At 71.3% G+C, this 111,995-nt stretch carries 113 protein-coding genes, 3 pseudogenes and 1 riboswitch (2 of these 117 only partly in view); of the genes and pseudogenes, 41 read left to right on the forward strand and 75 right to left on the reverse strand.

Annotated elements, in window-relative coordinates:
• The 12 genes from ACFYP0_RS13565 to ACFYP0_RS13620 form a co-directional block, all read right to left on the reverse strand.
• Window positions 1–667: the 5' portion of an SCO3242 family prenyltransferase gene (locus ACFYP0_RS13565; protein ID WP_386995880.1), read on the reverse strand. The gene continues 293 nt to the left of window position 1, outside the view; 667 of the gene's 960 nt are visible here — the first part of the coding sequence; its start codon is at window positions 665–667; the stop codon falls past the left edge of the window.
• Complete coding sequence (locus ACFYP0_RS13570) at window positions 651–1,817, reverse strand: inositol-3-phosphate synthase (RefSeq protein WP_386995882.1); 1,167 nt, start codon at window positions 1,815–1,817, stop codon at window positions 651–653. The genes ACFYP0_RS13565 and ACFYP0_RS13570 overlap by 17 nt, the downstream gene beginning before the upstream one ends.
• A 643-nt stretch (window positions 1,818–2,460) precedes the next feature.
• A complete protein-coding gene (locus ACFYP0_RS13575) occupies window positions 2,461–3,636 on the reverse strand; it encodes a Gfo/Idh/MocA family protein (RefSeq protein ID WP_386996035.1) in 1,176 nt (391 codons plus the stop codon).
• Between the two features lie 54 nt (window positions 3,637–3,690).
• Complete coding sequence (locus tag ACFYP0_RS13580) at window positions 3,691–4,743, reverse strand: substrate-binding domain-containing protein (protein ID WP_386995883.1); 1,053 nt, start codon at window positions 4,741–4,743, stop codon at window positions 3,691–3,693.
• A 97-nt stretch (window positions 4,744–4,840) separates the two neighbouring features.
• On the reverse strand, window positions 4,841–5,968 hold the full coding sequence (locus tag ACFYP0_RS13585; protein ID WP_355580240.1) for an ABC transporter permease: 1,128 nt from the start codon (window positions 5,966–5,968) through the stop codon (window positions 4,841–4,843).
• On the reverse strand, window positions 5,965–7,473 hold the full coding sequence (locus ACFYP0_RS13590; protein WP_386996038.1) for a sugar ABC transporter ATP-binding protein: 1,509 nt from the start codon (window positions 7,471–7,473) through the stop codon (window positions 5,965–5,967). Before ACFYP0_RS13590 ends, ACFYP0_RS13585 begins: the two co-directional genes overlap by 4 nt.
• Before the next feature lie 133 nt (window positions 7,474–7,606).
• Window positions 7,607–8,785, reverse strand: coding sequence for an ROK family protein (locus ACFYP0_RS13595; protein WP_386995885.1), 1,179 nt, complete (start codon window positions 8,783–8,785; stop codon window positions 7,607–7,609).
• Between the two features lie 261 nt (window positions 8,786–9,046).
• On the reverse strand, window positions 9,047–10,072 hold the full coding sequence (locus ACFYP0_RS13600) for a YihY/virulence factor BrkB family protein (RefSeq protein ID WP_386995887.1): 1,026 nt from the start codon (window positions 10,070–10,072) through the stop codon (window positions 9,047–9,049).
• A gap of 64 nt (window positions 10,073–10,136) precedes the next feature.
• Window positions 10,137–10,946 (reverse strand): ABC transporter permease, encoded by an 810-nt coding sequence (locus tag ACFYP0_RS13605; protein WP_386995889.1) that lies wholly within the window; start codon window positions 10,944–10,946, stop codon window positions 10,137–10,139.
• Window positions 10,947–10,986: 40 nt separating this feature from the next.
• Window positions 10,987–11,775 carry an ABC transporter permease gene (locus ACFYP0_RS13610; protein ID WP_386995891.1) on the reverse strand — a complete coding sequence of 263 codons (789 nt, stop codon included), beginning with the start codon at window positions 11,773–11,775 and terminating at the stop codon, window positions 10,987–10,989.
• A gap of 345 nt (window positions 11,776–12,120) precedes the next feature.
• Window positions 12,121–12,312, reverse strand: coding sequence for a DUF397 domain-containing protein (locus ACFYP0_RS13615; RefSeq protein WP_386995893.1), 192 nt, complete (start codon window positions 12,310–12,312; stop codon window positions 12,121–12,123).
• Window positions 12,303–13,091 carry a helix-turn-helix domain-containing protein gene (locus ACFYP0_RS13620; RefSeq protein ID WP_386995895.1) on the reverse strand — a complete coding sequence of 263 codons (789 nt, stop codon included), beginning with the start codon at window positions 13,089–13,091 and terminating at the stop codon, window positions 12,303–12,305. The genes ACFYP0_RS13615 and ACFYP0_RS13620 overlap by 10 nt, the downstream gene beginning before the upstream one ends.
• A gap of 268 nt (window positions 13,092–13,359) precedes the next feature.
• Between ACFYP0_RS13620 and ACFYP0_RS13625 the strand changes: the two genes are divergently transcribed.
• On the forward strand, window positions 13,360–13,596 hold the full coding sequence (locus ACFYP0_RS13625; protein WP_386995897.1) for a flavin reductase: 237 nt from the start codon (window positions 13,360–13,362) through the stop codon (window positions 13,594–13,596).
• 21 nt (window positions 13,597–13,617) lie between these two features.
• Here the strand turns inward: ACFYP0_RS13625 and ACFYP0_RS13630 are convergent, their stop codons facing one another.
• On the reverse strand, window positions 13,618–14,157 hold the full coding sequence (locus ACFYP0_RS13630; protein ID WP_386995899.1) for a hypothetical protein: 540 nt from the start codon (window positions 14,155–14,157) through the stop codon (window positions 13,618–13,620).
• Window positions 14,158–14,423: 266 nt separating this feature from the next.
• Window positions 14,424–15,356, reverse strand: coding sequence for an ABC transporter ATP-binding protein (locus ACFYP0_RS13635; protein ID WP_386995901.1), 933 nt, complete (start codon window positions 15,354–15,356; stop codon window positions 14,424–14,426).
• 482 nt (window positions 15,357–15,838) lie between these two features.
• Between ACFYP0_RS13635 and ACFYP0_RS13640 the strand changes: the two genes are divergently transcribed.
• Window positions 15,839–17,944, forward strand: a complete 2,106-nt coding sequence (locus ACFYP0_RS13640) for a TRAP transporter permease (RefSeq protein ID WP_386995903.1) — start codon at window positions 15,839–15,841, stop codon at window positions 17,942–17,944.
• Window positions 17,941–18,960 carry a TAXI family TRAP transporter solute-binding subunit gene (locus ACFYP0_RS13645; protein ID WP_124860183.1) on the forward strand — a complete coding sequence of 340 codons (1,020 nt, stop codon included), beginning with the start codon at window positions 17,941–17,943 and terminating at the stop codon, window positions 18,958–18,960. The genes ACFYP0_RS13640 and ACFYP0_RS13645 overlap by 4 nt, the downstream gene beginning before the upstream one ends.
• Before the next feature lie 9 nt (window positions 18,961–18,969).
• Here the strand turns inward: ACFYP0_RS13645 and ACFYP0_RS13650 are convergent, their stop codons facing one another.
• A complete protein-coding gene (locus ACFYP0_RS13650; RefSeq protein ID WP_386995906.1) occupies window positions 18,970–19,506 on the reverse strand; it encodes a hypothetical protein in 537 nt (178 codons plus the stop codon).
• Window positions 19,507–21,409, reverse strand: a pseudogene (dnaG, locus tag ACFYP0_RS13655) (DNA primase). It lies immediately after the preceding gene.
• A 113-nt stretch (window positions 21,410–21,522) separates the two neighbouring features.
• Between dnaG and ACFYP0_RS13660 the strand changes: the two are divergent.
• Complete coding sequence (locus ACFYP0_RS13660) at window positions 21,523–22,728, forward strand: low temperature requirement protein A (RefSeq protein WP_124860186.1); 1,206 nt, start codon at window positions 21,523–21,525, stop codon at window positions 22,726–22,728.
• A 7-nt stretch (window positions 22,729–22,735) separates the two neighbouring features.
• Here the strand turns inward: ACFYP0_RS13660 and ACFYP0_RS13665 are convergent, their stop codons facing one another.
• The 3 genes from ACFYP0_RS13665 to ACFYP0_RS13675 are packed head-to-tail and all read right to left on the reverse strand — an operon-like array spanning window position 22,736 to window position 25,261.
• A complete protein-coding gene (locus ACFYP0_RS13665) occupies window positions 22,736–23,584 on the reverse strand; it encodes a siderophore-interacting protein (RefSeq protein ID WP_386995908.1) in 849 nt (282 codons plus the stop codon).
• A gap of 15 nt (window positions 23,585–23,599) precedes the next feature.
• Window positions 23,600–24,865, reverse strand: a complete 1,266-nt coding sequence (locus ACFYP0_RS13670) for a deoxyguanosinetriphosphate triphosphohydrolase (protein ID WP_386995911.1) — start codon at window positions 24,863–24,865, stop codon at window positions 23,600–23,602.
• 42 nt (window positions 24,866–24,907) lie between these two features.
• A complete protein-coding gene (locus tag ACFYP0_RS13675; RefSeq protein ID WP_124860192.1) occupies window positions 24,908–25,261 on the reverse strand; it encodes a VOC family protein in 354 nt (117 codons plus the stop codon).
• A gap of 253 nt (window positions 25,262–25,514) precedes the next feature.
• Between ACFYP0_RS13675 and ACFYP0_RS13680 the strand changes: the two genes are divergently transcribed.
• Window positions 25,515–26,015, forward strand: a complete 501-nt coding sequence (locus ACFYP0_RS13680; protein ID WP_386995913.1) for a roadblock/LC7 domain-containing protein — start codon at window positions 25,515–25,517, stop codon at window positions 26,013–26,015.
• 42 nt (window positions 26,016–26,057) lie between these two features.
• Here ACFYP0_RS13680 and ppdK read toward each other — a convergent pair whose 3' ends face one another.
• Window positions 26,058–28,766 carry a pyruvate, phosphate dikinase gene (gene ppdK, locus ACFYP0_RS13685; protein WP_386995916.1) on the reverse strand — a complete coding sequence of 903 codons (2,709 nt, stop codon included), beginning with the start codon at window positions 28,764–28,766 and terminating at the stop codon, window positions 26,058–26,060.
• 317 nt (window positions 28,767–29,083) lie between these two features.
• Between ppdK and ACFYP0_RS13690 the strand changes: the two genes are divergently transcribed.
• Window positions 29,084–30,796: a beta-N-acetylhexosaminidase gene (locus ACFYP0_RS13690; RefSeq protein WP_386995919.1), complete on the forward strand. Its 1,713-nt coding sequence runs from the start codon at window positions 29,084–29,086 to the stop codon at window positions 30,794–30,796.
• Between the two features lie 805 nt (window positions 30,797–31,601).
• Window positions 31,602–32,261, forward strand: a complete 660-nt coding sequence (locus tag ACFYP0_RS13695; protein WP_386995921.1) for a C39 family peptidase — start codon at window positions 31,602–31,604, stop codon at window positions 32,259–32,261.
• 503 nt (window positions 32,262–32,764) lie between these two features.
• Here ACFYP0_RS13695 and dusB read toward each other — a convergent pair.
• From dusB to ACFYP0_RS13715, 4 genes are all read right to left on the reverse strand, one after another.
• On the reverse strand, window positions 32,765–33,937 hold the full coding sequence (dusB, locus tag ACFYP0_RS13700; protein ID WP_355494024.1) for a tRNA dihydrouridine synthase DusB: 1,173 nt from the start codon (window positions 33,935–33,937) through the stop codon (window positions 32,765–32,767).
• 64 nt (window positions 33,938–34,001) lie between these two features.
• On the reverse strand, window positions 34,002–35,381 hold the full coding sequence (locus ACFYP0_RS13705) for a glycine--tRNA ligase (RefSeq protein ID WP_124859967.1): 1,380 nt from the start codon (window positions 35,379–35,381) through the stop codon (window positions 34,002–34,004).
• Between the two features lie 113 nt (window positions 35,382–35,494).
• Entirely contained in the window at window positions 35,495–35,974 is a 480-nt protein-coding gene (locus ACFYP0_RS13710; protein ID WP_112589144.1) for a hypothetical protein, read from the reverse strand.
• A gap of 24 nt (window positions 35,975–35,998) precedes the next feature.
• Window positions 35,999–36,340 carry an antibiotic biosynthesis monooxygenase family protein gene (locus tag ACFYP0_RS13715; RefSeq protein WP_356979814.1) on the reverse strand — a complete coding sequence of 114 codons (342 nt, stop codon included), beginning with the start codon at window positions 36,338–36,340 and terminating at the stop codon, window positions 35,999–36,001.
• A 29-nt stretch (window positions 36,341–36,369) separates the two neighbouring features.
• On the opposite strand from ACFYP0_RS13715, the gene ACFYP0_RS13720 reads away from it, so the two are divergent.
• The 9 genes from ACFYP0_RS13720 to ACFYP0_RS13760 all read left to right on the forward strand — a co-directional run bounded on the left by ACFYP0_RS13720 (window position 36,370) and on the right by ACFYP0_RS13760 (window position 41,564).
• A complete protein-coding gene (locus tag ACFYP0_RS13720) occupies window positions 36,370–36,627 on the forward strand; it encodes a hypothetical protein (RefSeq protein ID WP_238670364.1) in 258 nt (85 codons plus the stop codon).
• Between the two features lie 54 nt (window positions 36,628–36,681).
• The gene (locus ACFYP0_RS13725; protein WP_386995925.1) at window positions 36,682–37,626 is read left to right on the forward strand and encodes a metal ABC transporter substrate-binding protein; all 945 of its coding nucleotides are present in this window, start codon (window positions 36,682–36,684) and stop codon (window positions 37,624–37,626) included.
• Window positions 37,623–38,384 (forward strand): metal ABC transporter ATP-binding protein, encoded by a 762-nt coding sequence (locus ACFYP0_RS13730; protein ID WP_091409689.1) that lies wholly within the window; start codon window positions 37,623–37,625, stop codon window positions 38,382–38,384. Before ACFYP0_RS13725 ends, ACFYP0_RS13730 begins: the two co-directional genes overlap by 4 nt.
• A 3-nt stretch (window positions 38,385–38,387) precedes the next feature.
• Window positions 38,388–39,254 (forward strand): metal ABC transporter permease, encoded by an 867-nt coding sequence (locus ACFYP0_RS13735; RefSeq protein ID WP_356979819.1) that lies wholly within the window; start codon window positions 38,388–38,390, stop codon window positions 39,252–39,254.
• A 43-nt stretch (window positions 39,255–39,297) separates the two neighbouring features.
• Window positions 39,298–39,597, forward strand: a complete 300-nt coding sequence (locus ACFYP0_RS13740) for an ArsR/SmtB family transcription factor (RefSeq protein ID WP_141910753.1) — start codon at window positions 39,298–39,300, stop codon at window positions 39,595–39,597.
• Window positions 39,594–39,992, forward strand: a complete 399-nt coding sequence (locus tag ACFYP0_RS13745; protein ID WP_091409697.1) for a Fur family transcriptional regulator — start codon at window positions 39,594–39,596, stop codon at window positions 39,990–39,992. Before ACFYP0_RS13740 ends, ACFYP0_RS13745 begins: the two co-directional genes overlap by 4 nt.
• Before the next feature lie 13 nt (window positions 39,993–40,005).
• Window positions 40,006–40,455: a GNAT family N-acetyltransferase gene (locus tag ACFYP0_RS13750; RefSeq protein WP_356979821.1), complete on the forward strand. Its 450-nt coding sequence runs from the start codon at window positions 40,006–40,008 to the stop codon at window positions 40,453–40,455.
• Window positions 40,456–40,580: 125 nt separating this feature from the next.
• Complete coding sequence (locus ACFYP0_RS13755; RefSeq protein ID WP_356979823.1) at window positions 40,581–41,189, forward strand: hypothetical protein; 609 nt, start codon at window positions 40,581–40,583, stop codon at window positions 41,187–41,189.
• Between the two features lie 207 nt (window positions 41,190–41,396).
• Entirely contained in the window at window positions 41,397–41,564 is a 168-nt protein-coding gene (locus ACFYP0_RS13760) for a hypothetical protein (protein ID WP_167493739.1), read from the forward strand.
• Window positions 41,565–41,669: 105 nt separating this feature from the next.
• On the opposite strand, the gene ACFYP0_RS13765 is transcribed toward ACFYP0_RS13760, so the two are convergent.
• The 5 genes from ACFYP0_RS13765 to ACFYP0_RS13785 form a co-directional block, all read right to left on the reverse strand.
• Window positions 41,670–43,667 (reverse strand): acyl-CoA dehydrogenase family protein, encoded by a 1,998-nt coding sequence (locus ACFYP0_RS13765; RefSeq protein WP_386995932.1) that lies wholly within the window; start codon window positions 43,665–43,667, stop codon window positions 41,670–41,672.
• Window positions 43,668–43,753: 86 nt separating this feature from the next.
• The gene (locus ACFYP0_RS13770) at window positions 43,754–44,257 is read right to left on the reverse strand and encodes a DUF6328 family protein (RefSeq protein ID WP_124859953.1); all 504 of its coding nucleotides are present in this window, start codon (window positions 44,255–44,257) and stop codon (window positions 43,754–43,756) included.
• A 139-nt stretch (window positions 44,258–44,396) separates the two neighbouring features.
• The gene (locus ACFYP0_RS13775; RefSeq protein ID WP_091409712.1) at window positions 44,397–45,146 is read right to left on the reverse strand and encodes a sugar isomerase domain-containing protein; all 750 of its coding nucleotides are present in this window, start codon (window positions 45,144–45,146) and stop codon (window positions 44,397–44,399) included.
• Window positions 45,143–45,949: an aminoglycoside N(3)-acetyltransferase gene (locus tag ACFYP0_RS13780; protein WP_386995934.1), complete on the reverse strand. Its 807-nt coding sequence runs from the start codon at window positions 45,947–45,949 to the stop codon at window positions 45,143–45,145. Before ACFYP0_RS13780 ends, ACFYP0_RS13775 begins: the two co-directional genes overlap by 4 nt.
• Window positions 45,950–45,978: 29 nt before the next feature.
• The gene (locus ACFYP0_RS13785) at window positions 45,979–46,800 is read right to left on the reverse strand and encodes an alpha/beta fold hydrolase (RefSeq protein WP_386995937.1); all 822 of its coding nucleotides are present in this window, start codon (window positions 46,798–46,800) and stop codon (window positions 45,979–45,981) included.
• 107 nt (window positions 46,801–46,907) lie between these two features.
• A riboswitch (TPP riboswitch) is annotated at window positions 46,908–47,012 on the forward strand.
• Between the two features lie 74 nt (window positions 47,013–47,086).
• Between ACFYP0_RS13785 and ACFYP0_RS13790 the strand changes: the two genes are divergently transcribed.
• The 3 genes from ACFYP0_RS13790 (at window position 47,087) to ACFYP0_RS13800 (ending at window position 50,040) form a co-directional block, all read left to right on the forward strand.
• A complete protein-coding gene (locus ACFYP0_RS13790; protein WP_356979835.1) occupies window positions 47,087–47,680 on the forward strand; it encodes an ECF transporter S component in 594 nt (197 codons plus the stop codon).
• Between the two features lie 129 nt (window positions 47,681–47,809).
• On the forward strand, window positions 47,810–49,243 hold the full coding sequence (locus ACFYP0_RS13795; RefSeq protein ID WP_386995941.1) for an ABC transporter ATP-binding protein: 1,434 nt from the start codon (window positions 47,810–47,812) through the stop codon (window positions 49,241–49,243).
• Window positions 49,240–50,040, forward strand: coding sequence for an energy-coupling factor transporter transmembrane component T family protein (locus tag ACFYP0_RS13800; protein WP_386995944.1), 801 nt, complete (start codon window positions 49,240–49,242; stop codon window positions 50,038–50,040). The genes ACFYP0_RS13795 and ACFYP0_RS13800 overlap by 4 nt, the downstream gene beginning before the upstream one ends.
• A 230-nt stretch (window positions 50,041–50,270) precedes the next feature.
• Here ACFYP0_RS13800 and ACFYP0_RS13805 read toward each other — a convergent pair whose 3' ends face one another.
• Window positions 50,271–50,777 carry a hypothetical protein gene (locus ACFYP0_RS13805; protein ID WP_356979841.1) on the reverse strand — a complete coding sequence of 169 codons (507 nt, stop codon included), beginning with the start codon at window positions 50,775–50,777 and terminating at the stop codon, window positions 50,271–50,273.
• A gap of 290 nt (window positions 50,778–51,067) precedes the next feature.
• Here ACFYP0_RS13805 and ACFYP0_RS13810 point away from each other — a divergent pair, with 290 nt between their 5' ends.
• Together ACFYP0_RS13810 and gndA are read left to right on the forward strand one after the other, a co-directional pair.
• A complete protein-coding gene (locus tag ACFYP0_RS13810; protein WP_124853362.1) occupies window positions 51,068–51,364 on the forward strand; it encodes a thiamine-binding protein in 297 nt (98 codons plus the stop codon).
• 189 nt (window positions 51,365–51,553) lie between these two features.
• Entirely contained in the window at window positions 51,554–52,996 is a 1,443-nt protein-coding gene (gene gndA, locus ACFYP0_RS13815; protein ID WP_386995947.1) for an NADP-dependent phosphogluconate dehydrogenase, read from the forward strand.
• A 192-nt stretch (window positions 52,997–53,188) separates the two neighbouring features.
• On the opposite strand, the gene ACFYP0_RS13820 is transcribed toward gndA, so the two are convergent.
• The 5 genes from ACFYP0_RS13820 to recO form a co-directional block, all read right to left on the reverse strand.
• Window positions 53,189–53,950, reverse strand: a complete 762-nt coding sequence (locus ACFYP0_RS13820; RefSeq protein WP_112677214.1) for a pirin family protein — start codon at window positions 53,948–53,950, stop codon at window positions 53,189–53,191.
• Entirely contained in the window at window positions 53,947–54,174 is a 228-nt protein-coding gene (locus ACFYP0_RS13825; RefSeq protein WP_091409742.1) for a thioredoxin reductase, read from the reverse strand. The genes ACFYP0_RS13820 and ACFYP0_RS13825 overlap by 4 nt, the downstream gene beginning before the upstream one ends.
• 204 nt (window positions 54,175–54,378) lie before the next feature.
• Complete coding sequence (locus ACFYP0_RS13830; RefSeq protein ID WP_386995950.1) at window positions 54,379–54,564, reverse strand: hypothetical protein; 186 nt, start codon at window positions 54,562–54,564, stop codon at window positions 54,379–54,381.
• A gap of 71 nt (window positions 54,565–54,635) precedes the next feature.
• Window positions 54,636–55,448 (reverse strand): isoprenyl transferase, encoded by an 813-nt coding sequence (locus ACFYP0_RS13835; protein WP_091409745.1) that lies wholly within the window; start codon window positions 55,446–55,448, stop codon window positions 54,636–54,638.
• 4 nt (window positions 55,449–55,452) lie between these two features.
• Window positions 55,453–56,319 (reverse strand): DNA repair protein RecO, encoded by an 867-nt coding sequence (gene recO, locus ACFYP0_RS13840; protein WP_091409749.1) that lies wholly within the window; start codon window positions 56,317–56,319, stop codon window positions 55,453–55,455.
• A 102-nt stretch (window positions 56,320–56,421) separates the two neighbouring features.
• On the opposite strand from recO, the gene ACFYP0_RS13845 reads away from it, so the two are divergent.
• On the forward strand, window positions 56,422–57,231 hold the full coding sequence (locus tag ACFYP0_RS13845; protein ID WP_124861040.1) for a DUF4097 family beta strand repeat-containing protein: 810 nt from the start codon (window positions 56,422–56,424) through the stop codon (window positions 57,229–57,231).
• Here ACFYP0_RS13845 and ACFYP0_RS13850 read toward each other — a convergent pair.
• The 8 genes from ACFYP0_RS13850 to ACFYP0_RS13885 form a co-directional block, all read right to left on the reverse strand.
• Complete coding sequence (locus tag ACFYP0_RS13850) at window positions 57,218–58,396, reverse strand: acyltransferase family protein (RefSeq protein ID WP_124861042.1); 1,179 nt, start codon at window positions 58,394–58,396, stop codon at window positions 57,218–57,220. The genes ACFYP0_RS13845 and ACFYP0_RS13850 overlap by 14 nt on opposite strands.
• Window positions 58,397–58,549: 153 nt before the next feature.
• Window positions 58,550–59,446, reverse strand: a complete 897-nt coding sequence (gene era, locus ACFYP0_RS13855) for a GTPase Era (RefSeq protein ID WP_091409997.1) — start codon at window positions 59,444–59,446, stop codon at window positions 58,550–58,552.
• Window positions 59,447–59,451: 5 nt separating this feature from the next.
• A complete protein-coding gene (locus tag ACFYP0_RS13860) occupies window positions 59,452–59,838 on the reverse strand; it encodes a cytidine deaminase (RefSeq protein ID WP_112588259.1) in 387 nt (128 codons plus the stop codon).
• Window positions 59,831–61,255, reverse strand: coding sequence for a hemolysin family protein (locus tag ACFYP0_RS13865; protein WP_356979920.1), 1,425 nt, complete (start codon window positions 61,253–61,255; stop codon window positions 59,831–59,833). The genes ACFYP0_RS13860 and ACFYP0_RS13865 overlap by 8 nt, the downstream gene beginning before the upstream one ends.
• Entirely contained in the window at window positions 61,231–61,704 is a 474-nt protein-coding gene (gene ybeY / locus ACFYP0_RS13870; RefSeq protein WP_030491788.1) for an rRNA maturation RNase YbeY, read from the reverse strand. The genes ACFYP0_RS13865 and ybeY overlap by 25 nt, the downstream gene beginning before the upstream one ends.
• A 15-nt stretch (window positions 61,705–61,719) precedes the next feature.
• Window positions 61,720–62,778: a PhoH family protein gene (locus tag ACFYP0_RS13875; RefSeq protein WP_124861046.1), complete on the reverse strand. Its 1,059-nt coding sequence runs from the start codon at window positions 62,776–62,778 to the stop codon at window positions 61,720–61,722.
• A 129-nt stretch (window positions 62,779–62,907) separates the two neighbouring features.
• Window positions 62,908–64,308, reverse strand: coding sequence for a serine hydrolase domain-containing protein (locus tag ACFYP0_RS13880; protein ID WP_386995954.1), 1,401 nt, complete (start codon window positions 64,306–64,308; stop codon window positions 62,908–62,910).
• Window positions 64,305–64,664 carry a histidine triad nucleotide-binding protein gene (locus tag ACFYP0_RS13885; RefSeq protein ID WP_282257130.1) on the reverse strand — a complete coding sequence of 120 codons (360 nt, stop codon included), beginning with the start codon at window positions 64,662–64,664 and terminating at the stop codon, window positions 64,305–64,307. Before ACFYP0_RS13885 ends, ACFYP0_RS13880 begins: the two co-directional genes overlap by 4 nt.
• Window positions 64,665–64,762: 98 nt before the next feature.
• Here ACFYP0_RS13885 and ACFYP0_RS13890 point away from each other — a divergent pair, with 98 nt between their 5' ends.
• On the forward strand, window positions 64,763–65,524 hold the full coding sequence (locus ACFYP0_RS13890) for an SDR family NAD(P)-dependent oxidoreductase (protein WP_386995957.1): 762 nt from the start codon (window positions 64,763–64,765) through the stop codon (window positions 65,522–65,524).
• Window positions 65,525–65,596: 72 nt separating this feature from the next.
• Window positions 65,597–66,508 (forward strand): polyphosphate kinase 2, encoded by a 912-nt coding sequence (gene ppk2 / locus ACFYP0_RS13895; protein ID WP_386995960.1) that lies wholly within the window; start codon window positions 65,597–65,599, stop codon window positions 66,506–66,508.
• A gap of 4 nt (window positions 66,509–66,512) precedes the next feature.
• Here ppk2 and ACFYP0_RS13900 read toward each other — a convergent pair whose 3' ends face one another.
• From ACFYP0_RS13900 to hrcA, 3 genes are all read right to left on the reverse strand, one after another.
• The gene (locus ACFYP0_RS13900) at window positions 66,513–67,247 is read right to left on the reverse strand and encodes a 16S rRNA (uracil(1498)-N(3))-methyltransferase (RefSeq protein ID WP_386995962.1); all 735 of its coding nucleotides are present in this window, start codon (window positions 67,245–67,247) and stop codon (window positions 66,513–66,515) included.
• Between the two features lies 1 nt (window position 67,248).
• Window positions 67,249–68,394, reverse strand: a complete 1,146-nt coding sequence (gene dnaJ, locus ACFYP0_RS13905; protein WP_181518639.1) for a molecular chaperone DnaJ — start codon at window positions 68,392–68,394, stop codon at window positions 67,249–67,251.
• Between the two features lie 75 nt (window positions 68,395–68,469).
• Window positions 68,470–69,492, reverse strand: coding sequence for a heat-inducible transcriptional repressor HrcA (gene hrcA, locus ACFYP0_RS13910; RefSeq protein WP_091409786.1), 1,023 nt, complete (start codon window positions 69,490–69,492; stop codon window positions 68,470–68,472).
• A 226-nt stretch (window positions 69,493–69,718) separates the two neighbouring features.
• On the opposite strand from hrcA, the gene ACFYP0_RS13915 reads away from it, so the two are divergent.
• Window positions 69,719–70,345 carry a DUF4870 domain-containing protein gene (locus ACFYP0_RS13915; protein ID WP_145792539.1) on the forward strand — a complete coding sequence of 209 codons (627 nt, stop codon included), beginning with the start codon at window positions 69,719–69,721 and terminating at the stop codon, window positions 70,343–70,345.
• Between the two features lie 66 nt (window positions 70,346–70,411).
• Here ACFYP0_RS13915 and hemW read toward each other — a convergent pair whose 3' ends face one another.
• The gene (gene hemW, locus ACFYP0_RS13920) at window positions 70,412–71,635 is read right to left on the reverse strand and encodes a radical SAM family heme chaperone HemW (protein ID WP_386996041.1); all 1,224 of its coding nucleotides are present in this window, start codon (window positions 71,633–71,635) and stop codon (window positions 70,412–70,414) included.
• A gap of 19 nt (window positions 71,636–71,654) precedes the next feature.
• On the opposite strand from hemW, the gene ACFYP0_RS13925 reads away from it, so the two are divergent.
• Window positions 71,655–72,464, forward strand: coding sequence for an enoyl-CoA hydratase-related protein (locus tag ACFYP0_RS13925; protein WP_386995965.1), 810 nt, complete (start codon window positions 71,655–71,657; stop codon window positions 72,462–72,464).
• A gap of 47 nt (window positions 72,465–72,511) precedes the next feature.
• Here the strand turns inward: ACFYP0_RS13925 and ACFYP0_RS13930 are convergent, their stop codons facing one another.
• On the reverse strand, window positions 72,512–73,276 hold the full coding sequence (locus tag ACFYP0_RS13930; RefSeq protein ID WP_124856729.1) for an SDR family NAD(P)-dependent oxidoreductase: 765 nt from the start codon (window positions 73,274–73,276) through the stop codon (window positions 72,512–72,514).
• Between the two features lie 321 nt (window positions 73,277–73,597).
• Here ACFYP0_RS13930 and ACFYP0_RS13935 point away from each other — a divergent pair, with 321 nt between their 5' ends.
• The 3 genes from ACFYP0_RS13935 (at window position 73,598) to ACFYP0_RS13945 (ending at window position 76,954) form a co-directional block, all read left to right on the forward strand.
• Window positions 73,598–74,458 carry a hypothetical protein gene (locus tag ACFYP0_RS13935; protein ID WP_386995968.1) on the forward strand — a complete coding sequence of 287 codons (861 nt, stop codon included), beginning with the start codon at window positions 73,598–73,600 and terminating at the stop codon, window positions 74,456–74,458.
• Between the two features lie 221 nt (window positions 74,459–74,679).
• Entirely contained in the window at window positions 74,680–75,582 is a 903-nt protein-coding gene (locus ACFYP0_RS13940; protein WP_091409805.1) for a phytanoyl-CoA dioxygenase family protein, read from the forward strand.
• Between the two features lie 184 nt (window positions 75,583–75,766).
• A complete protein-coding gene (locus ACFYP0_RS13945) occupies window positions 75,767–76,954 on the forward strand; it encodes a low temperature requirement protein A (RefSeq protein ID WP_357010247.1) in 1,188 nt (395 codons plus the stop codon).
• Window positions 76,955–76,981: 27 nt separating this feature from the next.
• Here the strand turns inward: ACFYP0_RS13945 and ACFYP0_RS13950 are convergent, their stop codons facing one another.
• The 9 genes from ACFYP0_RS13950 to ACFYP0_RS13990 all read right to left on the reverse strand — a co-directional run bounded on the left by ACFYP0_RS13950 (window position 76,982) and on the right by ACFYP0_RS13990 (window position 86,377).
• On the reverse strand, window positions 76,982–78,175 hold the full coding sequence (locus ACFYP0_RS13950; RefSeq protein WP_386995971.1) for a low temperature requirement protein A: 1,194 nt from the start codon (window positions 78,173–78,175) through the stop codon (window positions 76,982–76,984).
• A 149-nt stretch (window positions 78,176–78,324) separates the two neighbouring features.
• On the reverse strand, window positions 78,325–78,966 hold the full coding sequence (locus ACFYP0_RS13955; RefSeq protein WP_356979859.1) for an MOSC domain-containing protein: 642 nt from the start codon (window positions 78,964–78,966) through the stop codon (window positions 78,325–78,327).
• Between the two features lie 116 nt (window positions 78,967–79,082).
• Window positions 79,083–79,913, reverse strand: a complete 831-nt coding sequence (locus ACFYP0_RS13960) for a carbohydrate ABC transporter permease (RefSeq protein ID WP_112620147.1) — start codon at window positions 79,911–79,913, stop codon at window positions 79,083–79,085.
• On the reverse strand, window positions 79,910–80,896 hold the full coding sequence (locus ACFYP0_RS13965) for a carbohydrate ABC transporter permease (protein ID WP_356979861.1): 987 nt from the start codon (window positions 80,894–80,896) through the stop codon (window positions 79,910–79,912). Before ACFYP0_RS13965 ends, ACFYP0_RS13960 begins: the two co-directional genes overlap by 4 nt.
• Window positions 80,893–82,179, reverse strand: a complete 1,287-nt coding sequence (locus ACFYP0_RS13970) for a sugar ABC transporter substrate-binding protein (protein WP_356979863.1) — start codon at window positions 82,177–82,179, stop codon at window positions 80,893–80,895. The genes ACFYP0_RS13965 and ACFYP0_RS13970 overlap by 4 nt, the downstream gene beginning before the upstream one ends.
• Before the next feature lie 251 nt (window positions 82,180–82,430).
• A complete protein-coding gene (locus tag ACFYP0_RS13975; protein WP_356979865.1) occupies window positions 82,431–82,715 on the reverse strand; it encodes a GlsB/YeaQ/YmgE family stress response membrane protein in 285 nt (94 codons plus the stop codon).
• A 524-nt stretch (window positions 82,716–83,239) separates the two neighbouring features.
• Window positions 83,240–83,524: a GlsB/YeaQ/YmgE family stress response membrane protein gene (locus ACFYP0_RS13980; RefSeq protein ID WP_030336503.1), complete on the reverse strand. Its 285-nt coding sequence runs from the start codon at window positions 83,522–83,524 to the stop codon at window positions 83,240–83,242.
• Window positions 83,525–83,846: 322 nt separating this feature from the next.
• Window positions 83,847–85,724 (reverse strand): translation elongation factor 4, encoded by a 1,878-nt coding sequence (lepA, locus tag ACFYP0_RS13985; RefSeq protein WP_356979867.1) that lies wholly within the window; start codon window positions 85,722–85,724, stop codon window positions 83,847–83,849.
• A gap of 116 nt (window positions 85,725–85,840) precedes the next feature.
• Complete coding sequence (locus ACFYP0_RS13990; RefSeq protein ID WP_355493990.1) at window positions 85,841–86,377, reverse strand: DUF4240 domain-containing protein; 537 nt, start codon at window positions 86,375–86,377, stop codon at window positions 85,841–85,843.
• Window positions 86,378–86,479: 102 nt separating this feature from the next.
• Here ACFYP0_RS13990 and ACFYP0_RS13995 point away from each other — a divergent pair, with 102 nt between their 5' ends.
• Complete coding sequence (locus tag ACFYP0_RS13995) at window positions 86,480–87,466, forward strand: aminoglycoside phosphotransferase family protein (RefSeq protein ID WP_356979870.1); 987 nt, start codon at window positions 86,480–86,482, stop codon at window positions 87,464–87,466.
• A 236-nt stretch (window positions 87,467–87,702) separates the two neighbouring features.
• Window positions 87,703–87,969: a 30S ribosomal protein S20 gene (gene rpsT, locus ACFYP0_RS14000; protein WP_030491765.1), complete on the forward strand. Its 267-nt coding sequence runs from the start codon at window positions 87,703–87,705 to the stop codon at window positions 87,967–87,969.
• 122 nt (window positions 87,970–88,091) lie between these two features.
• On the opposite strand, the gene ACFYP0_RS14005 is transcribed toward rpsT, so the two are convergent.
• The 4 genes from ACFYP0_RS14005 to ACFYP0_RS14020 form a co-directional block, all read right to left on the reverse strand.
• On the reverse strand, window positions 88,092–88,514 hold the full coding sequence (locus ACFYP0_RS14005; RefSeq protein WP_356979872.1) for a hypothetical protein: 423 nt from the start codon (window positions 88,512–88,514) through the stop codon (window positions 88,092–88,094).
• Window positions 88,511–89,491 carry a DNA polymerase III subunit delta gene (gene holA / locus ACFYP0_RS14010; protein WP_356979874.1) on the reverse strand — a complete coding sequence of 327 codons (981 nt, stop codon included), beginning with the start codon at window positions 89,489–89,491 and terminating at the stop codon, window positions 88,511–88,513. Before holA ends, ACFYP0_RS14005 begins: the two co-directional genes overlap by 4 nt.
• A gap of 148 nt (window positions 89,492–89,639) precedes the next feature.
• Window positions 89,640–92,099: a ComEC/Rec2 family competence protein gene (locus tag ACFYP0_RS14015; protein WP_386995977.1), complete on the reverse strand. Its 2,460-nt coding sequence runs from the start codon at window positions 92,097–92,099 to the stop codon at window positions 89,640–89,642.
• Window positions 92,096–92,935, reverse strand: coding sequence for a ComEA family DNA-binding protein (locus ACFYP0_RS14020; RefSeq protein ID WP_356979878.1), 840 nt, complete (start codon window positions 92,933–92,935; stop codon window positions 92,096–92,098). The genes ACFYP0_RS14015 and ACFYP0_RS14020 overlap by 4 nt, the downstream gene beginning before the upstream one ends.
• Window positions 92,936–93,200: 265 nt before the next feature.
• Between ACFYP0_RS14020 and hemC the strand changes: the two are divergent.
• Window positions 93,201–93,959: pseudogene (gene hemC / locus ACFYP0_RS14025) on the forward strand (hydroxymethylbilane synthase); the annotation flags it as partial.
• Window positions 93,960–94,163: 204 nt separating this feature from the next.
• Here the strand turns inward: hemC and ACFYP0_RS14030 are convergent.
• Together ACFYP0_RS14030 and ACFYP0_RS14035 are read right to left on the reverse strand one after the other, a co-directional pair.
• Window positions 94,164–94,538: a VOC family protein gene (locus ACFYP0_RS14030; protein WP_112604312.1), complete on the reverse strand. Its 375-nt coding sequence runs from the start codon at window positions 94,536–94,538 to the stop codon at window positions 94,164–94,166.
• 228 nt (window positions 94,539–94,766) lie between these two features.
• Window positions 94,767–94,970, reverse strand: coding sequence for a hypothetical protein (locus ACFYP0_RS14035; RefSeq protein ID WP_124861389.1), 204 nt, complete (start codon window positions 94,968–94,970; stop codon window positions 94,767–94,769).
• 250 nt (window positions 94,971–95,220) lie between these two features.
• Between ACFYP0_RS14035 and ACFYP0_RS14040 the strand changes: the two genes are divergently transcribed.
• Window positions 95,221–95,442: a GntR family transcriptional regulator gene (locus ACFYP0_RS14040; RefSeq protein ID WP_124861386.1), complete on the forward strand. Its 222-nt coding sequence runs from the start codon at window positions 95,221–95,223 to the stop codon at window positions 95,440–95,442.
• Between the two features lie 20 nt (window positions 95,443–95,462).
• Here the strand turns inward: ACFYP0_RS14040 and ACFYP0_RS14045 are convergent, their stop codons facing one another.
• The 5 genes from ACFYP0_RS14045 to nadD all read right to left on the reverse strand — a co-directional run bounded on the left by ACFYP0_RS14045 (window position 95,463) and on the right by nadD (window position 98,883).
• Window positions 95,463–96,236 (reverse strand): SDR family NAD(P)-dependent oxidoreductase, encoded by a 774-nt coding sequence (locus ACFYP0_RS14045; RefSeq protein ID WP_124861383.1) that lies wholly within the window; start codon window positions 96,234–96,236, stop codon window positions 95,463–95,465.
• 3 nt (window positions 96,237–96,239) lie between these two features.
• The gene (locus tag ACFYP0_RS14050) at window positions 96,240–97,094 is read right to left on the reverse strand and encodes a DegV family protein (RefSeq protein ID WP_124861380.1); all 855 of its coding nucleotides are present in this window, start codon (window positions 97,092–97,094) and stop codon (window positions 96,240–96,242) included.
• A gap of 48 nt (window positions 97,095–97,142) precedes the next feature.
• Window positions 97,143–97,772, reverse strand: coding sequence for a histidine phosphatase family protein (locus tag ACFYP0_RS14055; protein WP_124861378.1), 630 nt, complete (start codon window positions 97,770–97,772; stop codon window positions 97,143–97,145).
• Window positions 97,769–98,176, reverse strand: coding sequence for a ribosome silencing factor (rsfS, locus tag ACFYP0_RS14060; protein WP_124861375.1), 408 nt, complete (start codon window positions 98,174–98,176; stop codon window positions 97,769–97,771). Before rsfS ends, ACFYP0_RS14055 begins: the two co-directional genes overlap by 4 nt.
• 110 nt (window positions 98,177–98,286) lie before the next feature.
• Window positions 98,287–98,883: a nicotinate-nucleotide adenylyltransferase gene (gene nadD, locus ACFYP0_RS14065; RefSeq protein WP_091409875.1), complete on the reverse strand. Its 597-nt coding sequence runs from the start codon at window positions 98,881–98,883 to the stop codon at window positions 98,287–98,289.
• A gap of 360 nt (window positions 98,884–99,243) precedes the next feature.
• Here nadD and ACFYP0_RS14070 point away from each other — a divergent pair, with 360 nt between their 5' ends.
• Both ACFYP0_RS14070 and ACFYP0_RS14075 read left to right on the forward strand, forming a co-directional pair.
• The gene (locus tag ACFYP0_RS14070) at window positions 99,244–99,987 is read left to right on the forward strand and encodes a PadR family transcriptional regulator (RefSeq protein ID WP_124861372.1); all 744 of its coding nucleotides are present in this window, start codon (window positions 99,244–99,246) and stop codon (window positions 99,985–99,987) included.
• Window positions 99,988–100,206: 219 nt separating this feature from the next.
• Window positions 100,207–101,412, forward strand: a complete 1,206-nt coding sequence (locus tag ACFYP0_RS14075; protein ID WP_356979883.1) for an FAD-dependent oxidoreductase — start codon at window positions 100,207–100,209, stop codon at window positions 101,410–101,412.
• Window positions 101,413–101,516: 104 nt separating this feature from the next.
• On the opposite strand, the gene pepN is transcribed toward ACFYP0_RS14075, so the two are convergent.
• A complete protein-coding gene (gene pepN, locus ACFYP0_RS14080; RefSeq protein ID WP_386995983.1) occupies window positions 101,517–104,033 on the reverse strand; it encodes an aminopeptidase N in 2,517 nt (838 codons plus the stop codon).
• A gap of 69 nt (window positions 104,034–104,102) precedes the next feature.
• Between pepN and ACFYP0_RS14085 the strand changes: the two genes are divergently transcribed.
• Complete coding sequence (locus ACFYP0_RS14085; protein WP_124817462.1) at window positions 104,103–104,321, forward strand: DUF397 domain-containing protein; 219 nt, start codon at window positions 104,103–104,105, stop codon at window positions 104,319–104,321.
• Between the two features lie 120 nt (window positions 104,322–104,441).
• Here ACFYP0_RS14085 and ACFYP0_RS14090 read toward each other — a convergent pair whose 3' ends face one another.
• A complete protein-coding gene (locus ACFYP0_RS14090; RefSeq protein WP_112620973.1) occupies window positions 104,442–104,843 on the reverse strand; it encodes a hypothetical protein in 402 nt (133 codons plus the stop codon).
• Between the two features lie 147 nt (window positions 104,844–104,990).
• Between ACFYP0_RS14090 and ACFYP0_RS14095 the strand changes: the two genes are divergently transcribed.
• From ACFYP0_RS14095 to ACFYP0_RS14105, 3 genes are all read left to right on the forward strand, one after another.
• Complete coding sequence (locus ACFYP0_RS14095; protein WP_386995986.1) at window positions 104,991–106,238, forward strand: cytochrome P450; 1,248 nt, start codon at window positions 104,991–104,993, stop codon at window positions 106,236–106,238.
• Between the two features lie 244 nt (window positions 106,239–106,482).
• Window positions 106,483–106,764: a hypothetical protein gene (locus ACFYP0_RS14100; protein WP_386995989.1), complete on the forward strand. Its 282-nt coding sequence runs from the start codon at window positions 106,483–106,485 to the stop codon at window positions 106,762–106,764.
• A 19-nt stretch (window positions 106,765–106,783) separates the two neighbouring features.
• A complete protein-coding gene (locus ACFYP0_RS14105) occupies window positions 106,784–107,563 on the forward strand; it encodes a glycosyltransferase family 2 protein (RefSeq protein ID WP_386995992.1) in 780 nt (259 codons plus the stop codon).
• A gap of 170 nt (window positions 107,564–107,733) precedes the next feature.
• Here ACFYP0_RS14105 and ACFYP0_RS14110 read toward each other — a convergent pair whose 3' ends face one another.
• From ACFYP0_RS14110 to ACFYP0_RS14120, 3 genes are read right to left on the reverse strand one after another with little or no spacing between them, the layout of a single operon-like run.
• Window positions 107,734–108,351 carry a DUF3618 domain-containing protein gene (locus ACFYP0_RS14110; protein WP_124858240.1) on the reverse strand — a complete coding sequence of 206 codons (618 nt, stop codon included), beginning with the start codon at window positions 108,349–108,351 and terminating at the stop codon, window positions 107,734–107,736.
• Window positions 108,348–108,815: a phage holin family protein gene (locus ACFYP0_RS14115; RefSeq protein ID WP_124858238.1), complete on the reverse strand. Its 468-nt coding sequence runs from the start codon at window positions 108,813–108,815 to the stop codon at window positions 108,348–108,350. Before ACFYP0_RS14115 ends, ACFYP0_RS14110 begins: the two co-directional genes overlap by 4 nt.
• Window positions 108,816–108,846: 31 nt before the next feature.
• The gene (locus ACFYP0_RS14120) at window positions 108,847–109,692 is read right to left on the reverse strand and encodes a hypothetical protein (RefSeq protein WP_124858236.1); all 846 of its coding nucleotides are present in this window, start codon (window positions 109,690–109,692) and stop codon (window positions 108,847–108,849) included.
• Between the two features lie 228 nt (window positions 109,693–109,920).
• On the opposite strand from ACFYP0_RS14120, the gene ACFYP0_RS14125 reads away from it, so the two are divergent.
• A complete protein-coding gene (locus ACFYP0_RS14125) occupies window positions 109,921–110,412 on the forward strand; it encodes a DUF4383 domain-containing protein (RefSeq protein ID WP_356979893.1) in 492 nt (163 codons plus the stop codon).
• Between the two features lie 21 nt (window positions 110,413–110,433).
• Window positions 110,434–110,565 (forward strand): annotated as a pseudogene (locus tag ACFYP0_RS14130) (DUF6766 family protein); the annotation flags it as partial.
• 40 nt (window positions 110,566–110,605) lie between these two features.
• Here the strand turns inward: ACFYP0_RS14130 and ACFYP0_RS14135 are convergent.
• Both ACFYP0_RS14135 and obgE read right to left on the reverse strand, forming a co-directional pair.
• Window positions 110,606–111,055, reverse strand: coding sequence for a GNAT family N-acetyltransferase (locus tag ACFYP0_RS14135; RefSeq protein WP_091410017.1), 450 nt, complete (start codon window positions 111,053–111,055; stop codon window positions 110,606–110,608).
• 70 nt (window positions 111,056–111,125) lie between these two features.
• Window positions 111,126–111,995, reverse strand: partial view of a GTPase ObgE gene (obgE, locus tag ACFYP0_RS14140; protein WP_386995996.1) — the 3' portion only. It continues 597 nt past the right edge of the window; 870 of the gene's 1,467 nt are visible here — the last part of the coding sequence; its start codon lies off the right edge, out of view; it ends in the stop codon at window positions 111,126–111,128.

Consider the following 111,995-nt stretch of genomic DNA (forward strand, 5'->3'; position numbering starts at 1 on the left):
TCCCGGCCCGGTCGGTGGCCCCGGTCTGGTTCGTCGTTCGGAGGGCTGCGCGTCGGGCGCCAGGCACGGCGACGGCGGCACTGGCGGCGACCAACGCGGTGCCGGCGAGGGTGCGCATCGGCAGGGTGGCATCGGCGCCGGTGACCTCCCGGCGGGACAGCGCGGTGACAGTCCAGGTGTGCGCGGCGACGGTGGCCGCCGCCGGCAACGCCCGGCTCATCCGGCCGCCGGACGCGCCGAGCAGCACGTCCAGCCCTCGGCAGGCGGCCATCACGGCCGGGCCGGCCGCGGTGTTCTTGGCCAGCAGGTCGTACCCCCAGATGGTGGCGGCCAGCGGCACGGCGAGCGCGGCGGCGCGGCGACCGCCCACGGCGGCGGCCAGGCCCACGCCGGCGGCCGTGAGGCCCGCCGCGAGACCGACCGCGGCGGCCGGGGTGACCCGTCCGCTCGGGATCGGCCGCTCGGGCCGTTCCTCGGCGTCCAGACCTCGGTCGGCCCAGTCGTTGGCGGCCATGCCGGCCCAGTAGAGCAGCACCGATGCGCCGGCCAGAGCCGGGGTACGTGGGCTCAACGCGCCCGCCGCCGCGGCCCCGGCGATCACGTCACCGGGCACCGAGAGCGCGGCCGGCGCACGGACCAGCTCGGCAAGATCAGCCAACGTTGTCATGATCACCGTCCCCGCCGTCGTGCAGGTGCCGGGTGAAGGCGGTCAGCCGGGCCCACTGCTCGCCCAGCGAGTGGGTGGGCGCGCCCAGCGGGTCCTTGAAGAAGAAGCCCAGGTCGGCCAGCGGCCCCACCTGCCCGGCAGCGTGCGCGGCGGCGGTGAGTCGGGCCAGGTCGAGCACCAGCGGCGCGGCCAGCGCCGAGTCGCAACCGTGCCAGGTGAACTCCATCCGCATGCCGGTGCCGAGGAATCCGCTGAAGGTGATCAGATCCCAGGCGGTCTTGAAGTCGCCCAGCTCCTCGACGTACTCGATGCGGGTGCCGCCCTGCGGGACGTAGCCCAGCGTCTCGCCGAGCACCCGCTGCTTGCTCTGCACCTTCGCAGCGTTCGCGGCCGGGTCGGCGAGGGTGGCGCCGTCGCCACCGCCGAGCAGGTTGACCCCGGACCAGGAGCCAACGGCCAGGTTGCGCATCGCGAACATCGGCGCGAGCACCGACTTGACCAGGGTCTCCCCGGTCTTGCCGTCGTGTCCGGCGTACGGCAGTCGGGCCTCCTCGGCCAGCGCGGCCAGCGCCGGCAGCCGCAGCCCGGTGGACGGGGTGAAGTCGACGTACGGGCAGCCGGCGAGCACTGCGGCGTACGCGTAGAGGGAGCTGACCGGCAGCACCTCGTCCGGACCGTCGAGGGCGGCGCGTAGCGCGGCCGGGTCGGCGTGCGCGGGGTGCGGTCGAGGGGCCGGCTCGGTGGCGGAGACGTTGACCACCACCACCCGGTCCAGCTCGTGCCGCTCGCGGAAGCTGGTCAGGTCACGGACCACGGCCTCGGCGCGGTCGGCCTGGGTGTCGCCGACCGGTGCGGGGCGCAACTCCTGCTCGACCACGCCCAGCTCGTCGCGGAGCGCGGCGACCAGTCGCCAGGGGATGACACCGGCGTCTGCGAGGGCCTCGGCGCGCTTGCACAGTGGGGTGGTGGCCAGGTCGTGTCCGCCGAAGACCAGGTCGGCGAAGGCCGGCAGGGCCGGGCCGCGCAGTTGGGGAAGCTCGGTGACGCAGCCGGTGGGCCCGGCCAGGCCGGCCCGCAGCGCGAGCCCCCCGACGATGCTGGTGGTCGCAACGGAACCGCGCGCTCCTACCAGCCAGACACCTGTTCGCATGGTGCTCCTTCCCCATTCACGAGGAACCGTCGGTACCGCTAAATATAGGAATATCAGAATATGTTTCGGAAAGATACGGCCCTGTTTCGGAAAGTTTCGGGCCGGGTGGATGGGCCCCGTCCGCTCGCCCCGCACCGGAACAGCACCGGCTTCCGACGTCGGCGTCGGCGGCGACGACGCCGGACCGGATCCCGGCAGGTGCGAGCAGACGGGGCTGGCAGGCAGGGTCGGGTCGGCGTCTCGACCCTGCCTCCCCCGCATCCGGCCGGTCGGGGCATTGGCATGCCCCGGCCGGGCGTCTCAGGCCGCCGCGCCCACCGGAAGACCGACCGAACCACGATCCGCCGGGAACCGGCGAGCGGGTGCGGTACGGGTGGGGGCGGCGGCGGGCGGTGTCATCAGGTCCTCCGGAGGTCACCGGTGGTGGCGGTCCTCCGGTGCGGCCGGGGAATCCCGGTCCGGTCGCACCGGACGACCGTCCTGCTCGTGCGCCACCGGGCCGTGCGGCCCGGCTGCACGCTCTCCGAAGCCGGCCTCTGTCCCGGCCACGGGGCGCAATCCGTGGCTGGTCCCTCGCCGGTCGGCTTCGGAAAGCCGGTCGGGCGACGGCGGTGCGAACACCGCCGTCGCGGATGGTCGATGGTCAGACGGTCGCCGCGGTCAGCGTCGGTTCCACCTCGGCCCAGGAGGAGCCGAGCTCCGCCGAGCGGGCCACCGCGTCCAGCACCAGCTGGACCTGCAACGCGTCGGCGAAGGAGGGAGTCGGGTCGACACCGGTGGCGACCGCCTCGATGAAATCGCGCATCTCGTGCGTGAACGAGTGCTCGTAGCCGATGATGTGGCCCGGGGGCCACCACGCCGACATGTACGGGTGCTCGCCCTCGGTCACCAGGATGCGGCTGAAGCCCTGCTCCACGGCCGGGCGGGTCGCGTCGTAGAACTCCAGCTCGTTGAGGCGCTCCAGGTCGAAGACCACACTGCCCAGCGAGCCGTTGATCTCGACGCGCAGCGCGTTCTTACGGCCGGTCGCGAACCGGCTCGCCTCGTACGTGGCCAGGGCGCCACCGTCGAGCCGGGCCACGAAGACCGCGGCGTCGTCGACGGTGACAGTCCCGGTGGGCGCCGAGTGGCCGTCCACCGAGGCCGCCAGACCGCTCGACTCGGCCGGCAACGGCCGCTCCTTGACGAAGGTCTCGGTGACCGCGCTGACGCCGCTGATCCGCTGACCCGTGACGAACTGGGTCAGGTCGATGATGTGCGCACCGATGTCACCGAGCGCGCCGGAGCCCGCCCTGTCCTTCTGCAACCGCCAGACCAGCGGGAACTGCGGGTCCACGATCCAGTCCTGCAGGTACGTCGCACGGACGTGTCGAATCACCCCGAGCCGTCCGTCGGCGACCAACTGGCGCATCATCGTGACCGCGGGGACCCGGCGGTAGTTGAACCCGCACATCGACCGCACTCCGGCGGCCCGGGCGACGTCCGCCGCAGCGGTCATCGCCAGTGCCTCCTCCACCGAGTTGGCCAACGGCTTCTCGCACAGAACGTGCTTGCCTGCGGCCAACGCGGCGAGAGCGATCTCGGCGTGGCTGTCGCCCGGGGTGCAGATGTCGACAACGTCGATGTCGTCCCGGTTGATCAGATCACGCCAGTCGGTGGTGTACGCGTCCCAGCCGAGTGTGTCGGCGGCGTCAGCCACCTTCGCTGTGTCTCGGCCGCAGATCAACGCCATCCGGGCCCGCGCCGGCAGGTCGAAGACGCGGTTCACGGTACGCCACGCCTGTGAGTGCGCGGCGCCCATGAACGCGTAGCCGACCATGCCGACCCGCAGTTCTTTGTCTGTCGTGGACAAGGTGGGTCTCCCCCCGGTATGTCAGAACCCGAGCTTGTCGTAGCTGCTCGCGTTCTCCTTGGTGATCGTCTCCGAGGCCAGGGTCACTTCCTTGGGCACCTGCAGCTCCGTCAGGTCGCCCAGGCCCCGACCCTGCGCGATGAGCCGCGCGAGCGAGACCGCCGAGGAGGCCATCGACGGGTTGTAGGTGACAGTGGCCTTCAGCACGCTGTTGTCGGCCTTGATCGCGTCGATCGCGAGCTTGGAGCCCGCGCCGCCGACCATGAAGAACTCCGACCGGTTGGCCTGCTTGATGGCCGCGAGCACACCGATGCCCTGGTCGTCGTCGTGGTTCCAGATGGCGTCGATCTTCGGCAGCGCCTGGAGCAGCTGGGCCGCCTCGCGCTGGCCGCTGTCCGAGGTGAACTCGGCCGAACGGCGGTTCTCCACCGTGAACCCGTAGGTCGCCAGGGCGGCCTTGAAGCCTTCGCTGCGCTCGACGGTCAGCGGGATCTCCAGGCCGGCGATCTCACCGATGACCGGGTTGGCGACACCCTTGTCCTTGAGGATCTTGCCGATGTAGTGCCCGGCCGAGACGCCCATGCCGTAGTTGTCGCCCTTGATGACCAGCCGTGAGGCCAGCGCGTCGGGGAACGCCCGGTCGAGGTTCACGATCGGGATGCCAGCCTGCATCGCCTGGAGGGCAACGGCGTTGACCTCCTTGCCGTCGTGCGGCAGCACGACGATGATGTCCGGCTTCTGGGCGATCAGGGTGCCGAGCGTCGAGCGCTGGGCCTCGGAGTTCGAGCCGCCGTCGACCTCCTTGAACTCCACGTCCGAGTAGGCCGCGGCCTGGGCCTTGGCGTTGGCGTGGATCGCGCCCATCCAGCCGTGGTCGGCGGCCGGGGCGGAGAAGCCGATGACGACCTTCTTGCCCGGGGCGTTGTTGCCCTCACTGTTTCCGGCGGCCTTGGTCTGGGTGCTGGCGGCCGGGGTCTCGTTGCTGGTGCAGGCAGTGAGGAGGGTGGCAGCGCCCACTGCGGCTCCACCGAAGAGCAACCGGCGGCGCGACAGGTCGCGACTGTGCTGGGTCATGAATGACCTCCTGGGAGCGGGATGTGACTTATTGAGGGTGTGCGAGGCCCGGCCACCGTCGAAGATCTCGACGTTGCCAGGACAACGGTGCGGTGCGTCAGGTTGCGGTGGTGACCCTGTTCCGCGCGAGGAGCCGAGTGACGGACTTGAACTGGAACTGCTGGACCAGGACGGCGGCGACGATGATGCCGCCCTTGACCATGTTCTGCGCCTCGATGGAGAGGCCGTTGATGGCGAAGAGGTTCGTGATCGTGGCGAAGATGATGACGCCGAGCAGCGAACCGACGATCGTGCCCCGGCCGCCGCTGAGCAGCGTCCCACCGATGATCGCCGCGGCGATCGCGTCCAACTCGTACAGGTTGGCCATCGCCGCCTGCGCCGAGGTCGCCTGCGAGGTGAGCATGATGGCGGCGATACCGCAGCACAGACCGGAGAGCGCGTAGAGCAGCATGGTGTGCCGCCGGACGTTGATGCCGGCCAGCCGGGCCGCCTCCGGGTTACCGCCGACGGCGATGGTCCGCCGGCCGAAGGTCGTGCGGTTGAGCACCACCCAACCGGCCAGCACGACCGCGCCGAGGATGTAGACCAGGATCGGGATCCCGATCACCTTGCGCGCCGCGATGTCGTTGATGAACGTGCTGCTCGACACCTGGGTCTGCTTGTTGGAGATCGACGCCGCGAGCCCACGCGCGGCCACCAGCATCGCGAGGGTCGCGATGAAGGGGACCAGCCGCCCGTACGAGATGAGCACACCGTTGACGAGGCCGACGCAGACGCCGACCACGAGGGCGGTGAAGATCATGCCGCCGGCGCCGTAGCTCTGGGTGGCCACAGTGGTGCACCAGACCCCGGCGAGCGCGACGATCGCGCCGACCGACAGGTCGATGCCACCACCGATGATCACGAAGGTCATCCCGACCGTGACCACGCCGACGACCGAGGCCAACTGGAGAATGGCCAGGACGTTGTTCCAGACCCAGTTCGGGTCGCCGTACAGGTCGGGCTTGGTGACAGCGCCGACCACGATGAGCGCGGCCAGCACCCCGATCAGACCGAGGTTGCGCTTGGCGCCGTCGCCACCGTCACCCCGCCACCACGAGAGCTTGCCCCCGGATCCTGCTTTATCGCTGGCCACCGCCGTCTCCGCCGGATCCACCGGAGGCGACTGCGCCGGAAGCTGCGGGCGCTCCGGTGTCGCGGTGGGAGTGGGAGTCGCGTCGCTCATGCCGGTGCGCCTTCCATCAAGGACCCCGCCATCACGAGGTCAAGCACAGTGTTCTCGTCGAGTTCGCCGGCCGCGGCTTCGCGGACGACCCGCCCTTCCCGCATCACCAGCACCCGATCGGCCAGACCCAGCACCTCGGGCACCTCGCTGGAGACCAGCAGCACCCCCACGCCCTGAGCGGCCAACGCCCGGATGACCTGGTAGAGCTCGGCCCGGGCGCCCACGTCCACGCCCCGGGTCGGCTCGTCGAGAAGCAGCAACTTGGTGCCGCCGAGCAGCCAACGCCCGACCACCACCTTCTGCTGGTTGCCGCCGGACAGCGTGCGTACCGGCCGGTCGACGTCCCGGGGCCGCAGCTCCAGGGTCTCCGCGATCCGGTCCGCCTCGGCGCGTTCCTTGGCGGCGTCGGTGAAGCCGAGCCGCGCGTACCGGCCGAAGGTGGCAAGCGTGACGTTGCGGTAGATCGGCTCGCCGAGCAGCAGCGCCTGGCTCTTGCGTTCCTCCGGGGCCATTCCCATCCCGGCGCGGACCGCAGCGCCGACGCCGGGCCGCAGGACCTTTCCGTTCATCTGCACCGTGCCGGCCTCCGGGAGGCGGGCACCGTAGATCGTCTCCAGCAGTTCGGAACGACCGGAGCCGACCAGCCCCGCGATGCCCACGATCTCCCCGGCACGCACGTTCAGCGACACGTCGGCGAACTCGCCCGTGCGGGTCAACCCCTGCACCTGGAGCAGGTCGGCACCGGCGGAGTCGTCGTTCGGCCGGTCCGGGAAGACGTACTCGATGGTGCGGCCGGTCATCCGGCTCACCAGGTCGCGGGTCGGGGTGTCGCGCGCCGGCAGGTTCGCCGCCGTGGTCCGGCCGTCCTTGAGTACGGTGACCCGGTCGCCGATCTCGCGGATCTCCTCCAAGCGGTGGGAGATGTAGATGACGGCGATGCCCTGCGCGGTCAGCTCTCGGATGATCCGGAACAGGTTGCCGACCTCGTCATGGGCAAGCACCGCGCTCGGCTCGTCCATGATGATCAGTCGGGCTTCGTGCGACAGCGCCCGCGCCATGCTGACGATCTGCTTGCCGGCCGCCGGCAGGGACCGGACCATCCGCCCGGGCGGAATCTCACCGTGGCCGAGCCGGCTGAGGATCTGGCGGGTGTGTCGGGCCATCCGGCCACGCCGGACGAAACCGAAGCTGCGGTACTCGTGCCCGAGGAACGCGTTCTCCGCCACCGACAGATCCTCGACGAGGTCGAGCTCCTGGTAGATCGTGGCGATGCCCGCCTTCATGGCGGCCTGCGGGTTGGCGAACGTGGCCGGCTCACCGCGCCACTCGACCTGCCCGGAATCAGGTTGGTGCACCCCGGCGAGCACCTTGATGAGGGTGGACTTGCCCGCGCCGTTCTGCCCGAGCAGGCAGTGCACCTCGCCGGCACGCACCTCCAGCTGCACGCCGTCGAGCGCGCGTACGCCGGGGAAGGTCTTCACCAGGTCGGTGAGGCGCAGGACCACCTCGCCCGCGACGGTGTCGGCGGGAGCCTCGACCAGCGGCGCCTCGGCGACGGCCTCGGCCGACGCGGTGGCGGGGTCATCCTCGGGCAGAGCCACAGTCTCCTCCTCGCTCACGACGGAATCTCGAACAGCTTCATGCGGCTTCCCCGAAGGCGACGTCGCTCGCGAGCACCGCCGCGCCGGCGACGCCGGCACGGCCGCCCAGCTCGGACAGGACGACGGGAAGGTTGCCGGTGGCCAACGGCAGTGATCGGCGGTAGACCACACTGCGGATCTCGGCGAGCAGGATGTGGCCCAGCTGGGCCAGCCCGCCGCCGATCACGATCATCGACGGGTTGGTGAAGCTGACCAGGCCGGCGAGCACTCCGCCGACCCGCCGTCCGCCGTCGCGGATCAACTGGATGCAGGTCACGTCGCCCTCGACGGCGCCCTCGGCGACGTCCAGCGCGGTGACGACACCGCGCAGCGCCAGCCGCTCGGCCAGCGCCGGCGACGTGCCACTGCGGGCGGCGGCTGCGGCGTCCTTGGCCAGCGCGGCGCCGCTGAACAGCGCCTCCAGGCAACCGACGTTGCCGCAGGAACACATCGGACCGTGCGAGTCGACCTGGATGTGCCCTATGTCGCCGGCACATCCGTCGGTGCCCCGGTAGACCTCGCCGGTGAGGTAGATGCCGCACCCGATGCCGGTGCCGATCTTCACGAAGAGGAAGTCGTCCACCGAGTGGGCGACCCCACCGTGCCGCTCGCCGATCGCCATGATGTTGACGTCGTTGTCGACCACCGCCGGGCAGCCGTGCTCCCGGCTGAGCAGCTCACGCACCGGGAACCGGTCCCAGCCGGGCATGATCGGTGGTGAGACCGGAACGCCGTCGCGGAAGCTGACCGGGCCGGGTACGCCGACGCCGACCGCGTCCAGTCGCTCGTACGCGCCGTCGACCCGGGCTTTGTGCAGCAACTCGTTGACCCGTTGCAGGGTCACCTTCGGGCCGTTGCGGATGTCGGCTGCCTCGGCGTAGTGGGCCACCGGTTCGAGGCGGCCGTTGACCACCTCGACGTCTATCGAACTGGCGCCGAGGTCGACGGCGGCGAAGCGAAGCTTCGGGTTCAGCTCGACAAGCGTCGAGCGACGTCCGCCTCGAGATGCGGCCAGCCCTGCCTCGGCGACGTAGCCCAGCGCGACCAGGCGATCAAGCTCGGCCAGCATGCGCGGACGCGGCATCTGGAGCCGGTCGCCCAGCTCGGCCCGGGACACGGCGCCCTCGTCGCGGAGCAGGCGCAACAGGCGCACGTGTAGGGGGTCGACGGTGCGCACCCGGGTGCCCCCTCTTCTTTGGCAGCGTTCACATCGACGCAATGTCGATGTGTTGTGTCCGACACAGTAAGAGCGTTCCACGCCGCCTGTCCAGAGCTTCAGCCGTTCCGAGACCAACTTTTGTCCGAAAGAACAAAAGCTACTAGTCGATCAAGGAAAGGATCACGGACCGCCCGCGTCCCCTCGCCAGCAGTTCCATCGACGGACACGCAAACGCCCCGCCAGCCGATCCTCGGTGGCGGGGCGATTCGAGCGGGGCCGTCAGCGACGGCCGGCAGAATTTCGCTTCTTGCGGAGCTTGCGGTCGTCGCGCAGCTCGACGTACGGCTCGTCGTCGACGTCGTGACCCGCCTCGATGGCGCGGCCCCGCTCCAACTCGGCGTCGAACTCGGCCCCCAGCAGGATCGCGATGTTGCTCAGCCAGAGCCAGACCAGGAAGATGATCACGCCGGCCAGCGTCCCGTACGTCTTGTCGTACGAACTGAAGTTGCTCACGTAGAAGGCGAACAGGCCGGAGATCACCAACCAGATCACCACGGCCAGCACCCCGCCCGGGCTGACCCAGCGGAAGCCGCCGTGCCGCGCGTTCGGTGAGGCCCAGTAGAGGATCGCGAACATCAGGCTGACCAGGATCAGCAGCACCGGCCACTTCGCGATGTCCCACACCGCGACCGCCGTCGAGCCCAACCCGATCACGTCACCGACCGATTCGGCGAGACGCCCAGTGAAGACCACGATCACCGCGCTGACCAGCAGCAACACCCCGACCACCGCGGTCACGCCGAGCCGGATCGGGAGCGTCTTCCAGATCGGCCGCCCCTCCGGCACGTCGTAGATGGTGTTCGAGGCGCGCATGAACGCGCCGATGTAACCAGAGGCGGACCAGAACGCGGCCAACAGACCGATGATCGCCGCGATGCTGGCCAGGCCACCGTTGCGGCCCGCGGTGTCGATCGCACCCTCGATGATCTCCTGGATGCTGTCGTTCGGCACCGCCTGGTTGACGGTGTCCTTGACGCCCTCGGTAGCGCTCTCGCCGAGCAGGCCGAGGATCGAGATCAGCACCAGCAGGCCGGGGAAGATGGACAGCACCCCGTAGTAGGTCAGTGCCGCGGCCCAGTCGGTCAGGCTGTCGTCCTGGAATTCGCGGACCGTCCGGCGCAGAGCCGCCTTCCAACCGCTGCCGGGCAGATCGGTGGGGCTGTCCGGCCCCGCGTCGGGCCCGACCGGAGCGTTCGCGGGATCATGCTCCCGCTCCCGCTGGGCGGAAGACTCGTCCGAGGCCATCGCCCCTCCTCTTCGTCGGTGGTGTCACCTCCGGACATGCCCCGTGAACGCGCGCGCATAACCCCTACCTGTAGAGCAACCTGCCCATCCGGCGAGAGGCCACGTACAGGCCGATCGCCACCATCGCCAGCAGGTAGAGAACGTCGAGCACCCAGACCCAGCCACCGCCGCCCAGCGCGACCCCACGGATCAGGTGCACCGACCGGTACAGCGGGGTGACCTCGACCAGCCAGTGCAGCAGCGTCGGGTAGGCCTGCGCCGGCACGAAGGTGCCGGAGAAGAGGAAGAGCGTGAACTGTGCGGAGCCCATCAGGTCGAAGTCCTGCCAGCTGCGCATGAAGGTGGAGATCGCCATGCCGAGCGCCCCGAACGCGAACCCGACCAGCACCGCAGCCGGCAGGGCGGCCAACGCGCGGCCGACGCTGGTCAGATCCAGAGCGACCATCACCCCGAGGAACGCCGCCGAGTAGGCGCTGCCCCGCAGCATCGCCCAACCCAACTCGCCCACGGCGATCTCGAACGGCCGTACCGGGGTGGCGATCATCCCGTCGTACAGCTTCATGTACTTCATCTTGCCGAAGAAGTTGAAGGTGGTCTCCGCGAGCGCCCCGGTCATCGCCGAGGAGGCCAGCATCGCCGGGGCCACGAACTCGGCGTACGAGACCAGCCGCCCGTCGGGCAGCGGCAGGTCGCCGACCAGCGCGCCGACGCCCACCCCGATGGAGAGCAGGTAGAGCAGCGGCTCCACGAAGCCGGAGAGCAGCAGCAGCCAGTAGACCGACTTCAGCGCCGCGACGTTGCGCCCGACCACCGACGCCGACCGCCGGGACGCGGCGGAGACGTCGACCAGCCGGGGCAGGATCAGCGTGACCACGACACCCTCTCTGCTTGCTCTTCAGACGACGAGTTGCTCTTCAGACGACGAGCTTGCGACGGAACGCGCGCACCGCCAGCAACCAGCCGGCGACCGCCCAGGCGGCCAGGTAGAGCAGGTGCCCGACGATCGACCACTGTGGGGCGACGCCGAGCGTGGCCGCGCGGCACAGGGCCACGGCGTGCCACAACGGTGTCGCGTACGCCAGCCAGCGCAGCGCCTCGGGCAACGACTCGACCGGAAAGAACACCCCGGCGAAGAGCGTCATCGGGATGACCGCGAACCGGAACAGCATCGCCAGCCAACTGTCGCTCGACACCGACGCGGCGTACGCGAAGGTCGGCGCGGCGACGGCCAGCACGAGCAACGCCACAACCGGCAGGGTGGCCACCGCCCACGGCGACCGCAACGCCCCGAACAGCCCGGTGACAAGCAGGAACGCCACAATCGTGGTGAGCACCCGGAACAGCACGAAGGCCAGGTGCCCGGCCACGATGTCACCCACCCGCAGCGGCGACGCGCCCTGCGCGAAGTAGGTCTTGACCCACTGGAAGTTGCTGAACACCGGCCAGGTCGAGTCGCCGACGGTCACCTGGAGCGCGGTCGAGGCGATCAGCCCGGGGACCAACCAGTCGAGGTAACGCACCCCGCCGACGCCCTGGTCGATGTAGGCACCGACGCCCACCCCGAACCCGAGGACGGTCAGCACCGGCAGCAGGAACGAGGAGAACACCCCGGCTCGCCAGGTGCGCCGCAGACCCACCAGGTAGTGCTCGAACACCGCATACGCAGGCACCCATGGGAACCGCGCCGATCCCGTCACACTCACCCGATCACCCCGCCCACCGCGCCGGCCACCACGACCTGTCTACCCCCGGGGTACGACAGACCGCCGGTCACCCTACGACTACCCCGCCGACGTGTCGCCCGGGTTTCGCCGCGTCGCGCGGGTCGCCCCGTCGCGCGGGTCGCCGCGTCGCCCTGGCTCCGCTCGCTGATCGACTCGGTTTTCAGGAAGTCGCGGTGTCAGAGCCGCCCCGATACCCCGATTTCCTGAAAGCCGAGTGGATCTAGGCCGAGCGGCCGCCAGCGCGGTGACCAGAGACGGTCGCCAATCGGCACATGACTCGATGGGTAGGGACGCCCGATCAAGCAGCCGGAGACTAAGCGCTACCTACCGGCGGACAGAGTCGGACCCGACGAACGCGCGCCACGCGTCAGGCGGGAAGAGCAGCACGGAGCCGGTCGGGTCCTTGGAGTCGCGCACGGCCACCAGCCCAGGCAGGTTGCCGGCAACCTCCACACAGTTGCCGCCATCCGGGCCGCTACGAATGCTCTTGCGCCACCGGGCACCGGTTAAATCCATGTCTCCGCCACTTCCGCCATGAGATCGAGGGACTGCCCGTGCGATAGTGCCTCACCGCGGATCGACTCCCACACCTCGACCATCTGCCGGACGTACTCGGCGCGGTCGATGACCTGCCCGTGACGCTGTCCGGCGAGATAGACAAGGTCCTCCCCCTGCGACAAGCTTGCGATCACGAACGGCCCTCCGAGTCCAGCGTAAGCACCAGCGGGAGTCGGCACTACCTGGATTCGGACCCTCGGAAACGCCGTGCCGAGCTTCACAAGGTGCTGAACTTGCTCGCGCATAACTCCCGGCCCACCGACAGATCGGCGCAGCACGTGCTCGTCGATCACAGCAGTGAGCAGCGGAGGCCGGTCTCGGGTGAGCAGTCTCTGACGGTCGAGCCGGGTTGCCACCTGCTGCTCGACCTCGTCTGCCGCGAACAAGCCGCCGCCGGTCAGTAGCGCGCGGGCGTACCCCTCGGTCTGCAAAAGGCCTGGCACGCACAGCGGCTCGAACGAGCGCAGCGCTGTGGTTTCCTGCTCGATGCCGGCCCAGTCGCGAAACCACGGCACCACGGCCTCCCGGCTGATCCGCCGCTGGATGCGTTCGAATCGACCGTCGGCTGAGAACACGGCGTCACATCGGCGGGCGAAGTCCAGACTCGGCCGGCGCTCCGATGTCTCCACCTTGGCGACCAACGCCCCGGAATAGCTCAACGCCTCGGCCAGCGCCGTCTGCGACATCCCACTGACGGCCCGGGCCAGTCGCAGCTCCTCGGCGAAGTGCTCCAGCATGGACGAACTCTCCACGGACAACCCCCGTACATTCCCGTACCGAGCCGGGCCGATTGCCGTACGCGCTGGTCGTCGGCGTGCGGAACCTCCCACCGTAGTCGGTTCCTCACCAGACTGTCACGCAGCGGAACCGCTCACGGGATCCAGACGGCGGGCGGAACCAGGCCGGGAGCGCCCCGTGACCCCCGACCCGGGGCGCTCCCCACCCACCCGATGGAGGTTCCCTCGTGCGACTGACCTGCTCGGCTCATCACGGCGGCGGGCACTGATGCCGCGGTACCGCCCACACCTAGCGGCACGCCCGTCCTGGCGCTGCCGGGTCTGCGGCGCCCCGTGGCCCTGCTCACCGGCCCGCCTGGCACTGCTGGGCGAGTACCGAGGGGACCGGATCGGCCTGCTCATCTACCTCGCCACGTTGCTGTACGAGGCGACCGGGGACCTCCCCGGCCAGACCGGTCGGGACCGGTTGACCGACCGATTCATCACCTGGGCCAGAGCCCGTTGAGCGGTGCTCGTCGCCAGCCGGTCAGGCCGGTCGGTACGCGCGGATCAGCGCCTGCACGGCGTAACCGAGCAGCAGCACTCCCGCGCCGACGCCGACCACCAGCCCGGCCGAGACCGCCGAGGCGAGGCCGGTGACGAGGCCCGCCACGGCCACCAGGCACAGCGCGACACCCAGCGGGCGGAGCAGCGGATCCCGCAGGAGCGGGGCGAGCGGGAAGAAGTGCAGGCCCACCACCAGACAGACCAGCACCGGAACGTACTCGGACCAGTTGGCGGCGACCAGCACGGCGGCACCCAGCCCGGCGGCGGCGAACTCGGCCAGGACGATGAGCACGTACGGGCGGTCGGCGGCCCGGTCCCGAGGGCTGCCGGCCCCCCGCAGTCGGGAGGACAGCACACCGCCCAGCACGGCGGTGAACAGTGCGACGAGGCTGCCCACCACGAGCAGGGCCCGCAGCGGCTGCTCCGCCGCCGGCACACTGAACCAGACCATCGCGAAGACACCCAGGTAGAGGGCGGTGAGCCCGGCCTGACGTCGGTTGGCGATCACAAGATCAGACATGAAACTCCCCCGGGTTACGACAGGCCGTCGGTCACCCTACGACGCCCCTGTCGACTTGTCGCACGCGTTCCACCCAGTCGTCAGGGCCCCGCCGAGGCCCGGCGCTCCCAAGCTCCAACTCCCTGATCGACTCGGGCTTCAGGAAATCGGGCTGTCCGCTCCGCCGTATCACCCCGACTTCCAGGAAGCCGAGTCGATCAAGCGGGGCCCGGGGTGATACGCCGGAAATGTCGCAGGGCTGAGCCGTCAACGATCCTCTCGGCCCGTCAGTCGACCAGGGTGCGGCCGGTCAGGTGCAGGAAGACGTCCTCCAGGCCGCTGCGCCGGACCAGCACGTTCGCCGGCTGGAGCCCCAACGCGGTGACCTCGGCGACCGCCGCGTCGCCGTCGGGCACGTAGAGCAGGACCCGGTCGGGCAACACCTCGACCCGCTCCCCCAGCCCGTCGAGCTTGCCGGCGAACGGCTCCTGCGACTCGGCGGCGAAGCGCAGCTCGACCACCTCACGGGTCGAGTGCTGCTCGATCAGCTCACGGGGCGAGCCCTCCGCGACGATCCGGCCGCCGTCCATCACCACCAGGCGGTCGCAGAGCTGCTCGGCCTCGTCCATGTAGTGCGTGGTGAGCACCAACGTGACGCCCTGCTGCTTGAGCCGGAACAGCCGCTCCCACACCAGGTGCCGGGCCTGCGGGTCCAGCCCGGTGGTCGGCTCGTCGAGCAGCACGATCTCCGGATCGTTCACCAGCGCGCGGGCAATGGTCAGCCGACGCTTCATGCCACCGGACAGCGGCTCGACCTTGCTGTCGGCGCGCTCGGTGAGCTGGACGAAGTCGAGCAGCTCGGCGGCGCGCTCCCGGGCCGCCCGGCGAGAGATGCCGAAGTAGCGGGCGTAGACGGTCAGGTTTTCCCGGACGGTCAGCTCCGGATCGAGATTGTCCAGCTGGGGGCACACCCCGAGACGCGCCCGGATCGCCGGCCCGTCAGCCACCGGATCCATGTCGAGGATGCGCAGCTCACCCCCGCTGGGCGGAGAGATGCAGCCGACCATCCGCATGGTCGACGACTTGCCCGCGCCGTTGGGCCCGAGGAAACCGAACGCCTCACCCGAGCGAACCTCGACGTCGATGCCGTCCACAGCGGTGAAATCGCCGAACCGCTTCACCAGCCCACGAGCCTGAATCAGTGGTTGCCCCGAAGTCACCGCCCGACCCTAACCGCCGGGTCCGACAGCCCTCCACGCAAATATCCGCCGGCGACCGGCCGATCACCCCGGTGTCCGTACCACCGTGGACGAAACGCCGATCAAGGCCCCACCGTCAGCCAATCGACGTGTATCGTCCCTTCGTGTCGCCCATCAGCTCGCCCGATGGCTTGCCGCCACCTGCCCGACCAGCCAACTCTCCCGTTGATGGGTCCGCAGCGAGCCCCGGCGGCGGGCCACCCCGACCACGACCGGAAACCGACCCGACGGAGCCCGGCGAACCCGGCGGCGCCCACCCGCCCAACCCCACCACCCTCGCAACCGAGCCCGACCAGACCAGGTTCGGCGCAAACGAGCCCGACGCGAGCACGACCGACGCAAGCAAGCCCGACGCAACCAGGCCCGACCCGACCAGGCCCGACGCAAGCAAGCCCGACCCAAGCGAGCCCGACGCGGGCACGACCGACCCGAGTGGGCCGGGCGTGGACGAGCGGGCGACTCGGGATCTGGCCGCCCAGTTCGAGGACGAGAAGCCGGGGCGGGTGCTCTCCGGGCCGGCGGGCCTGCTCCTCACCATGGCGGCGCTGGCGGTCGGCGCTCTCGCCCTGTGGCAGGTGTTCCGCCCTCTGTCGCAGGGCAGCAAGTACTACCTGATCATCTTCCTGGCCGGCGTACTCCCGCTGGTCTTCCTCGCCTACCCGGCCGACCTGCGGCTGCCGGCCCGCCTCCGCGCCCGGCGACGACGCACCAACCGCGCCGAGGCCACCGAGAACGACAGCGACAGGCGCACCCCGGCACTCGCGTCGTCGGGGCCCACAGTGGCCGACTGGGCTCTGGTCGTCCTGGCGGTCGCGGCCTGTCTCTACCCCGTCCTGCCGATCCACATCGGCAGCGGTGGCGGCGGCTACAACGCGTTCCTCGATCGGCAGGGCCTGCTGGCGCCGACGGATCTGGTGCTGGGCACCGTCCTGCTGCTCCTGCTGCTCGAAGCGTGTCGACGTACCACCGGTTGGATCCTGCCCGCGGTCTGCCTGCTGTTCCTCGGCTACGGCTACTACGGCGGGTTGTTGCCGCAGTCCTGGCCGGTCGCGCACGCCGGGCTCGACTTCAGTCAACTGGTCGACGCGTTCTACAACTCCGACAGCGGCTTCTACGGCACGCCACTCGACGTGGCCGCCTCGTACATCGTGCTGTTCACCATCTACGGCGCGGTGCTGGAGTTGTCCGGGGCCGGGCGGTTCTTCGTCGAGTTGTCGGCGGCGGCGTTCCGACGTTCCCGTACCGCCGCCGGCCGGACGGCGGTGGCCTCGGGTTTCCTGCTCGGCACCGTCTCCGGCTCCGGCGCGGCGACGACGGTGAGCATCGGCGCGGTCACCTGGCCGCTGCTGCGCCGCGCCGGCTACCCGCCGGAGCGGGCCGGCGGCATGTTGGCCGCGGCCGGGGTGGGCGCCATCCTCTCCCCACCCACCCTGGGTGCGGCGGCGTTCATCATCGCCGAGTACCTGGGCGTCTCGTACCTCCAGGTGCTGGGCTGGGCAACGGTACCGACGGTGCTCTACTACCTCGGCATCCTGCTCGCCGTGGAGATCGACGCTCGCCGGTCCGGCGTACGCCCCGTGGTGATCGACGTCGACTCGCCCTGGCGGCTGCTGGCCCGGTTCGGCTACCACTTCGCCTCGCTGATCGCCATCATCGTGTTCCTCGCCGTCGGTGTGTCCGCGACGCGCGCCGTCGTGTTCGCCATCGTCGTCGCCGCCGTGCTCTCCTACCTGGACCGCACGCACCGACTCACCCCGGACCGGCTGGTGACCGCGCTCGTCACCGGCGTACGTGGCGTCCTCGCCGTCACCGCGGTCTGCGCCGCCGCCGGCATCATCACGGCGACCACCACGAAGACCGGCCTCGGGCCGCAGGCGGCGGCGCTGCTGATCGGCGGGGCGCAGGCGGCCACCTCGGACCCGACGCTGGTGCTGGTGCTCACCGCGCTGCTCGCCGCCGTCGCGCTGAGCCTGCTGGGCCTTGCCGTACCGGTCACCGCGTCGTTCGTGATCGGTTGGGTGATCGTCGGTCCGGCCCTGCTCGACCTGGGCGTCACCGCGCCGGCGGCGGCGATGTTCGTCTTCTACTTCGCGGTGCTGTCCGAGGTGTCCCCGCCGACCGCGCTCGCCGCGGTGGCCGCCGCCGCGGTCACCGGCGGCCGGCTGGTGCCGACCATGTGGCAGACCCTGCGGTACGCGCTGCCGGCGTACCTGACCCCGATCGCGTTCGTCATCACGCCGGCCGGCCTCGGCCTGCTCGGCATCGGCGGCGTCCAGCGAATCGCGTTCGCCGCCGGAGTCACCGCGCTCAGCGTGGCGGTGCTCGCCGTCGCCGCCGGTGGCTGGCTGCCCGGCGTGGGCCCGGCCGGCGCCCCGGAACGGGTGCTGGGCGCCCTCGCCGGTGTCACCCTGCTCTGGCTCGAACCCGTGCCGGTCACGGTCGGCGCGGCGCTGGCCGCCGTCGCGGCGGCGGGCGTGTTCATCCGACGCGGCTCCGCCGACCGGTCATCGTCCGGATCACCAGCCAATCCTGTGGAGGAACAACTGTGAGACGAATCGACATACGGCTCGCGGCGGGCCTGAGCGTGCTCGCACTCGTCACGGTCGGTGCCGCGGGTTGCGGAGGTCAGCAGGGCGGCGCGGCCACTGACGACACGGCCAGCGACGTCACCTGCGAGGTGACCAAGGAGACGCGCGTCGGCATCGCCACCGGCAACGCGACAGGCGTCTACTACGTGGTCGGCAACGCCCTGGCCGGTCAGTTGTCCGGGACGACCGGCGGCAAGCTCACCGGCACCGCCGCCGAGACCGGCGCCTCCGTGCAGAACATCGAGCAGCTCGTCGGTGGCCAGTACGACGTGGCGTTCTCGCTGTTCGACACGGCGGTCAACGCGGTCGAGGGCAAGGGCAGTTTCACCGCACCGCAGCCGGTGCAGGCGCTGACCCGCATCTACGACAACTACACCCAGGTGGTGGTCCGCAACGACTCCGGGATCACCTCGGTGGCCGACATGCGCGGCAAGCGGATCTCCACCGGTTCACCGAAGTCCGGCACCGAGGTTATCGCCAACCGGCTGTTGGAGGCCGCCGGCCTCGACCCGGCCAAGGACATCCGGGCGCAGCGACTGGACCTGACCAAGACGGTCGAGGGGGTCAAGGACGGCAGCATCGACGGCTTCTTCTGGTCTGGCGGTCTGCCCACCGGGGGCCTGACCGACCTGTTCACCACCGCCGGCGACTCGGTGAAGTTCGTCGACATCGCGCCGTTGCTGCCGAAGATGGCCGCGCTGAGCCCCGGCTACCAGGAAGGCACGATCGGCCGGGACGCGTACAAGACGGCTACCGACACCCCGACGATCGTCGTACCCAACGTGTTGTTGGTCCGTAAGGACCTGGACGCCAATGTCGCCTGCGCGATCACCCGGACGGTGTTCGACAAGCGCGACGCGCTGGCCCAGGCCAACCCGGCGGCCAAGGGGATCTCGCTGGAAAAGGCCCGCAGGACCCTGCCGGTGCCGCTGCACCGCGGCGCGGAGAAGGCGTTGAAGGACCTGGGCGCGAACTGACCCGGCCGGTCAGGTGTCGGCCGGCGCGGTGGCGGCGCGGGCCACACCGACCAGCCGGTCGGTGTCGGCGAGCAGGGCCTCGTCGTCCGCCGGAGTGCCGGGGTCGAGTCGGACCGTCCAGGTCAGACCGTCGACCCCGGCCACGCGCCGAGCCGCGACCCGCGCGGCGCCGCCGGGCACCGGCTGGTGCTCGGTGTACGCGACCGAACGGGTCACCCGGGCCCGCACCTGGTGCGGCAGCTCCCCCGGGTCGAGCAGCAGGTACGTCTCGGCCGGACCGTCGGCGACCACCGTGTAGCCATCCCGCTCGACGAGCGGCTCGGCGGGGGTGACGGTCAGCTCCCGGCCGGACCAGACCGCCTTGAGGATGGTGTGCCAACCGAGCCGGTGCCCTCGACCGGGCAGCCACAACCCGAGGTTGGTGGCGACCACCACCCCGTCGCCCTCGCCGTTGCCGGCGGCGGCCCAGGCCAACACCCGTTCGTCGGCGGTCAGCGGCGGCCGGTCGGCCGGCGGCAGCTTCGGCTTGCGGCTGAACAGTCCCATTTAGAGGCCTCCCGCAGCCTGCTCGCGCAATGCCCGGGCGTGCTGCTCCAGGGACAGCAGCTCACCGAAGGCGGCGAAGTACTCGTCCTTGTTGTTGACCGGGTTGATCCGCTGGATGCGTGACTTGAGGTCCCGGACCCGGGCGGTCACCGACCCGAACTGCACGCGGGCCATGGTGATCGACACGTAGCGCGGGTCCGGTTCGCCGTCGATCCGCAGTGGTTCGACGGCCAGCTCACCGACCAGGGCCGCGGCCGCCAGGTCGTCGCAGGCGTCGCGGACCGACTCGATCCAGACCGCGCCGCCGGTCGCCGACGCGGCACCACCGGCCGCCGCGATGGCCGTACGCACCGCGACGTGCACCGGGTGGCGGTATTCGGTGGCCTCGACCGCGTCGAACATCGGCCCGGCCAGAACCGGTTGCTGGAGGGCGAGTTTGAGCGCCTCCCGCTCGACCATCGACTGCGGGCTGTCCACGGCCGGCTCCGGGCGGGCCGAGGTTGGCCGGGCGGCGGGGGCGGCCTCGCGGGTGCCGGACGGCGGAGTGTTGCCGGCGGCGAGCACCGCCCGCTGCACCGGCTCGATCTCCATGCCGAGGTCCATGGCGAGCTTGCGGACGTACTCCGGGCGCTTCTCCCGGTCCTTCAGGCGCGCGACCAGCGGCGCGGCGTGCCGCATCGCCTCGACCCGGCCGTCGACGGTGTCCAGGTCGAAGCGGCTGATCACATGTCGCAGCGCGAAGTCGACGAGCGGCTCGCGGCGGGCGACCAGGTCACGCACCGCCAGGTCGCCCTTGGCCAGCCGCAGGTCGCACGGGTCCATGTTGTCCGGACTGACCGCGATGAACGTGCGCCCGACGAAGCGCTGGTCGTCTTCGAAGGCACGCAGCGCGGCCTTCTGCCCGGCGGCGTCACCGTCGAAGGTGAAGATGATCTCGCCGGCCACTTCGTCGCTGTCGAACAGGAGCCGACGCAGGACGGAGATGTGGTCCGCGGCGAAGGCGGTGCCGCAGGTCGCCACCGCCGTGGTCACCCCGGCCAGGTGACAGGCCATCACGTCGGTGTAACCCTCGACGATCACCGCACGACCCTGCTTCGCGATCTCCCGCTTGGCCTGGTCGATGCCGTAGAGCACGTGCGACTTCTTGTAGATCGGCGTCTCGGGGGTGTTGAGGTATTTCGGGCCGTCGTCGTCGTCGAAGAGCTTGCGCGCGCCGAAGCCGATCACGTCGCCGGCGAGGTCGCGGATCGGCCAGAGCAGCCGGCGGCGGAACCGGTCGATCAGCGAGCCGGAGCGGGCCTCCCGGGACAGCCCGGCGGTGACCAACTCCTGGTGGGTGAAGCCCTGCTGGCGCAGGTGCTTGGTGAGCAGGTCCCACCCGTCCGGCGCGAAACCACAGCCGTAGCGCTCGGCGGCGGCCCGGTCGAAGCCCCGTCGGGCCAGGAACTCCCGTGCCGGGCGGGCGCCGGCGGTGCCGAGCTGACCCCGGTAGAACTCGACTGCGGCGGCGTGCGCGGCGACCAGGCGCTGCCGCTGACCCTGCTGCGGGCGGGGGCGCGGGGTGCCCTTGTCGTCCTCGATGTAACGCAGTTGGATGCCGGCGCGGCCGGCCAGCCGCTCGACGGACTCGACGAAGCTGAGGTGGTCGGCGTCCATCAGGAACTTGATCGCGTCCCCGCCGGCCCCGCAGCCGAAGCAGTACCAGACGTTGCGGGCCGGAGAGACGTTGAACGACGGGCTCTTCTCGTCGTGGAACGGGCACAGACCCTTGAGGTTGCCGCCGCCGGCGGACTTCAGGGTGACCGTCTCGGAGATCACATCCCCGATCGAGGTGCGTTCCCGGACCAGTGCGATGTCCTCGTCCCGGATCCGCCCAGCCATGCGCCACCCCCTCGCCGTACATCCTGCCCTGCCGGACCGACGACACGCCGGCCGGGGGACGCCGGTGTGGCGACCACCGCTGCCGGCTGGGCGGTTCGGGCCCACGAGCCGGGTCCGCGCGGGGACCATGACCAGATGCGCCGGGTACGGACCGAAGCCCCCCGCCTGCCGAGATGGTTGGCCGACCTGGTCGGGCTACCCGATCAGACCCCGGGTGCGGACGAGGCCGGACATCGCCATGCCACCTGGCTGGAACTCTTCCTCGACCTCATCTTCGTGTACGCGCTGGCGGCGGTGGTGGCCCGGCTGGGCAACGAGCCGAGTCCGTCGCCGAGGGCCGTGCTGGCCGTGATCGGGCTCTTCGTGGTGATCCAGTGGGCCTGGATGGGGCAGGTGTACTACGACACCCGGTTCGATCCGGACGACGCGCTGCACCGGGTTCTGGTGCTGGTCGCGTTGGTCGGCGCGGGCGCGATGACGCTCGGGGTCGACGAGGTGCCGGAGAGCGTGCTGCTGCCGGTCGGGTACCTGATCGTGCGAGGTGTGCTGCTCCTGCTGTACCTGCGTGCCTGGCCGACCAGCCCGAGCGCCCGGATGGTGACGACGGTCTATCTGATCGGCTTCGGGTCGGGCTGGTTTATCTGGCTGGTGTCGTTGGCCGTGCCCACCGAGCTGCGTCCGGTGCTGTGGGTGATCGCGATGGTCATCGAGCTGGCCACGCCCTGGGTCGGGGTGCGCTGGCTCAACCGCTGGCCGGTGGACAACCGGCACCTGCCGGAACGGATCGGGCAGTTCACCATCATCGTGCTGGGTAGCGCGCTGGCCAGCCTGCTCTTCGCCGTGCCGGACCATCCCCCGCCACACATGATCCTCACCGCCGCGTTGGCCTTCCTCATCCCGGCAGCGGTCTGGTGGGTGTACACCACCTTCGTCACCACGCGACTCCTCCAGAGTCGCCTGCGCGGCGGGCAGGCGTACAGCTACCTGCACATTCCGCTCGGCGGCGCGCTGCTGCTGCTCGGCTGGGCGCTCGGGCAGGTGGTCCGGCTGGTCGACGACAACGCCAATCGACTGCCGCTGGAGTTGCGGCTGCTGCTGGGCGCCTCGATGGTGGTCTGGACGGTCTGCGGGCTCGCCCTGTACTGGTTGTGGACCCGACCGAGCGTCGCCCGGTTGGCGATCGCCGCCTACGGGGTGGTCTCGGTCAGCCTGATCACCGCGACGGTGCACCAGCCGAGGCTGATGCTCTCGCTGCTCTCGCTGGCGGTGGTCGGGTACGCCGTACTGCTCAGCCGTCGCCTCGCCCGGGCCGGTCAGGAGACGAACACGCCCGAGGGATGACCGCCGCTCAGGCCGCCGCGGCGGGCGCCGGAATGGCCGTCTCCTCGGCCGCCACCTGCTGGTTCCAGTCGGCCTTGGTGGAGCGCCAGCCCTCGTCGTCCATGCCGCGCCGCCAGTAACCGGAGATGGAGAGCCGGTCGAGGGGTACGCCCCGCTCGCCGCGCAGCAACCGGCGCAACTCCCGGACGAAGGCGGCCTCGCCGTGCACGAACGCGTGCACCTGGCCGACCGGGAACTCCAACGAACGCACCGCCGCGACCAGCGCCTCGCCCACCGGGCGTTCACCGCGATGCAGCCAGGTCAGCTCGACCGCCCCGGGGCTGAGCAGCTTCTGCTCCTCCGCCGGGTCGGCGATCTCCACGAAGACGTGGGCGGGGGCACCCAGCGGCAGGCGCTCCAGGGCGGCGGCGATCGCCGGCAGGGCGCTCTCGTCACCGACCAGCAGATGCCAGTCGGCGTCCGGGTCCGGGGCGTACGCGCCGCCGGGGCCGACGAAGTGCACCGGATCGCCGGGACGCAGCGCGGCGGCCCACGGGCCGGCCAACCCCTCGTCACCGTGGTGCACCACGTCGACGGTCAGCTCCCCGGCCAGCGGGTCCCAGCGCCGCACCGTGTACGCGCGCAGCCGGGGCCACTGCTCCCGGGGCAGGTCTCGGCGGATCGCGGCGAGGTCCAACGGCTGCGGGTACGCGACACCCGGCTGCGGGAACACCACCTTGATGTAGTGGTCGGTGAACTCGCCCACCGGCAGGCCGACCAGTTCGTCCCCGCCGAGGACGAGCCGGATCAGGTGCGGGGTGGGCCGCTCGGTGCGCAGCACCCGGGCCGAGGTGACGTTCCTGGGGCGTTCCGTCATACCGGTTAGGCTAGCCTAAGTTGACGTGTGATCAATCGGGGGTGTCCCGTTGCCGACCAGGCGGGTGTGCCAGGTCACCGCCGCCGGGTCGGTGAGCGAGGCGACCTGGTCGATCACCACCCGCAGTCTGGCCCGGTCGTCCGGGGCGGCCCGCCACAGCGGGGCGAAGATCGGATCGAGCCCGTCCGGGGCGCGCCGGACCAGCGCGCCGACCAACTCCGCCAGCATGGTCCGCTGCCGCTCGTAGCGGCCCCGGAAGCCGCTGCGACGCATCACGTACCGCAGCGCGATGCCCTTGAGCAGCGCGCACTGCGCCCGCACCAGGCGGGGCACCACCAGATCAGCGGCGTAGCGGCGGTGCGGACCCGGACCGAAGCGCTCCTCCGTCGCCGCCACCGCCGCAGACACGAACAGCCCGGTCACCCCGCTGGTGGTGGCCTTCAACGCGACCTGCGCGCGATGACTGCCGTCGTACCCGGCGAGCGGGGCGAGCAACGGGCCGGCCAGCAGATCGACCAGCACCTCGGCCAGATCCGTCGCGGACTCCCCGGAGTAGGCGGCGGCCACGTCGGCACAGAGCGCGGCCCGCTCGTCGGCGTCGGTGAGCAGCGGGTGCAACGTGACATAACCACCGTGGATGCCGTCCTCCACGTCGTGCACCGAGTACGCGACGTCGTCGGCCCAGTCCATCACCTGGGCCTCCAGGCAACGCCGGTCGCCGGGCGCGCCGGCGCGGATCCAGTCGAAGACGGCCGCGTCGTCGGCGTACACCCCGAACTTGCGCTCCCCCGGCCGGCGCGGCCAGGGGTACTTGCCGATCGCGTCCAGCGACGCCCGGGTCAGGTTCAGCCCGGCGGACGAGCCGTCCGGGGCCAGCACCTTCGCCTCCAGACGGGTCAACACCCGCAGGGTCTGCGCGTTGCCCTCGAAGCCACCGCACGGCGTGGCGAGCAGATCCAGCGCAGCCTCGCCGTTGTGCCCGAACGGCGGGTGCCCGAGGTCGTGGGCGAGCCCCGCGACGTCCACCACGTCCGGGTCGCAACCCAACCGGGCACCCATCTCCCGGGCGATCTGGGCCACCTCCAACGAGTGCGTCAGCCGCGTACGCAGGAAGTCGTCAGTGCCGGCGGTGTGCACCTGGGTCTTGGTGGCCAGCCGGCGAAACGCCGCCGAGTGCAGCACCCGTGCCCGGTCGCGCTCGTACGGCGACCGGCGATGCCCGGTGTCCTTGGGCGGCTCCTCGACCAACCGGGCGTCCGCCGCCCCCGGCTCACTTCTCACGCAGCCGGCACAGTTCGCGACTGCGGGGCTCGCAAAACCGGCTCACTCCTCGCGCTCACGGAGGACGCAGAACTCGTTGCCCTCGGGGTCGGCCAGCACCGTCCACTCGACGTCGCCCTGACCGATGTCGACGTGCCGGGCGCCCATGTCGACCAGGCGCTCGACCTCAGCCTCCAGATCGGCGGGACGCAGGTCGAGGTGCAGCCGGTTCTTGCGCTCCTTGCCCTCGGTCACCGGCACGAAGACCAGGCCGGGCAGGCGGTCGGCGGACTGGCGGATCTCCACCTCGTCGGGCTTCTCGGTGACGACCTGATAGCCGAGCGCCTCAGCCCACCAACGGGCCAGTCGGGCCGGATCGCGGGCGTCGACAGTCAGGCTCTCCCAGACACTCGTCATGCAGTCACCTCTTCCCGTTCGACGCGGCGCCCAATCGGCCGTGTGCGAGCGAGCCAAGATTACGCCCGCCACCACTGCTCGACCCGCTCACGACGCATCGACGAAGGGCACACAACCACCGATTGGCCCGCAGTTGCCGACCGATCGCCGAGGGTTACGGGCTCGCGGCCGGAAGTCGCCACCGGTAGCGTTCCCAGCGCGGAACGTAACCAGCCGACTGACACGCAGAGCCGACCGGTGAGGGGTAACGCTCGTGGACGCAGACACGGTGATGGGAACGGAGCTACGCGGGCTGCGCCAGCGACGACCCGACATCACCGGCACCGTGCTCGCGGGCACCGACGGCCTGCTCATCTCCAGCGACCTACCCAGCACCGACGCCACCCATCTCGCCGCGCTCGCCGCCGCGAGTTTCGGGCTCGGGCACCGGGTGGCCGACACCGTCCGGCAGGGTGAGTTCCGGGAGTCGGTCGTGTGCACCACCGCCGGCTGCGTGGTCACCCACCCGGCCGGGCGCAGCGCCCTGCTGACCCTCGTCACCGCGTCCGCGGCGGGGGATCTGGAGGCACTGCACGAGGAGGCACGGGCGGTGGCCCGCCGGGCGGGGTCGTTCCTGGACGTTCGCGGCGGAGGCATCGGCGCGACGTCCGTACCGGACGCGCACGCCCCGCTGGCCACGCGTACCCCGATGGCGACCCTGCCCACGCAGTTGCGCCGCTCGTCCCGACCCACCTGGCGTCGCCCGCCGATCTGAGCGCCGGCGGCGGCCGGGTGACCAGGCCGCCGCCGGCGTGCGTCAGCGGCTGTCCGACCCGCCGGTCTCCACCACGGCCCGGCCGGCCTCCAACCGGGCCACCGGCACCCGGAACGGCGAGCAGGACACGTAGTCCAGGCCGACCTCGTGGAAGAAGTGCACCGAGTCCGGGTCGCCACCGTGCTCACCGCAGACACCGAGCTTCAGCCCGGGCCGGGCGGCCCGACCCTCCTCGGCGGCGATCCGCACCAGCCGACCGACGCCGTCGCGGTCGATCGACTCGAACGGCGAGATGCCGAAGATGCCCAACTCCAGGTAGCGCCAGAAGAACGCGCCCTCGACGTCGTCGCGGGAGAAGCCCCAGCCCATCTGGGTCAGGTCGTTGGTGCCGAAGGAGAAGAACTCGGCCGCCTCGGCGATCTGCCCGGCGGTCAGCGCCGCCCGGGGCACCTCGATCATGGTGCCGATCAGCACCTCGACGCCGCTGTCCCCGACCACCTCGGCGATGATCTTCTCGGCCTCGGCGCGGACGGTCTCCAGCTCCTGCACCGCCCCGACCAGCGGCACCATGATCTCCGGTTTCGCCACCCCGCCGCCGCGGGCACAGCTGACCGCCGCCTCGGCGATGGCCCGGACCTGCATCGCGAACAGGCCGGGGATGACCAGGCCGAGGCGTACACCCCGCAGCCCGAGCATCGGGTTCTCCTCGTGCATCCGCCGGACGGCGGCGAGCAGCGCCTCCTCCTTGGCCACGTCCTCGCCGCGTTCCTGGGCGACCGCCACGTTGACGGCGAGCTGCTCCAGCGGCGGCAGGAACTCGTGCAACGGCGGGTCGATGAGCCGGACGGTGACCGGCAGGCCGTCCATCTCGCGGAAGATCTCCTCGAAGTCGGCCCGCTGCAACGGCAGCAGCGCCGCCAGCGCCGCCTCCCGCTCGCCCGGGGCCCGGGCCAGGATCAGCCGCTCGACCAACTCCCGCCGGTCACCGAGGAACATGTGCTCGGTGCGGCACAGCCCGATGCCCTCGGCGCCGAAGCGCCGGGCCCGGGCGGCGTCCGCGCCGGTGTCGGCGTTCGTGCGGACCGCCAGCCGCCGCTTCCCGTCGGCGTGCGTCATGATCCGGTGTACGGCCCGGACCAGCGCGTTGTCGATGTGCTCGGGGTCGAGGCTGCCCTCGAAGTACTGCACGACCTCGGAGGGCATGACCGGCACCTCGCCGAGGTAGACCTTGCCGGTGGTGCCGTCGATGGACACCACGTCGCCCTCGGTGACGGTCTGCCCGGCCACGGTGAACCGCTTCGCCGGCACGTTCACCTCGATCTCGTCGGCACCGGAGACGCAGGTCTTGCCCATGCCCCGGGCCACCACCGCGGCGTGGCTGGTCTTGCCGCCGCGCGAGGTGAGGATGCCCTTCGCGGCGATCATGCCGTTCAGGTCGTCCGGGTTGGTCTCCCGGCGCACCAGGATCACCGACTTCCCCTCGGCGGCCAGCTCGACGGCCCGGGCGGAGGTGAAGACCACTGTGCCGGACGCCGCGCCGGGCGATGCGCCGATGCCCTTGGCGACCGGTTGGAACTCGTGGTCGAGCTGGAAGCGCGGGAACATCAGCTGGGCCAGTTGCGCGCCGTTGACCCGGTGCAGCGCCTCGTCCAGGTCGATCAGGCCCTCGTCGACGAGTTGCCCGGCGATGACGAACGCGGCGGCGGCGGTGCGCTTGCCGACCCGCGTCTGCAGCATCCACAGCTTGCCGCGTTCGATGGTGAACTCGATGTCGCAGAGGTCCTTGTAGTGCTCCTCCAGCCGAGCCATGATGCCGAGCAACTCGTCGTAGGACGCCTTGTCGAGCTGCTCCAACTCCTGCAACGGCACTGTGTTGCGGATGCCGGCGACCACGTCCTCACCCTGGGCGTTGGCCAGGTAGTCGCCGTAAATGCCCTGCGCGCCGCTTGCCGGGTCACGGGTGAACGCGACCCCGGTGCCCGAGTCGGGCCCGAGGTTGCCGAAGACCATGGTCACCACGTTGACCGCGGTGCCCAGGTCGGCCGGGATGCGCTCCTGGCGGCGGTAGAGCACCGCGCGCTCGGCGTTCCACGACTCGAAGACCGCCCGGATCGCCAGGTCGAGCTGTTCGCGTGGCTGCTGCGGGAACTCCCGACCGGTGTGCTTCAAGAAGATCTTCTTGTACGCGTCGACCAGCCCACGCAGGTCGCCGGCATCCAGATCCAGGTCGTTGTGGGTGCCCTTGGCGTGCTTGGCCTCGTCGAGCGCGTGCTCGAACTCCTCGCCCGGCACCTCGCAGACGGTCTTGCCGAACATCTGGATGAGCCGCCGGTAGGAGTCCCAGGCGAACCTGTCGTTGCCCCCCGCCTGCGCGGAGAGCCCGACCACGCTCTGGTCGTTGAGACCGACGTTGAGGACGGTCTCCATCATGCCGGGCATGGAGAACTTCGCACCGGAGCGGACGGAGACCAGCAGCGGGTCCTGCGGGTCGCCGAGGCGCTTGCCCATCTCGCGCTCCAGCGCTTCCAGGTGCGCCTCGATCTGGCCGGCGAGCCCGTCCGGCTCCCGTCCCGTCGCGAGGTACGCCTGGCACGCCTCAGTGGTGATGGTGAAGCCGGGCGGGACGGGCAGGCCCAGGTTGGTCATCTCGGCGAGGTTTGCCCCCTTGCCGCCGAGCAGGTCCTTGAGTTCCTTGTTGCCTTCGGAGAAGTCGTAGACGTACTTGTGATCGACGGTCTCTTGCGCTGCCACCAGAGCCTCCACAACACACGCGCCGGATTGACACTTAACGAAGGTTCAGTTTTCTTCTTCCCCGGGACGGACCGCCGGTAATCCCGGGGTCAACATCGATCGGTGGGCGAAGGTTAAGCGAACATCGAGTGACCTGGGACCGTTCGGTGACAATTGGCACAGCCATCACGACTATCCGTGTTCGTACCGGTTTTTGGGAACGCTTCCATGCGCACCATCACGCATCCCGGCCGTGCGTCGTACGCTTGACGCCACGCCAGCCGGTGAACCCCCCTTTTGCCATAACCGGCGCGAATACACCCCCCGGAGTCGCCGCCGTGTCGACCACCTCCTCCCCCGGCCCCACCGCCGTCCCCGTGCCGCTGTCGACGGGGGAACCCGACGCGGCCACGCTGGCCCGCACGGCGCTCTCCGCGGGGGAACCCGACGCGGCCACGCTGGCCCGCGCGGCCGAGCAGGCCGCGGGCACATTGCTCGCGCCGGCGGCCCCGCACCGGCTGGCTGACGTCGTGCCCGCCCCACAGCAGGTCCAGCCGGACCCGACCGCCGACTGGGCGCTCCCGGCCGAAGCGGTCATCGTGTCCAGCGCCGACCCCGCCGCGCTGGCGGTCGCCGAGCAGCTCGCGCAGCTCCTGCGTCCAGCCACCGGCTACCCGCTGCCGGTCACCGACGCCACCACGCCGGAGCCCGCCGGTGGCATCGCGCTGGTGCTCGACGACAGCGCCGACCTCGGCGCGGAGGGCTACCGCGTCGACGTCGCCACCGACGGGGTACGCATCACGGCCGCCACCGCCGCCGGCCTCTTCTACGGGGTACAGACCCTGCGCCAACTGTTGCCGGTGGCGATCGAGAGCCCGAGCCCGGTCACCGAACGTTGGGCGTTGCCCGGCGGGGCCATCACCGACGCACCCCGGTTCCCCTACCGGGGCGCGATGCTCGACGTCGCGCGGCACTTCTTCGCCGTCGAGGACGTGCTGCGGGTGGTCGACCACCTGGCCCGCTACAAGCTCAACCACCTGCACCTGCACCTCACCGACGACCAGGGCTGGCGGATCACCGTCGACTCCTGGCCGAAGCTGACCACCGTCGGCGGGACGACCGAGGTCGGCGGCGGCCCCGGCGGGCACTACACGAAGGCCGACTACCAGCGGATCGTCTCCTACGCGGCCGCCCGCCACATCACCGTCGTCCCGGAGATCGACCTCCCGGGGCACACCAACTCGGCGCTGGTCGCGTACCCGGAGCTGGCACCGGACAAGATCGCACCGCCGCCGTACACCGGCATCGAGGTCGGCTTCAGCTATGTCGACCCGGCCGACGAGCGGACGTACGACTTCGTCGCCGACGTGCTGGGCGAGGTGGCCGCGCTCACCCCCGGCCCCTGGCTGCACATCGGCGGCGACGAGGCGTTCAAGGTGAACGGCGAGGTCTACACCGGTTTCGTCGAGCGGGTCCAGCGCATCGTGGCCGACCTCGGCAAGACCGTCGTCGGCTGGCACCAGCTCGCACCCGCCGCCCACCTTGACGGGCGGGTCCTGCAGTGGTGGGGCACGAACGGCGAAGACCCCACCACCGTCGACGCCGTACGCCGGGGCGCCCGGCTGATCGTCTCCCCCGGCAACCATGCCTACCTGGACATGAAGTACGCCCCGGACACCCCGATCGGGCACGACTGGGCCGGCCTCATCGACGTACGAAAGGCGTACGACTGGGATCCGGGTACGCACGTCGCCGACGTACCCGCCGAGGCGGTTCTCGGTGTGGAGGCCCCGCTCTGGACCGAATCGGTCACCTCGCTGGCCGACATCGAACTCCTGCTCCTGCCCCGCCTCCCGGCCATCGCCGAGTTGGGCTGGTCCACCCGGGCAAGCCACGACTGGGCCGGCTTCCGCGACCGCCTGGCCGGCCAGGGCCCGCGCTGGACGACGGCCGGGATCAACTTCCACCGCGCGCCCGAGATCCCCTGGCGCACCGCACCGACCATCCCGGCACAGCGCACCATGCCCCAAACCGACACCGCCACGCCCTGATCCCCGGCTCAGCCCGGCCTGCCCAGCGCTCAGCTCCAGGGCAGGCCCGGTCCGTATGGCGCCCGGGAGACGCTCGGCGTGGACCCGTTCGACGTCCTACCGCCCACTCCGGCAGCAGCCCGTCGGCGTTCTCGGTGAGCAGCTCTACCCGAGGCCGGCCGATTCGCGTCACGTCCTGCCCGCCTCGGACCGGTCCGGGGCGCGCGAACGGCGCAGACCGGCATGATCCACTCGGCTTTCATGAAGTCGGGGCATCCCTCGCGCCCGGACACCGCGACTTTCAGGAACCCGAGTGGATCACGCCGCTGCGGCCGATGTGTCGCGTTCGCCAGGCCCACAGGGTGGGTGGTTTGTCGGGTTTGGTGTCGGCTGTCGCGTGGTCGGGGCCACCCCGGCGGCGGAATCGGCGGCCAGGCCAGGTCGTTATACCTGGCAGACCCACCGCAACAGCCCGGTCATCGGCGCGCCGGCCCCGCCGGGAACACACGCCAGGCCCGCACGGTTACATCCCCCGCACGGCCGAGCACCACAACGGCCGGACACGGCAGCCGCCGGGAACACCCGCCAGGCCGCCCCGGTTACACCCCCCGCACGGCCGAGCACCACAACGGCCGACCCCCGCACGGCCGAGCACCACAACCGGCCGATGGGTAGGCGGAATGATCCGCCACCGGCACCCGTTACACCCTGCCCCGACGCCGACCCCCTCGTCGTGGGTCACCGGGCAGGACTCCTCGAACTTTTCCCCGCACCCCCACCCCCCTGAGGTGATGCGGGTACCCCCGATGCAGAGGAGCACGCCATCATGCGTACCGATCTGATCCGTAAGACCGCCCTGACCGCCGCCGGGCTCGCCTTCACCGGCGGCGCCATCGCCGGCCCCGTCACCACCGCCTTCGCCGCACCCACCGGCAAGCCGACCACCCAGACGCAGAACGACCGCAAGGGCCACGGCGAGCGGGAACTCGGCGTGCGCTACGAAGCCCAGCCGAACTTCTACTACTGCGGCCCCGCCGCCACCCGAAACGCCCTGTCCGTGCAGGGCAAGAACATCAACGTCGATGACATGGCCAAGGAAATGGGCACCACCGAGGCCGGCACCAACTCCATCAACGACATCACCCCCGTACTGAACAAGGAAACCGGTAAGAACGACGCCTACCGCTCCGTCGAAATCAGCACCCCCGACGCCAACGCCAAGCAGACCGACCAGCTGCGCGCCGACATCATCCGCACCGTCGACGACGGCCGGGCCGTCGTCGCCAACATCGCCGGCACCAGCACCGACACCGACGGCGTCACCCACTCCTACGAGGGCGGGCACTACATCAGCGTCGTCGGCTACCGCGACAACGGCAACACGGTGAAGATCGCCGACTCCGCCAACCCGAACACCGCCGCCTACTGGATCAGCGTCGAGCACCTCGCCGACTGGATCGCCACCCGCGGCTACGCCACCAGCTGACCCAGCTGACCCAGCCAACGCACACGAGCACACCACGCACACACCGAAGGGCCGGACCCCACCACGGGGCCCGGCCCTTCGGCATGACCGGGTCACTGTCCATGCGCCCTCGGCAGACTCGCACGAAGTCGAGGGGCAACCGAGCTGACCAGGCCACCCACCCCCGGCAAGCCACCCATCGGACCAGACCACCCGACCACCAGCGGGCCACCGCACCAGCCGCGTCAAGGGCCGCGTCACGGGTCCTTTGGAGCTGATGTCGTAGACGAATCAGAGGCATGGCTCGACCGAGCCAAGCTGGTGATTCGTTCACGACATCAGCTCCAAAGGGCGCCACACTCATCTGCCCAGCCTCCGCCGCGGAGTGTCGAGGAACGCCTGAGCGCCACTACCGAGGGCGCGGGGGCGACCGGCGCGCCGGCACGGACTGTGGTTCGAGCCGCGTTCCGGAGGGACGCTCGCGGACGCCCGACCGGCCAGGGAACTCTCAGCCGACCAGGGACTCAGCCGCCGGAGTCGTCCATCTCAGCGCCCTCGGGGACCGTGTCGTCGTCCCGGCTGGCCAGCCAGCCCTCCGGCAGGAAGACCTTGCCGGGCGAGTTGGTACGCCCGCGCGGCTGCCCGAGGGCGGTCACCGGGAACGGCTCCGCCGGGTCGAGCTTGCCCAGCAGGTCGTCGAGCTGAGCCAGGCTTTCGATCATCGCCAGCGAGCGCCGCAGCTCGCCGCCGACCGGGAAGCCCTTGAGATACCAGGCGACGTGCTTGCGGAAGTCGGTGCAGCCGTCCCGTTCACCTCGGGCCGGATTGCGGGCGCCAGCCGTGAACTGGTCGACCAGCAACTCGGCGTGCCGGCGCATGGTCACCGCCACCTCGCCGAGGGTGGGTAGCCGCCGCTCCGTCCGACCGTTGAAGGCGGCCTCCAGGTCGGCGAAGAGCCACGGTCGGCCCAGGCAGCCGCGCCCGATGACCACACCGTCCACGCCGGTGTGGGCCACCATGCGCAGCGCGTCGTCGGCCTCCCAGATGTCGCCGTTGCCGAGCACCGGCACGTCGAGGGCCTGCTTCAGGGTGGCGATCGCGTCCCAGTCGGCGGTGCCCGAGTAGCGCTGCGCCGCCGTACGCCCGTGCAGGGCCACCGCGGCCACGCCGGCCTCCTGGGCGGCCAGCCCGGCTTCGACGTACGTCAGGTGGTCGTCGTCGATGCCCTTGCGCATCTTGACCGTGACCGGCACGCCGGCCGGTGAGGCGGCAGCCACAGCGGCCCGCACGAGTCGCGCGAAGAGCCGGCGCCGCCACGGTAGCGCCGCGCCGCCGCCACGCCGGGTGACCTTGGGGACCGGGCAGCCGAAGTTGAGGTCGATGTGATCGGCCAGGTTGCGCTCGACGACGATCCGCACGGCAGCGGCGGTGATCTCCGGATCGGTGCCGTAGAGCTGGAGACTGCGGGGCTTCTCGTCGTCGCCGAACGCGATCATGCGCAGCGTCTTCGGGTTGCGCTCGACCAGCGCCCGAGTGGTGATCATCTCGCAGACGTAGATGCCGCCGCCCTGCTCGCGACAGAGCCGACGGAACCCGATGTTGGTGATCCCCGCCATCGGCGCGAGCACGACCGGCGGCCACACCTGGTGCTGGCCGAGAGTCAGCGGGCGCAGCGCGGGCACGGTCGAGGCAGTCACCGGACAAGTGTACGGGGCCCCGACCGGCGCTTATCGCGTCGGCCGAGGCCCCGTGCGCAGAGTCTCAGCAGCCGGGGAGACGCTCGATCAGGTAGCGCTCGACCTGGTCCAGGGAGACGCGCTCCTGGGCCATGGTGTCCCGGTTGCGCACCGTCACCGCGTTGTCGTCCAGGGTGTCGAAGTCGACCGTCACACAGAACGGGGTGCCGATCTCGTCCTGCCGGCGGTAGCGACGCCCGATCGCCTGCGAGTCGTCGAACTCCACCACCCAGCGCTTGCGCAGCAGGGTCGCGAGGTCCTTGGCCTTGGGCGACAGCGCCTCGTTGCGGGACAGCGGCAGCACCGCCACCTTGACCGGGGCGAGCCTCGGGTCGAACCGCATCACGGTGCGCTTGTCCACGCCGCCCTTGGTGTTCGGCGCCTCGTCCTCGTCGTACGCCTCCAGCAGGAAGGCGAGCACCGCGCGGGTCAGACCCGCGGCCGGCTCGATGACGTACGGCATCCAGCGCTCACTCTTGCTCTGGTCGAAGTACGACAGGTCGACGCCGGAGTGCTTGCTGTGCGTGGAGAGGTCGAAGTCGGTGCGGTTGGCGACACCCTCCAGCTCGGCGAACTCGGTGCCACCGAACTGGAAGCGGTACTCGATGTCCACCGTCCGCTTCGAGTAGTGCGACAGCTTCTCCTTGGGGTGCTCGAACAGGCGCAGATTGTCCGCCGAGAGGCCGAGGTCGAGGTACCAGTTCCAGCGCTCCTGGAGCCAGTACTCGTGCCACTGCTCGTCGGTGCCCGGCTCGACGAAGAACTCCATCTCCATCTGCTCGAACTCGCGGGTCCGGAAGATGAAGTTGCCCGGGGTGATCTCGTTGCGGAACGACTTGCCGGTCTGCGCGATGCCGAACGGGGGCTTCTTGCGGGCGACCGTCTCGACGTTCTTGTAGTTGACGAAGATGCCCTGCGCGGTCTCCGGGCGCAGGTAGTGCAGCCCTTCGTCGCTCTCCACCGGGCCCAGGTAGGTCTTCATCAGGCCGTTGAACATCTTCGGCTCGGTGAAGGTGCCCTTGTTGCCGCAGTTGGGGCAGTTCAGCTCGGCCAGTGAGGTCAGCGGCTTGCCGTGCTTCTCGGCGTACGCCTCTTCCAGGTGGTCAGCCCGGAACCGCTTGTGACAGGACTGGCACTCGGTGAGCGGGTCGACGAACTCGGCGATGTGGCCGGACGCCTCCCACACCTTGCGGGACAGGATCACCGCGGAGTCCAGGCCGACGACGTCGTCGCGCTGCTGGACCATGGTCTTCCACCACTGCCGGCGGACGTTCTCCTTGAGCTCCACGCCGAGCGGACCGTAGTCCCACGCCGATCGGGTGCCTCCGTAGATCTCACTGGAGGGGAAGACGAAGCCTCGGCGCTTGGCGAGGCTGACGACGGCATCGATACGGTCGGCTGGCATGTTTCCTCCTACGCCGGCTGGCGGTCGGCGGGGGCGAGAATGGATGGAACGGTCGGTTCGGGACAACGGTACGACCACCGTCGCCCCGAGCCCAGCAGAATACCGGGGACGGGTCAGCTGACCTCGCAGACCTCCACGCCGCCGGTCTGCCCGTCCTGGCCGAGGCTGACCTGTTGCCTCTCCCGGTCGCCGCCGTCGAGGGTCACGTCGACCGGCACGGTCAGGTAGGTGGTGTCCACCTCGCCCACCCGGAACGCGGTCACCTGCGGTTCGGCGGCAGCGCGCCGCTCGAACTCCGGCCGGGACTCACGCCGCTGCGCGTCGTCGCAGAGTTGGTCGTACGCCCGCCCGTAGTTCCGCTCGACCAGCGCCTGGTAGTAGTCGCCGGTCACGGTGCGGGCCTGTTCCCGGATGGCCTGGACTCCGCTGACGGCCAGGCCGACGACAGCGGTGCCACCCCCGCCGCAACAGAGCACCACGGCGAGCGCGCCGACGCCAAGGCCGATCCAGAGCCGAGTCCGGCGGCCCTCGGTGGGCGGCGCGGCGAACGGCGGAGCCACCCCGGGACCGGGTGGCGGGGCGGGTGCGGTCATAGGAGCAGCGTAGTGTCCGGCGGCTCAGCGGTAAGGACCCGTAGCCCGATCACTCTCGGCGACGACCACGGCCCCGCCCGGGGCGGCGGTGGCCAGCGCCTCGTAGGCGGAGGGTTCGTCGACGGACTCGGCGAGCAGCGGCACGGCGCTGACCTTGACCTCGAAGGCGCCGAGCGCCCGCCGGTACGTGCCGACCGACTCCCATTCGGTGACCAGTGACCAGTGCCGGGGGTCGTCCAGCGCCCGGACCAGTTGGCCGCGCAGGTAGCCGGGCCGTGCGGCCAGCGCGGTGAGGGCGGCGTACGCCCGTTCGGTGAAGCCGTCGGCGGCATCGACGTCGACCACGAACCGGTTGGTCACCAGCACCGGGGGTTCCTCCTCGTAGAGTCTGTGGGATGCAGCGTACGCAGCGCCCTCTGCTCGCCCGGTTGGCCGGGGCGAACCCGACGTCGGTGTTCCTGCTCACCCTGGTGGTGGTGCTGGTGGCGTTCTTCACGCCCGGGGTGATCGGCGGGCTGCTCACGCTCGCGCTCGCCGGGGCCCTGATCGCCCTGTTGGCGACGACCTGGGCGGTTCAGGCACCGCAGACCCGGCTGATCCGACTGGTGATGCTCACCCTGCTGGTGACGGTGGGCCTCGCGAAGCTCCTCTGACATGCAATCATGCGTTTTTGACAATCATTATCGTTGCCACGGACAGTTGACGACATGACCAACCGCGCCACGTACCGTGTCCTGGCCGCCGCGACCGCCCTCCTCGCCCTGGGCGCCGGGGCCGGCTGCTCCACCGGCGGTGCCGCCGGCGCCGACCCCAAGCGAGTCGACGTGGTGGCCGCGTTCTACCCCCTCCAGTTCCTGGCCGAACGGATCGGCGGCGACGCGGTCCGGGTCACCAACCTGGCCAAGCCCGGCGCCGAGCCGCACGACCTGGAACTCAACCCGAGCCAGGTCGGTGAGGTCAGCGACGCGGAGCTGATCGTCTACCTCAAGGGGTTCCAACCGGCGGTGGACGACGCCGTGGCCCAGAACGGCGGCGACCGGGCTTTCGACGTGACCAGCGTGCAGCCACTGTTGGACGCGTCCGCCGGCGGGCACGACCACGAGGGCGAGGAGGGGCACGCCGAGGAGAGCGGCGGCAAGGACCCGCACGTCTGGCTCGACCCGACCCGGCTGGCCGGCATCGGCGACGAGCTCGCCCAGCGCCTCGGCAAGGCCGACCCGGACCACGCCGCCGACTACACCGCCCGGGCGGCTGCCCTGCGCACCGACCTGACGACCCTGGACGGCGAGTTCAAGCACGGTCTGGCGACCTGCCAGCGGCGGGAGATCGTGACCAGCCACGCCGCGTTCGGCTACCTCGCCGACCGCTACCAGCTCGACCAGGTCGGCATCACCGGGCTGAGCCCGGACGTCGAGCCCTCGCCGCAGCGCCTCGCGCACGTGATCGAGGAGGCGAAGGAGCACCAGGCCACCACGATCTTCTTCGAGACCCTGGTCAGCCCAAAGGTGGCCGAGACCATCGCCGGTCAGGTCGGCGCGAAGACCGCCGTACTCGACCCGATCGAAGGGCTCGCCGCCGGCAGCAACGGGGACTACCTTTCGGTGATGCGCACCAACCTGCGGACCCTGCAGACTGCCTTGAGCTGCTCGTGACCTCACCTGTCATCACCGTCGAGCACGGGGTGGTCGGCTACGACGGCCGCCCCGTGCTCCGGGACATCTCGCTCACCGTGACCGCTGGCGAGGTGGTCGCGATCCTCGGCGCCAACGGCTCGGGCAAGTCCACGCTGATCCGCGCCGTGCTCGGGCTGGTGCCGATCAGCGCCGGCTCGGTCACCCTCTTCGACCGGCCGTTGCGCCGGTTCCGGCAGTGGGCACGCATCGGGTACGTCCCGCAGCGCCTGGGCGCCGGCGGCGGCGTACCGGCGACCGTCCGGGAGGTGGTGGCCTCCGGCCGGCTGGCCCGGCGGGGGGTGCTGCGTCCGCCGGGTCGAGCCGACCGGTCCGCCGTCGACGCCGCGCTGGGCGCGGTCGGGCTCGCCGACCGGGCCGGTGATCCGGTGTCCACGCTCTCCGGCGGCCAGCAGCAGCGCACCCTGATCGCCCGCGCCCTGGCCGGCCAGCCGGAGCTGCTGGTTCTCGACGAGCCCACCGCCGGAGTGGACGCGGCCAGCCAGGAGGCGTTCGCCGGCGCGTTGCGCGACTTCGTCGGCGACGGCGGAACGGTGCTTCTCGTCGCCCACGAGCTGGGCCCGCTGCGACCGGTGATCAGCCGGGCCGTCGTCGTTCACGAGGGTCGCATCGCCCACGACGGCGCGGTGCCGGACCCGGCCGGCCATCACGCGGAGCCCGACCACGACCACGTGCACCCGCACTGCTACGACGAGCCCGCCGGGCTGTGGAGCAACTGACCGATGGAACTCTTCCAGTACCCCTACATGCAGCGCGCCCTGATCGGCGCGCTGGTGATCGGCTTGGCCGCGCCGGCGCTCGGCATCTACCTGGTGCAGCGCCGGCTGGCGCTGATCGGCGATGGTGTGGGGCACGTGGCGCTGACCGGCGTCGGGGCGGGACTGCTGCTCAACCGCTCACCGGTGCTGGTCGCGGTGATCGCCGCCACCATCGGCGCGATCGCCATCGAGATCGTCCGGGCCCGTGGGCGTACCTCCGGTGACCTGGCTCTGGCCCTGCTCTTCTACGGCGGCATCGCGGGCGGCGTACTCCTGGTCGGCCTCTCCGACGCGACCAGCGCGAACCTCAACGCCTACCTGTTCGGGTCGCTGACCACCATTTCGCCCGCCGACCTGATCACCATTGCGCTGCTCGGCGCGGCGATCCTGGTCACGATGATCGCGTTGCGGCCGGCGCTCTTCGCGGTCAGTCACGACGAGGAGTACGCCCGGGTCTCCGGCCTGCCGGTCCGCACGCTGAACCTGCTGATCGCGGTCGCCACCGCGGTCACCGTGACCATCGCCATGCGGGCCGTCGGAGTGCTGCTGATCAGCGCGTTGATGGTGGTGCCGGTCGCCACCGCCCAGCAGGTCACCCGGGGCTTCCGCAGCACGATGGCCGCCGCGATGGCGCTCGGGCTCTTCGCCGCCGGCTCGGGTGTCTGGGTGGCGGCCACAGCGGACACCGCGCCGGGCGCCTCGGTGGTGCTGGTGGCGATCGCCTCGTTCCTGGTGGTGGCGGTGGCCGGCGCTGTCTGGCGGGCCGTGCGCCGTCGGACGACGCCAACCGCCGCGCCGACACCGGAACCGCACGAGGTCGTGCTGAGCTGAGCCTGGTCAGCGCGACATCGGTGGTATTGGTTACCGTTGCAGGATGACCAGCGTGACGGGCTACGACGGGTTCGACGGGGCCAGCGAGCTGCTCCGCGCCCTGTCCGCTCCCATTCGGCTGGCCATCGTCAGTGAGCTGGCCGGCGGCGAGCGGTGCGTGCACGAGTTGGTGGAGAAGCTCGGCGCGGCGCAACCACTGGTCTCCCAACACCTGCGGGTGTTGCGCGGAGCGGGCGTGGTGCGCGGCTCCCGCCGAGGTCGGGAAATCGCCTACAGCCTGGTCGACGAGCACGTCGCGCACATCGTGGCGGACGCGGTCAGCCACGCCGGGGAGGGATCATGAGCGAGAGCAGCGCCGCGGTGCGCAACACCCGGCAGCGTTCGGCGGTGAGTGCGCTGCTGGGCGAGATGGAGGGCTTCCACAGCGCCCAGGACCTGCACGCGATGCTGCGGCAGCGAGGCGAGCGGGTCGGCCTGACCACCGTCTACCGCACCCTCCAGGGGCTCGCCGACGCCGGTGAGATCGACGTGATGCGTCCGCCGGGCGGCGAGCACCTCTACCGCCGGTGCAGCGAGGGGCACCACCACCACCTGGTCTGCCGGGTGTGCGGGCGTACGGTCGAGGTGGCCGGCCCGGCCGTGGAGAGCTGGGCCGATCGGGTCGCCGCGCAGCACGGCTACGCCGACGTCAGCCACACCCTGGAAATCTTCGGCACCTGCCCGACCTGCCCGCGCTGACCAGCGTGTAGCCGTGTCAATCCTTGAGTTCCGGCCGGTGCGGCCGGTCGGCAGCGAGACAGCCCTGCTCGACTGGCAGCGCATCCACAACCTGATCATCCCGACCGATCCGCTGTCGGTCGACGAGATCGCCGTCCGCGCGCAGCGGAACATTCTCGAGGTCGCGTACGCCGGCACAGTGCCGGTGGGCTGCTCGACAGTGCGACCCCCGGAGTTCGACAGCGCACCCGGGACGGTGATCGCCCGGGTTCTGCCCGAACACCGACGGCACGGGTACGGCGAGCAGATCTACGAGCGCGGGTTGGCCGCGGTCCGTGAACTCGGCGCGGACGTCGTCCAGACCGTCATTCTGGCGTCCAACGACGACGGCCTGCGGTTCGCCCGCCGGCACGGCTTCGTCGAGATCGAGCGGTACGTCCTACCCGGCGACACTGTCGCGTTCGTGGACCTCCAGCTCGCCTGATCACGGACGCCGCGAGCGGTGCGGGCAGACCCGACCCGGCTCCCGGCGGACACCGGCCTCGGCCGGTGCCTGGCACGCTGGCCGGCGGGTGCCGCCCTCAGCCCGTTCGTGGCACGCTGGCCGGCGTGAAAATCTATGCCGATCGGTTTCCGACCGCCGCCCGTCAGTTGCTCACCGACCTGCTCGTCGTCGCCTGGGTGTACGTGGCGATCCGCGGCGCCCTGTGGCTGCACGACCTGGTGCAGAAGCTCGCCGTACCGGGGCAGAAGTTGGAGGGCGCCGGCAGCGGGCTCGCCGACAACCTCGCCGAGGCCGGCAGCAAGGTCCGCCGGGTGCCGCTTGTCGGTGACGAACTCACCGCGCCGTTCCGGCAGGCCGCCGACGCCGCCCGAGGGCTCGCCGACGCCGGCCGCGACCAGCAGCACCTCGTCGACCAGCTCGCCCTGGCTCTCGCCGTCGCGGTGCTGATCTTCCCGCTCGGCATCGTGCTGTTCGGTTGGCTGCCGTTGCGGGTCCGCTGGATGCGCCGGGCCGGATCGGCGGCGAAGCTGGCCACCGGGCCGGCCGGGCGCGACCTGCTCGCCCTGCGCGCCCTGGCCACCCAACCACTGGGCCAGCTGACCCGGATCGGCCCCGACGTCGCCGAGGCGTGGCGGCGCGGCGACGACGCGACAGTCGACGCGCTGGCCGCCCTGGAGCTTCGCCAACTCGGCCTGCGCAGCCGGAGCAGCTGAGGTCTCGCGAGTACAGGTCGCCCCGCTCCTCGCCGTGATCCCGCGCCCCGCCATGATCAAGTGATGAGAAGTAGGTCTCCACGCCGCCTCCAACCTACTTTTCATCACTTGATCATGAGAACTGTGGCGTCGTCGACGCGCCCGTGGACACCCTGACGCGCGCTGCGCCAACTCGGCCTGCGCGGCCAGGGCCGCTAAAGTCGTCGGGTGTTCTACTTCCTCGTCGTCATCGCCGTCCTGCTGCTCGGCTACGCCGCCGTCCTGGTCTCCTTCCTCCGCCGGGGCAAGAAGATCCCACCCGCGGCGTACCTGGCCCTGGCCGGGCTCAACGGTCTGATCCTGGCGGGGGTGCTGGCCTGGGCGGTCTCCCGCTGACCGACGTGGGTAGCCCACGGCACCAGCGCCGGCACGGCGGCGAGCCCACACGGCACCGCCCAGACAGCGGCAGACCCACCCGGCGGCGAGGCCGCACGACAGGGCTCAGGGCTTTGGCGGGATGCGGCGGCGGACGTCCTCGGCGGTGGACGGGCCGGGCGACCAGCGGGCCACCCAGGGCAGCTCGTCGGACGGCGTGAGCACGCCTTCCTCCAGGCTCGCGTAGCGGCCGGCGAGGATGCGCTTCGCGGCGGCGGTGTCGACCGAGTCGGTGTTGTCCCAGAGCGCGGCGAACAGGGCGTCCACCCGCACCCGCGCCTGCCGGCAGAACAGGTCGGCCAGCTCGACGTTCTCCGGGCGGCTGTCCCGTTCGGCGAAGGCCCGGACGCAGACCGCGGACATCGCGAACAACTCGGCACCGATGTCCACCACCCGGCCGAGGAACGCCTGCTTACGCTCCATCTTTCCCTGCCAGCGGGACATCGCGTAGAACGTCGAACGGGCCAGCTTGCGCGACGAACGCTCCACCTGGCGCAGGTGCGCGGCGAGCGGGCCGAACTCGGCGTACGCCGAAGGGCTCTGCCCCCGACCGACGGCGAGGGTGGGCAGCCACTTCGCGTAGAAGGCGCCCGCTCGCGCGCCGGCTCGGGCCTTGCGGCCCAGCCCCGCGTCCGGGTCGATGATGTCGCCGGCCACCGACAGGTGGGCGTCGACCGCCTCCCGCGCGATCAGCAGGTGCATGATCTCGGTGGACCCCTCGAAGATCCGGTTGATCCGCAGGTCGCGCAGCATCTGCTCGACGGCGGCCGGGCGTTCGCCGCGGGCGGCCAGTGAGTCGGCCGTCTCGTAGCCGCGCCCGCCCCGGATCTGGATGAGCTCGTCGGCGATCTTCCAGGCCATCTCGCTGGCGTACAGCTTGACCAGTGCCGCCTCGATCCGGATGTCGTTGCGGTCGTCGTCGGCGAGCAGGCAGCAGAGGTCGAGCATCGTCTCCATGCCGTACGTGGTGGCGGCGATGAAGGAGAGCTTCTGCGCGACCGCCTCGTGCTCACCCACCGGCCGTCCCCACTGGACCCGGTCGGCGGCCCACCCCCGGGCCACGTTCAACGCCCACTTGCCGGCGCCCACGCACATGGCCGGCAGCGAGAGCCGACCGGTGTTCAGAGTGGTCAGGGCGATCTTCAGCCCCTTGCCCTCGCCACCGATGACGTTCTCGGCGGGGACGATCACGTCGTGGAACCGGGTCAGGCTGTTCTCCAGCCCGCGCAGGCCGATGAACTCGTTGCGCCGCTCGACAGTGATGCCGGGGCTGTCGCCGTCCACCACGAACGCGGTGATGCCGCCCCGACGTCCCTCGGTGGCCGGCACCCGGGCCATCACCACCAGCAGGGTGGCCACGATGCCGTTGGTGGCCCACAGCTTCACACCGTTGAGCCGGTAACCGGTGCCGTCCTCGGTCGGCTCCGCGATGGTGGCCAGCCGGGCCGGGTCGGAGCCGACGTCCGGCTCGGTGAGCAGAAACGCGGACACCTCGCCGGCGGCGAGCCGGGGCAGGAAGCGTTGCTTCTGCTCGGCGGTGCCGAACATCTTCAGTGGCTGCGGCACCCCGATCGACTGGTGCGCCGAGAGCAGCGCGCCGATGGCCGGGCTGACCGAGCCGGCCAGCATGAGCGCCCGGCAGTAGTGCAGGTTGCTCAGACCGAGCCCGCCGTACTTGCGGTCGATCTTCATGCCGAACGCGCCGAGGTCGGCCAGGCCGTGGAACACCGAGTCGGGTATCGACGCGTCCCGCTCGATGGCCTCACCATCAACCTCGGAGGTCAGGAAGGCGCGGAACCGACCAAGGAACTCCTCCGCGCGAGCCACGTCGTCCGGATCGGATCGGGGCCACGGGTCGATCAGGTCGAGCCGGAACCGGCCGAGGAACAGCTCCTTGCCGAAGCTGGGTCGGTCCCAGGTGGACTCTCGGGCGGCCTCGGCGACCTGCCGGGCCTCCTTCTCGGTGACCTGCCCGGCTTCCGCGGGCAGCGGCGCGGCGGCGCCGGCGGTGGTTTCGGAGTCGGGGCCGTCCGGTGCCGGTCGGCCATCCTGCGTCGTGGTCACGGCTGCCCCCTCGAAGCTCGATGCGGCTACCGCCACGCTACCCCCGGTTGTTACCCAGGGGTAGCGCTGCGTGAAGATCGACGCGGTCAGCGACCCTCGATGGTGTCCGGGTCGTCGTCATCGTCGTCGATGTCGTCCTCACCCCAGCTGCGTCGGGCGAACGGCAGGGCCACCCAGAACGTGAGGAACCAGATTCCGGTCAGGGCGCTGAGCACGAAGGCGATCGGCCGGTCCAACACGAAGTCGGTGATCAGCAGCACCGCGCTGACCATCGCGATCAGCATGAAGGCGAGGCCGCCGGTGGCCATCCGGTGCGCGAAGCGGACCAGCTCCGGTTTGCGCCCCTGCCGGAACAGCGCCCGGTGGAACGCCACCGGCGAGATGATCATTGCCGTGGCGGCGGCTGCCGCGAGCAACGCCACGATGTAGACGTCGCGTTGGAACTCGGTGGTCTCGGTGAACCCGTTACTGAACGGCAGGGTGAGCAGGAAGGCGAAGAGGATCTGCACGCCGGTCTGGGCGACCCGCAACTCCTGCAGCAGGTCGGCGAAGTTGCGCTGCCAGCGCTGCTTCTCGGTCTCCTTGGACACGCGCTACCTCCGGTGAGACGCTACTGCCGGCGGTCCCGGCCGCCGGCAGCAACGCCAATGCCCCACCCGGCCGAGCGCGAAACAGCTTCACGACACCGGCCGTTCATCTCGGCGACGCAGATCGGCCGCCAGCACCGTGTCAGGACCCGCGTCGGATCCGGCCCGCGTACCGCGCTTCCAGCTCGTTGTTGTGCGCGTCGCCGTCCGGGATGTTCGCCGACAGGTAGACCGGGGGCCGCTCCCCCGCCGCCAGCAACCGCGCCACCACCTCCACGGTCACCTGCTGCGCCAGCAGCGCCGCAGTGATCGAGGAGACCGCGCCGACCGCGCCGCCGCCAGGCAGGGGCAGCGTCGCGTCGCCGTACGGCGCGCCGTTGTCGAGCACCACGTCGGCGAGGTCGCTCAGCTTGCGCCCGGACGGGTGCCGGGAGGCCATCCGGCCGGAGTGCCGCGCCGAGGTGATCGCGACCAACCCGTGGCCGTGTTCCTTCACCAGCGTGGCGAACTCCACCATCGCGCCGTTGACCCCGGAGTTCGAGGCGAGCACGAAGACGTCGGTGGGGCGCACCGGGGCCAGCTCGTAGAGGCGGTGCGCGACGGCCGGGTCCCGTTCCAGCAGCGGGCCCAGCCGGTCGGCCGGTTCGCCGCCGAGCAGCACCAGGTCGCGTAGCGCGATCCGATTGGTCGGCACCAGACCGCCGGCTCGGCCGGCGATCTCCATGGCGAGGGCCTCCGAGTGCCCGGTGCCGAACGCGTGCACCACGCCGTCGGCTCGGACGGCCTCGGCGATCAGGTCGGCGGCCCGCCCCACCGCCTCCCGCTGACTGGCGGCCACCCGGCCGATCGTCTCGGTCACCACGGCCAGGTAGTCCTCGGCACTCACCGTCATGCGTCCTCCGTCGTTCGATTACGAGCCAGCCAGCGAACCGCGAAGTCGACCGCCGCCCGCTGGCGCATCAACCTGCCGGTCCCGGTGCCGACCGGTGCGGTGCGTACCGCTCCGGTGGCCTCCAGGTCCTCGCCCAACGCGGCGAAGTCGTCCGCGTCGAGTCGTACGTCCTGCCACCACACCCACTCCCGACCACCGTCGGCGGTACGCACGGCGGCACCGATCCGCTCCCGGGGCGAGCCGGGGCGGCGGTATTCGGCCAGGTGCAGCGAGGTGCTCACCGAGTGGTCCACGCCGAGCAGCAACACGTCGGCGTCCAGGTCGTAGAGGCGAGCCAGTGGGGAGCCCTCACCGAGCATGTCGGCCAGGGTGTGCCCGGCGGCCACCTGCTCGGCGGCCGGACCGAGCGCGGCGAACGACACCTGCGGATGGGAGCTGCGCAGTGCACCGGGCCAGCCGCGGACCGTCTCGGCGAGCGCCCCCATGAACCGGCTCGGGGTGATCGCCGGGTCGAACCCGGGCATCTCCGAGCGGATCAGCGGCCACCAGTCCGCCGGCACCGGCGGGTTGCGCCACTGGGCGGGATCGCTGTTCTCCGGTGTGTGGGTGGGCACGACGATCGTGCCGTCCGGGCCGAGCGCGTCGCGCAGGGCGAGCACCACCGCGTGCGGGCCGCCGCTGACGAAGCCCAGCGGACGCAGCGAGGCGTGCACCAGCATCGTCGCGCCGGGCCGTACGCCCAGCACGCGCAGCTGCGCGGCGATCGAGCGACGGCTGCCCGGCCCTCTGGCGTCCGTCGTCACGATGGCTCTCCCCCGGTGACCCGCACGACTCAGGCCGTTCCGCCGGCTCGGGCCAGGATCGCCTCGGCGAGCGGGGCCGGCGCCGCGTCCGGGATCCAGTGACTCACCCCGGGCAGCTGAACGAAGCGGTAGTCCCCGGTGACGTTCTGCGCGCACGCCTCGGCGGCGGTCCGGCCGATGGCGATGTCCCGGTCACTCCAGACGTACGTGGTGGGCACCGCGACCGGGCCGACGGCGGCCAGGTCGGCGCGGGACATCGCCCGGTACCAGTTCAGCGCGGCCGTGAGCGCACCCGGCTCGCGCATCGGGTCGGCGTACCGGTTCGCGTCGCCCACCCCGCCGAGCATCTTGCGCAGCGCCGTCGCGTTGAACGCCAGCAGCACCTTCTCCGCCTTGTCCGGCTTACGGAACAGCGCGATGTACGACGACCGGGCCTTCTGTTGGCTGTCGTTGGCCAGGGCGTGCGCCATGGCCGCCGGATGCGGTACGGACACCGCGGTCAGCGTGTGCACCCGCTCGGGGTGCCCGGCGGCGACCGCCCAGGCCACGATCGCGCCCCAGTCGTGGCCGACCAGGTGCACGGCATCCAACCCGAGGGCGTCGAGCACCGCCACCACATCGGCGACCAGTTCGGGGATCCGGTAGTCGGCCACCGCCGTGGGTCGGGCGCCGGGTGAGTAACCGCGCTGGTCCAGCGCGTACGTGCGCAGCCCACCCGCGTGCAGCGCCGGCACCACGTCGTCCCACTCGCCACTGTGCTGAGGGAAACCGTGCAGCAACAGGACGGGTACGCCGTCCGTCGGACCGCCGACAGTCACCTCGAATGTGAAGCCTCGCGCGTCAACCCGCATGATCGGAAGCGTACCCAGCCGGCGGTCGGCCGGTCGCTCCCGCAGGTCAGGCGGATGCCCTGCTGGGCCCGCGACCGTGGTCGGTGTTAGCGTCAGCGAGACAACTTCATATCCGACAGGGGAGCGCACAGCGCTGAGAGTGCGGGCACGCCCGCAGACCCTCGAACCTGATCTGGGTAATGCCAGCGCAGGGAGTTCGGTCGACCTCCAGCCGCGCCGCAGTCCGGTGCCACCGGACGCGGCGTGCGTCTTCTCCTGGTTCGCACTCACGAACTGGGAGCAACACATGAAATCCACCCCCGACACACACCGTTGGCGCACCATCGACATCGTGGTCGCCTCGGTGATCGCGGTCGCCTTCGGCGTCATCTTCTGGGCCTGGGGCCTGGTCTGGAGCGCCACCGAGGGCGCGTTCGCCTTCTTCCCGCCGGCGCAGACGCTGCTCTACGGCGTCTGGCTGATGCCGGCGGTGATCGGTGGGCTGGTCATCCGCAAGCCCGGCGCCGCGCTCTACTGCGAGACCGTGGCCGCGGTCCTGTCCGCGCTGCTGGGCAGCCAGTGGGCCGGCACGGTGATCCCGCAGGGCATCGTGCAGGGCATCGGCGCCGAGCTGGCCTTCGCCGCCTTCCGGTACCGGTCGTTCCGGCTGCCGACCGCGGTGTTCGCGGGCGCGCTGACCGGCCTCAGCGCCGCGCTGTTCGACTTCTTCGTCTGGAACGTCGACTACGCGCTGACCGACTACCGCATCCCGTACGCGCTGCTCACCATCGTCAGCGCCACCGTGATCGCCGGCCTGGGCGGCTGGCTGCTCACGAAGGCCCTGGCCAACACCGGCGTCCTGGACCGCTTCCCCGCAGGCCGAAACCGAGCCCTGATCTAACCCACACCCACTCGCGTCGATCATGAGGTTGACGGGCGGATGGATCTTCATAACCACCGTCAACCTCATGATCGACCGTGCAGGGTGGGGTGGGGTGGGGGGCGGTTGGGTGGTTGGAGGGGTGGGTTGGTGGGCGGGGTACTGCTGCGGGGGTTCGGGTGGCGGCACGCTGGGCGGCGCGCCTGGGCCGTTCGGGGCGTTGATCTGCGGGTTGAGGCTGGGGAGCGGGTTTTGCTTCTCGGGCCCTCCGGGGCCGGCAAGAGCACCCTGCTCAGCGCCCTGGCCGGGCTGCTTCCTGAGGACTCCGGCGAGCAGGAGGGCACCGTCGAGATCGACGGGCTCGACCCGCGCAAGGGGCGGGAACGGGTCGGCATCGTCTTCCAGGACCCGGAGACCCAACTGGTGATGGCGCGCTGCGGCGACGACGTCGCGTTCGGGCTGGAGAACCGGGGCGTGCCGGCCGACGAGATCTGGCCCCGGGTGGACGAGGCGCTGCACCGGGTCGGCTTCCCGTACTCCCGGGACCGCCACACCGCGGCGCTCTCCGGCGGCGAGCAGCAACGCCTCGCCCTGGCCGGCGCGCTGGCCCTGCGCCCCGCCCTGCTGCTGCTGCTCGACGAGCCGACCGCCAACCTCGACCCGGCCGGGGCCGAGCTGGTCCGGCACGCGGTGGCCGGCGCGCTGGACGCCGACACCACACTGATCCTGGTCGAGCACCGGGTCGCCGAGGCACTGCCGCTGGTTGACCGGGTGGTAGTCCTGGAACCGGGCGGCGGCGTCCGCGCGGACGGCACACCCGAGGCGGTCTTCGCCGCCCACGGCGCCGCCCTGGCCGCCGAGGGGGTCTGGGTGCCCGGTCACCCCGTCGCGCCCCGGCCGGCCACCGCCGGCCCCGGGGAGGTGTTGCTCACCGCCGACCGGCTCGGCCTGCCGCCGCGGCTGGGCTCCACCGACCTGGCGGTACGCGCCGGTGAAGCACTCGCCGTACGCGGACCGAATGGCGCCGGCAAGTCCACCCTGGCGTTGCTGCTCGGCGGTCTGCTCCGACCGGGCAACGGGCGGGTCACCGCGTCCGCCGAGTTGGCCGGCGCGGACCACCGCACTCCCCCGCACCGGTGGCGGGCACCCGCGTTGGCCCGACGGATCGGGTCGGTCTTCCAGGATCCGGAGCACCAGTTCGTGACCAGCACGGTCTTCGACGAGCTGGCGCTGGGCCCGCGCCGCACCGGTCAACCCGAGGCGACCGTCAAGGAGACCGTGGCCGGGCTGCTGGACCGGCTGCGGCTGGCCCGCCTCGCCGCCGCCAACCCGTACACCCTCTCGGGTGGTGAGGCGCGGCGGCTGAGCGTGGCGACGGCCCTGGCCACCGCGCCACGCCTGCTGATCTGCGACGAACCCACCTTCGGCCAGGACCGGCGGACCTGGCGGGAGCTGGTCGACCTCTTCGCCGACCTGCGCGACGCCGGGCACGGCGTGGTCACTGTCACCCACGACGCGGACTTCGTCGCCGCGCTCGCCGACCGCACCGTCACCCTGCACCGCGCCCCGGACCACCACCAATGATCAGCATCGAGCCGGTCGCCGCGCCGGACGCGCCGTTGGCCCGCCGCAACCCGGTGGCGAAGGTCGCCGCCGCACTCGTCTTCTCGTTCACCCTGCTGGCGACCCTGGACCCGGTGGCCCCGGCGATCGCCATCGCCCTCGAACTGGCCGTCCTGCCGCTGTTCGGCATCCGCTACCGGGTGCTGGCCCGGCGGGCCTTGCCGCTGCTGCTCAGTGCCGCCGGCATCCTGGTCACCCTGGTGCTGTTCGCGGCCGACCGGTCCGGCCGGGTCCTGCTGGACGCGGGACCGGTGCTGGTGAGCACCGGCGTCCTGCTCACCGCGCTCGGCCTGGTGCTGCGGGTGTTCGCGGTGGCCCTGCCCGGTGTGATCGTCTTCGCGACCACCGACCCCACCGACCTGGCCGACGCACTGATCCAGAACGCGAAGGCGCCGGCCCGGTTCGCCATCGGGGCGCTGGCCGCGTTCCGGCTGGTGCCGCTGCTCGGTCAGGAGTGGCAGATGATCAGCATGGCTCGACGCGCGCGGGGCGTAGACGCGGGACGCAACCCGGTGGCGAAGCTGCGGCTCTTCGCCTCCACGGCGTTCGCGCTGCTGGTGGGGGCGATCCGCCGAGGCACCCGGCTGGCGGTGGCGATGGACGCGCGGGGCTTCGACGCCGGCACACCCCGTACCGTCGCCCGCCGGCAGCACTTCACCCGCGCCGATGTCCTCCTCATCGCCGGCGCGGTCGTCCTCGCCGCGGCCGCCCTGACCACGAGCGTCCTCCTGGGCACCTTCCGCCCGCTGATCAGCTGAGTCCGCCCCGCCGGCTACCTGCCTGCTGCCCGCAGCCCGCTGCCGCCCGCCGCCCGCTGCTGCCCGCCGCCCGCTGCTGCCGTCCGCTGCTGCCCGCCCGCTGCTTGCCGGCAAGATCCGCACAACATCATTGATGTAGTGGCCTCGTTGGCGGCGGAGGCCACTACATCCCTGATGTTGCCGTCACCACCCAGCGCCCGCCACGCACAGCGGGCCGGGAGGTGGCTCGGTCAGCTGCGGCGGAAGGCGTAGCGGCGGGCCTGGCCGGCCTGCTGGCTGCGGCCGCCGCCGGAGCGGTTGCCGCCACCCTGCGGCGGGCCGGCCGTCGGTGCCTTCGGTCGCCCGGTCGGCTTCGGCAGATCTCGCATCGTCGGCGCGTCGACGACCGCCGGCACCTCGACGACCGCCGGCACATCGACCGCTGTCGGCACCTCGACGACTGTCGTCACATCGACCGCTGTCGGCACGACGACCGGCAGCGCCACCTCGTCCAGGACGGCCGCCGGCAGCGCCGGCTCGGCCAGTGCCGCCGGCAGCGCCGGCTCGGCCAGTGCCGCCAGCAGCGCCGGCTCGGCCAGTGCGGCCGGTTCCACCAGCACCGCCGGCAGGGCCGGTTCGACCGCGAGGTCGAGGGCGGGGAGGGTGGTTGGGAGCGGGCCGTGGCCGGCCGCCGGGTCGACGCCGAGCGGCGTCGCTCTCGGGGTACGGGTCTTCTTCGGGTTACGCCTGGCAGGCATCCGGGCCTCCTTCAATGCCGTCCGGCACGGCCGGTCCCGCGCTGCGGCGGTCGGTCGGATCGGCTGGTGACCGCCGTTGCGCGACGGTCGAATGGGGAAGGGACTGCTCACCGGGGTCAGGCAGGGCCATCGCCGCCGAACGGCGGGGAGGGAATGCGGGACGCCCGGGAGCGCACGGACCGCGACGCGGGACGGCGGGACGGCTCGGAAGTGGGGCGTCAGTTACGCATGTTCGTACCGTAGCCACCGCCGGACCGACGCGCATCCGTTTTTACTGGCACGATCGGCAGATGCTGATCGCGTTCTCGATCACCCCGCTCGGCGGTGACGACTCCGTGGGTGACCTGGTCGCCGAGGCGGTGCGGGTGGTCCGTGCGTCCGGCCTGCCCAACCGGACCGATGCCATGTTCACCACCATCGAGGGCGAGTGGGACGAGGTGATGGCGGTGGTGAAGCGGGCGGTCGACGTGGTCGCCGCGCAGGCGCCCCGGGTGAGTGTGGTGCTCAAGGCCGACGTCCGGCCCGGGGTCACCGACGCGCTGACCGGGAAGATCGCCCGAATCGAAGCCCGTCTCGTCGAAGGCTGACACGCGCGGCGCGGGACGACGACAACTTTCCCTGCGCGGGGCATACCGACCACCGCCGAGGGCCCGAGCCGCCACCGGCAACGTCCACATCACGTCCAGTAACGGGACGTCCGTCACTGGTCCGTATCGGCTCACATCACGGTAAGTTTCCAAACGCTGATAGTGGTGTGACGAGAGGTGGCGGCACGAATGGCTGATCAGGCGAGGGCACAAATCGGTGTGACCGGGCTGGCGGTGATGGGTCGCAACGTGGCCCGCAACCTGGCCCGCAACGGCTTCACGGTGGCAGTGCACAACCGCTCACCGGAGCGCACCCGCAGCCTGGTCGCCGAGCACGGCGACGAGGGCACGTTCCTGCCGGGCGAGACGATGGCCGATTTCGTGGCGTCACTGGAACGACCCCGCGCGGTCATCGTCATGGTGAAGGCCGGCGCGCCCACCGACGCGGTGATCGACGAGTTGGTGCCTCTTCTCGACGAGGGCGACATCGTCGTCGACTGCGGCAACGCCCACTTCGCCGACACCCGCCGCCGCGAGGAGGCACTGCGGGCGCAGGGGCTGCACTTCAGCGGCACCGGCGTCTCCGGCGGCGAGGAGGGCGCGCTGCGCGGGCCGAGCATCATGCCGGGCGGCTCCGCCGAGTCGTACGCGAAGCTCGGGCCGATGTTCGAGAAGATCGCCGCCCAGGTGGACGGCGTGCCGTGCTGCACGCACGTCGGGCCGGACGGCGCCGGGCACTTCGTCAAGATGGTGCACAACGGCATCGAGTACGCCGACATGCAGCTCATCGCCGAGGCGTACGACCTGCTCCGGGCCGGCCTGGACGCGACGCCGGCCGAGATCGCGGAGATCTTCCGGGAGTGGAACAACGGCGAGCTGGAGTCGTTCCTCATCGAGATCACTGCCGACGTGCTCGCGCACACCGACGCGGCGACCGGCCGGGCGTTCGTGGACATCGTGCAGGACCGGGCCGAGCAGAAGGGCACCGGTCGGTGGACCGTGCAGAGCGCCCTGGACCTGGGCATCCCGATCACCGGGATCGCCGAGGCGACCTTCGCCCGCTCGCTCTCCGGGCACGTCGACCAGCGCGAGGCGGCCCGCCGGGCGTTCCCCGACGCGGGTGAGAAGTGGCAGGTGACCGACCGGGACACCTTCGTCGAGGACGTCCGCCGGGCGCTGCTCGCTTCCAAGATCGTCGCGTACGCGCAGGGCTTCGACCACATCCGCGCGGGCAGCCAGGAATACAACTGGGACATCGACCTCGGCGGCACCGCGACGATCTGGCGAGGCGGCTGCATCATCCGGGCCCGCTTCCTCAACCGGATCCGTGAGGCGTACGACGAGCAGCCCGACCTGCCGACGCTGCTGGTGGCGCCGTACTTCGCCGAGGCGGTCAGCGCTGGCGTGCCGAGCTGGCGGCGGGTGGTGGCCGACGCGACCCGGGCGGGTGTGCCGACGCCGGCGTTCTCGTCGTCGCTGGCGTACTTCGACGCGTTGCGCGCGGAGCGGCTGCCCGCCGCGCTGATCCAGGGTCTGCGGGACAACTTCGGCGCGCACACCTACCAGCGGGTGGACCGCGACGGCTCGTTCCACACAACCTGGGCCGCCGACCGCACCGAGTCGCCGGCGTAGCCGGGGCGGCGCCCTGCGCGCGACGCCCTGCGCGCGACGCCCTGCGCGCGACGCCCCGCGCGCGACGCCCCGCGCGCGACGCCCTGCAAGATCGTGCTTGATCCAGGATGTAGTGGCCTCCCTCTCCGTGGAGGCCACTACATCCATGTTCCAGCGTGATCTAGGGAGACGGCAGGTGCGAACCGGTAGCGGTCAGGCGACCGTGGCGTGCATCTCCCAGACGAGGATCTCGGCCGGTTCGTCGGCGGTCACCCGCCGGCCACCGGTCATGGTGAGCCGGGCGGCGTCGCCACTGCCGAGCGGACCGCTGCCCTCCAGGGTCACCGTGCCGTTGGGCACGTAGAGGTGCACGTAGGGCGCGTCCGGGATGGTGACCTCGTCGCCGGGGGCGAGACGGGCGGCGTGCAGGGTCGCGTACCGGTTGCGGATCCGGATCGCGGACGCGCCGTCGTAGCGGTCCATCCCGGAGGCGATCGGCACCAGACCCCCGCGGAGCAGCTCGTCCTCGATCTCCAGTTGCTCGTAGCCGGGGTCGACGCCCTGCTCGTCGGGGAGCACCCACATCTGCACGAAGTGCACCGGGTCGGTGTGCGGCTCCTGGTTGTTGAGCCGCCAGGCGTCGTTCTTCTCCGAGTGCAGGATGCCGGTGCCGGCGCTCATCCGCTGGGCCAGACCCGGGTAGATCACCCCGGAGTGCCCGGTGGAGTCCTGGTGCACCAGGGAACCGCGCAGCACCCAGGTCACGATCTCCATGTCCTGGTGGGGGTGGGTTTCGAAGCCGGCCCCCGGTCGGACCACGTCGTCGTTGTTGACCAGCAGCAGGCCGTGGTGGGTGTTGGCCGGGTCGTAGTGCCGGGAGAACGAGAAGGAGTGCTTGGAGTCCAGCCAGGAGATCCGGGTGGCGAAGCGATCGTCGGCACGACGGATGTCGACCGCGGGTGCGGGCGCGGTCACCAGGCACGCTGCCCGGCGTCGGGGGTCGACGGCGCCCAGGTCAGGGCCGGCTCGCCGGTGGCCAGTTCGGCGATCTCACCGGTGCGCAGCTGCGGTGTGTGGCCGAACTCGGCGCAGTGCTGCTCGGCGATCTCGGCACAGATCTCGGCCACCTGCTCGCAGATCGGGTCGCCCAGGTCGGCGGCGTTCAACGCCATGATCATCTTGAAGCGGAGATCACGCATCTGCCCCCCAACCGCCGTCGTCCCACCACCTCCGGACCCTACCCGCCGCCCTTGCGCAGGACCCCGAAACGAGCACACCACCCCCGCTCGGTGCCAAGCCTTGATGGTCGCCGTGGCGCTTGCCCAGGCCCCTCGGCACCAAGGGGGACGCGACAACGCCGCCCGCACGGGAGTGCGGGCGGCGTTGGGACAGCTGGGGGTCGGTCAGAAGAAGCGGCGGCGCTTGGCCTTCTGCGGACGCATCAGGTCCGCACCCTTGGTCAGCAACCGGGTCGCCCCGGAGGGACCACGCCGGGCCTCCAGGGTGTGGCTGAGCCGGCGGGCACCGGCTGCGGCCACCGGCACCGCGATGGCCACCACCGCCCACTGGGCAATGCGCTTCTGGATCATGTGGGTTCACCTCCGTCAGTGGCTTCTGACGTCTCTGATACCCATAGCGACGTGCGGGTAAGCGCGTCGGCTCAGATAACCGGGGCGACCGGGTTGGGCAGCGCGCCGCCGAAGCGTCGGTCCCGCTGGGCGTACAACTCGCACGCGTACCAGAGGTGGCGGCGGTCGAAGTCGGGCCAGAGCGTGTCCAGGAAGACCAACTCGGCGTACGCGGTCTGCCAGAGCAGGAAGTTGGAGATCCGCTCCTCCCCGGAAGGGCGCAGGAACAGGTCCACCTCCGGGATCTCCGGGTGGTAGAGGTACTTCGCCACGGTCTTCTCGGTGACCTTCGCCGGATCCAGCCGGCCGGCCGCCACGTCCCGGGCGATCGCGGCGGCGGCGTCACCGATCTCGGCCTGCCCGCCGTAGTTGACGCAGAACTGCAGGGTCAGCGTCGAGTTGTCGCGGGACATCTCCTCGGCGGTCTGCAACTCGGAGATGACGCTCTTCCACAGCCGACCGGGCCGGCCCGACCACACCACCCGTACGCCCAGGTCGACCAGCTGGTCACGGCGGCGACGGATCACGTCCCGGTTGAACCCCATCAGGAACCGGACCTCGTCGGGCGAGCGCCGCCAGTTCTCCGTGGAGAACGCGTACGCCGACAGGTACGGGATGCCCATCTCGATGGCGCCCTCGATGGTGTCGAAGAGGCTGTGCTCCCCCGCCTCGTGCCCCTTGGTGCGGGGCAGCCCGCGGTCCTTGGCCCAGCGGCCGTTGCCGTCCATCACCACCGCCACGTGCTTCGGCACCGCCTCGGTGGGCAGCGCCGGGGGGCGGGCCCCGGACGGGTGTGGCACCGGCGGGGTCGGCTCGCGCCGGCCGGCCTTCTTCGATCGGATCACTCGGTCACTCCCTGTTCGCGCCGTCCGCCCCGGCCTCGACGTCGCCACGTGGCCGGAGCACCACGGCCCCGGTGCCCTCCGGCGGCGGGGCCGTGCCGGCCGCCGAGGAACCCCGGTCGACCAGCGGCAGCGAGCGTAGCGCGCGCTCCAGGTGCCACTGCAGGTGAGCCGCGACCAGCCCACTGCACTCCCGACGTACGGCGGCGTCGGTGGCGTCGGCGATCACCCAGTCGCCGGAGGTCAGCGCGGACATCAGATCGATGGTGGCCGGGGCGGGATGAGCCGCCCCGGGTGGCCGGCAATCGGGACAGACCGCGCCGCCGGCCGGAACCGAGAACGCCCGGTGCCGCCCGGGCGTGCCGCAGACCGCGCAGGCGACCAGCGCCGGCGCCCAGCCGGCCAGGGACATCCCGCGCAGCAGGTACGCGTCGAGCACCAGGGTGGTGGCGTGTTCGCCCCGGGACAGCGCCTTCAACGCGCCGATGGTGAGCTGGAACAGCCGCAGCGACGGCTCCCGTTCCACCGGGGTCAGGCGCTCGGCGGTCTCGGCGATCGCGCTGGCCGCCGTATAGCGCGGATAGTCGCCCAGGAACCGTTTGCCGTACAGGTCGATGCCCTCGACCTGACTCACGGTGTGCAGAGAACTGCCGTGGTTGCCCTTCGGGTCACCGGCGAGCTGGAGGTCGACGTGGCCGAACGGCTCCAGCCGGGCACCGAACTTGCTGGTGGTGCGGCGGATCCCTCGAGCCACCGCGCGCAGCCGGCCGTGCCGGCGGGTGAGCAGGGTGATGATCCGGTCGGACTCGCCGAGCTTCTGCACACGCAGCACCACCGCGTCGTCGCGGTAGAGCTGTCGGCGATACCCGGCCATCGGGCCATTCTCCCTCGGGGTGTGAAATCAGGGTTGGTTCGGGGTGCAAGCGCGGATGAACCCCGATGCGGCCGCCTCGTGCTCGGCCGTAGCGTGCTGGTCATGGCACTGCACCTGACCACCACCCCCCGCCGTCGTCGCGTCGCCGCTCCCGTCGCGCTAGGGCTCGCCACCAGCCTCATCGTGCTCGCCGGGTGCGACAACCTGTCGTTCCGTCGGCTCGACTACGACAACACCGAGGCGGTCCGGATCACCACGATCCGGGTCTCCGGGGGGTCGGGCGACGTGGTGGTCCGCGGCACCGGCGCGGCGTCCGAGGTGCGGATCAAGCGAGTGGTTCGTTACCAGGGCGGTGAACCGGACAACACCCGCTACGAGATCAAGGGCAGCGAGCTGGTGCTGAACACCGACTGTGGCTCGCGGTGCAGCATCTCCTACGAGGTGACGGTGCCCGAGGGTGTGGCGGTGCAGGGCGAGACCAGCTCCGGCAACGTCGAGTTGAGCCGGGTCGGCACCGTGGACCTACAGGTGAGCTCGGGCGACGTGCGGATCTCCGGCGCGTCGGGCGCGGTCGGGGTGGAGGCCCGTTCCGGCAACATCGAGGTGAGCGAGGCCGCCGCGGCGGTACGGCTGCGCGCCTCTTCCGGAGACATCACCGCACGCCGGCTGGGCGGCACTGTCGACGCCGAGGCCAGCTCGGGCAATGTCAACGTGGAGCTGGACAAGCCCGCCTCGGCCCGGGTCCACGCCTCCAGTGGTGACGTCACGCTGGTGGTGCCGCAGGGCAGCTACCGGGTCCGGTCCAACGCCGACTCCGGCGACGAGACCGTCACCGTCGCCGACAACCCGGCGGCGTCCCTGGTGCTCGACGGTTCGGCCAACAGCGGCAACCTCACGATCAGCGAGCGTTGATCTCGACGCTGGCCGCCTCCCCTGCCGTCCGCTGCGACGGCACCACCGCTCGTCCGACGGTCGCCCCGGCACCGCCCGCCGCGTCGGCACCCGGCCGGGCCGCACCCTCGGCACCCGGCCGGACCGCCGCGTCGGCACCCGGCCGGCCCCCAGCGTCGGCGGGCTGCGCCGTGCCACCGGGGATCAGCTCCGGGCGGCGGCGGGCGGCGACGTCCTCGACCCAACCGACGGCCAGGGTGACCAGCCCGACCAGAGCGAAGACCAGCAGTACCCGGATGGCCAGGCCCACCGGGTCCTGGTGGGACCAGCCCACCACGTCGACCAGCGGAGTGAGCGCCACCACGAACGGCATGTGCCAGAGGTAGACGGTGAGCGCCCGCCGGTTGAGCACTGTCACCGCCCGGTCGACCAGTCGGCTCCGGCTCAGCCAGGCCACCCCGGCCGGCGCCCGGCCCAGCACGATCAGGATGAACGCGGCCGACCAGAGGGCGTTGCCCAGGGGGTTGTCGTTCAGGTCGTACCCGCGCGGACCGGGATGCTCGACGATCCAGGCGCCGCCGCCCACGGCGAGGGCGAGCGCCACCGGGTACAGCAGCCGGCCGGAGAGCCGGCGCAGCATCCCGGCGTGGTGGGCGAAGCCGAGCAGCCACGCGCCGAAGTAGAGCCCGAACTCCCGCAGCACCGGCGGCGCCGGGTAGATCCCCACCTCGATCGTCACCAGCAGGAGGTACGGGGCGAGCAGGGTCATCAGCGGGGCACGCCGGAACAGCCAGAACGCGACCGGCGAAGCGAGCACGAACCACAGATAGTCACGCAGGTACCAGATGATGCTCAGCGCCAGCGCGCCCCAGTTGTTGGCCGGCGGGTCGGCGATCGGGAACAGCCACAGCAGCACCCGAGGGCTCACCGACAACCCGCTGAACATCATGGCCGGCACGAAGACCACCGCGAGCACCCACAGCGACGGCAGCAGTCGACGCAGCCGACGCCCGACCGCCGCCGGCCCGACCCGGGTCAGCGACGCGGCCATCAGCGAGCCTGCCAGCGCGAACATCACCGACATGGCGGGGAAGACGAGGGTGAGGGTCGCCCATCCGGTGACGTGGTAAACCACCACCCGAACGATGGCCAGGGCACGGAGGATGTCGAGGTACCTGTTGCGCATCAGCCTGCACTCGGTCGGGGACGCGGGGCACAACTTTCCTACCCTGCGTGGCGCCCGCACCAAACGACAGCCACCTCAAACGGGGCGTGAACATCCCCGGCTGCCCGACCGAAGGCGATCGTGCCGCCGGTCGGGCACCGCCGACGAGGTGGGTCAGAAGCCCAGCTTGCGCAGTTGCCTCGGGTCGCGCTGCCAATCCTTCGCGACCCGCACGTGCAGGTCGAGGTAGACCCGACCGCCGAGCAGCTCCTCGATCTGCTTGCGGGCGTTGGTGCCGACCTCCTTGAGCCGACTCGCCTTGTGCCCGAGCACGATGGCCTTCTGGCTGGGCCGCTCCACGTACAGGTCGGCGTAGATCTTCATGACCTGACCCTCGGGGATCATCTCCTCCACCACCACGGCGATGGAGTGCGGCAGCTCGTCGCGGACCCCCTCCAGGGCGGCCTCGCGGATCAGCTCGGCGACCAGCACCTGCTCGGGGTCGTCGGTGAGCATGTCGTCCGGATAGAGCTGCGGCGACGGCGGCAGGTACTTGGTCATCACGTCGACGAGGGTGTCCACCTGGTGCCCGGACACCGCGCTCACCGGCACGATCTCGGCGAACTCCCCCATCTTGCTGACCGCCAGCAGCTGCTCGGCCAGGCGACGCTTGTCCACCAGGTCGGTCTTGGTGACCACCGCCAGCACTGTCGCCTTCAACTCGGCCAACTCGCCGGTGATGAACCGGTCACCGCGCCCGACCGGCTCGTCGGCCGGGATGCACAGGCCGATCACGTCGACCTCGGTCCAGGTGGACCGGACCAGGTCGTTGAGACGTTCGCCGAGCAGCGTACGGGGGCGGTGCAGGCCTGGCGTGTCGACGAGGACCAGCTGCGACTCCGGTCGGTGCAGCACCGCCCGGATGACGTGCCGGGTGGTCTGCGGCTTGTTCGAGGTGATGGCGATCTTGGTGCCGACGATGGCGTTGGTCAGCGTCGACTTGCCGGCGTTGGGGCGACCGACGAAGCAGCCGAACCCGGCCCGGTACGGACGCGCCTCCGGATCCTGCACCGGGCTCACTGGGTCACCGTGCCGAGGACCGTGCCGTCCGGAGCGGCCACGTGGACCGGTGCGTCCGCCGCGAGGTCCCGTACCGCCGCGTGCCCGGCACCATCCAGCGTCGACGCCTCGGTCACCACCACCGCCGCCTCCAGCCGACTCGCCCCGGCCGCCACGGCCGAAGCGACCGCCAACTGCAACGCGGTGAGCGTCAGCGACGGCAGCGCGACACTGGCCGCCGCGTACGTCCGGCCGTCCTGGTCGCGGACCGCGGCGCCCTCCACGGCGCCGACCCGCGCGCGGGCTCCCCGGGCGAGGACGACGAGCTTGCCGTCCTCGGCGCTCAGCGCGCCCGACGCGGTGGGGGTGGGCCGGGCGACAGGCGCGGCGGGTGTGTCAGGCATCGGCGGGTTGCCTCTCGTCGTCTCGATAGTTGTCCGTGTCGTCCCCGGGGCCGGCGTGCTCGCCGCGCCCCGCGGTGTCCTGCTCATCGCCCGGCTCCACCCGGCTGACCAGGACGGTGTCGATCCGGTTGCGCCGGCCGGTGGTGCCCTCGGCGACCAGGCGGAGACCGGCGACCTCGGCCTCGGCACCCGGGATCGGCACCCGCCCCAGCGACTGGGCGAGCAGGCCGCCGACCGTCTCCACCTCGTCGGTGGGCAGGTTGGTGTCGAACATCTCGCCGAGATTCTCCACCGGCAGGCGAGCGGTCACCCGCACCGAGGAGTCCGCCAGACGTTCGACGGGCGGGCGCTCGACATCGTACTCGTCGGTGATCTCACCGACGATCTCCTCGAGGATGTCCTCGATGGTGACCAGACCGCCGGTGCCGCCGTACTCGTCGACCACGATGACCAGGTGGTTGCGGGCCGCCTGCATCTCGGACAGCAGGTCGTCGACCGGCTTGGACTCCGGTACGAAGGTCGCCGGGCGCATCAGCTCGGCCACCGGCAACTGCTCGGCCCCCGGGTCCCCGCCACGGGAGCGCCGGATCAGGTCCTTGAGATAGAGCACGCCCAACACGTCGTCGACGCTCTCGCCGATCACCGGGATGCGGGAGAAACCGGAGCGCAGGAAGAGCGCCAGCGCCTGCGCGAGCGTCTTGCCCTCCTCGATCCACACCATCTCGGTACGCGGCACCATCACCTCACGGGCGATGGTGTCGCCGAGGGCGAAGACGGAGTGGATCATCTGGCGTTCGCCGTGCTCGACAACGCCGCGCTGCTCGGCCAGGTCGACCAGCTCCCGCAGCTCCACCTGGGTGGCGAACGGACCTTCCCGGAAGCCGCGCCCCGGGGTGACCGCGTTGCCGATCAGGATCAGCAGCGACGCGAGCGGGTTGAGCGCCCGACCCAGCCAGCGGACCAGCGGCGCCACCGCACGACCCACGGCGTAGGCGTGCTGCCGGCCGATGGTGCGCGGGGCGACGCCCACCACCACGAAGCTGACCACTGTCATCGCGCCGGCGGTCACCAGCGCGGCCCGCCACCCGGCGCCGAAGCTGTCCACCGCCACGAGCGCCACCAGTGTGGTGGCGGTCAGCTCGGCGAGCAGCCGCAACAGCAGGAGCAGGTTGAGGTGCCGGACGACGTCGCCGGCCACGACCTGGAGGGTACGGGCGCCGCGTACGCCGTCGCGGGCCAGCTCGGCGGCGCGGGCCGGTGAGACCGCGGCGAGGGCCGCCTCGGTCATCGCGATCAGGCCGGCCAGCACCACCAGACCGGCCGCGAAGACGATCAGCTGAAAGTCGGGAAGGCCGGCGGTAGCGCCGGCCGCGAGTAACGGAGGAGTGGACATCACTGGGTGCGGGTCGACCGCCAGCTCGCCAACAGCCGAGCCTGGAGTGCGAACATCTCCCGCTCCTCCTCCGGCTCGGCGTGGTCGTAGCCGAGCAGGTGCAGCACCCCGTGCACGGTGAGCAGGTGCAACTCGTCGGCCGGTGCGTGCCCGGCGGTCGCCGCCTGCTTGGCCGCCACCTCCGGGCAGAGCACGATGTCGCCGAGCAGGGCGGGCTCGCCGCCGGCAGGTGCGGACTCACCCGGGCCGTGGTCGACGCTGCCCTCGTCCATGGGGAAGGCGAGCACGTCGGTCGGGCCGTCGCCACCCATCCAGCGGTGGTTCAGCTCGGTCATGTAGTCGATGTCGACCAGCAGCACGGACAGCTCGGCGAGGGGGTTGACCCCCATCTCGTCGAGGGCGTGCCGGGCGACGGCGAGCACGGCGTCGGTGTCGACGTCGACACCGGACTCGTTGGCGATCTCGATGGACAACTGCTTTCCTCTGCTTTAGCGGCGGCGGCCGGCCCGGCCGCCCTGGGCGGGTCGCCCGGGCACGGCGTGAACGCCCTGCGCCTGCTGGTTCTCCCGCTCGGCGTCCCAGCGGGCGTACGCGTCGACGATCTCCCCGACCAGCTGGTGGCGGACCACGTCAGAGCTGGACAACTGGGAGAAGTGCACGTCATCGACGTTTTCCAGGATCTCCCGAACCACCCGCAGGCCGCTGCTCGTCCCGCCGGGAAGGTCCACCTGGGTGATGTCACCGGTCACGACGATCTTGGAGTTGAAGCCGAGTCGGGTGAGGAACATCTTCATCTGCTCGGGCGTCGTGTTCTGCGCCTCGTCCAGGATGATGAACGCGTCGTTGAGCGTCCGACCCCGCATGTAGGCGAGGGGGGCGACCTCGATCGTGCCGGCGGCCATCAGCTTCGGGATGGTCTCCGGGTCGAGCATGTCGTGCAGCGCGTCGTAGAGCGGACGCAGGTACGGGTCGATCTTCTCGTTGAGCGTGCCGGGCAGGAAGCCCAGTCGCTCGCCCGCCTCGACCGCCGGCCGGGTGAGGATGATCCGGTTGACCTGCTTGGCCTGCAACGCCTGGACGGCCTTCGCCATCGCCAGGTAGGTCTTTCCGGTGCCGGCCGGACCGATGCCGAAGACGATGGTGTGGGTGTCGATCGCGTCGACGTACTTCTTCTGCCCGAGCGTCTTGGGGCGGATGGTGCGCCCGCGCCGGGAGAGGATGTTGAGTGTCAGGACCTCGGCGGGCCGCTCGGCGCTGCCCTGCTCGAGCATGCCGACGGTACGCCGGACGGCGTCACTGGTCAGGGTCTCGCCTTTCTCGATGAGTTCGAGGAGCTCGCTGAAGACCCGCTCGGCGAGGGCGTTGTCCGCGGGGTCACCGGTGATGGTGATCTCGTTGCCGCGAACGTGCACGTCACTGTTGACCGAGCGTTCGACGAGCCTGAGGATCTCGTCGCCTGCGCCGAGCAGATTGACCATGATCTTCGGGTCGGGCACGGTGATCCTGGTCTGCACCCGGGGCGGGCCGGGAGGTGGGGTGCCGGTCATAGGTTGGGCCGAAGGGCCCTGCGCACCTGCTCTCGATCTCGGCGCCGGCCTGCTGGCTGGCGTGCGGACGTTACACCCATCGTATCGGTTCAACGCGGGGCGCATCGCGCCCATTTCCGCTGGCCGCGATCAACTCCCGGCCCGGAAGTCGTACCGGTCGAAGGTCTCCTGGTGGCGGGTGAACCGGTACGTCGCCCAGTGCATCCGGACCACCGCGCCGGCCTCGTCCCGGGTCAGCCGCAGCAGCTCACCGACCTCCCGACCGGAGACCACCCGGAACACGTCCGGCTGGTCCGGCAGCGGGGTGAAGATCGCCGGTGGGCGTCCGGTCGGGTCACCGACCCCGCGCGCCCGCAGGGTGCCGTCGTGCCAGGAGAAGACGTACTCGGAGCCCTCGCCCCACCAGCGGCCGAGCGCACCCCGCAGGGCCGCCGGCGCGGGTGCGCCGGGTCGCCAGGGCTCGATCTCGGCCGGGTCGTGCTCGACCGCCGCGGCGAGCAGCCGGTGCGACAGGTCGAACAGTTCGGTCGCTGTGCCGGACGAGCCGAGCACAGCGGCGCCCATCGCGCCGGGCGTACCGTCACCGCCACGGCGGCCGTACGCCCCGGCGAGGAACCCGGGCATCGCCCCGTCGTGCCCCACGTGCATCACCCGCTCCCCCTGCGGGATGAGGATCAGCCCGAGCCCGAAGCCCGCGCCCCAGAGCGTCTCGTCGGTGGTGGTCAGCGGCCAGCGCATCTCGTCCAGGGTGGCCGGGGCGAGGACCGCGCCGGCCGGGTCCAGCGCCGCCGGGTCGGCCAGGAACGCCGCCCAGCGGGCCATGTCGGTCGCGGTGCTCCAGAGCTGCGCGGCCGGGCCGACGGCGCCGAAGTCGGTCGGCGGTTCCGGGTGCGCCTCGTCGGAGTACGCGTCGACCAGGAACCCGGTGGCCGCCGCCGGCCGTGGGGTCACCGTGGTGTCGGTCAGCTCCAGCGGCGTCAGGATCCGCTCGGTGAGCGCCTGCGCCCAGCTGCCGCCCCGGAGTCGGGCGACGAGTTGGCCGAGTACGGCCACGCCCAGGTTGGAGTAGTGGAACCGCCGGCCGGTCGGCAGCACCCGCTCGGCCCGGTCCAACTCGGCGACCAGTTGGTCGTCGTCCGGTGCGCGCAGGCTGTCCCACACATCGCCGAACGGCTCGCGTTGCAGGCCACCGGTATGCGACAGCAACCGGCGTACGGTCAGCTCGCCGTGCGCCGGAAGGTCCAGGTGCCGGCCCACCGGGTCGTCCAGGTCCAGCAGCCCGTCGTCGCGGCACTGCAGGACCAGCACCGCGGTGAACGTCTTGGTGATCGAGCCGATCCGGAACTGGGTGCCCGCGCCCAGAGGGCTGTCGGTGCCGGTCTCGCCGACGGTGCGGCTCCAGAGCGGTCGGTCGGCCCGGTGCAGCGCCGCCGACACAGCGGGCACCCGGGCCTCGGCCTGCACCCGCCGGACCAACCGGTCCAGGTGCTCGTTGCCACGACCGTCCGGCGCGGGAGCGCGCTCGCTCACGCCAGGTCCCGGGCGAGCATCGGGCCGAGAGGCGCACCGCCGAGCAGGTGCGCGTGCGCGTGGAAGACCTCCTGGCCGCCGTACGCGCCGGTGTTGAACATCAGCCGGAAACCATCGCCGAGCAGCCCCTCGTCCTCGGCCACGGCGGCGGACGTCGCCAGCACGTCGGCGGCCAGCGCCGGGTCACCCTGGGCGAGCGTGGCGACGTCGGCGTAGTGCTCCTTCGGAATGACCAGGACGTGCACCGGCGCCTTCGGGTCGATGTCGCGGAAGGCGAGCGTGGTGTCGGTCTCCCGGACCACGGTGGCCGGGATCTCCCCGGCGACGATGCGGCAGAACAGGCAGTCGGATCCCATCGGGGCAGTGTAAGGACTCACGGGCCTGGGGCGCTCCGGCGCCGGGTGCGCCGCAGGCCCGTTCGCAGGGAAGGTACGGCTGAGGCAGGATGGCCGGCATGACGGATCGGGCGGTACTCGTGACCGGGGCCTCGCGTGGGATCGGCCGCGCGGTGGCGAAGGCGTTCGCAGCCGGCGGCGACCGGGTGGCCATCCACCACCGCGACTCCGCCGACGCGGCCGAGGAACTACGCGCGCAGCTACCGGGCACCGGGCACGTGGTGGTCCGCGCCGACCTCACCGATCCGGACGCGGTCCGGGTCATGGTCGACCGGGCCGCCGAACTGCTCGGCGGGCTGGACGTGCTGGTCAACAACGCCGGGACGTACGGCGACCGGGACGACCCGCACCCGATCTTCGGCGCCTCGTACGAGGAGTGGCAGCAGCGGTGGCGGCAGGTGCTGGAGACCAACCTGACCGGCGCCGGCAACGTCATCTGGTGTGCCGCCCAGCACATGCGCGAACGCGGTGGGCGGATCGTGAACGTCTCGTCCCGTGGCGCGTTCCGTGGCGAGCCGCACCAGCCGGCGTACGGCGCCAGCAAGGCGGGGCTGAACGCGCTGGGCCAGTCCCTCGCCGTGGCGCTCGCGCCGTACGGCATCGCGGTCGCCACCGTCGCGCCGGGCTTCGTGGCGACCGACATGGTCACCGAGTACCTGCGCGGTGAGGAGGGCGTGGCCATCCGGGCGCAGAGCCCGTTCGACCGGGTGGGCAAACCGGAGGAGATCGCCGCCGCCGTGCACTGGCTGGCCTCGCCGCAGGCCGAGTGGGCCTCCGGCACGATCATCGACCTCAACGGCGCCTCCTACCTGCGCAGTTGAGGTCGACGCCGGCGGCAGATCACCTGGCCAGGGAGGTGGTTGGCGGTTCGTGGGCGGGTAAGTCTCACCGACATGGCCGACTCCGCGCTGCTGGACCTCACCGCCGACTACCGGGTGGCCGATGGCCACGACGACGACCCTGTCCTGCTCCGCCCCGACGGCACCCCCGTCGACACCTGGCGTGAGGACTACCCGTACGACGAGCGACTGGACCGCGAGGAGTACGACCGTGACAAGCGGCTGCTCCAGATCGAGCTGCTGAAGCTCCAAGACTGGATCAAGGAGTCCGGCGAGCGTTTGGTGATCCTCTTCGAGGGCCGGGACGCCGCCGGCAAGGGCGGCACCATCAAGCGCTTCATGGAGCACCTCAACCCGCGTGGCGCGTCGGTGGTGGCGCTCGCCAAGCCGGACGAGCGGGAAGCCGCCCAGTGGTACTTCCAGCGGTGGCTGGCACACCTGCCGGCGGCCGGCGAGATCGTGCTGTTCGACCGTTCCTGGTACAACCGGGCCGGCGTGGAGCGGGTGATGGGATTCTGCAGCCGTAAGGAGTACCTGGAGTTCCTGCGGCAGGCCCCGGAGCTGGAACGGATGCTGGTGCGCTCGGGCATCCGGCTGGTCAAGTTCTGGTTCTCCGTCTCCCAGAACGAGCAGCGCACCCGGTTCGCGATCCGTCAGGTCGACCCGGTCCGGCAGTGGAAGCTGTCCCCGATGGACATCGCCTCACTCGACCGGTGGGACGAATACACCGAGGCCAAGGAGGCGATGTTCTTCTGGACCGACACGGCCGACGCGCCGTGGACGGTGGTGAAGAGCAACGACAAGAAGCGGGCCCGGCTCGAGGCGATACGACACGTGCTGCACCGCTTCGACTACACCGGCAAGGACCCCGAGGTGGTCGGCACACCGGACCCGCAGATCATCGGAAACGCTGGGCTGGACCTGGGGCCGGAGGAGGAGGTCGTACCGGTGTTCCCGAGGCCCTGAACGATCACCAGCGGCCGAGGCGGGTGGCGAGCACGCTGAGGGCCGCCACCCCGGCAGTGGAGGTGCGCAGGACGGCCGGCCCGAGGCGTACGGGTCGCCCGCCGGCCTCGGCGAAGGCGGTCAACTCGGCCGGGGCGATGCCACCTTCCGGGCCGATCACCAGCACGATCTCGCCGGTGGAGGGCAGCTCGGCGGTGGTGAGCCGGTCGTCGGCCTCCTCGTGCAGCACGAACCCGACGGCGGCACCGGCGATCCGGCGGGCAACGGTGGCGGTGGACTCGTCCGGCGCACCGGCCACCACCGGCAGCCACGGCCGGCGGGCCTGCTTGGCCGCCTCCCGGGCGGTGGCCACCCACTTCTCCCGGGCGCGTACGCCCCGGTCGCCGCGCCACTGGGTCACCGAACGCGAGGCCGCCCAGGGCACGATCTCGTCCACCCCGACCTCGGTCATCGCCTGCACGGCCAGCTCACCCCGGTCGCCCTTGGCGATGCCCTGCACGGTCACCAGCCGGGGTACGGGCGCGTCCGCGTACCCCCGGGAGGTGATGGTGACCTCCAGGCTGCCCCGGCCGACGGCGGTGACCACGGCGGCGGCCGTGCCGCCCCGACCGTCGGCGAGCAGCAGCTCCTCGCCGACGCGCAACCGCTGCACGGTGGCGGCGTGGTGCCCCTCCGGGCCGTCCAGGGTCAGCGCGTCGCCGGTGGGCAGCGCATCGACCAGGAAAAGCGGTGCGGACACCTCAGGCGTGCCCGTTGAACGCGTCGCGCATCCGGGAGAAGAAGCCGCCCTGCTTGGACAGCTCGGCGACCTCCTCACCACGGGTCTTGGCGAAGTCGCGCAGCATCTTCTCCTGGTCCGGGTCGAGCTTGGTGGGCGTCCGCACGTCCAGGTGGACGTAGAGGTCGCCTCGGCCGGTGCCGCGCAGGTGCGGCACGCCCCGGGCGCGCAGTCGCAGCGTGCTGGCCGGCTGGGTGCCGGCCTTGACGTCGACGGTCTCCTCGCTGTCCAGCGTCTTGATGGTCAGCCGGGTGCCCAGCGCCGCCGCCGTCATCGGCACGGTGACCCGGCAGTGCAGGTCGTCGCCCTTGCGGGAGTACACGTCGTGCGGGCGTTCGTGGATCTCCACGTAGAGGTCACCGGCGGTGCCACCGCCGGGGCCCACCTCGCCCTGCTGGGCCAGCCGGATCCGCATGCCGTCCTCGACGCCGGCCGGGATCTTGACGGTCAGCGAACGGCGGGTCCGCACCCGGCCGTCGCCGGCGCAGGTGGGGCAGGGGTGCGGGATGGTGGTGCCGTAGCCCTGGCACACGGTGCACGGCCGGGCGGAGACCACCTGGCCGAGGAAGGTGCGCTGCACCGACTGCACCTCGCCCCGACCGCCGCACGCCTCGCAGGTCGCCAGGTGCGTGCCGGCGGCCGTGCCGGCCCCGGAGCAGGTGGTGCAGAGCACCGCGGTGTCGACGGTGATCGGGGCCTCCACACCGAAGGCCGTCTCGTGCAGGTCGAGTTCGAGCCGCAGGATCGCGTCGGCGCCCGGCCGGGTACGCGGCCGTGGGCCACGGGCGCCACCTCCGGCACCGCCGAAGAACGCGTCCATGATGTCCTGGAAACCGACGAACGGGCCGGCGCCTCCGGGGCCACCCGGGCCGCCGGCACCGCCGCCACCCGGGGCGAGCGGGTCGCCACCCAGGTCGACGATCTGCCGCTTCCGGTCGTCCGAGAGGACCTCGTACGCGGCGTTGATGTCCTTGAACTTCTCCTGAGCCTCCGGGTCCGGATTGACGTCCGGGTGGAACTGGCGTGCCAGCTTGCGGTAGGCGCGCTTGATCTCGTCATCGGAGGCTTCCCGGCTCACACCGAGAATGCCGTAGTAGTCCCTGGCCACTGCGTTCCGTGTCCTCATGTTCGTCTCGCGTTGCGCCGGTCGGCGGCCGCAGCCGGCCGCATCGGCCCTGACCAATCAGTTCTGGGCCAGCAACTCGCCCACGTAGCGTGCCACGGCGCGCACCGTGGCGATGTTGCCGGGGTAGTCCATCCGGGTGGGCCCCAGCACCCCCAGGCCGCCCACGATGGTGGTGCCCGGGCCGTACCCGGTGCTGACCACCGAGGCGGCGCGCAGGTTGTCGAACTCGTTCTCGTCGCCGATCAGCACCCGGGTCGTGCTCGGCTCGGTCTCACCGATGAGCTTGAGCAGCACGACCTCCTCCTCCAGGGCTTCGAGGATCGGCCGCAGGGAGCCCTGGAAGTCGAGCAGGCCGCCCCGGGTGAGGTTCGCGGTGCCGGCGAGCGCGATCCGCTCCTCGTGCCGTTCGACAAGCGTCTCCAGCAGGACGGTGGCGAGCGTGGTCATGGTCGGACGCAGGCCGGTCGGCGCTTCCTCGACCAGCGCCTGCACCAGCGGCGGCGTCTCGGACAGCCGGGCGTTGGCGAGCTTCTCGTTGATCAGTCGGCGCAGGTCGGTGACGTCGTCGGCGGGCACCGGCCCGGGCAGCTCCACGAGTCGCTGCTCCACCCGCCCGGTGTCGGCGATCATGACGAGCATCAGTCGGGTGGTGGAGATCGGCACCAGCTCCAGGTGACGCACCGAGGAGCGGGCCAGGCTCGGGTACTGCACGACGGCGACCTGCCGGGTCAGCTGGGCGAGCAACCGCACCGTGCGGTGCACCACGTCGTCGAGGTCGACCGCGCCGACCAGGAAGCGCTCGATGGCCCGGCGCTCGGCCGGGCTGAGCGGCTTGACCCGGGACAACCGGTCGACGAAGAGGCGGTAGCCGCGGTCGGTGGGCACCCGGCCGGCACTGGTGTGCGGCTGCCGGATGTAGCCCTCCTCCTCCAGCACGGCCATGTCGTTGCGGACCGTGGCCGGGGAGACCCCGAGCTGGTGTCGCTCGACCAGCGCCTTGCTGCCGACCGGCTCCTGGGTGGAGACGTAGTCTTCGACGATGGCGCGGAGCACGGCGAGTTTACGGTCGTCGAGACCCATCCTCCGCACCTCCTGTCGCACGTCGGCCGCCGGCGCTCTGGGCCGGCCGGGCCGTCCTGGCACTCGACTGTAACGAGTGCCAGTCTACGTCGGCGGGCCCGCCGACGCGATGATCAACGGCCACCCGTCGGTGCGGTCCACGCCACCTGCGTTGGGCCGATCGGCCCACACTGCCAGGCGGTGTCGCTCTGGTGCGGCGTTGCCACGGGCCCCTACCGTGACATCCATGACTGAACCTCCTCGCCCTCCCGGGTCGGGCGACCCCGGCAACTACCCGCCGGAGCCCACCTCCCCAGGCCCGTCCCCGTCGGCCGAGCCGCCCACCGCACCACTGTCCGGGGCGCCCGGGCCGGCCGGCTATCCCCCGCCCGGTGGCTATCCGCCGCCCACCGGTGACCAACCGCCGTCAGGCGGCTACCCTCCGGCAGGCGGTTACCCCCCACCCGGGGGCTATCCCCCGCCCGGCGGCTACCCGGCCGGCGGTGCCTACGGCGGCCCCGGCGGCGGCTACGCCAACAACGAGGACAAGACCTGGGCCCTGGTCGCGCACTTCGGCGGGGCCCTCGGCGCGCTGGTCAGCTTCGGTCCGCTGGGCTTCGTCGCCCCGCTGATCGCCTACCTGGCCCGCGGCCAGCAGTCGCCGACCGTCCGGGCGCACGCCCTGGCCGCCCTGAACTTCCAGATCCTCTGGTCGATCATCGCGTTCGTGCTGCTCTTCGTGAGCTGGTGCCTGCTCTTCCTGCCCAGCATCGCCGTCGTGGTGATCCAGATCCTGTTCGGGATCATCGCCGGCATCAAGGCCAACGAGGGCACCCCGTACCGCTACCCGATGACGGCCAACTTCATCAAGTGAACCGGGCCGGCCGCTCCCCCGGCCGGTCCGGAACACCGCTGCCCCGGTTCCGGGGCGGCGGTGTCCTCAGGGCAGCAGGTCGCGGACGACCGCGTCGGCGAGCAGCCGCCCGCGCACTGTGAGCACCGCCCGGCCGGCGGCGTACTCGTCGGCGGCCAGCAGGCCGCCGGCCAGCGCCCGCTCGGCGCCGGCCCGGCCGGTGGCGTCGAGCACCCCCAGCGGGAGGCCGCTGGCCAGCCGCAGCCGGAGCATCACGTCCTCCATGTGCGCCTCGTCGACAGTGAGCACCTCCCGGGCCAGGCCGGGAGACTCCCCGGCGGCCAACCGCTTGGCGTACGCCGAGGGGTGCTTCACGTTCCACCAGCGCACCCCACCGACGTGGCTGTGCGCCCCCGGCCCCAGCCCCCACCAGTCCGCGCCGGTCCAGTAGAGCAGGTTGTGCCGGCAGCGAGCCTCCTCGGTGCGGGCCCAGTTGGAGACCTCGTACCAGGAGAGCCCGGCCGCGTCGAGCGCGGCCTCCGCGGCCAGGTAGCGGTCCGCGGCCACGTCGTCACTGGGGTACGCCAGCTCGCCACGCCGCATCCGGGCGGCGAGCCTGGTGCCGTCCTCGACGATCAGGGCGTACGCGCTGACGTGGTCCACCCCGGCGGCGACGACCTGCTCCAGTGAGGCGGCGAAGTCCTCGGCCCGCTCCCCCGGGGTGCCGTAGATCAGGTCCAGGTTGACGTGCTCGAACCCGGCGTCGCGCGCCTCCAGGGCGGCGGCGGTGGCCCGGCCGGCGCTGTGTTTGCGGTCCAGGATCGCTAGCACCCCCGGGGAGGCGGACTGCATGCCCAGCGAGATCCGGGTGTAGCCGGCGGCCCGCAGCAGCTTCAACGATTCCGGGGTGACCGACTCGGGGTTGGCCTCGGTGGTCACCTCGGCGTCGGCGGCCAGCCCCCAGGTGCGGTCGATGCCGTCGAGGATGCGGGCCAGGTCGTCGGCGGGGAGCAGGGTCGGGGTGCCGCCGCCGACGAAGACGGTGTCGACCCGGGGCGGCGGGGTGTCGCCGAGCACCCGGGCGGCGAGCGTCAGCTCGGCCAGCACGGTGTCGGCGTACCCCTCGCGGCTGGCACCGCCGCCCAGTTCGGCGGCGGTGTAGGTGTTGAAGTCGCAGTATCCGCAGCGGCTGGCGCAGAACGGCACGTGCACGTACACGCCGAAGCCGCGCGCGCCGACCGCCGCGGTGGCGGTGGCGGGCAACGATCCGTCGACGGGGACGGTCTCACCATCTGGAAGGACGCCGGGCATGGCCACTAGTGTGCCCGGCATGACCTCTCCCGACGTCCTCGTGCGGGTCGCCACGGCCCGCGGGGTGACCACCCTCACCCTGGACAGCCCGCACAACCGCAACGCGCTCTCCACGGCGCTGATGACCCAACTGCTGACGGGGCTGGCCGACGCCGTCGCCGACGAGGCGGTTCGGATGATCGTGCTCGACCACACCGGCCCGGTCTTCTGCTCCGGCGCGGACCTGAAGGAGACCGCGGCGGCGTACGCCAGCGGGACGGTGCCAGCCGGAATGCTGGGTGACGTGCTCGCGGCGCTCTGGGAGTGCCCGAAGCCGGTGCTGGCCCGGGTCGGCGGGCCGGCGCGGGCCGGTGGGCTGGGCCTGATCGCGGCCGCCGACCTGGCGGTCTGCGCCGACGAGGCGACCTTCGCGTTCACCGAGGTACGCATCGGAGTGATCCCGGCGGTGATCTCGGCGACCGTGCTGCCCCGGCTGCACCCCCGCGCCGCCGCCGAGCTGTACCTGACCGGGGACACCTTCGACGGTCGCCGGGCCGCCGAGATCGGCCTGGTGACGGCCTCGGTCCCGGCGGACGGGTTGGACGACGCGGTACGGGGCTACTGCGACTCGCTGGTGCGCGGCGCGCCCGGGGCGCTGGCCGGCGCGAAGGAGTTGCTGCGCCGACCGGGTACCGCCGAGTTGCGCGCCGAACTGGCTCGCCTCTCCGCCGTCTCGACCGGCTACTTCCTCTCCGACGAGGGGCGCGAGGGGGTCATGGCCTTCCGGGAGAAGCGATCGGCTCCATGGGTGCCCGCTCTGGACGGCGGTTCCGCTGATCATGCCGGGTAGGACCGAGGGCGCCGCCTTTGGTCGGTGGCGCCCTCGGTTCGGTCGGGTCACCAGGCGGTCGCGCCGCCGTCGACCGGGTAGTTCGCCCCGGTGATGTACGACGCCCGGTCGGACGCGAGGAAGACCACCAGCTCGACGACCTCCTCGGGGCGCGCGAAGCGCTTGAGGAGCGTCTTGGCGGTGATGGCGTCCCGGGCCTCCTGGTTGTCACCGAGGTCGCGTTCGCTGGCCGGGGTGAGGGTGGGCCCGGGGCTGACCGCCACCGCGCGGATGCCGTGGGGCGCTCCTTCGAGGGCGAGCTGTCGCGTCATGCCGATGATGCCGGCGTTCGCGGCGGTGTGACCGACCATCGGCGGGACGTGGCCACCGATCATCCCGGCCATGGAGGCGGCGCTGATGATGACACCGCCACCGCGCCGGACCAGGTGCGGCCAGGCGTACTTCGACACGAAGTACGGAATGTCGAGTTCTCCGGTGATGGTGTAGCGCCAGTCCTGCACGGAGAAGTCGGGCATCGGGCCGAAGCGGAGCGCGGCTGCGTTGTTGTAGACGACGTCGAGCCCGCCGTAGGCGGCCGCGGCGTCGTCGACGAGCTTGCGTACCTGCTCGGGGTCGGTGAGGTCGACCGGCGCGATGCCGGTCATCTCGCCGCCGGCACGACGGACGAGTTCGACAGTCTCGTCGTTACCGGCGACCTGGAGGTCGGCCCCGACGACCTTCGCGCCTTCGCGGGCGAAGGTCAGCGCCGCGACGCGGCCCAGACCACCGCCGGTGCCGGTGATCAGCACGACCTTGCCATCGAGCGTTCCCATGGAACTCCTCCTCGTTCGTCGACCACGCGCCCGGGTACGGGAGGTAGGTCGGATTGACATGTCAACCGGGTAAGTCCTTGACCGATCAATCGCTTCCCGTTATCGGTTACCCTGTGACGCTCACGACAGCCCTGCACCGGGGCGGGCGACGAAAACGACGTGGCAGGTGAGATCGCGACCGGAGCGGGAACGTCGCCAACCGGTACGCGACAGCGGAGCGGACCCCGAACCGGTCGGAGTCGGCCAGGCTGGGCCCGAACCACTCGGACGACCCGCGGAGGGCCTGCGGGGACGTACGCTTGTCAGACTGTCGATCTGGGGGTGTGGGTGCGAACTCGGGCAACCGTGGCGGGTGGAGTGGTGCTCATCCTCGTCGCCGTGATCGCAATCTGGCTCGTCGTACGGCAGGTGGGCGACAACCTCACGTTGCCGCTGGTGGCACGGAAGTGCACAGTGCAGGCCGACGGACGGGTCGCCCTGGACGCGGACCAGATGGCCAACGCGGCGACCATCGCCGCGATCGGCGCGAAGCGTGGAATGCCCGAGCGGGCCGTTGTGGTCGCGCTCGCCACCGCGTACCAGGAGTCCGGGCTGCGCAATCTCGCCGACGGCGACCGCGACTCGGTCGGCCTGTTCCAGCAGCGGCCAAGCCAGGGCTGGGGCACTCCGACGCAGATCCGCGACCCGCGCTACGCGGCCAACCGGTTCTACGCGGCCCTCAAGAAGGTGCGCGGCTGGGAGGAGATGCGGGTCACCGATGCCGCCCAGCGGGTGCAGCGCTCGGCGTTCCCCGAGGCGTACCAGAAGTGGGCCGACGACTCCGAGGTGCTCAGCCGGGCCCTGCTCGGCGACGCGAGCGGCGCTGTCGCCTGCTCGGTGGGGCGCACCCCGGTGATGCACGGCGCGGCGGCGGCCGCACAACTGACCCGCAACCTGGTGCTGGACTGGGGGCTCAAGGGCACCGACCCGACCGACCAGACCGGGTTGGCGGTGACTCCGGGCGACCAGCGCGACGGCTGGCGGTACGCGCACTGGCTGGTCTCGCACGCCCAGGACCACGGCGTGAAGCGGGTCCGCTTCGGCGACCTGGAGTGGACCGCCCGCGACGGCTCGTGGGGCCGGGTGGACGGCGGGCAGAACCCCGCCGGCCAGGTGGTCGCCGAAGTGTTCAACGAGGGTTGACCGACCCGGATCTCTTAACCGGCAGTCACCGCACAATCGGGCAATAGGCACGGAATCGCATTATTGATCGCTGAGATCTCACTCTGTGCGTTTCTTCCGCTGCGTGGGGTCCCGCCATGGCCCAATACCGCGCCACGCCCTCCCCGGTGCCTGGGCCACCGCGTTACGATCGGCGGCCTGTGCCAGAAAAGGTTTCACCTCATGGGGAGGGGTACGACGCGGTGTTCGATTACGGCGACCGGACCGGTTACGAACCGATCAGCGACACTGACCGCAAGGAGTTCCACGAGCAGGGTTTCCTCCTGCTGCGCAACGTCCTGACGGAGGACCACCGGGCGGCGCTGGAGGCGGCGGTCGACCGCGTCTACGCGGAGGAGCAGGCCAAGGGCACCACCAAGAAGGACGGCACCCTGCACCTGCTGGGCTTCCTGGAGCGCGACGAGCTCTTCGGTGAGCTGCTGACCCACCCGATCGCCTTCCCGTACATGTGGGGGCTGGCCGGCTGGAACATCTACACCCACCACAACCACCTGGACGTCACCCCGCCGGCCGCCGAGCCGGAGAAGCCGTACTGGGGTTGGCACCAGGACGGGTACCGGCAGAACTCCGACCCGGAGACGATGGACCCGAACCTGCCTCGGCCGATGTTCTCGCTGAAGGTCGCGTACGTGCTGTCGGATCTCTCCGAGACCGGCCGCGGCGCCACCAAGGTCATCCCGGGCAGCCACCTGAAGAACTCGCTGCCCCGGCCTGCGGACCTCACCGTGCAGAACCCCGACCCGGAGGGCACGGTGGAGATCACCGCCAACCCGGGCGACGCCTTCATCTTCGACCGCCGGCAGTGGCACTCGCGGTCGACGAACCTGTCGACCATCACCCGCAAGATGCTCTTCGTCGGCTACACCTACCGGTGGATCCGTCCGCTGGACGAGCTGCACCCCGACGTGAACGGCGAGTGGTACCGCAACCGCACCCCCGTGCAGCGCCAGCTGATCGGTGAGGGCACCCACACCGCCAACTACTGGGGCATCAACTGGGACGGGTACGTCGACGACGAGATCCCGCTCCGCAAGGAGCTCAAGGAGCGCGGCCTGCTCGACCGCAACATCCCCTGGCTCCGCTGATCCACTGCTCGTAGGACGGCCCTCTGCCGACGCTCAGCGTTGGCAGGGGGCCGTCTCACGTCCGCGGACCGACCGCTCGGGCCCAGCCCGTTCCCGACACCGGAGACCGCACTGTCGGTAGCGTGGCGGGTGCGCAGGTCGGGGCGCGGCGCCCAGGGCGTGCGGTGGCACAGGAGGCAGCGCAGTGACATCCGCTCCGCTCCCCCGGATCCTCCGCCGCCGCGGCGAGCCGGAATACCCGACCTTCCTGGAACTCTTCTTCGATCTCGTCTACATCTTCATGTTCTCCCGGCTCGCAGCCAGCCTGGCCGAGGACCTCACCGTCCGGGGCGCGGCGCAGACCGCCGTCCTGCTGCTGGCCGCCTGGTGGGTCTGGGTGCTGACCGCGTGGCTCACCGACCTGTTCAACCCTCGGCTGCCGATCATCCAGGCGACCACCCTGCTGGTCATGCTCGGCACCCTGCTGATGGCGATCGCGACTCCGTACGCCTTCGGTCGGTACGGGTGGCTCTTCGTCGCGGCCTACTTCGCCATTCACCTGGTCCGCGACGCCGTCCTGATCCCCGGCACCCGCGTGAACCGGCCGATTCAGGCCAGGAGCATCCGGGTGTTCTTCTGGTTCGGCGTCACCGTGACGCCCTGGGTGGCCGGGGTGTTCGCGGACGAGACCGCCCGACTGGCGCTCTGGTCTCTCGCGGTGGCGGTCGACCTCGGCTCGGCCCGGGTCGGATGGCCGACGCCGAGGCTGGGGCGTACCGAGCTTGCCAGCCAGATCTTCACCGGAGTGCACCTCTCCGAGCGGCACCGGGCGATCTTCATCGTCGCGCTCGGCGAGTTGATCCTGAGCACCGGCACGGGGCTGGCCGGGAGCGGATTCACGGCCGGCGCGGTGGCCACCAGCGCGGTCGCGTTCGTCAGCGCGGTACTGCTGTTCCAGCTCTACTTCCAGCGGGTCCAACGGATCCTGGCGCCACCGAGCGTCGCAACTGTGGAACGGGTCCGCTCCGGCACCTCCACCTCGTACAGCCATCTGGTCATGGTGGCCGGGGTGGTGCTGGTCTCGACCAGCACCTCGCTGGTCATCGACCGGCCGTTCGGTCGCGCACCGGTCGAGCTGACGGTCGCCACCCTCGGCGGACCGGTCCTGTTCCTGCTCGGCAGCGTCCTGTTCGATGCCGTGGTGACCGGCCGGACCCTCTGGTCCCGGGTGCTGGCGATCGTGGTGTTGTGTGCCCTGGTGGCACCCGCCACCCTCCTGTTCCCGCCCCTGGCCGCCCTGATACTGGCGAACCTGGTCCTGCTGGTCACCCTGGTCGGGGAAGGGCTGGCCGCGCGCAGACGCCTGGTCGGGGCCGCCGTGCCATCGCCATGAAGGGCCGTCGGCGGCCGTCGTGGAGAGTCACCGCAGCATCGGTGGTGCCGGCGTACGCGTGTGTCGCCGGGTGCTCACCAGGTTCGCCACGGCGATCAGGAGCAGCACCGCCATGGCGAGCAGGGCGACCAGCATCGGCGGTAGCAAGGGCGTGGCCGGTGCCAGGCCCGCCAGCAGCACCAGCCCGGCCAACCGGGACCGCGAGATCCGCCCGAACACGGTGAAGTCGAGGACGCCCCGGCCGACCAGGTACAACGCGGGTCCGCCGAGGATCACCGCGGCCCACGAGGGCGGGGTCTCGCCCAACGGGCGGCTCACCACGAGCCGGCTGGTGACCGCCGCGCCGACGATTCCGGCCACCATGATCAGATGGGTGACCGCGGCGGACTGGGTGAGCAGCGCCGGGTTGGACGACCGGGCGATCGCGTCGGTCAGCAGCTCACCGGCGCGGTAGATGTAGATCCGCCACATCAACACGATGGTGGTGAACACCACGAGAAGCGCCCAGGCTCGCTCCAGGGTGTACTCGCTCATGCTGAAGGTCGTTCCGGTCACGAAGATCGAGACACCGAGCGCGATGATGACGAACTGCCGGTAACGCTCGGCAACCCGCCCGCCGACCAGCCGCCAGTCACGCGGTCGTGAGCGGCCGATCCCGGGCACCGGCCAGCCCAACGCCGCCGCTCCATACTCGACGACGACAGCGAGCACCCAGATCGCCAGCTGCCCCGAACCGCCGACGAGCGCCCCACCGATCCAGCCGATGCCCGCGACGGCCTCCCAGATCAGGATCCGGATGCTGCGACGCGGCGGCCTCCTGTGCGAGACGACCAGCATGTAGTAGGCCGCGGTACTGAGGTGGATGACCACGTACGTCGTGGCGAAGGGCAGCCGGCGATCGCCGTACGCGTCGGCCGCGAGCGCGGCCAACAGCAGGCTGGCCGCCGCCACCCAGATGAACTGCCCCTGCCCGGCCGGGCGGGTCAGGTCGACGCTGTCCGCCGTCCACACGGTCAGCGCCCAGATCATCGTGAACCCGAGCAGCAGCACCAGCGTCTCGACGACGCCCGTCCAGGTCAGGTCGTCGGCCAGGACCGTCGCCAAGGTGACCAGCGCGAAGACGTAGACGAGGTCGAAGAAGAGCTCCAGGAACGCCGGACGCTCCAGCCCCGGAGTGGGTGGTGACGCCGCCGCGGCACCGCCGTCCGTCGTCATCGACATCGCGCTCCACCCGGTCCCCGCTGCACGCCCCCCGTGGGGACAATACGGGCAAGTCCGTCCCTGGGCCCGTCATCGGGGTTCTTCCGGGTCGGATCCGCCGAGCCTGCCGGTGCTCGTCGCGGCGTCGCGGCGGATGCCGTCGCGGCCGGTCAGCCTCGGGCGGCGAGGCGTCGGCGGGCCTTCTCCCGGATCGGCTCCGGCAGGTCCTCGGCGTCGAGCAACCGCGGCAACAACTCCGGCTCCAGGCTGGTCGCCCGGAACACCTCGCCGATGGTGACACCGTGCGCCGGCCGGTCCACCACCTCGACCGGGTCGCCCGCGCCGACCTCCCCCTCGCGCAGCACCCGCAGGTAGGCCCCGGGCGATGCCCGGACGGTGAACCGCTTGATCAGATCCGGTACGCCCCAGAACCCGGCGAAGGTGGTGCAGGGGGTGCGCGGCTTGGTGACCTGAAGCAGGGCGGAGCCGACCTGCCACTGCTCGCCGATCACCGCGCCCGTCACGTCGACCGCGTAGGTGGTCAGGTTCTCGCCGAAGCCGCCGGGCGGTATGGCGCGGCCCAGTTCGGCCACCCACCAGGCAGCGTCCTCCTCCGCGTAGGTGTAGACCGCCTGGTCCGGGCCACCGTGATGGGCCCGCTCGCCGATGAAGTCGCCTGCCAGGCCGCTGGTGAGCAGCGAAACCGGGCCGTCGACCGGCCGCTTGTCGATGCCACTGCGACCGCTCGCGTCGCCGGCCCACCCAGCCTCGGTCACGATGCCGAGGTTCACCGCTGCCACCCTGCCCGTCATGACCGCCAGCCTAGTGGCGGTCCACAGCGCCGACCGCCCTCGCGGCGCGGGGCCAGCATCGGCGCCGGCCCTAGCGGCGCGGTTCAGCGTCGGCGCCAGCCCTCGCGGCGCGGGGGTCAGCCCTTGACGGCGCCGGCCACCAGGCCGGAGACCATCCGACGCTGCACCAGCAGGAAGAAGATGATGACCGGCAGGGTGAACAGGGTGGACGCGGCCATCACCGGCCCCCAGTTGGTGTCGTCCCGACCGAAGAAGAAGGTCATCGCCACCGGCAGCGTGTAGCTGCCCTGGTCGTTGATGAACGTCAACGCGAAGATCAGCTCGTTCCACGCCGTGATGAAGGAGAAGATGCTGGTGGCCACCAGGCCGGGCGCTACCAGCGGGAAGAGCACCCGGCGGAAGATCTGGGCCCGGCTGGCCCCGTCGATCGCCGCCGCCTCCTCCAACTCCTTCGGCACCGCGGCGACGAAGCCGCGCAGCATCCAGACCGCGAACGGCAGCGAGAAACCGAGGTACGTGAGGATCAGGCTGGGCAGGGTGTTGTAGAGCCCGAGCCGCTGGATCATCAGGAACAGCGGGATGACCAACGCCTCCAGCGGGATCATCTGCACCACCAGCAGCATGATCAGGAAGCTGGTCCGCAGCTTGAAGCGGAACCGGGCCACCGCGGTCGCGGCGAGCAACGCCACCAGACCGCTGAGCACCACAGTGGAGACGGCTACCAGCGCGCTGTTGAGGAAGAAGTCGAGGAAACTGACGCCGGGGATCAGGTTGCCGGTCAGGATCTCCCGATAGTGCGCCAACGTCGGATGGGTCGGCACCGGCTGCGGGGTGGCCGAGAAGATCTCGCTGCTCGGCTTCAGCGAGGTGGAGATCATCCAGTAGACCGGAAACGCCGCGAAGAGCGCGACCAGCAGCCCGGCGCCGTTGAGGGCGATTTTCTTCACGACTCGTCCTCCTGCCTGAGCACCATCCGTACGTAGAAGCCGGTGACCACGAGCAGGATCAGCGTGAGGATCACCGCGATGGCCGCGCCGAGCCCGTACTTGGGCGGCGGAGAGAAGGCTTCGGCGTACGAGTAGATGGCGAGCATGAACGTCGGCCGGTCCTGGGTGCCGCCGGCCAGCACGAACTGCTGGGTGAAGACCTTGAAGTCCCAGATCGTGGAGAGCACGATCAGGATCCCGAAGACCGGGCGCAGCAACGGGAAGGTGATCTTCCAGAAGACCCGCCACGGGCTGGCGCCGTCCACCCGGGCCGCCTCGTGCAGCTCACTCGGCACGCTCTTGAGACCGGCCAGCACGCTCACCGCGATGAACGGGAACGAGTGCCAGACCACCACCAGGGTGAGGATGGCGAAGAAGAGCAGCGGAGAGTTGAACCAGCCGTAGCCGGTCCAGTCGCTGCGCCCGAACAGGCTGTTCGAGAGCCCGTCCGGCAACGCGTTGAACAGCCACGTGACCAGGCCACTCGTATCGTCGAAGATCCACTTCCAGACGATGGTGCCGGTCAGCGCCGGCGTGGCCCAGGCGAGCATCACGCAGCTGGCCACGAACGTCGCCATCTTGCGACCGAGCCGGTTGAGCAGCAGCCCCACCAGGGTGCCGAGCACCATGGTGAGCAGCACGTTGGCCGCGGCGAACAGAACCGTGTTGCGCAGCACGGTCAGGAAGAACGGGTCGGACAGGATGTCGACGTAGTTGCCGAACCCCACCCACGGCCACTCCCGATCGCCGCGCAGCTGCCGGACGCTGTTCAGCCGGTAGAAGGACATCACCACCACCTGGCCGAGCGGCCAGAGCAGCAGCACCCCGATGATCAGCAGGGCGGGCAGGAGCAGCAGGTAGGGCAGGCGGTCCACCCGGCGACGCCGCCGCGCGGGGTTCTCCCGCGCGGCGGCCGTCTCCGGGCTTTTTGTCTGTAGGCTCACTTGCTGTTCAAAATGCTTTCCATCTCACCGGCCGCATCGGCGGTAGCCTTCTCGACCGTCTTCTGACCCTTCATGACCGAGCTGTTCATCGCCTGGGTCACCGTCTTCGTCCGGCTGACCTCCACCCACTTCGGGGTGAGCGGCGTGAGCTTGGTGTTCTGCATGGTGGTGGCGAACGCGGCCATCACCTTGTCGTTCGCGTACGCGTCACCCGAGACCAGGTCCTTGTAGACCGGGAAGAAGCCGAGGCTGCTCGCGAAGCTCTGCGCGTTCTTCTTGTTGAGCAGCACGGTCAGGTAGTCCCAGGCCAGGTCCTGCCGCTCGCTGTCCTTCCAGATCGCCACGTCCGAGCCGCCCGCGAAACCGGGCGCCGCCTTGCCGTCCGGGCCGGGGATCGGGAACGTACCCCAGACCTTCTCGATCTCGGGGTTGTCCTTCTTGATGGCACCCTGCTGCCAGCTGCCGGCGAAGGCCATCGCGGCCTTGCCGGTGGCGAACTGGGTACGCGCGTCGATCTCGTTCCAACCCGCCGCCGCCGGCGGGGCGACCTTGTGCACGGTCACCAGGTCGGTCCAGAACTTGACGGCCCGCTGCGCCTCGGGCGTGGTGTAGCCGGACTTCCAGGTGCCGCCCTGGTTGCTGGCGATCTCCCCGCCCGCGCCCCAGAGGAAGGAGTAGAAGGGCAGCTCGGAGTTGCCGGGAAGGGCGATGCCGTAGGTGCCCTTCTTCTTCGCCTGCACGGCCTTGGCCACCGTGACCAGCTCGTCCCAGCTCTTCGGGGGCTGCACGCCGGCCTCGGCGAACCAGTCGGTGCGGTAGTAGATCGCGCGCACACCGGCGTACCAGGGCACGCCGTACTGCTTGCCGTCGAGCTGGGCGTTGCGCACCAGGTCGGGCAGCAGATCCTTGCCGTCGGCCCAGCCGCCCATCCGACCACTCACGTCGGCGAGCGCCTCCTGGGCGGCCCAACCCTGAGTCTCGGTGTTGCCCAGCTCGGTGATGTCCGGCCCCTCACCGCCGGCGAGCGCCGCCTGGAACTTCTTGGGCGCCTCCAGCCAGGGGATGTACTGCACGACCACGTCGGTGTCGGGGTGCTTCTGGCGGAACTCGGCCTCGACCCCGTCGAGGAAGGAGTTCTGCGCGTCCCCGCCCTCGCCCATCATCCAGACCGTGAGCTTGCTGTCGTCAGCCGCATCGTCGCCGGAGCCTCCACAGCCGGTCAGCACCATCGCGGCCGAGGCCACCATGGCGGTGACCGGGGCCAGCCGCTTCCACCTGTTCACGCCACTTCTCCCCTCGCGCCGCCTGGAACTAACCTTCTCCGCCGCACCCTAGTACGGAGAATTCCTTTACGACAGTGGGCAGGACTGGCCGAAGCGTGGCGACCGTACCGCAGCGGCCCGACGACCGGCACTCCAACATCCGGCCAAAGTTGGGCCTTTCAGCACGAAAGAGCGCCCGGCTCTCGGCCGGGCGCTCTTTTCAGTCGTGCTGTCCTACCAGTGGTGCTGTGTCGCCAGATGATGCCGGGTCGTTATCGGGTGACGCTGCGGCGGCGACCCACGCCGGCCACCAGCGCGACAGCGATCGCGGCCACCACGACCTGCACCAGCAGCTCGGCCCAGTCGACACCGCTCGTCTCGGTCGCGATGCCGATGGCCCGCGCCAGGACGGTGCCCAGCAGGGCCGCGCCGATACCGATCAGCAGGTGCAGCCAGATCGGCATGTTCTGCCGGCCCGGGACGACCAGGCGGCCGAGCGCGCCGACGATGAGACCGACAACGATCGCAGTGATGATGCCCCACACGGTGAGCTCCACGGCCACCCTCCTTCAAAGAATGTCTGACACACGGTGCGTGTGCTTCCTGTCGTGACCGTTAATTGCCCTACCCATCGAAAATCCAAACCGACTTCGATCACCAAACGATCACGACTTGGCCGACAGGGACACGTTCCACCGCGGGCCACCGACCACCTGGCTACCCGGCCACCGGGCCACCTCGCCGCCCCGACCACCTCAGCCACTCCGAACGTCCGGGCGCCCCGGCCATCGGGCCACGTTCAACGCGAGGTCATCGAGGCCACCGCATCCGCCGAAGGCGGATGGCGTCTTCAACCGGAGCTGGGAGATCTTGGACAGTTTCCGTCATGCGCGAACGGAAACTGTCCAAGATCTCTCGGGGCATGGACAGGTCTCGGCCCGCACGCTGGGGACGATCGGGCGTAAGGCCGGCGCGACGAACCGACGCGGTCCGCAGCGGCGGGCGGAACGCCGATGGGCGCCCGACCTTTCGGCCGGGCGCCCATCCAGGTGTCGCAGTGGTACGAGTTGGTGCTGTGGTGTTATCGGGTCACGCGGCGGCGGCCACCCACGCCGGCCACCAGCGCGACAGCGATCGCGGCCACCACGACCTGCACCAGCAGCTCGCCCCAGTCGACACCGCTCGTCTCGGTCGCGATGCCGATGGCCCGCGCCAGGACGGTGCCCAGCAGCGCGGCGCCGATACCGATCAGCATGTGCAGCCAGATCGGCATGTTCTGCCGGCCCGGGACGACCAGCCGGCCGAGCGCGCCGACGATGAGACCGACAACGATCGCAGTGATGATGCCCCACACGGTGAACTCCACGGTCGCCCTCCTTCAAAAGAATGTCTGACACACGAGGTGTGTGCTTCCTGTCGTGACGGCTAAGTGCCCGACCCACCGAAAGCCCAAACCGACTCACCTCAATCGACAACGTCAGCAGTCGATGCTTCGGAGGTGCGTCGGTTGACGCGGGAGTACGTCCACACAGGTAGAGGCCCACTTCGTCGATCCATCGGCCCCACGACAGCGACCAGAAAATTTTCGGCACCCGGTGGCCACACTCCCCACATCGGCGCACGGGAGGCGCCCGGAAACGCGACGCGCCCGGGTGCGGATGGCACCCGGGCGCGTACGGTGGCGCGAACTACTTCTTGCCGGCGGCCTTGCCGTCGCCGGAGTCGGAGGAGAGGGCGGCGATGAAGGCCTCCTGCGGCACCTCGACCCGGCCGACCATCTTCATCCGCTTCTTGCCTTCCTTCTGCTTCTCCAGCAGCTTGCGCTTACGGCTGATGTCGCCGCCGTAGCACTTGGCGAGCACGTCCTTGCGGATCGCCCGGATGGTCTCCCGGGCGATGACCCGGCTGCCGATGGCCGCCTGGATCGGCACCTCGAACTGCTGGCGTGGGATCAGGGTGCGCAGCTTGGCGGCGATGGTGACGCCGTAGTTGTACGCCTTGTCCTTGTGCACGATGGCGCTGAACGCGTCCACCGGCTCGCCGTGCAGCAGGATGTCCACCTTCACCAGGTCGGACGCCTGCTCGGTGGTGGGCTCGTAGTCGAGCGAGGCGTAGCCCTTGGTACGGCTCTTCAACTGGTCGAAGAAGTCGTAGATGATCTCCGCGAGCGGCAGCGTGTAGCGCAGCTCCACCCGGTCGGCGGAGAGGTAGTCCATGCCGAGCAGATTGCCCCGTCGACCCTGGCAGAGCTCCATGACCGCGCCCACGTAGTCGTTGGGCGTCAACACGGTGGCCCGGACCACCGGCTCGTACACCTCGGCGATCTTGCCGGTGGGGTATTCGCTCGGGTTGGTGACGACGATCTCCTCGCCGTCGTCCGTGATCGCCCGGTAGACGACGTTGGGCGCGGTGGAGATCAGGTCGAGGTTGTACTCGCGCTCCAGCCGCTCCCGGATGATCTCCAGGTGGAGCAGGCCGAGGAAGCCGCAGCGGAAGCCGAAACCGAGCGCGCCGGAGGTCTCCGGCTCGTAGTCCAGGGCGGCGTCGTTGAGCTTGAGCTTGTCCAACGCCTCGCGCAGGTTCGGGTAGTCGGACCCGTCGATCGGGTAGAGGCCGGAGTAGACCATCGGCTTCGGGTCCTTGTAGCCACCCAACGCCTCGGCCGCCGGCCGGCTGTTGATGGTGACCGTGTCACCGACCCGGGACTGCCGGACGTCCTTCACACCGGTGATCAGGTAGCCGACCTCGCCGACGCCGAGCGCCTCGGCCTTGACCATCTCGGGTGAGATGACGCCGATCTCCAGCAGCTCGTGCACCGCACCGGTGGACATCATCTTGATCCGGTCGCGGGCGCTGATCCGGCCGTCGATGACCCGGACGTACGTGACGACGCCACGGTAGACGTCGTACACCGAGTCGAAGATCATCGCCCGGGCGGGCGCCACGGCGTCACCGACCGGTGGGATGAACTGCCGGACGATCTCGTCGAGCAGGTACGGAACGCCCTCGCCGGTCTTGCCGGAGACCCGGATGCAGTCCGCGGGGTCACCGCCGATCAGGTGGGCCAGCTCCTCGGCGTACTTCTCCGGCTGCGCGGCCGGCAGGTCGATCTTGTTGAGCACCGGGATGATGCGCAGGTCGTTCTCGAGGGCCAGGTAGAGGTTGGCCAGGGTCTGCGCCTCGATGCCCTGCGCGGCGTCGACCAGCAGCACGGCACCCTCGCAGGCGGCCAGCGACCGGGACACCTCGTAGGTGAAGTCCACGTGCCCCGGGGTGTCGATCATGTTGAGCACCGCGTGCTCACCAGCCCGCTCACCCTCGCGGATGGTCCACGGCATGCGGACGGCCTGGCTCTTGATGGTGATGCCGCGCTCGCGCTCGATGTCCATCCGGTCCAGGTACTGCGCGCGCATCTGCCGCGGGTCGACCACGCCGGTGAGCTGCAACATCCGGTCGGCCAGGGTCGACTTCCCGTGGTCGATGTGGGCGATGATGCCGAAGTTCCGGATGCGACCGGGGTCGGTGGCACCAGGGGCGTTCGCGCCGGGATCGAGCTTCGGTGGCACAGCGGTCCGTTCTGGTCGGCTGACGTGAACAGGCCGGCGCGCCGCCGACCCCCTCTATGTTCCCACGCCGCCGGGGTGCGCCCACTGCGCGGGCGATGGAACGGCCCGGAGACCCCTCACTCCATCGGCGGCTCGACGAAGAGCGCGGCCAGTCGGGGCAGCCGGCGACGCGCCTCGTCCTCGTCGTCGAAGTCCCAGAAGTCGTTGAGATCCGGCGTCCGCACCGGGTCGCGGTCCGCCGGCAACTCGGTCGCGGTGGCCTTGCGGTACGCGTCCCACGGCACCGAGAGCATCTGCTCGGCGGAGAACTCCTCGCCGCTGAGCGAGGCCGCCCGCACCTGGGGCAGTTCGGCCAGCGAGTCCGGTTCGGTGACCGCGCGGGCGAAGACGGCCCGACCCTGGGTCATCAGCCAGCCCCGGAAGTGTTCGAAGCCGTCGGCCGAGGCGCCACCGTTGATCAGGTACGCCGCACCCCACAGATCCGCCTTGTGCGAGGCGGCCAGCACCCGCGTCTGGTGCCGCGCGTACCCGATGATGTCCTCCGGGTCGCGCTGGGCGAGCAGCGCCACGGCCCGCGCGGCGACCGGGCCGGGCTCACCCCCGCCGCCGGCCCGCGCCTCGTCGATCAGCTGCCAGAAGTCCTCGGTCCTCATGGCTTGGCAGTCTGGCAGTGTCGCCGTGCGTCGCGCCTCATGGCTTGGCAGTCTGGCAGTGTCGCCGTGCGTCGCGCACGTACCCCGGGGCAGCATGGTGGGATGTCCCCTCCCCTGCTGCCGCCGGTGCCGTACCACGCGAGTGCCCTGCGCCCGTCGTGGCCGGCGTTACCGGCGGCGCTGCGGGCCGCGGTCGCCGAACGGCTCGGCGCGCCGGTGGTCACCGCCCGGGTCGCGGGCGCGGGCTTCACCCGCGGGTTCGCCGCCGTGCTCGACACCGCCGACGGTGGTCGGGCCTTCGTCAAGGCCGCACCCGCCGCCGAGCAACCGCATCTGGTCGACTGGTACGCCCGAGAGGCCGCGATCCTCGACCGGCTGCCGGTCGACCTGCCGGCGCCCCGCCCCCGGTGGACCCTCTCCGCCGCCGGCTGGTTCGTGCTCTGCACCGACGCCGTCGACGGGCACACCCCGCACCTGCCCTGGGTACCCGCCGAGTTGGACGCCACCCTCGCCGGGTACGCGCAGGTCGTCGCCGCCCTGGCCGACCCGCCGGCCGAGCTGACCTCGCTCGGCCTGCCGCACCTGGCCGACCTGGCCCGGTCGGACATCCTCTGGTGGGAGGAGGTCGCCGCCGGTCGGGAGCCGACCCCACCACTGCCCGCGCCGCTGCTGGGCCGGCTGCCCGAGCTGGTGGAGTTGGAGTCCCTCCTCCCGCGGTATGCAGCCGGCGCGACCGGCCTGATCCACGGCGACCTGCGGGTCGACAACGTGCTGATCGACTCGGACGGCCGAGCCTGGTTCTGCGACTGGACCTGGGTCTGCTCCGGGCCGGCCTGGTTCGACCTGGCCGGCCTGCTGCTCACCGCGTACGCCAGCGGGCTGGACGCGGACCGGCTCTTCGCCACGCACCCGGCCACCGCCGGCGCGCCCTCGGACGCGCTGGACGCGACCCTGGCCGCGTTGGCCGGCTACTACCTCACCGGCGCTGCGGCGGCACCGCCGACGGCCTCGCCGCACCTGCCCGCCCACCAGCGGTGGAGCGGCGAGCAGTCGCTCGACTGGCTGGCCCGCCGCCAGGGCTGGCGGTGACGCGGACCGGCCTGGCGCTGCGGCGGACCGGCCTGCCGCCGGGCTGGCGGTGAGCCGCCGCCGTGTCCGCTGGCGTAAACTGGTCTCCGACGGGCCGGGTCCGTCCGCGCGAAGGCCGAGCCGTTTTGGCTCGTCCCCGGCGACCTGGTAACCTGGCTCTTCGCGCAGCGATGACGCACGTTCGTCATCACGCGCAATAAGCTGACCAACCCGAGCTATCAAGACGAGGCTGTCGCGTGGCGAACATCAAGTCCCAGATCAAGCGCAACCGGCAGAACGAGAAGGCCCGGCTGCGCAACAAGTCGGTCAAGTCGTCGCTGAAGACCGCCGTCCGGAAGTTCCACGAGGCTGCCGAGGCCGGTGACGTCGAGAAGGCGACCGCGCTCATGCTGGACGCCTCGCGCAAGCTGGACAAGGCCGTCAGCAAGGGCGTGATCCACTCCAACCAGGCCGCGAACCGCAAGTCCGCGATCGCGAAGCGCGTGGTGTCGCTCTCCGCCTGACGACTTCACCGTCAGACTGATTCGGAAAACCCCGGGCCCCAGGCCCGGGGTTTCCGTGTGTCCAGAGGTCGGCCGTTTCTGTCCGGGCCGGCCGTTCTGCGCCGGCCCCGACGGGTCGGCGCTCAGTCTGACGGGTTGGCCCGCCGGGGCGGTGGCACCGTGTCGGCGGTGATCACCACGCCGGGCACGCTGTGTGAGATCCACTCCACCCGGGCTCGGCCGACCACCGGCTCCATCTGCCGGCGAAACCGGTCCCGTTCCTGCTCGGGCACGAGCGCGGCGGAGCGGACCACGATCGCGGCCACCATGTCGTTGAGCTTCACCATGGCGGCCACCACGACCGGCAACACCAGCACCGCCCACCAGCTGACCAACTCGGCGAGGGCGAGCAGCACCGCCAGGGCGATGGCACCCTCGAAGAAGAGGAAGCACAGCACGCCGCCGGGGTTGACGAACCGCAGGCCGAGGAGCCGTGCGTAGAGCGGCCGGTAACGCTCCTCGTCCACGGGAATGGTGGCCCACGCCGGGCGGTTCGCCCCCGTCACCTGGTGCTGCCCTGCCGGGCCGCCGCGACCGAGAAGACCGCGCGCTCCAGGGCGTACGCCCGGTCGTCGGAGCCGCCCTTGACGGCCGCGTTGCACTCGGCGGCGACCTGCATGGCCCGGACCAGGCCCTCCGGTGTCCAGCCCCGCCCCTGCCGCTGTGCCCGCTCGATCTTCCAGGCGGGCATTCCGAGGTTGCTGGCGAGCTGGTACGGACTACCTCGCCCGGCCGACGCCACCCGGGCCACAGTGCGCACTCCGTCGGCCAGGGCGTCGGCGATGGGCACCGGGTCGACCCCGACGTGCAGGGCCCAGCGCAGTGCCTCAAGCGCCGCCGGCACGTCGCCGACCATGGTGGCGTCCGCCACCGTGAAGCCGGTCACCTCGACCCGGCCCCGGTAGTAACGGGAGACCGTCTCGGCGCTGATCCGCCCATCGGTGTCCGCGACCAGTTGGGAGCAGGCGGCGGCCAGCTCACGCATGTCGTTGCCGACCGCGGCGATGAGCGCCTCGGCGGCGTCGTCGGTGCACTTTCCGCCGGCCCGGCGGATCTCGTCGCGAACGAAGGCCACCCGGTCACGGTGCCCCTTGAGCTTGACGGCCGGGACCACCGTCGCGCCGGCCGCCCGTAGACCGTCGGCGAACGCCTTGCCCTTGGCACCGCCCAGGTGCACCACCAGCAGCTGGACCTCCGGGTCAGGATTCTTCGCGTACGCCAACAGCGCGGCGACCAGGTCCTTGCGGGCGTCCTGGCCGGAACGCAGGATCAGCAGCCGCTGCCCGCCGAACAGCGAGGGGCTGAGCATCTCGGCGATCTCGCCGACGGTCAGCGCACTGGCCTGGTACTCGCGGACGTCCACCTCGGGGTCGACACTGCGAACCTTCGCGACAGCTTCGGTGACCGCGCGCGTGGCGAGCAGTTCCTCGTCACCGAGGACGAGCAGAATGGGTGCGAGGCTGGCGGGGGTCACGCCGCCCATATTCGCACGGCCTGCGGCGGGATCGTGCCTGCTCATTCGCTGCTTGATCGGCGCAGCCCGCACACAGCGCAAATCCAGACATCCAACTCAATTCCCCATTTAATCTGCAAGTCGCCCGATTAATCAGAGGCCCGTCGGCCCACGGGGTTCAGGGCTGGCGGCCCGCGGGCACACCTCGACGGGCTACCGCCAGACCGTCGCCCGTTCGGACCACCGCCACGTCGCCGTCCGTGTCGGTACGCAGCACCCGTACGCCGCCCCTGCCCAGTTGGGCGAGCAGCCCCGGACTCGGGTGCCCGTAGGTGTTGCCGGTGCCCACCGGCACGAGCGCCACTGTCGGCCGCACCGCGTCGAGGAAGCCCTGGTCCTGATACGCCGACCCGTGGTGCGCGACCTTCAACACGTCCGCCCGTAACTGGCCGGGGGCCGCCCGCGCCAGCATCGCGTGCTGTTCCTCGGTCTCGGCGTCGCCGGCCAACACGATCCGTACCCCGGCCACGGTGGCGCGCAGCACCAGCGAGTTGTTGTTCGGGTCGGACCTGGTCCCGGCCAGCGGGTACGGCGGGCCGAGCACCAGCAGGTCGACCCCGCCCACGGGGTGGCGAGCGCCGGCCACGGTGGTCAGCAGTGCGGCCCGCCCGCCGTTGGCCGCAGCCCGAACCAGGTCCCGACCGCTCTCCGGGTCGGTGGACGAAGGCGTCAGCACGGCACCCACCCGCCGCCCCCGGAACACCCCGGCCACCCCGCCCACGTGGTCCGCGTGGAAGTGACTTATCACCAGCAGGGGCACCTCCCGTACGCCGAGCCGACGCAGGCAACCGTCCACCGCACCCGGTTCCGGCCCGGCGTCCACCACCACGGCCCGGCCGGGGTCGACCGGGAGCACCAGGGCGTCGCCCTGCCCCACCGCGCAGGCCACCACCACCCACCCGGCGGGCGGCCAGCCGGCGGCCAGCAGCCGAACCGGCAGGGCACCCAGCACGGCGGCGACCCCAACCACCGCCACCAGCCGGCGTACGAGTGGCCGGCGCGCCGCAATCAGCAGCGCGACAGTCAGCCCGGTCAGCAGCAGGGCACCGGGCACCCCGCCCGGCCAGGGCAGGGTTCCACCTGGCAGCCGAGCACCCTGGCGGGCGATGACCACCAGCCACCAGGCCGGCCAACTCGCCAGCCACGCGACGAACTCGGCACCGGCCGGCCAGATCGGCGACACCATGGCCGCCAGCACGCCCAGCACGGTCGCTGGCGCGATGGCCGGCACCGCCAGCAGGTTCGCCGGCACCGCCACCAGACTCACCGTGCCGGAGATCCCGGCGACGACCGGGCCGCAGGCAAGTTGGGCAGCCGCCGGCACGGCCAGCGCCTCGGCCAGCCCAGGCGGGACGCCTCGCCGACGCAATCCGTCCCGCCACCGTGGCGCGAGCAGCAGCAGGCCGCCGGTGGCCAGCACGGAGAGAGCGAACCCGGGATCTCCGGCCAGCTCGGGATCGACGAGCACCAGCACGGTCACGGCGGCGGCCAACGCGGGAAGCGCCGCCCGAGGTCGACCGGCGGCGAGCGCGGCGAGCCCGATCGCTCCCATCGTGGCTGCCCGTACGACGCTCGGCGATGGGCGGACCAGGATGACGAACCCCACCAGCGCCACCCCACACAGCGCGGCGGCGAGCCACGGACCAGCGCGCGACCACCGGGCCAGCAACAGCACCGCACCCACCACGATCGCGACGTTGGAGCCGGAGACCGCGTTGAGGTGGGTCATCCCGGTGGCCTGGAAGTCGGCCTCGACGGCGGGTGGCAGTCGGCTGGTGTCACCCACCACCAGACCGGGCAGCAGCCCACCGGGATCGTCGGGCAGCGGCGCGCAGGCCCGTTGCAGGCCGGTACGCAGCGTCCCGGCGGCGCGCTGCGCCCAAGACGGCGCGCCGTGCCGTTCCGGTGGGCCGTTGGTGCTGAGCACCGCCGAGGTGAGGTCGCCGCCGCGCGAAACGCCGAGCCGGCCGTCAACGGTGAGGCGCTGCCCGGGAAGGAGGCCCCGCCACGCCGGGTCGGTGGCCAGGACGAGCAGCCGCACCGACGCGTGGATCCGTCGACCATCCGGGCCGGTGAGCCGGACCAGCTCGGACGACACCAGCAGCATCCCCGGCCGCCCGGCGCTCCGGATCGGGCGCGGATCGTCCCGGACGACCAGGTCGGCGGTGATCGGAGCGCGTTGCTCGGCGAGGGCGCGGATCGCCGGCGCGTCGCGAACGGCGAGTCGGGCGGCGGTGGCCGCACCAGCGCAGACCACTCCGAGGCCGACCGCCACGGCCACCCACCCGTAGCGCCGCACCACGGCTCGGGGACTGCCGAGGCGGCCGAGCAGGTGCGCGGCACCAATTGCCGTCAGACCGGCCACCGTGCCGGCCACCAGCAGCGTGGTGCGGCTGCCGAGGTGCAGGCCGGCGAGCGCCGTGAGCCAGGCCGCCACGGCGAGCCCAGCCAGTCGCAGATCCGGCGGCTCCGGCCGGGCCCGGCCGGCCGACGGCGCGGGCTGCGCCGGCCCGGCCGGCAACCGGGGCTGGGGCCGGCCGACCGGTGGTGGGTCTGCGGCGACGGCGGAGTCGCTCATACCGTCACCAGATCCTTGAGCTGCTCGTAACGGGCATCGCCGATCCCGTCGACCTGGCGTAGGTCGCCAACGGACTTGAACCCGCCGTGCTGATCCCGATGGGTGAGGATCCGTTGGGCGAGCACCGGCCCCACCCCGGGCAGCGCGTCGAGCTGCGCCAGTGTCGCGGTGTTGAGGTTCAGCGGCCCGGCGGCGGGAGCCGCACCGCCCGCCGCAGGCCCGGCCACACCACCCGGCACCGGCGGTGGCGTCACCCCGACCACGATCAGCTCGCCGTCGGTGACCTTGCGGGCGGGGTTGAGCAGCGCCACGTCGACCCCCGGGAGCGCGCCACCGGCCGCCTGCACCGCGTCGGCGAGCCTGGATCCGGCCGGCAGGCGTACCAGACCGGGTTTTCGGACCTTGCCCGCGACCGCCACCACCACCTCGCCGGAGCTGGACACGCTGGGGTCACCCACAGCCGGCGCGGCCGACACCGTGTTGCCGGCCAGCGGGGCGACCGGCTCCGCCTGCGGCCGGGCCTGCCAGGCCCAACCTGCCGCACCCACGACCACCACCACGGCGACCACCGCCAACGCCCGCACACCCCGCCGCCCGGGGTCGAACGCCCCCGGCCCGGGCAACCGTGACTCGGGCGGGAGCGCAAGGCCGTCCGATGCCAACTCCGCGACCAGCTCGGCGGGCTTTGAGGACAGCACGGCCGCGGGCTGCGCCCCGACCAGGGACGACGGGGGTACGCCCGTGAGCGGCGCCTCCGGCCGGGGCGGCGGCGCGGTAGCCGCCTCCGTCAGCCGGCGCAGGCGCTGGCGTACCTCTGTCTCCTCGTCGTGCGACACAGCGCGACGCTATGGCGGCGGCCGGGACGGTGGAGGGTGACGGGCGCTGTCCTGTGGACAACCACCGGCACTGTGGACAACGCCCCGATCATGCTCCGATCTGCTATGCGGGGTCGAACTACGGCGCCTGGCCTGGGCGGCGGGTCTGGTCGCGGACGCCGGCAGCGAGCGGACTACCCTCGCCGGTATGTCCGACTCCCGCCTGCTGCGCATCGGCACCCGCAACTCTCCGATGGCTCTCGCCCAGGTCGAGCGGGTCCGCGCGATGCTCGCCGATCGGCACCCCGAGGTCACGGTGGACGTGCTGTCGATGTCGACAAGCGGGGACCGCTGGCACGGTGACCTGGCCGCCCTGGGCGGCAAGGAGGCGTTCACCAAGGAGGTGGACGCCGCCCTGGTCGCCGGGGATGTGGACCTGGTGGTGCACTGCGTCAAGGACGTCCCCGGAGACCGGCCGGCGCCAGCCGGCACCGTGATGGCCGCCTACCTGGCCCGTGACGATGTCCGGGACTGCCTCGTGCACCCGGGCGGGCTGCGGATCGACCAGCTGCCCCCCGGCACCCGGATCGGCACCTCCGCCGTCCGGCGGGTGGCGCAACTGGCGCTGCACTGGCCGAACCTGGTGCCGGTGGCCATCCGTGGCAACGCGAACAGCAGGCTCGCCAAACTCGACGCCGGGGACAGGTACGACGCGCTGCTGCTCGCGTTCTCCGGGCTGGAGCGGATCGGGCAGGCCGCCCGCATCACCCACCCGATCGACGTCGACACGATGGTCCCCGCCGTCGGCTCCGGCACCCTGGTCCTGCAATGCCGGGAAGACGACACCAGCACCCGTGACCTGGCAGTCAGCCTCGGCGACCCACGGGCCTGGCGGGAGACCGTGGCGGAACGGACCATGCTGCACATCCTGCAAGGGAACTGTCACTCCCCCATCGCTGCGCTTGCCCGCACCGAATCCGACGGACGCCTCGGCCTACGGGCGAGGGTGATCAGCGTCGACGCTAAGACCGTGCTCGACGTACACGAGTGGGCGGCGGATCCGATCACCCTCGGGACCTCCGTCGCCGCCGCCCTGCTCCGGCAGGGGCGCCCGCGACCTCCTCGACCTGTCCGCGCACCCCTGAGATCCCCTACGCCCGGGCGAGAGCGCGGACCCCCCGACCCACGAGGCTCAGCAGCGAGGCTGACGGCCGGTGGGACAACCCTGCCCCACCGGCCGACAGGCCTGCTACAGGTACGGCCGGGTGATGATCTCGATCGCGTGGCCGGCCGGGTCGAAGAAGTAGAAGCCCCGGCCACCGTGCTCGGTGTTGGTCTCCCCCTCCCGCTTCAGCTGCGGGTCGGCCCAGTACGTGATGCCCCGCCCCTCGACGAACGCCAGGCACCGCACGAACAACTCGTCGTCGACGAGGAACGCGTAGTGCTGCATCTGGATGTCCACCGGCGGCTCGGCGAACTGGAGCAGCACGCCCTCATCCAGCTGGACGTTGGCAAACGGCCCCCACGATGGCGCCTCCGGCAGCTCGAACAGCTCCCGGTAGAACGCGGCCGAGGCGCTCTTGTCCTTGCTGGCGATGATGGTGTGGTTGAACGTGACTGTCATCCGTACCGTCTTCTTCCCGGTCGATCCGAAGACCCGACCGGAGGCCCCACAGCGTTCACCCAGCCACGCAGATGACGAAGCCCCGAGGGCACCGACGCCCCGGATCCCGCACGAGAGACGCGTACATCGCATCGATCTCGGCGTGGTGGCTGAAGTAGCCAGAACCTCCGGGGGTAGGCCCATCTGGGGCGCGCACGGAGGCTAACACAGCGGCGGGGGCAGGATCATTCACCGTTTCTGGAGCATGACCGAGGCGACTTCTGCCATGAGCGCCAACGCCCAGTCGAGTTGTCGGCAGTCGCTGTGTCCTCGGCACTCCAGGCACCCGCCCGCGCGCCACGGCCGGTCGAGCGCCCGGGTCCAGTGAGCATCCAGCACCCGCTTGGCCATGAACAGTTCGGTCGCCGTGGACACCGGTTCATCGATTGGCATGTTCGGCGCCTCCGCGCGATCCGAAGTAGCCCGCCCTGGGGGCCGAAGCCTTGCGATGCGCTCCCTCAGGGCGGGCAGACCGGATACCTCAGGAGTGCTGAAGTCCAGGAGCACCCGGCCACTGTCTCACTGTATCCACTGTCTCAGTGTAGTCAAGTTCTCACTATCTCCACTTTGCCGCGTTGCCGCCTTGTCCCGATCACGCCCGGGCTGGAAACATGATCTCCGCTGAAGTCCGGGAGAGCCGCTCATGCCGACGAGACCACCGCACTACCGCCGCGTTGCGGATGACATCGAGCAGAAGATCCGCGCGGGCGAATACTTGCCTGGCCAACAACTGCCGTCGGTGTCCGAGATCGGCGAGCTGTACAACGTGGCACGCTCAACGGCCTATCGAGCCGTCAAGGAGCTGCACGAGCGGAACCTGATTTACGGTCAGCAGGGCCAGGGCGTCTTCGTCGCCGACAGCTAGAAACCGAGTGATCTAGGTGGTCAGCGGGCCTCTGGGTCGAGGCCGAGTACGGCCCGTCCGCCGTCCACCGGCAGCGTCACCCCGTTGACGAAACTCGCCGCGGGCGACAACAGGTACGCGACCGCCTCGGCAACCTCCTCGGCCCGCCCGATGCGACCCACCGGGTGCAGCCGGGTCAGCTCGGCGTCGATCCACTGGGCCTGGCTGGGCTCCTGCGCGGCGAGGAATTCGGCGTGCCGGTCGGTGGCGATCGAGCCGAGCGCGACCGCGTTGGCGCGGATGCCGTGCCGCCCGTACTCGACGGCCAGCGCCCGGGTGAGCCCTTCCACGGCGGCCTTCGCCGTCGCGTACGGCAGGGCACCAGACACCGGTCGGCGGGCCTGGTGCGACGAGACGTTGACGATCGCGCCGCCGGCGGCGCGGGCCAGGAAGCGGCGGACGGCGACCGCGGCGCCCACCACGGCCGGGCGCAGATTCAACCCGATCAGCTCCAGCACCGTGTCGGCCGACGCGGAGTGCAGCGTGGCGTCGCGGAACACCGCTGCGTTGTTCACCCAGCCGGTCAGCGGCGCGGCCCGGTCCGCCAGCTCGGCGGCGCGCTCGGCCACCTGCTCGTCGGCGGCGTCGCCGACCACCGCGACGAGCCGATCGGAGGCCGGATGGTCGGCCAACCAGTCGACCGCGTCGGCGTCGCGTTCCAGTACGACGATGGTGGCGCCGGTCGCCAGCAGCCGTTCCACCACGGCCCGGCCGACACCGCGACCGCCTCCGGTCACCACGCACGACGTGGGCACGGCTCAGCCCTCCGGTCGGCGGTGGACGACCACACAGGCCAGGCCGGGCCCGGCGTGCGCGGCGACGACCGCACCCGCCTCGGAGACGTACGTGTCGTGCAGCCGGTCACCGAACCGCTCGGTCAGCGCGGCGCGCAACGCCTCGGCTCGTTGCGGTGCAGCCAGGTGGTGCACCCCGAGATCCACGTCGTCGCCGTCGGCCGCCTCGACGGCCAGGTCCACGAGACGGGCCACTCCCCGGCTGGCGGTGCGGACCTTCTCCCGCAGCACGATCGCCCCGTCCGGCATGTGCATGATCGGCTTGACGGACAGCGCGGTGCCGACCAACGCCTCGGCCGCGTTGATCCGGCCGCCCCGGCGCAGGAACTCCAGCGTGTCGACGTAGAACCAGACGGTGGTGCGGGCGATGGCGGCGAGCGCCGCGTCGCGTACAGCGGCAAGGTCGGCGCCAGCCTCGGCGGCGGTGGCGGCGGCGATGGCCGGAAAGCCCAGCCCCATGCCCGCCGAGCGGCTGTCCACGACCTCGACCCGGCCGTCCAGGTCGGCGGCGGCGAGCCGGGCGGCCTCCACCGTGCCGGACAGCGCGGCGGAGATGTGCACCGAGACGATCCCGTCGGCGCCGTCGTCGAGCAGTCGGCGGTACGTCCGGGCGAACTGCTCGGGCGCTGGGCGGGAGGTGGTCGCGGTGACCCGGCGGGCGCTCAGCGCCAGGGTGGCGTCGGCCGGCTGGGTCTCCACCCCCTCCAGCCCTTCCGCGCCGTTGAGCACGACGGTCAACGGCACGACGGTCAGCCGGTGCGCCTGCACCAGCTCGGACGGAAGGTAGGCGGTGGAGTCGATGACAACCGCGACGGGCATGCCCGGCACGCTAGCCGATCGAGGCCGGGAACGCCGAGGCGCGAGTGCTCAGACCGCGTCGACGGCGACCGGGGCGGTGATCAAACCGACGTTGTGCGCCCGCAACTGCCATCCGCGGACATCGTCGTGGCGCAGCTCGGTCCAGTGGCAGTTGGCCAGCGAACCGACGGTGCGCAGCACGGCAGTGTCCCAACCGAGCAGGTGACCGATGCCCTGCCGGGAGCCGCCACCGTGAGTGGCGATCACCACGGTGCCGCCCGGGGCCGCGTCGGCTGCCTCCCGTAGCGCGGCACCGACCCGCTCACCGAGGACGTGCAGGGGCTCCAGATCCGTGCCCGGGTCGGGGTCGCCGGCCCGCCAGCGCGCGTACTCCTCGGGGAAACGCTCGGCGACCTCGGTGAGGTGCAGACCCTGCCACTGGCCGAAGTGCCGCTCGCGCAGCCGGGCGTCGGTGCGTACCGGTAGGCCCGTCAGCGCGGCGAGCGCGGCGGCGGTGTCGGCGGCGCGGCTGAGGTCGCTGGCCACGATGGCGTCGGGCCGCAGCCCCGCAAGCAGCGGGGCGGCGGCGCGGGCCTGGTCGCGGCCAAGCTCGTTGAGGGGTACGTCGGTCTGCCCCTGGACGCGGTTGGCGGCGTTCCAGTCGGTGTTGCCGTGCCGCCAGACGATCAGTCGGGTCATTCGGCGGTGGCGGACCCGCTGGCGTCGGCCTCGACCAGGTCGCGATCGACGAACGGGATGGTGGGGCAGTCCTTCCAGAGGCGGTCGAGCCCGTAGAACTCGCGCTCCTCGGTGTGCTGGACGTGCACCACGATGTCGACGTAGTCGAGCAGCACCCAGCGGCCACCACGCTCGCCCTCGCGCCGCACCGGCTTCGCCTTCTCCGGCAGCTCCAGCAGGCTCTCCTCGATGGCGTCGACGATGGCCAGCACCTGACGCTCGTTGGGGGCAGCGGCGAGCACGAACGCGTCGGTGATGGCGAGCTGGTCGCCGACGTCGATGATCGTGATGTCCTGCGCCTTCTTGTCAGCGGCGGCCTGGGCGGCCGCGATAGCCAGCTCGTGAGCGCGTTCGGAAACTGTCACCGTTCTCCTTCGATCAAGCGTGCGATCCTCCAAGCGTCTCATACCCGGCGGCACCCCGATCGGCCAGTTCTGGTCGGTTAGCGCCACGAACCTGGGCATAACGGGTGCGCTCAGCGTTGATAGAGGCTCCGCTTGGCGATGTACTGCACCACACCGTCGGGCACCAAATACCAGACCGGCTCACCTCTGGCGACCCGAGCACGACAATCTGTCGACGAAATGGACATCGCGGGCACCTGGATCAGACTGACGGTATCCGCCGGAAGGTGCTTGTCACTCAGCGGGAAACCGGGCCGGGTCACGCCGATGAAATGGGCCAGCTCGAAGATCTCGTCCAGGTCCTTCCAGGACAGGATGCGTTGCAGGGCGTCCGCGCCGGTGATGAAGAACAGCTGCACCTTCGGGCCGTACTCGGCGTGCAGGTCACGCAGCGTGTCGACGGTGTAGGTCGGCCCACTGCGGTCGATGTCGACCCGGCTCACCTGGAAGCGCGGGTTGGAAGCGGTGGCGATCACTGTCATCAGGTACCGGTCCTCGGCCGGGCTGACCGGCTCGTCGGCCTTCTGCCAGGGCTGTCCAGTGGGCACGAAGACCACCTCGTCCAGGCCGAACCGGTCCGCCACCTCGCTGGCCGCGACGAGGTGCCCGTGGTGGATCGGGTCGAAGGTGCCACCCATGATCCCGATCCGCCGGATATCTTCCTCCACCCAATGATCGTAGGCCGAGCGTCGTGGCCGACCGCCCCGGCCCAGCACCGCCGTACGTCACTCCGCTCCGGCCGTGACCCAGCGCGCCGCGACCACCCGACGCCCCGCGGTGATCGACTCGGATCGGCGCGGCAATCGACTCGGCCCCGCGCGGTGATCGACTCGGCTGGCGGGCCGTGATCGACTCGACTTCCTGAAAGTCGGCCCTTCCCGGAGACCCGGACACCGCGAGTTCAAGAAAGCCGAGTCGATCAAGGGAGGGGCGCCGCACGCAGGGCGCGCCGCCCACAGGGGTCGCAGCAATCCGCCCGTCGGCGTATATTCGTCGACGAGTAACCGGCCACGAGCGAGGGGGTCATCGTGCCGAAGCGGCGCAAGGTCGGCAATCTGCTGGCGCTGGCCGTGCTGTCCGCCCTGGTCCAGCGGCCGATGCACCCGTACGAGATCGCCACCGCACTGCGCGCCTGGGGCAAGGACCAGGACATGGAGTTCAAGTGGGGGTCCTTCTACACGGTGATCGGCAACCTGGACAAACACCACCTGATCGAGGCGGTGGAAAGCGTGCGCGAGGGCCGACGCCCGGAACGCACCGTCTACCGGATCACCAACGCTGGGCGGGCGGAGCTGGTCGACTGGGCCCGCGAGCTGGTCTCCACCCCGATGGCGGAGCATCCCCGTTTCCGGGCCGGGTTGTCCGTGCTCGCCGCGTTGCACCCGGACGAGGCCACCGACCTGCTGCGGCAACGGCTTGATCTGCTGGAGGCCGCGATCCGCCAGGACCGCGAAGCGCTCGACGCGTACCTGCGGGAGATCCCGCGACTGTTCCTGGTCGAGTCGGAGTACGACCTCGCCATGCGGGACGCGGAGGCGGCCTGGCTGCGGGCGCTGCTCGCCGAGCTGACCTCGGGCAGTTACCCCGGGTTGGACACCTGGCGGACCTTCCACGAGACCGGCGAGATGCCGGCCGAGCTGACCGAGTTGGCCCAGAGAAGCAGCACCCCGAAGGCCAACTCCGACACCCCAACCACCCACACTCCGGAGGCCAGACCCGACAGCGCCGAACGCCCCGACAGCAGCAGCCGGAGAGCCGACACCACCGGCTGAAGAGCGGCCCCGGCGAGGTGCGCCAACACCTCACCGGGGCCCTGACCCCGAACCGACGCCTGGGAAGGCACCCGGCCCGAAGCGGCAACCATGAGGATAACCGGGCTCCCTCCCAGGTCCGCGCGCACGCGCACCGACCACACAAGGTCCGCGCGCCCGCGCACCGACCGCACCAGGTCCGCGCGCACGCGCACCGACGACCACACCCAGGGAGAGAGCATGACCACGGTACGAACCGCGATCGTCATCGGCGGTGGCATCGCCGGGCCGGTGACAGCGCTCGCGCTGCGCCGCGCCGGCATCACCGCAACCGTCTACGAGGCGTACCCGACCACGGCCAGCGGCATCGGCGGCACCCTCGCCCTCGCGCCCAACGGAGTGGCGGCTCTGCGTACGGTCGGCGCGCACGAGGCGGTGACGGCGATCGCCACACCGATCGACCGCAGCGCTCTGACCGTCGGCCGCCGCCGCATCGACATGCCCACGCTGACCGGGGTGCCACCGCTGCACGTGGTGCACCGGGCCGAGCTGTACCAGGTGCTGCACGACCAGGCATTCGCCGAGGGCGTGCCGTTCGCGTACGGCAAGCGGCTGGTCCACGCCGAGCAGACCGGCGACGGCGTGACCGCACGCTTCGAGGACGGCAGCACGGCGACCGCCGACATCCTCGTCGGCGCGGACGGGATCCGCTCCACGGTCCGGGGTCTCATCGACCCGGCCGCGCCCGGGCCCCGGTTCACCGGGCTGCTCGGCGTCGAGGCGGTCGCCCGGCACGAGGTGGACGCCGAGCCGGGCACGATGACGTTCGCGTTCGGTCGGCGCGGCTACTACCTGTACTGGCCGGAGCCCGGCGGCGGCACCCGGTGGGGGGCCAACCTGCCGCAGGAGCGGCCGATGAGCCTCGTCGAGGCCCGGGCGGTGCCGGCGGAGCAGTGGCTGGACACGCTGCGCGCCACCTACGGCGACGACGACCCGGGCCGGGAGTTGGCGGCGACCAGCAACGCCGACGACCTCCAGGTCGTCGGGTCGTTGCAGATCATGCCGCCCGTGCCGCACTGGTATCGGGACCGGATGGTGTTGGTCGGCGACGCGGCGCACGCACCGTCGAACAGTTCGGGGCAGGGCGCGTCGTTGGCCATCGAGAGCGGGGTGCAACTCGCCCGCTGCCTGCGTGACCTGCCGGACGTCCAGGCGGCGTTCGCCGCGTACGTGCGGCTGCGTCGTACCCGGGTGGAGAAGGTCGCGGCCCGCGCGGCCCGGATCAACCAAGCGAAGGCCCCCGGTGCGGTCGCGCGGACGCTGATGCCGTTGCTGATGCCGCTCATGGTGCGCACGGTGCTGGACCCGGAGAAGACCGTCGCCGACGAGCAGCGCTACGTCATTGACTGGGACGCGCCGGTCACGGCCGAGCCCGCCCTGCGCTGAGCTGTGGCTGCGGGGTGGCCGGCCAGCCACCCCGCAGCGGCGAGCCCGCGCCGAGCCAGCCCGCGCCGGGCCAGCCCACGGTGTCAGGCCGCGCTGCTCTGCGGTCAGGCCGAGGCGGCGGCCACCGCCGTCCGGGCGACCAGCGCGCGACGCAGGTCGTCGTCGGCGTCGGTCACCACCCGGCGCAGGCCGGGGGTCAGGTCGTCGCGGGCCAGCAGCGCTGCGGCCGCCTCCCGGGTGGGCTGCGCCACGGCGTAGCGGGGGAACGCCAGGGCGGCCACCCGGTCGGCCGTCCAGGGGGTACGCCGGTGCGCGGCGGCCGGCATCTCCGCGAAGTACCGATCGACGTACGCAGCGGTCAGGTCGGCCTGCTCGGGCTGCCAGAACCCCTCGGTGATCGCCTCGAGCAGCCGACCGGACAGCTCGGTGTCCCGCAGGATGATCTCCCAGGTCGCCTGCTTTGTCACCGGGTCGGGCAGGGCGGCCCGGCAGTGGGCGGCCCGTTCCGCGCCCGTGGAGCTGTTGTCGGCGGCGGCCTCGATGGCGATCTCCGACTCGCCGGCGGCGCCGAGCACCACCAGGCGACGCAGCACCGCCCAGCGCAGCTCCGCATCGACCTTCAGGCCGGCCGGCACGTCCCGGCCGGCGAGCCAACCGACGAGCAGATCAGCGTCGGTGGTCGCAGCGATCCAACCCCGCGCGGCGGCGAGCTGCAACGACTCACCGGCCGGCGCGCCGTCGAGCAGCCGCTGGCACGCCCTCGCGACCCTGGCCAGCGCCGCGGTGCGGGTCAGCGGGTCGAGGTAGCGGTCGACCAGGGACCGGCTGAGTGTCAGCACGTCCTCCGCGATGATCACCTCGGTCTCGGTGGGCAGCGCGGCGGCCATCAGGTCGACCAGACCGGTGACCGGCCGCTCGCCGTCGGTCACCGCGTCCAGTGCCTCGCGCCAGAGCACCGCCCGGGCCAGTGGGTCGGTCAGACCGGGCAGCACCTGCGGAACGGCGTCCGCCGACGCCGGGTCGAGGCGTACCTTCGCGAAGGTGAGGTCACCGTCGTTGAGCAGCAACAACCGGGCCGCCGGCTCGCCGGTCAACGCACCGAGCACGGTGCGGCCTCCGTCGGCGTTCGGGTCGATGTCCACCTCGTCGCGCCGCCCGGTGCCGTCCATCGAGTAGCGGCCCACGCCGATCCGGTGTGGGCGCAGCACCGGGTACGACTCGGGCGCGGTCTGCACCACTGCCACCTCGGTGTAGCGACCGTCCGCGTCGACGGCGACCTCGGCACGCAGCGTGTTGACCTGCGGGCGGCGCAACCACAGCTCGGCCCAGTCGGACAGGTCCCGTCCGCTGCTGGCGGAGAGGCTGGCCAGCAGGTCGGCGAGGGTGGCGTTGCCGAAACGGTGTGCTGCGAAGTGCGCGTTCAGGCCGGCGAGGAACGCCTCGTCGCCGAGCCACGCGACCAGCTGACGCAGCACGCTGGCGCCCTTGGCGTACGAGATGCCGTCGAAGTTGAGCAGGCCCGCCTCGGCGTCGACGACCTCCTGCGGAGCGATCGGGTGGGTGGAGGGCCGCTGGTCGGCGGCGTAACCCCAGGCCTTGCGCCGCATGGCGAAGGTGGTCCAGGCCTGATCGAAGCGGGTCGCCTCGGCGGTGACCCGGGTGCCGAGGTACTCGGCGAAGGACTCGTTCAACCACAGGTCGTCCCACCAGCGCATGGTGACCAGGTCACCGAACCACATGTGGGCCATCTCGTGGGCGATGGTGCCGGCCCGCTGCTCGCGCTGGGTGTCGGTGACCGCTGAACGGAACACGTAGTCGTCGCGGAAGGTGACCAGGCCCGGGTTCTCCATCGCGCCGCCGTTGAACTCGGGCACGAACGCCTGGTCGTACTTGCCGAACGGGTAGCGTTCGGTGAAGAGCTGGTGGAACCGGTCCAGGCACTGCCGGGTGATGGTGAAGATCTCCTCGGCGTCGGCGTCCAGGTGGTCGGCGAGCGACCGGCGGCAGTAGATGCCCAGCGGTATGCCGTCGTGCTCGGCCCGCCGGACGTGGTACGGCCCGGCGATCAGCGAGAAGAAGTACGTGGCCAGGGGCGCGCTCGGGGCGAACTCCCAGCGCCCGGGGGCCGGGTTGGCGGCCAGCTCGGCGTTGCCGGCGACGATCCACTGCTGCGGCGCGGTGACCGTGAGGGTGACCGGGGCCTTGAGGTCGGGTTGGTCGAAGGCGGCGAAGATGCGCGGCGCGTTGTCGAGGAAGGACTCGGCGTAGAGGTAGGTCTCGCCGTCGGCCGGGTCGACGAAGCGGTGCATCCCCTCCCCCGTCTTGGAGTACGCCATCTCGGCCTCGACGACGAGGGTGTTCTCCTCGGCCAGGTCGTCGAGCGGCAGCCGGTTGTCGGTGAGCAGGCCGGGGTCCAGGTCGCGGTCGTTGAGGCGTACACCGCGCAGTGTGGTGGGCCTGACCTCGACGAAGGTCGCGGCGCCGGCGGTGGCCCGAAACCGGATCTGGGCGCGGGAGCGGAACACGTCGCCGTCACCGGTCAGGTCGAGGTCCACCTGATAGGACTCGACGGTAATCGCCGCGCCACGCGCGGTCGCCTCTACACGGGTCAGGCTCGGCATCCGCTTATCCTGCCCGATGGGGATCGGCACTCGGTCACCACACGACCCTCGGCACTGGAGGAAAGAACCATGGCGCAGCACCCCAAGGGCGACTTCGACCTCTCTCGGGCGGTCTGGCAGCGAGCCGAGGGGGACACATCCGACAGCGCCGTCGAGGTCGCCTTCGTCGACGACCTGATCGGGATGCGCAACTCGGCCGAGCCGAACGGGCCGGTGCTGGTCTTCACCCAGGCCGAGTGGGACGCCTTCGTGGCCGGTGCGCAGGACGGCGAGTTCGACCTGGACTGACCGTGCCCGCCGACCCGTCGGTGATGGCTCGCCGTGCCGGTGCCCGTGGTCGGGACACCGGCACTGCCACGCTGGCGGGTCGGCCGGCGCACTCCCGGATCGGCCACCCGGGGCTGGTGGTCAACCATCGCCGGGGCCGTCGCCGTCGCCCCAGCCGAGGCCACCCGGGCCCGGGGCGTGGTGGAAGCCCGGATGGTCGGCCACGTCGACGCAGCGTTCGCCGTCCGGGCCGACCGCGCCGCAGAACAGCCGCTCGGCCCGCTGCCAGGCGTCCGCCGGTGACAGGGCCGCCGCACCGAGTGCCACCTCCGAGCGGAGCAGGCTCAGCGCCTCCGCGTACGCCACGGCCAGCTCGCGGGCCTCGGCCGGGCCGGGCGCGGTGAAGCCCAGGTGCACGGTGAAGAAGCGGTGCGGACGGGTGGGCCGCCGCGGCGGACCGATCAGTGACCGCCCGTCGCGGCCCCCGCCGAGTGCCCCGGCCGCTCGCCGCTGCCGCCAGTGCGGTGATCTGTTGTCGCGCATTCCGCCCTCCCCGTGCTCGTCCCACCAGCAGCAAACCAGGTTCCGCCGCCCCTGGGAGGGGCCAGCCGGGCGGGGGTTCAGCGGCGTGGACGGGGGTAAGCGCACCGGCAAACGGCGACCAGCCGGACCTGCGCGTGAGGAGACCCGATGGCGACCATGCCGGCCGACCGCAGCCCGGACAGCACCCTCGCGCTGCTCCGCGCCGGTTACCGGTTCGTCGGCGAACGCTGCGAGCGGTACGGCAGCGATGTCTTCAAGACCCGAATCCTGCTCGCCCCGACCATCTGCCTGCGCGGCCGGCCGGCGGCGGAGCTGTTCTACGACAACGACCGCTTCGAACGCGCCACGGCGATGCCGCTGCGGGTGCAGCGAACCCTGACCGGGCGGGGCGGGGTGCAGGGGCTGGACGGGCCGGAGCACTTTGACCGCAAGGCCATGTTCATGTCGATCATGACACCGGCGGCGATCCATCGGCTCGGTCAGCTCTTCGACGACGAGTGGCGGACCCGGGTCGCCGCCTGGGAGGGCGCCGGCCCGGTGTCGCTCTACGACGACCTGGGCCGAATGCTCACCCGGGTGGTCCACGCCTGGGCCGGGGTGCCGCTGCCCGCGTCGCAGGTCGAGCGCCGCGCCGTCGAGCTGCACGCCATGATCGAGGCTCCGGCCGTGCTGGGACCCCGGCACTGGAGGGGACGGCTGGCCCGGTACCGCGCCGAACGCCGGCTCGCCGACCTCATCGAACGGACCCGGGTCGGTTTCGCGCCGGCGCCGGCCGGTAGCGCCCTCGCCGTGATCGCCGAACACCGGGACGCGCGCGGCAACCTCCTCCCCCGGCGGATCGCGGCGGTGGAGCTTCTCAACGTGCTGCGCCCGGTGGTCGCCGTCGACCAGTACATGACCTTCGCCGCGCTCGCCCTGCGCGACCATCCCGCCTGGCGGGACCAGGTCCGTGACGACGACGAGGCCACCGCGCACTTCGTCCAGGAAGTACGCCGCTACTACCCGTTCTTTCCGATCGCGGCGGCCCGGGTCCGGCGGTCCTTCGACTGGCAGGGCCACCACTTTCCGCGAGGCCGACGGGTGCTGCTCGACCTCTACGGGACCAACCACCACCCGACGCTCTGGCCGCAACCGGAGCTGTTTCGCCCGGAGAGGTTCGCCGGCCGCCGGGTGGACCCGTTCGAGCTGATCCCGCAGGGCGGCGGCGACCACTGGGCCGGGCACCGCTGCGCCGGCGAGTGGATCACCATCGACCTGATGAAGCGGGCGGTCACCAACCTCGTCACCACCATGCGCTACGACGTACCCGTCCAGGACCTGGCCCTGGATCTGCACCGGATGCCCGCGCTGCCGCCCCTCGGGCTGACAATCACCAACGTCCGCCGCGCCGGCTGACCCGCCCCGCCGATCGCAGCGACCGGCGAGGCGGGTACCCCCAGCCGTCAGGGATGCAGCGCCCACCTGGTTCCGTTGTCGGTCATCACGTCTATCTCCTCCACCCGGACGACCGGGCATGGACAGCTCTTGAGGGCAGCGCTACCCGGGGTCCGGCAGTCGAAACGACCCGCTGTTTGATCGACGGAAATGCGGGCAGATGCTGCTCAACACCGACCGCGACCCTGTCCGCCCCGGAGTTGCCATGTCCTCGTTCAGCCCTACTGGAGACGCCCGGTGCGCCACCCGCCGGTGGGAGGTCGAGCACGAGGGCGCCGGCAGGTCGCCGGTCCGCCTACCGATGACGTACGTGCTCCCGCTGCGCTGGCACACCGACACCGGCCTGGCCGAGCTGACCGACTACCTGCGCTGGCTCGGTCACCGGGTCGAGATACTCGTGGTCGACGGCTCCCCCTCCGGACCTCTTCGCCCGACACGCCGAGGCGTGGCGAGGGCTGGTCCGGCACCTCCCACCGGATCCGGGTGAGCGTGGGCTCAACGGCAAGGTGCTGGGCGTACACACCGGCGTCCGCGCGGCCGGCCACGAGCACGTGGTGATCGCCGACGACGACGTCCGGTACGACGAGTCCGCGCTGACCGCGGCGCACCGGCTACTGGGCCGGGTCGACCTGGTACGACCGCAGAACTACTTCGACCCGCTGCCCTGGCACGCCTGGTGGGACACCGGCCGCACGCTGCTCAACCGGGCGCTCGGGGCGGACTACCCGGGCACCCTTGCCGTGCGGCGCAGCACCTTCCTCGCCATGGGCGGGTACGACCCGAACGTGCTCTTCGAGAACCTGGAGCTGATCCGCACGGTGCGCGGGTACGGCGGCACCGAGGCCACCCCAGCCTGGCTGTACGTCCGCCGACTGCCTCCGGACGCCGCGCATTTCCGTGGTCAACGGGTCCGTCAGGCGTACGACGATCTGGCTCAGCCGGCTCGCCTGCTGACCGCGCTCGCGGTGCTGCCGGCGCTGGCGGCGGCGGTCGCGTCGCGCCGCCCCAGGCTGCTGCTCGGCGCGGCGGCCGGTGTCGTCGCCCTGGCCGAGACGGGTCGCCGCCGCGCCGGCGGCACCCGGGTGTTCCCGCCGGCCACGGCACTGGCGGCCCCGCTCTGGCTGCTGGAACGCGGTGTGTGCGGCTGGCTCGCGGTGGCCCAACGCCTCGTGCTGGGCGGCGTCAGCTACGGCGACACCCGAATCCGCCGAGCCGCCAACCCCGCCCCGCGCAACCCACGGATCCGCGCGATCTTGCACTTCCGGTCGTGGCGAGACCGACCGTAGACCCACAGAACGCCAGCCGAAACCGCTCTGCACCCGCCCGCGCACCACGCACGGTCCGTAACTGGCGCGTGGGCGGGTGCAGAGCAAAGCAAGGTCGGCCCCCTTCAACGCGACAGCTCGCGGGCACCCGAGGGCGGCCGCGAGCTGTCGCGTTGGTTCTGCGGGTGGGGTCAGGGGGTGGCCTGGTCCTTGACGTGGTGCGCGGCGGACTTCGTGTCGTCCTTGACCGCGTGCACGGCGTCCTGGGCGGTGGACTTCACCGACTCGGCGGCCTGCTGGGCCGGCTCGCGCAGCTCGCTGGCCACCTCGCTCAGCTTCTCCTTCACGGCCCCACTGTGCTCGCTGACCTTGGCCTTCACCTGGGTGGCGGCCTGCTGCTCGCGGCGGGAGGCCGGGATCAGCGACGAGGCCAACCAGCCGACCCCGAACGCGACCAGACCGGCGGCGAGCGGGTTGCCCTGGGACTTCTGCCGGATCACCCGCGGGGCGCTGTGCGCGGCGTCGCTGACAGTGGTCGCCGCCGAGTGCGCGGCGTCGCTGACGCTGGAGGCCGCCGACGAGGCGCGGTCACCCACCGAATGGGCGGCCTGGCCGGTGCCGTGGCCGAGGTCAGACGCGGTTCCCATGACCTTGTCCCTCACATTCTGCAGAGCGGAGCGGGCCCGCTGCTTACGGTCGTCGACGATGCGGCTGGGGCTCACCTTGTACGCCAGCGCATCCACATCGGAGCTGAGGCTGTTACGGGTTGCTTCGATCTCCCGGCGGATCTGATCGGGATCGGTGCTCATCGGGTGACTCCCTCCGGGTGCGGCTTGAGCGCGTCGGGGATCCGCTGCACGCTGTCGTTGGTCTGCTTGAGCCCGCGTACGTGCTGGGCGTTCTTCTTGGCCTTCGAGTAGAGAACCGCGGCGACCACGGCCCAGATCACGGCCACGATCAGCGCGGCCAGTCCGGAGTCCATGACGTTGTCCAGGAACTGCCAGACGGCGATGGACACGAAGAGGGCCACCATGTAGCCGCCGAAGCCGGCACCGCCGAAGAGGCCCGCCGCCTTGCCGGCCTTCTTGCCCTCCTGGCGGATCTCAGCCTTGGCCAGCTCGACCTCCTGACGCATCAGCGTCGACAGGTCGGTGGTGACCTGACGCATCAGGTCACCCAGCGAGCTGCCCTTCACCTCCGCCGCGGTGTGCGGGGCACCCGCGTCGGGGTGGTAACCGGAGTCCAGTCCGGACCCCTGCGTCGGCATGCTCATGCCGTCGCCTCCCTTCGGATGACTCGGTGGTTCACGGGCGCGGGCTGCCGCTGGACGGCACGCCCGGCAGCGGGTCGGTCTGGGTCACCGGCGGCAGCGGCTGACCGGTGCCGGAGTATTCCGGGGTGTCGCCCCGGCCAGGCTCGGCGTAGCCGCCGGGCGCCGGGTCGGCGTAGCCACTGGACGTCTGGTCGGCGTAGCCACCGGACGTCGGCGGGGTGTGCGTACCGGGGGTCGGGTCGAGGTAGCCACCCGCCGGGGTGGCGTCCGGCACCGTGCGGGGCGCCGGCGGCTGCGTCGGGATCACGGCGGTCTGCTCCGGGTCGTACGCCCCGGCGCCCCGGTAGGCCGAGGATCCGTTGCCGGAGTCGTCGCCACCGGCGGAGATGCCCCGGGTCAGCCGGCCGGCCAGTACGCCGAGGACCGCCGCGCCGACCAGGAAGGTGCCCGGGTTACGACGCGCGTAGTCGCGTACCTCGGTGATCAGGTCGCCGGGCTCGCGCTCCTCGAGCCAGCCGGCGACGCCGTGCACCCGGTCGGCGGCCTGGCGGGCCAGCTCACTCACCGGGCCGGTCTGGCCACCGTTCTCGGCCATCGAGCGCATCTCGTCGGCCAGCGAACGCAGCCCACCGGCGGCCCGGCGCTGCTGCTCACCGGTCTGGCTGGCGAGCTGGGTGCGGGCCTCGCCGTACAGGTTGCGGGCCTGCCGGGCCGCCTCGCGGCCAACCTCGGTGCCCTGCTCCTTGGCGGTTTGAGCGACCGCGCCGCCAGCCTGCGCAGCCTCAGAACCAACCTGGCGCGCCTGGTCACGGGCGCCGCCGCCGTTGGTCGACTCCTGCCCGTAGGTGGAGGAAGTAGGTGAAAGATCGTAAGTCATGATTTCCCTTCCGCTCAGGAAGTTGTCGAGGTTGTGCTGGGGGGAGCGGCGCGTTGCCGCCGCCGCTGACCATTCACCTACCCTCCGTTTCGGCTTCCATACCTCTTCGTGCATTTATCTGCGCGGCCCACTGGTTGGTCTTCAAAATGGAGGATCGTCGGGCTGCGTAACGTCGCCGCTGCGGACAGTGAGGTTCGCGAGGCCGGCAGATCCACGGAGGGGGCAGCGATGGCACGAGACGCACGAGGCGGCCGAGCGGCCGGCCCCCGACCCCGGGTCCAACAGGCTGCACTGGTCGTGGCCGGGGTCTTCCTGCTGATCGGCGTCCTCGGCTTCATCCCCGGCATCACCACCGACTACGGCGAGCTGCGGTTCGCCGGGCACCATTCGGACGCCCACCTGCTCGGGCTGTTCCAGGTGTCGATCCTGCACAACGTGGTGCACCTGCTCTTCGGGCTGGTCGGCCTGGCGCTGGCCCGCAGCGTCGCCGGCGCCCGCGTGTTCCTGGCCGCCGGTGGCGCGATCTACCTCGCTCTCTGGCTGTACGGCCTGGCCATCGAGGCGGTCAACCCGGAGGGTGGGGCGAACATCCTGCCGGTCAACGACGCCGACAACTGGCTGCACCTCGCGCTCGGCTTCGGGATGCTCGCGCTCGGGCTGCTGCTGTCGAACCAGGCCGGCACCGGCGGACGTCTGGACAACCCCGCCGAACGGCACTGACCTGGGCTTTCGGGGCTCCAGATGGGCGGGTACGTGCTGCTCACCGCGTACCTGGTGCAGCGGGGCTCGGCCGAGTCGAAGCCGATTGACCAGACCGACCGATCGGAGGACGACGAGCGCCGGGCGACCCCGCAGTCACCCTGGCCGGTACGCGTCGGCGGCCCGCCGCGACGCGGCAGCGGTGACGCGGCCGTCAGGCCGCGACCGGCAACCGCTTGGCGAAACAGACGCTGTACGGGTTGCCCACGTACTCGCCGTAGACCGGGATCTGCTGGTAGCCACACGCGGTGTACAGGGCGACAGCGGCCGGCAGGTAGGTGCCCGTCTCCAGGCAGACCACCGAGTGCCCCTGCCGGAACGCGCACTCCTCCAGCGCGGCGAGCAACTGGCGACCGATTCCCCGACCCCGGTACGCGGGCCGGACGTACATCCGCTTGACCTCGCCGGTCTCGGCATCGAGCGCCTGTAGCCCGCCGCAGGCGACCGCCCGGCCGTTCACCACCACCGCCAGGTAGCGGACGTCGTCATGGGGGACGAAGACCTGCCCGTCCAACCCACCATCGGCCTCGCGCAGCTCACGCTGCTGCGCGATGACCATGGCGGCGATCTCCGGATCGGTGGCAGGCCGGGACTCGATCAGCATCACCCCACGCTAGGAGGCGTGGATTTCGGGGAGGTTTCCGGAAATCAACCCCACCACGGAGCGCAACGAACTACTCGGCGTCGTCCTCGTCGTCGATGTTGTCGTCGGACGCGTCCGCGCCCACCTCGTCGGCCGAGCGCACCCGGCGAGCCTTTCGGGCGGCGAGCCGATCCGCGGCGGAGGCCCGGTTCGACTTCTCCTCCAGGCGCACGTCGGTGCCCCGGTTGCCGGGTACGAAGTCCACGCCGGCGAAGAGCGTCGGCTGCCAGTCGAACTCGCGCGCGCCGATCCGGACCAGATCACCGGGCTGCGCGCCGGCCTTGGCCAGCTTGTCCTCCACCCCGAGCCGGGCCAGCCGGTCAGCCAGGTAGCCGACCGCCTCGTCGTTGTCGAAGTTGGTCTGCTTGACCCAGCGTTCGGGCCGGACACCGCGCACCGTGAACGAGCCGTCCGTCTCGCCTGTGATGGTGAAACCGTCGTCGTCCACGGCGATCGGGCGGATCACGATCCGGGTCGGCTCGGCGGGCGGAGCGGCCTTGCGCTCTGCGTCGACCAGCTCGGCCATCGCGTAGGTCAGCTCCTTGAGCCCCTCCCGGGTGGCCGCGGAGACCTCGAACACCTGGTAACCGCGCTCCTCCAGGTCGGGTCGCACGATCTCGGCGAGGTCGCGCCCGTCCGGTACGTCGATCTTGTTGATGGCGACCAGCCGCGGGCGGTCGGTCAGGCCGCCGTACTGGCTCAGCTCGGCCTCGATGGCGTCGATGTCGGCCACCGGGTCACGGCCGGGCTCCAGGGTCGCCGAGTCGATGACGTGCACCAGCACGGCGCAGCGCTCGATGTGCCGCAGGAACTCCAGGCCCAGGCCCTTGCCGGTGGCCGCGCCGGGGATCAGGCCCGGCACGTCCGCGACGGTGAAGGTGTGGTTGTCCATCCGGACCAC

Origin of the sequence: Micromonospora arida (assembly GCF_042873195.1) — a bacterium.
Classification (GTDB): Bacteria; Actinomycetota; Actinomycetes; order Mycobacteriales; family Micromonosporaceae; genus Micromonospora; species Micromonospora arida.

What these genes read in the sequence shown, in the direction of transcription:
- ACFYP0_RS13570 (WP_386995882.1), bottom strand. Translation starts at nt 1,817, where the DNA reads ATGCGAACAGGTGTCTGGCTGGTAGGAGCGCGCGGTTCCGTTGCGACC.
- ACFYP0_RS13575 (WP_386996035.1), bottom strand. Translation starts at nt 3,636, where the DNA reads ATGGTCGGCTACGCGTTCATGGGCGCCGCGCACTCACAGGCGTGGCGT.
- ACFYP0_RS13580 (WP_386995883.1), bottom strand. Translation starts at nt 4,743, where the DNA reads ATGACCCAGCACAGTCGCGACCTGTCGCGCCGCCGGTTGCTCTTCGGT.
- ACFYP0_RS13585 (WP_355580240.1), bottom strand. Translation starts at nt 5,968, where the DNA reads ATGAGCGACGCGACTCCCACTCCCACCGCGACACCGGAGCGCCCGCAG.
- ACFYP0_RS13600 (WP_386995887.1), bottom strand. Translation starts at nt 10,072, where the DNA reads ATGGCCTCGGACGAGTCTTCCGCCCAGCGGGAGCGGGAGCATGATCCC.
- ACFYP0_RS13615 (WP_386995893.1), bottom strand. Translation starts at nt 12,312, where the DNA reads ATGGATTTAACCGGTGCCCGGTGGCGCAAGAGCATTCGTAGCGGCCCG.
- ACFYP0_RS13620 (WP_386995895.1), bottom strand. Translation starts at nt 13,091, where the DNA reads ATGCTGGAGCACTTCGCCGAGGAGCTGCGACTGGCCCGGGCCGTCAGT.
- ACFYP0_RS13625 (WP_386995897.1), top strand. Translation starts at nt 13,360, where the DNA reads ATGCCGCGGTACCGCCCACACCTAGCGGCACGCCCGTCCTGGCGCTGC.
- ACFYP0_RS13630 (WP_386995899.1), bottom strand. Translation starts at nt 14,157, where the DNA reads ATGTCTGATCTTGTGATCGCCAACCGACGTCAGGCCGGGCTCACCGCC.
- ACFYP0_RS13650 (WP_386995906.1), bottom strand. Translation starts at nt 19,506, where the DNA reads ATGGGACTGTTCAGCCGCAAGCCGAAGCTGCCGCCGGCCGACCGGCCG.
- ACFYP0_RS13660 (WP_124860186.1), top strand. Translation starts at nt 21,523, where the DNA reads ATGCGCCGGGTACGGACCGAAGCCCCCCGCCTGCCGAGATGGTTGGCC.
- ACFYP0_RS13665 (WP_386995908.1), bottom strand. Translation starts at nt 23,584, where the DNA reads ATGACGGAACGCCCCAGGAACGTCACCTCGGCCCGGGTGCTGCGCACC.
- ACFYP0_RS13675 (WP_124860192.1), bottom strand. Translation starts at nt 25,261, where the DNA reads ATGACGAGTGTCTGGGAGAGCCTGACTGTCGACGCCCGCGATCCGGCC.
- ACFYP0_RS13695 (WP_386995921.1), top strand. Translation starts at nt 31,602, where the DNA reads ATGCGTACCGATCTGATCCGTAAGACCGCCCTGACCGCCGCCGGGCTC.
- ACFYP0_RS13705 (WP_124859967.1), bottom strand. Translation starts at nt 35,381, where the DNA reads ATGCCAGCCGACCGTATCGATGCCGTCGTCAGCCTCGCCAAGCGCCGA.
- ACFYP0_RS13710 (WP_112589144.1), bottom strand. Translation starts at nt 35,974, where the DNA reads ATGACCGCACCCGCCCCGCCACCCGGTCCCGGGGTGGCTCCGCCGTTC.
- ACFYP0_RS13720 (WP_238670364.1), top strand. Translation starts at nt 36,370, where the DNA reads ATGCAGCGTACGCAGCGCCCTCTGCTCGCCCGGTTGGCCGGGGCGAAC.
- ACFYP0_RS13725 (WP_386995925.1), top strand. Translation starts at nt 36,682, where the DNA reads ATGACCAACCGCGCCACGTACCGTGTCCTGGCCGCCGCGACCGCCCTC.
- ACFYP0_RS13735 (WP_356979819.1), top strand. Translation starts at nt 38,388, where the DNA reads ATGGAACTCTTCCAGTACCCCTACATGCAGCGCGCCCTGATCGGCGCG.
- ACFYP0_RS13740 (WP_141910753.1), top strand. Translation starts at nt 39,298, where the DNA reads ATGACCAGCGTGACGGGCTACGACGGGTTCGACGGGGCCAGCGAGCTG.
- ACFYP0_RS13745 (WP_091409697.1), top strand. Translation starts at nt 39,594, where the DNA reads ATGAGCGAGAGCAGCGCCGCGGTGCGCAACACCCGGCAGCGTTCGGCG.
- ACFYP0_RS13775 (WP_091409712.1), bottom strand. Translation starts at nt 45,146, where the DNA reads ATGACGGTGAGTGCCGAGGACTACCTGGCCGTGGTGACCGAGACGATC.
- ACFYP0_RS13785 (WP_386995937.1), bottom strand. Translation starts at nt 46,800, where the DNA reads ATGCGGGTTGACGCGCGAGGCTTCACATTCGAGGTGACTGTCGGCGGT.
- ACFYP0_RS13790 (WP_356979835.1), top strand. Translation starts at nt 47,087, where the DNA reads ATGAAATCCACCCCCGACACACACCGTTGGCGCACCATCGACATCGTG.
- ACFYP0_RS13800 (WP_386995944.1), top strand. Translation starts at nt 49,240, where the DNA reads ATGATCAGCATCGAGCCGGTCGCCGCGCCGGACGCGCCGTTGGCCCGC.
- ACFYP0_RS13805 (WP_356979841.1), bottom strand. Translation starts at nt 50,777, where the DNA reads ATGCCTGCCAGGCGTAACCCGAAGAAGACCCGTACCCCGAGAGCGACG.
- ACFYP0_RS13810 (WP_124853362.1), top strand. Translation starts at nt 51,068, where the DNA reads ATGCTGATCGCGTTCTCGATCACCCCGCTCGGCGGTGACGACTCCGTG.
- gndA (WP_386995947.1), top strand. Translation starts at nt 51,554, where the DNA reads ATGGCTGATCAGGCGAGGGCACAAATCGGTGTGACCGGGCTGGCGGTG.
- ACFYP0_RS13825 (WP_091409742.1), bottom strand. Translation starts at nt 54,174, where the DNA reads ATGCGTGATCTCCGCTTCAAGATGATCATGGCGTTGAACGCCGCCGAC.
- ACFYP0_RS13830 (WP_386995950.1), bottom strand. Translation starts at nt 54,564, where the DNA reads ATGATCCAGAAGCGCATTGCCCAGTGGGCGGTGGTGGCCATCGCGGTG.
- recO (WP_091409749.1), bottom strand. Translation starts at nt 56,319, where the DNA reads ATGGCCGGGTATCGCCGACAGCTCTACCGCGACGACGCGGTGGTGCTG.
- ACFYP0_RS13845 (WP_124861040.1), top strand. Translation starts at nt 56,422, where the DNA reads ATGGCACTGCACCTGACCACCACCCCCCGCCGTCGTCGCGTCGCCGCT.
- ACFYP0_RS13850 (WP_124861042.1), bottom strand. Translation starts at nt 58,396, where the DNA reads ATGCGCAACAGGTACCTCGACATCCTCCGTGCCCTGGCCATCGTTCGG.
- ACFYP0_RS13860 (WP_112588259.1), bottom strand. Translation starts at nt 59,838, where the DNA reads ATGCCTGACACACCCGCCGCGCCTGTCGCCCGGCCCACCCCCACCGCG.
- ACFYP0_RS13875 (WP_124861046.1), bottom strand. Translation starts at nt 62,778, where the DNA reads ATGACCGGCACCCCACCTCCCGGCCCGCCCCGGGTGCAGACCAGGATC.
- ACFYP0_RS13885 (WP_282257130.1), bottom strand. Translation starts at nt 64,664, where the DNA reads ATGGGATCCGACTGCCTGTTCTGCCGCATCGTCGCCGGGGAGATCCCG.
- ACFYP0_RS13890 (WP_386995957.1), top strand. Translation starts at nt 64,763, where the DNA reads ATGACGGATCGGGCGGTACTCGTGACCGGGGCCTCGCGTGGGATCGGC.
- ppk2 (WP_386995960.1), top strand. Translation starts at nt 65,597, where the DNA reads ATGGCCGACTCCGCGCTGCTGGACCTCACCGCCGACTACCGGGTGGCC.
- hrcA (WP_091409786.1), bottom strand. Translation starts at nt 69,492, where the DNA reads ATGGGTCTCGACGACCGTAAACTCGCCGTGCTCCGCGCCATCGTCGAA.
- ACFYP0_RS13915 (WP_145792539.1), top strand. Translation starts at nt 69,719, where the DNA reads ATGACTGAACCTCCTCGCCCTCCCGGGTCGGGCGACCCCGGCAACTAC.
- hemW (WP_386996041.1), bottom strand. Translation starts at nt 71,635, where the DNA reads ATGCCCGGCGTCCTTCCAGATGGTGAGACCGTCCCCGTCGACGGATCG.
- ACFYP0_RS13925 (WP_386995965.1), top strand. Translation starts at nt 71,655, where the DNA reads ATGACCTCTCCCGACGTCCTCGTGCGGGTCGCCACGGCCCGCGGGGTG.
- ACFYP0_RS13930 (WP_124856729.1), bottom strand. Translation starts at nt 73,276, where the DNA reads ATGGGAACGCTCGATGGCAAGGTCGTGCTGATCACCGGCACCGGCGGT.
- ACFYP0_RS13950 (WP_386995971.1), bottom strand. Translation starts at nt 78,175, where the DNA reads ATGTCGATGACGACGGACGGCGGTGCCGCGGCGGCGTCACCACCCACT.
- ACFYP0_RS13955 (WP_356979859.1), bottom strand. Translation starts at nt 78,966, where the DNA reads ATGACGGGCAGGGTGGCAGCGGTGAACCTCGGCATCGTGACCGAGGCT.
- ACFYP0_RS13990 (WP_355493990.1), bottom strand. Translation starts at nt 86,377, where the DNA reads ATGAGGACCGAGGACTTCTGGCAGCTGATCGACGAGGCGCGGGCCGGC.
- ACFYP0_RS13995 (WP_356979870.1), top strand. Translation starts at nt 86,480, where the DNA reads ATGTCCCCTCCCCTGCTGCCGCCGGTGCCGTACCACGCGAGTGCCCTG.
- holA (WP_356979874.1), bottom strand. Translation starts at nt 89,491, where the DNA reads ATGGGCGGCGTGACCCCCGCCAGCCTCGCACCCATTCTGCTCGTCCTC.
- ACFYP0_RS14015 (WP_386995977.1), bottom strand. Translation starts at nt 92,099, where the DNA reads ATGAGCGACTCCGCCGTCGCCGCAGACCCACCACCGGTCGGCCGGCCC.
- ACFYP0_RS14030 (WP_112604312.1), bottom strand. Translation starts at nt 94,538, where the DNA reads ATGACAGTCACGTTCAACCACACCATCATCGCCAGCAAGGACAAGAGC.
- ACFYP0_RS14035 (WP_124861389.1), bottom strand. Translation starts at nt 94,970, where the DNA reads ATGCCAATCGATGAACCGGTGTCCACGGCGACCGAACTGTTCATGGCC.
- ACFYP0_RS14040 (WP_124861386.1), top strand. Translation starts at nt 95,221, where the DNA reads ATGCCGACGAGACCACCGCACTACCGCCGCGTTGCGGATGACATCGAG.
- ACFYP0_RS14050 (WP_124861380.1), bottom strand. Translation starts at nt 97,094, where the DNA reads ATGCCCGTCGCGGTTGTCATCGACTCCACCGCCTACCTTCCGTCCGAG.
- ACFYP0_RS14055 (WP_124861378.1), bottom strand. Translation starts at nt 97,772, where the DNA reads ATGACCCGACTGATCGTCTGGCGGCACGGCAACACCGACTGGAACGCC.
- ACFYP0_RS14075 (WP_356979883.1), top strand. Translation starts at nt 100,207, where the DNA reads ATGACCACGGTACGAACCGCGATCGTCATCGGCGGTGGCATCGCCGGG.
- pepN (WP_386995983.1), bottom strand. Translation starts at nt 104,033, where the DNA reads ATGCCGAGCCTGACCCGTGTAGAGGCGACCGCGCGTGGCGCGGCGATT.
- ACFYP0_RS14085 (WP_124817462.1), top strand. Translation starts at nt 104,103, where the DNA reads ATGGCGCAGCACCCCAAGGGCGACTTCGACCTCTCTCGGGCGGTCTGG.
- ACFYP0_RS14090 (WP_112620973.1), bottom strand. Translation starts at nt 104,843, where the DNA reads ATGCGCGACAACAGATCACCGCACTGGCGGCAGCGGCGAGCGGCCGGG.
- ACFYP0_RS14095 (WP_386995986.1), top strand. Translation starts at nt 104,991, where the DNA reads ATGGCGACCATGCCGGCCGACCGCAGCCCGGACAGCACCCTCGCGCTG.
- ACFYP0_RS14100 (WP_386995989.1), top strand. Translation starts at nt 106,483, where the DNA reads ATGTCCTCGTTCAGCCCTACTGGAGACGCCCGGTGCGCCACCCGCCGG.
- ACFYP0_RS14110 (WP_124858240.1), bottom strand. Translation starts at nt 108,351, where the DNA reads ATGAGCACCGATCCCGATCAGATCCGCCGGGAGATCGAAGCAACCCGT.
- ACFYP0_RS14115 (WP_124858238.1), bottom strand. Translation starts at nt 108,815, where the DNA reads ATGAGCATGCCGACGCAGGGGTCCGGACTGGACTCCGGTTACCACCCC.
- ACFYP0_RS14120 (WP_124858236.1), bottom strand. Translation starts at nt 109,692, where the DNA reads ATGACTTACGATCTTTCACCTACTTCCTCCACCTACGGGCAGGAGTCG.
- ACFYP0_RS14125 (WP_356979893.1), top strand. Translation starts at nt 109,921, where the DNA reads ATGGCACGAGACGCACGAGGCGGCCGAGCGGCCGGCCCCCGACCCCGG.
- ACFYP0_RS14135 (WP_091410017.1), bottom strand. Translation starts at nt 111,055, where the DNA reads ATGCTGATCGAGTCCCGGCCTGCCACCGATCCGGAGATCGCCGCCATG.